The sequence below is a fragment of the Plantactinospora sp. DSM 117369 genome (assembly GCF_053764795.1).
On sequence record NZ_CM132446.1, the window covers coordinates 5,263,076 to 5,378,418 of the forward strand.

Annotated in this window: 83 protein-coding genes and 1 pseudogene (2 of these 84 running past the window's edge); 33 read left to right on the plus strand and 51 right to left on the minus strand. The window is 72.6% G+C overall.

The window, feature by feature from the left end; all coding sequences use genetic code 11:
• Positions 1-355: the 3' portion of an SDR family NAD(P)-dependent oxidoreductase gene (locus ACSMXO_RS22965; protein ID WP_455413700.1), read on the plus strand. The gene continues 407 nt to the left of window position 1, outside the view; only the last 355 of its 762 coding nucleotides appear in the window; the start codon falls outside the window, past its left edge; its stop codon occupies positions 353-355.
• A 37-nt stretch (positions 356-392) separates the two neighbouring features.
• On the opposite strand, the gene hpnH is transcribed toward ACSMXO_RS22965, so the two are convergent.
• Positions 393-1,397 (minus strand): adenosyl-hopene transferase HpnH, encoded by a 1,005-nt coding sequence (gene hpnH / locus ACSMXO_RS22970; RefSeq protein ID WP_346262276.1) that lies wholly within the window; start codon positions 1,395-1,397, stop codon positions 393-395.
• 235 nt (positions 1,398-1,632) lie between these two features.
• Here hpnH and ACSMXO_RS22975 point away from each other — a divergent pair, with 235 nt between their 5' ends.
• A complete protein-coding gene (locus ACSMXO_RS22975) occupies positions 1,633-2,841 on the plus strand; it encodes an RNA-guided endonuclease InsQ/TnpB family protein (RefSeq protein WP_455413701.1) in 1,209 nt (402 codons plus the stop codon).
• Positions 2,842-2,855: 14 nt separating this feature from the next.
• Here ACSMXO_RS22975 and ispH read toward each other — a convergent pair whose 3' ends face one another.
• The 9 genes and pseudogenes from ispH to ACSMXO_RS23020 all read right to left on the minus strand — a co-directional run bounded on the left by ispH (position 2,856) and on the right by ACSMXO_RS23020 (position 13,454).
• The gene (ispH, locus tag ACSMXO_RS22980) at positions 2,856-3,812 is read right to left on the minus strand and encodes a 4-hydroxy-3-methylbut-2-enyl diphosphate reductase (RefSeq protein ID WP_455419293.1); all 957 of its coding nucleotides are present in this window, start codon (positions 3,810-3,812) and stop codon (positions 2,856-2,858) included.
• A gap of 93 nt (positions 3,813-3,905) precedes the next feature.
• Positions 3,906-4,337: pseudogene (locus tag ACSMXO_RS22985) on the minus strand (phosphorylase family protein); the annotation flags it as partial.
• A 29-nt stretch (positions 4,338-4,366) separates the two neighbouring features.
• Complete coding sequence (gene shc, locus ACSMXO_RS22990) at positions 4,367-6,364, minus strand: squalene--hopene cyclase (RefSeq protein WP_455413702.1); 1,998 nt, start codon at positions 6,362-6,364, stop codon at positions 4,367-4,369.
• The gene (locus ACSMXO_RS22995) at positions 6,364-7,395 is read right to left on the minus strand and encodes a polyprenyl synthetase family protein (RefSeq protein ID WP_346256569.1); all 1,032 of its coding nucleotides are present in this window, start codon (positions 7,393-7,395) and stop codon (positions 6,364-6,366) included. Before ACSMXO_RS22995 ends, shc begins: the two co-directional genes overlap by 1 nt.
• Positions 7,396-7,545: 150 nt before the next feature.
• Positions 7,546-8,973, minus strand: a complete 1,428-nt coding sequence (gene hpnE, locus ACSMXO_RS23000; RefSeq protein ID WP_455413703.1) for a hydroxysqualene dehydroxylase HpnE — start codon at positions 8,971-8,973, stop codon at positions 7,546-7,548.
• A complete protein-coding gene (gene hpnD, locus ACSMXO_RS23005) occupies positions 8,970-9,848 on the minus strand; it encodes a presqualene diphosphate synthase HpnD (RefSeq protein WP_455413704.1) in 879 nt (292 codons plus the stop codon). Before hpnD ends, hpnE begins: the two co-directional genes overlap by 4 nt.
• Positions 9,845-10,774, minus strand: a complete 930-nt coding sequence (gene hpnC / locus ACSMXO_RS23010; protein ID WP_455413705.1) for a squalene synthase HpnC — start codon at positions 10,772-10,774, stop codon at positions 9,845-9,847. Before hpnC ends, hpnD begins: the two co-directional genes overlap by 4 nt.
• A 229-nt stretch (positions 10,775-11,003) precedes the next feature.
• Complete coding sequence (locus tag ACSMXO_RS23015) at positions 11,004-11,846, minus strand: DMT family transporter (protein ID WP_455413706.1); 843 nt, start codon at positions 11,844-11,846, stop codon at positions 11,004-11,006.
• Between the two features lie 102 nt (positions 11,847-11,948).
• Positions 11,949-13,454, minus strand: coding sequence for a glycosyltransferase (locus ACSMXO_RS23020; RefSeq protein ID WP_455413707.1), 1,506 nt, complete (start codon positions 13,452-13,454; stop codon positions 11,949-11,951).
• Positions 13,455-13,612: 158 nt separating this feature from the next.
• On the opposite strand from ACSMXO_RS23020, the gene ACSMXO_RS23025 reads away from it, so the two are divergent.
• Positions 13,613-14,911: a glycosyltransferase gene (locus ACSMXO_RS23025; protein WP_455413708.1), complete on the plus strand. Its 1,299-nt coding sequence runs from the start codon at positions 13,613-13,615 to the stop codon at positions 14,909-14,911.
• 66 nt (positions 14,912-14,977) lie between these two features.
• Here ACSMXO_RS23025 and ACSMXO_RS23030 read toward each other — a convergent pair whose 3' ends face one another.
• The 6 genes from ACSMXO_RS23030 to ACSMXO_RS23055 are packed head-to-tail and all read right to left on the minus strand — an operon-like array spanning position 14,978 to position 21,948.
• Positions 14,978-16,294, minus strand: coding sequence for an ABC transporter substrate-binding protein (locus ACSMXO_RS23030; RefSeq protein ID WP_346256562.1), 1,317 nt, complete (start codon positions 16,292-16,294; stop codon positions 14,978-14,980).
• 21 nt (positions 16,295-16,315) lie between these two features.
• Entirely contained in the window at positions 16,316-17,443 is a 1,128-nt protein-coding gene (locus tag ACSMXO_RS23035; protein ID WP_455413709.1) for a branched-chain amino acid ABC transporter permease, read from the minus strand.
• The gene (locus ACSMXO_RS23040) at positions 17,440-18,330 is read right to left on the minus strand and encodes a branched-chain amino acid ABC transporter permease (RefSeq protein WP_455413710.1); all 891 of its coding nucleotides are present in this window, start codon (positions 18,328-18,330) and stop codon (positions 17,440-17,442) included. The genes ACSMXO_RS23035 and ACSMXO_RS23040 overlap by 4 nt, the downstream gene beginning before the upstream one ends.
• Positions 18,327-20,282 carry an AMP-dependent synthetase/ligase gene (locus ACSMXO_RS23045; protein ID WP_455413711.1) on the minus strand — a complete coding sequence of 652 codons (1,956 nt, stop codon included), beginning with the start codon at positions 20,280-20,282 and terminating at the stop codon, positions 18,327-18,329. The genes ACSMXO_RS23040 and ACSMXO_RS23045 overlap by 4 nt, the downstream gene beginning before the upstream one ends.
• Positions 20,279-21,160, minus strand: coding sequence for an ABC transporter ATP-binding protein (locus tag ACSMXO_RS23050; protein WP_346256558.1), 882 nt, complete (start codon positions 21,158-21,160; stop codon positions 20,279-20,281). Before ACSMXO_RS23050 ends, ACSMXO_RS23045 begins: the two co-directional genes overlap by 4 nt.
• Complete coding sequence (locus tag ACSMXO_RS23055; RefSeq protein WP_455413712.1) at positions 21,157-21,948, minus strand: ABC transporter ATP-binding protein; 792 nt, start codon at positions 21,946-21,948, stop codon at positions 21,157-21,159. The genes ACSMXO_RS23050 and ACSMXO_RS23055 overlap by 4 nt, the downstream gene beginning before the upstream one ends.
• Before the next feature lie 563 nt (positions 21,949-22,511).
• On the opposite strand from ACSMXO_RS23055, the gene ACSMXO_RS23060 reads away from it, so the two are divergent.
• From ACSMXO_RS23060 to ACSMXO_RS23075, 4 genes are all read left to right on the plus strand, one after another.
• Positions 22,512-22,691 carry a hypothetical protein gene (locus ACSMXO_RS23060; protein ID WP_455413713.1) on the plus strand — a complete coding sequence of 60 codons (180 nt, stop codon included), beginning with the start codon at positions 22,512-22,514 and terminating at the stop codon, positions 22,689-22,691.
• Between the two features lie 278 nt (positions 22,692-22,969).
• Positions 22,970-24,163: a histidine kinase gene (locus ACSMXO_RS23065; RefSeq protein ID WP_455413714.1), complete on the plus strand. Its 1,194-nt coding sequence runs from the start codon at positions 22,970-22,972 to the stop codon at positions 24,161-24,163.
• Positions 24,160-24,822: a response regulator transcription factor gene (locus tag ACSMXO_RS23070; protein ID WP_346256551.1), complete on the plus strand. Its 663-nt coding sequence runs from the start codon at positions 24,160-24,162 to the stop codon at positions 24,820-24,822. The genes ACSMXO_RS23065 and ACSMXO_RS23070 overlap by 4 nt, the downstream gene beginning before the upstream one ends.
• Positions 24,823-24,958: 136 nt before the next feature.
• Complete coding sequence (locus ACSMXO_RS23075; protein WP_455413715.1) at positions 24,959-27,112, plus strand: MMPL family transporter; 2,154 nt, start codon at positions 24,959-24,961, stop codon at positions 27,110-27,112.
• Between the two features lie 27 nt (positions 27,113-27,139).
• Here ACSMXO_RS23075 and ACSMXO_RS23080 read toward each other — a convergent pair whose 3' ends face one another.
• From ACSMXO_RS23080 to ACSMXO_RS23100, 5 genes are all read right to left on the minus strand, one after another.
• Complete coding sequence (locus tag ACSMXO_RS23080; protein ID WP_455413716.1) at positions 27,140-27,706, minus strand: CHRD domain-containing protein; 567 nt, start codon at positions 27,704-27,706, stop codon at positions 27,140-27,142.
• A gap of 120 nt (positions 27,707-27,826) precedes the next feature.
• Positions 27,827-29,230, minus strand: coding sequence for a Si-specific NAD(P)(+) transhydrogenase (sthA, locus tag ACSMXO_RS23085; protein WP_455413717.1), 1,404 nt, complete (start codon positions 29,228-29,230; stop codon positions 27,827-27,829).
• 72 nt (positions 29,231-29,302) lie between these two features.
• The gene (locus ACSMXO_RS23090) at positions 29,303-30,157 is read right to left on the minus strand and encodes a phosphotransferase (RefSeq protein ID WP_455413718.1); all 855 of its coding nucleotides are present in this window, start codon (positions 30,155-30,157) and stop codon (positions 29,303-29,305) included.
• Between the two features lie 18 nt (positions 30,158-30,175).
• On the minus strand, positions 30,176-30,679 hold the full coding sequence (locus ACSMXO_RS23095; protein WP_455413719.1) for a metallophosphoesterase family protein: 504 nt from the start codon (positions 30,677-30,679) through the stop codon (positions 30,176-30,178).
• A gap of 648 nt (positions 30,680-31,327) precedes the next feature.
• Positions 31,328-31,771, minus strand: a complete 444-nt coding sequence (locus tag ACSMXO_RS23100) for an Hsp20/alpha crystallin family protein (RefSeq protein ID WP_346256545.1) — start codon at positions 31,769-31,771, stop codon at positions 31,328-31,330.
• Between the two features lie 128 nt (positions 31,772-31,899).
• Here ACSMXO_RS23100 and ACSMXO_RS23105 point away from each other — a divergent pair, with 128 nt between their 5' ends.
• The 4 genes from ACSMXO_RS23105 to ACSMXO_RS23120 all read left to right on the plus strand — a co-directional run bounded on the left by ACSMXO_RS23105 (position 31,900) and on the right by ACSMXO_RS23120 (position 35,814).
• On the plus strand, positions 31,900-32,637 hold the full coding sequence (locus ACSMXO_RS23105) for a hypothetical protein (RefSeq protein WP_455413720.1): 738 nt from the start codon (positions 31,900-31,902) through the stop codon (positions 32,635-32,637).
• A 305-nt stretch (positions 32,638-32,942) separates the two neighbouring features.
• Complete coding sequence (locus ACSMXO_RS23110; RefSeq protein ID WP_455413721.1) at positions 32,943-34,061, plus strand: lytic polysaccharide monooxygenase auxiliary activity family 9 protein; 1,119 nt, start codon at positions 32,943-32,945, stop codon at positions 34,059-34,061.
• Between the two features lie 186 nt (positions 34,062-34,247).
• A complete protein-coding gene (locus tag ACSMXO_RS23115; RefSeq protein WP_455413722.1) occupies positions 34,248-35,381 on the plus strand; it encodes a hypothetical protein in 1,134 nt (377 codons plus the stop codon).
• 16 nt (positions 35,382-35,397) lie between these two features.
• Complete coding sequence (locus tag ACSMXO_RS23120; protein WP_455413723.1) at positions 35,398-35,814, plus strand: hypothetical protein; 417 nt, start codon at positions 35,398-35,400, stop codon at positions 35,812-35,814.
• A gap of 33 nt (positions 35,815-35,847) precedes the next feature.
• Here ACSMXO_RS23120 and ACSMXO_RS23125 read toward each other — a convergent pair whose 3' ends face one another.
• The 4 genes from ACSMXO_RS23125 to ACSMXO_RS23140 all read right to left on the minus strand — a co-directional run bounded on the left by ACSMXO_RS23125 (position 35,848) and on the right by ACSMXO_RS23140 (position 41,089).
• Positions 35,848-36,774 carry a hypothetical protein gene (locus ACSMXO_RS23125; protein WP_455413724.1) on the minus strand — a complete coding sequence of 309 codons (927 nt, stop codon included), beginning with the start codon at positions 36,772-36,774 and terminating at the stop codon, positions 35,848-35,850.
• 102 nt (positions 36,775-36,876) lie between these two features.
• Positions 36,877-37,779, minus strand: a complete 903-nt coding sequence (locus ACSMXO_RS23130) for a DUF2726 domain-containing protein (RefSeq protein WP_346256539.1) — start codon at positions 37,777-37,779, stop codon at positions 36,877-36,879.
• 780 nt (positions 37,780-38,559) lie between these two features.
• Complete coding sequence (locus ACSMXO_RS23135) at positions 38,560-39,693, minus strand: NAD(P)/FAD-dependent oxidoreductase (protein WP_455413725.1); 1,134 nt, start codon at positions 39,691-39,693, stop codon at positions 38,560-38,562.
• 199 nt (positions 39,694-39,892) lie between these two features.
• On the minus strand, positions 39,893-41,089 hold the full coding sequence (locus tag ACSMXO_RS23140; protein ID WP_455413726.1) for a monooxygenase: 1,197 nt from the start codon (positions 41,087-41,089) through the stop codon (positions 39,893-39,895).
• Positions 41,090-41,281: 192 nt separating this feature from the next.
• On the opposite strand from ACSMXO_RS23140, the gene ACSMXO_RS23145 reads away from it, so the two are divergent.
• A complete protein-coding gene (locus tag ACSMXO_RS23145) occupies positions 41,282-42,163 on the plus strand; it encodes a YcnI family copper-binding membrane protein (RefSeq protein WP_455413727.1) in 882 nt (293 codons plus the stop codon).
• A 48-nt stretch (positions 42,164-42,211) separates the two neighbouring features.
• On the opposite strand, the gene ACSMXO_RS23150 is transcribed toward ACSMXO_RS23145, so the two are convergent.
• Positions 42,212-42,721: a hypothetical protein gene (locus tag ACSMXO_RS23150; RefSeq protein WP_455413728.1), complete on the minus strand. Its 510-nt coding sequence runs from the start codon at positions 42,719-42,721 to the stop codon at positions 42,212-42,214.
• 279 nt (positions 42,722-43,000) lie between these two features.
• On the opposite strand from ACSMXO_RS23150, the gene ACSMXO_RS23155 reads away from it, so the two are divergent.
• Positions 43,001-44,578 (plus strand): restriction endonuclease, encoded by a 1,578-nt coding sequence (locus ACSMXO_RS23155; protein ID WP_455413729.1) that lies wholly within the window; start codon positions 43,001-43,003, stop codon positions 44,576-44,578.
• A gap of 48 nt (positions 44,579-44,626) precedes the next feature.
• Here ACSMXO_RS23155 and ACSMXO_RS23160 read toward each other — a convergent pair whose 3' ends face one another.
• The 8 genes from ACSMXO_RS23160 to ACSMXO_RS23195 all read right to left on the minus strand — a co-directional run bounded on the left by ACSMXO_RS23160 (position 44,627) and on the right by ACSMXO_RS23195 (position 56,060).
• Positions 44,627-45,040 carry a winged helix-turn-helix transcriptional regulator gene (locus ACSMXO_RS23160; protein WP_346256532.1) on the minus strand — a complete coding sequence of 138 codons (414 nt, stop codon included), beginning with the start codon at positions 45,038-45,040 and terminating at the stop codon, positions 44,627-44,629.
• Between the two features lie 140 nt (positions 45,041-45,180).
• The gene (locus tag ACSMXO_RS23165; RefSeq protein WP_455413730.1) at positions 45,181-45,339 is read right to left on the minus strand and encodes a hypothetical protein; all 159 of its coding nucleotides are present in this window, start codon (positions 45,337-45,339) and stop codon (positions 45,181-45,183) included.
• 42 nt (positions 45,340-45,381) lie between these two features.
• A complete protein-coding gene (locus ACSMXO_RS23170) occupies positions 45,382-45,549 on the minus strand; it encodes a hypothetical protein (RefSeq protein ID WP_455413731.1) in 168 nt (55 codons plus the stop codon).
• A 125-nt stretch (positions 45,550-45,674) separates the two neighbouring features.
• A complete protein-coding gene (locus ACSMXO_RS23175; RefSeq protein WP_455413732.1) occupies positions 45,675-48,998 on the minus strand; it encodes a discoidin domain-containing protein in 3,324 nt (1,107 codons plus the stop codon).
• 56 nt (positions 48,999-49,054) lie between these two features.
• On the minus strand, positions 49,055-50,605 hold the full coding sequence (locus tag ACSMXO_RS23180; protein ID WP_455413733.1) for a ricin-type beta-trefoil lectin domain protein: 1,551 nt from the start codon (positions 50,603-50,605) through the stop codon (positions 49,055-49,057).
• Positions 50,606-50,703: 98 nt separating this feature from the next.
• On the minus strand, positions 50,704-52,155 hold the full coding sequence (locus tag ACSMXO_RS23185; RefSeq protein ID WP_346256528.1) for a glycoside hydrolase family 43 protein: 1,452 nt from the start codon (positions 52,153-52,155) through the stop codon (positions 50,704-50,706).
• 53 nt (positions 52,156-52,208) lie between these two features.
• Positions 52,209-54,689, minus strand: coding sequence for a beta-L-arabinofuranosidase domain-containing protein (locus tag ACSMXO_RS23190; RefSeq protein WP_455413734.1), 2,481 nt, complete (start codon positions 54,687-54,689; stop codon positions 52,209-52,211).
• 78 nt (positions 54,690-54,767) lie between these two features.
• A complete protein-coding gene (locus ACSMXO_RS23195) occupies positions 54,768-56,060 on the minus strand; it encodes a cellulose-binding protein (protein WP_346256526.1) in 1,293 nt (430 codons plus the stop codon).
• A 353-nt stretch (positions 56,061-56,413) separates the two neighbouring features.
• On the opposite strand from ACSMXO_RS23195, the gene ACSMXO_RS23200 reads away from it, so the two are divergent.
• Entirely contained in the window at positions 56,414-57,538 is a 1,125-nt protein-coding gene (locus tag ACSMXO_RS23200; protein WP_455413735.1) for an acetate/propionate family kinase, read from the plus strand.
• Positions 57,539-58,023: 485 nt separating this feature from the next.
• Here the strand turns inward: ACSMXO_RS23200 and ACSMXO_RS23205 are convergent, their stop codons facing one another.
• Complete coding sequence (locus ACSMXO_RS23205; RefSeq protein ID WP_203856468.1) at positions 58,024-58,191, minus strand: hypothetical protein; 168 nt, start codon at positions 58,189-58,191, stop codon at positions 58,024-58,026.
• A gap of 302 nt (positions 58,192-58,493) precedes the next feature.
• Between ACSMXO_RS23205 and ACSMXO_RS23210 the strand changes: the two genes are divergently transcribed.
• Entirely contained in the window at positions 58,494-59,669 is a 1,176-nt protein-coding gene (locus ACSMXO_RS23210) for a low temperature requirement protein A (protein WP_346256524.1), read from the plus strand.
• Positions 59,670-60,028: 359 nt separating this feature from the next.
• Entirely contained in the window at positions 60,029-61,408 is a 1,380-nt protein-coding gene (locus tag ACSMXO_RS23215; protein WP_455413736.1) for an endo-1,4-beta-xylanase, read from the plus strand.
• 81 nt (positions 61,409-61,489) lie between these two features.
• Here ACSMXO_RS23215 and ACSMXO_RS23220 read toward each other — a convergent pair whose 3' ends face one another.
• Complete coding sequence (locus tag ACSMXO_RS23220) at positions 61,490-62,083, minus strand: nucleotidyltransferase domain-containing protein (RefSeq protein WP_455413737.1); 594 nt, start codon at positions 62,081-62,083, stop codon at positions 61,490-61,492.
• A gap of 127 nt (positions 62,084-62,210) precedes the next feature.
• Positions 62,211-63,254, minus strand: a complete 1,044-nt coding sequence (locus tag ACSMXO_RS23225; protein WP_346256521.1) for a LacI family DNA-binding transcriptional regulator — start codon at positions 63,252-63,254, stop codon at positions 62,211-62,213.
• A gap of 362 nt (positions 63,255-63,616) precedes the next feature.
• Here ACSMXO_RS23225 and ACSMXO_RS23230 point away from each other — a divergent pair, with 362 nt between their 5' ends.
• From ACSMXO_RS23230 to arfA, 10 genes are all read left to right on the plus strand, one after another.
• Complete coding sequence (locus ACSMXO_RS23230) at positions 63,617-64,600, plus strand: LLM class flavin-dependent oxidoreductase (RefSeq protein WP_346256520.1); 984 nt, start codon at positions 63,617-63,619, stop codon at positions 64,598-64,600.
• A 95-nt stretch (positions 64,601-64,695) separates the two neighbouring features.
• Positions 64,696-65,043 carry a hypothetical protein gene (locus tag ACSMXO_RS23235; protein ID WP_455413738.1) on the plus strand — a complete coding sequence of 116 codons (348 nt, stop codon included), beginning with the start codon at positions 64,696-64,698 and terminating at the stop codon, positions 65,041-65,043.
• A 267-nt stretch (positions 65,044-65,310) separates the two neighbouring features.
• Positions 65,311-66,750 carry a M28 family peptidase gene (locus tag ACSMXO_RS23240; protein ID WP_455413739.1) on the plus strand — a complete coding sequence of 480 codons (1,440 nt, stop codon included), beginning with the start codon at positions 65,311-65,313 and terminating at the stop codon, positions 66,748-66,750.
• Between the two features lie 140 nt (positions 66,751-66,890).
• The gene (locus ACSMXO_RS23245) at positions 66,891-67,835 is read left to right on the plus strand and encodes a hypothetical protein (RefSeq protein ID WP_455413740.1); all 945 of its coding nucleotides are present in this window, start codon (positions 66,891-66,893) and stop codon (positions 67,833-67,835) included.
• A 209-nt stretch (positions 67,836-68,044) separates the two neighbouring features.
• Positions 68,045-69,739, plus strand: coding sequence for an ABC transporter ATP-binding protein (locus tag ACSMXO_RS23250; RefSeq protein WP_346256516.1), 1,695 nt, complete (start codon positions 68,045-68,047; stop codon positions 69,737-69,739).
• 88 nt (positions 69,740-69,827) lie between these two features.
• Entirely contained in the window at positions 69,828-71,669 is a 1,842-nt protein-coding gene (locus tag ACSMXO_RS23255; protein WP_455413741.1) for an ABC transporter ATP-binding protein, read from the plus strand.
• Positions 71,670-71,998: 329 nt separating this feature from the next.
• A complete protein-coding gene (locus ACSMXO_RS23260; protein ID WP_455413742.1) occupies positions 71,999-73,357 on the plus strand; it encodes an extracellular solute-binding protein in 1,359 nt (452 codons plus the stop codon).
• A gap of 22 nt (positions 73,358-73,379) precedes the next feature.
• Positions 73,380-74,324: a carbohydrate ABC transporter permease gene (locus ACSMXO_RS23265; protein ID WP_455413743.1), complete on the plus strand. Its 945-nt coding sequence runs from the start codon at positions 73,380-73,382 to the stop codon at positions 74,322-74,324.
• Between the two features lie 2 nt (positions 74,325-74,326).
• Positions 74,327-75,226, plus strand: a complete 900-nt coding sequence (locus tag ACSMXO_RS23270) for a carbohydrate ABC transporter permease (RefSeq protein WP_455413744.1) — start codon at positions 74,327-74,329, stop codon at positions 75,224-75,226.
• Positions 75,227-75,259: 33 nt separating this feature from the next.
• Positions 75,260-76,768 (plus strand): arabinosylfuranosidase ArfA, encoded by a 1,509-nt coding sequence (gene arfA / locus ACSMXO_RS23275; RefSeq protein WP_455413745.1) that lies wholly within the window; start codon positions 75,260-75,262, stop codon positions 76,766-76,768.
• A 119-nt stretch (positions 76,769-76,887) separates the two neighbouring features.
• Here the strand turns inward: arfA and ACSMXO_RS23280 are convergent, their stop codons facing one another.
• The 6 genes from ACSMXO_RS23280 to ACSMXO_RS23305 form a co-directional block, all read right to left on the minus strand.
• Positions 76,888-77,376 carry a hypothetical protein gene (locus tag ACSMXO_RS23280; RefSeq protein WP_455413746.1) on the minus strand — a complete coding sequence of 163 codons (489 nt, stop codon included), beginning with the start codon at positions 77,374-77,376 and terminating at the stop codon, positions 76,888-76,890.
• Positions 77,377-77,521: 145 nt separating this feature from the next.
• On the minus strand, positions 77,522-77,692 hold the full coding sequence (locus ACSMXO_RS23285; RefSeq protein WP_455413747.1) for a DUF397 domain-containing protein: 171 nt from the start codon (positions 77,690-77,692) through the stop codon (positions 77,522-77,524).
• Between the two features lie 10 nt (positions 77,693-77,702).
• The gene (locus ACSMXO_RS23290; protein WP_455413748.1) at positions 77,703-78,575 is read right to left on the minus strand and encodes a helix-turn-helix domain-containing protein; all 873 of its coding nucleotides are present in this window, start codon (positions 78,573-78,575) and stop codon (positions 77,703-77,705) included.
• 214 nt (positions 78,576-78,789) lie between these two features.
• Positions 78,790-79,032 carry an MbtH family protein gene (locus ACSMXO_RS23295; RefSeq protein ID WP_455413749.1) on the minus strand — a complete coding sequence of 81 codons (243 nt, stop codon included), beginning with the start codon at positions 79,030-79,032 and terminating at the stop codon, positions 78,790-78,792.
• On the minus strand, positions 79,029-96,494 hold the full coding sequence (locus ACSMXO_RS23300) for an amino acid adenylation domain-containing protein (protein WP_455413750.1): 17,466 nt from the start codon (positions 96,492-96,494) through the stop codon (positions 79,029-79,031). The genes ACSMXO_RS23295 and ACSMXO_RS23300 overlap by 4 nt, the downstream gene beginning before the upstream one ends.
• Before the next feature lie 70 nt (positions 96,495-96,564).
• Positions 96,565-97,587: an iron-siderophore ABC transporter substrate-binding protein gene (locus ACSMXO_RS23305; RefSeq protein ID WP_455413751.1), complete on the minus strand. Its 1,023-nt coding sequence runs from the start codon at positions 97,585-97,587 to the stop codon at positions 96,565-96,567.
• A gap of 326 nt (positions 97,588-97,913) precedes the next feature.
• On the opposite strand from ACSMXO_RS23305, the gene ACSMXO_RS23310 reads away from it, so the two are divergent.
• Genes ACSMXO_RS23310 through ACSMXO_RS23320 form a run of 3 tightly spaced genes read left to right on the plus strand, consistent with a single transcriptional unit; the run spans position 97,914 to position 100,938 of the window.
• The gene (locus tag ACSMXO_RS23310; RefSeq protein ID WP_455413752.1) at positions 97,914-98,984 is read left to right on the plus strand and encodes a FecCD family ABC transporter permease; all 1,071 of its coding nucleotides are present in this window, start codon (positions 97,914-97,916) and stop codon (positions 98,982-98,984) included.
• 5 nt (positions 98,985-98,989) lie between these two features.
• Positions 98,990-100,054 carry a FecCD family ABC transporter permease gene (locus ACSMXO_RS23315; protein WP_346256496.1) on the plus strand — a complete coding sequence of 355 codons (1,065 nt, stop codon included), beginning with the start codon at positions 98,990-98,992 and terminating at the stop codon, positions 100,052-100,054.
• A gap of 2 nt (positions 100,055-100,056) precedes the next feature.
• Positions 100,057-100,938 carry an ABC transporter ATP-binding protein gene (locus ACSMXO_RS23320; protein ID WP_346256495.1) on the plus strand — a complete coding sequence of 294 codons (882 nt, stop codon included), beginning with the start codon at positions 100,057-100,059 and terminating at the stop codon, positions 100,936-100,938.
• A 147-nt stretch (positions 100,939-101,085) separates the two neighbouring features.
• On the opposite strand, the gene ACSMXO_RS23325 is transcribed toward ACSMXO_RS23320, so the two are convergent.
• A complete protein-coding gene (locus ACSMXO_RS23325) occupies positions 101,086-101,397 on the minus strand; it encodes a hypothetical protein (protein ID WP_455413753.1) in 312 nt (103 codons plus the stop codon).
• 112 nt (positions 101,398-101,509) lie between these two features.
• Here ACSMXO_RS23325 and ACSMXO_RS23330 point away from each other — a divergent pair, with 112 nt between their 5' ends.
• A complete protein-coding gene (locus ACSMXO_RS23330; protein ID WP_455413754.1) occupies positions 101,510-104,518 on the plus strand; it encodes a glycoside hydrolase family 3 C-terminal domain-containing protein in 3,009 nt (1,002 codons plus the stop codon).
• Between the two features lie 59 nt (positions 104,519-104,577).
• On the opposite strand, the gene ACSMXO_RS23335 is transcribed toward ACSMXO_RS23330, so the two are convergent.
• The 4 genes from ACSMXO_RS23335 to ACSMXO_RS23350 are packed head-to-tail and all read right to left on the minus strand — an operon-like array spanning position 104,578 to position 109,874.
• A complete protein-coding gene (locus tag ACSMXO_RS23335; RefSeq protein ID WP_455413755.1) occupies positions 104,578-106,746 on the minus strand; it encodes a hypothetical protein in 2,169 nt (722 codons plus the stop codon).
• Positions 106,743-108,035: an ABC transporter substrate-binding protein gene (locus tag ACSMXO_RS23340; RefSeq protein WP_455413756.1), complete on the minus strand. Its 1,293-nt coding sequence runs from the start codon at positions 108,033-108,035 to the stop codon at positions 106,743-106,745. Before ACSMXO_RS23340 ends, ACSMXO_RS23335 begins: the two co-directional genes overlap by 4 nt.
• 50 nt (positions 108,036-108,085) lie before the next feature.
• Positions 108,086-108,967, minus strand: a complete 882-nt coding sequence (locus ACSMXO_RS23345; protein ID WP_455413757.1) for a carbohydrate ABC transporter permease — start codon at positions 108,965-108,967, stop codon at positions 108,086-108,088.
• Positions 108,960-109,874 (minus strand): carbohydrate ABC transporter permease, encoded by a 915-nt coding sequence (locus ACSMXO_RS23350; RefSeq protein WP_346256489.1) that lies wholly within the window; start codon positions 109,872-109,874, stop codon positions 108,960-108,962. The genes ACSMXO_RS23345 and ACSMXO_RS23350 overlap by 8 nt, the downstream gene beginning before the upstream one ends.
• Before the next feature lie 336 nt (positions 109,875-110,210).
• On the opposite strand from ACSMXO_RS23350, the gene ACSMXO_RS23355 reads away from it, so the two are divergent.
• Complete coding sequence (locus tag ACSMXO_RS23355) at positions 110,211-111,305, plus strand: LacI family DNA-binding transcriptional regulator (protein ID WP_455413758.1); 1,095 nt, start codon at positions 110,211-110,213, stop codon at positions 111,303-111,305.
• Positions 111,306-111,317: 12 nt separating this feature from the next.
• Positions 111,318-112,712: a glycoside hydrolase family 5 protein gene (locus tag ACSMXO_RS23360; protein ID WP_455413759.1), complete on the plus strand. Its 1,395-nt coding sequence runs from the start codon at positions 111,318-111,320 to the stop codon at positions 112,710-112,712.
• A gap of 298 nt (positions 112,713-113,010) precedes the next feature.
• On the opposite strand, the gene ACSMXO_RS23365 is transcribed toward ACSMXO_RS23360, so the two are convergent.
• Both ACSMXO_RS23365 and ACSMXO_RS23370 read right to left on the minus strand, forming a co-directional pair.
• Complete coding sequence (locus ACSMXO_RS23365) at positions 113,011-113,730, minus strand: restriction endonuclease (protein ID WP_455413760.1); 720 nt, start codon at positions 113,728-113,730, stop codon at positions 113,011-113,013.
• 49 nt (positions 113,731-113,779) lie between these two features.
• The gene (locus ACSMXO_RS23370) at positions 113,780-114,109 is read right to left on the minus strand and encodes a DivIVA domain-containing protein (RefSeq protein WP_346256485.1); all 330 of its coding nucleotides are present in this window, start codon (positions 114,107-114,109) and stop codon (positions 113,780-113,782) included.
• 193 nt (positions 114,110-114,302) lie between these two features.
• Between ACSMXO_RS23370 and ACSMXO_RS23375 the strand changes: the two genes are divergently transcribed.
• The gene (locus ACSMXO_RS23375) at positions 114,303-114,722 is read left to right on the plus strand and encodes a CU044_2847 family protein (RefSeq protein ID WP_455413761.1); all 420 of its coding nucleotides are present in this window, start codon (positions 114,303-114,305) and stop codon (positions 114,720-114,722) included.
• Between the two features lie 16 nt (positions 114,723-114,738).
• Here ACSMXO_RS23375 and ACSMXO_RS23380 read toward each other — a convergent pair whose 3' ends face one another.
• Positions 114,739-115,343 carry the 3' portion of a CPBP family intramembrane glutamic endopeptidase gene (locus tag ACSMXO_RS23380; protein WP_455413762.1) on the minus strand. The gene runs 79 nt beyond the window's last position, so the window shows 605 of its 684 coding nt (coding positions 80-684); its start codon lies beyond the right edge, outside the window; the stop codon is at positions 114,739-114,741.

Here is a 115,343-nt window from a genome sequence, read left to right on the forward strand (position 1 = left end):
CGTCGGCTCCATCGCCGGCCGGCTCGGGGTACGCGAGGAGGCGGTCTACGCGGGCACCAAGGCCGGGCTGAGCGTCTTCGCCGACAGCCTGCGCAAGGAGACGACCGGTCGGGGCATCGTGGTCACCGAACTCGTCCCCGCCGTGGTGGACACCCCGTTCTTCGCCCGCCGGGGCCGGCCGTACCCGCGCCGCCGTCCCCGGCCGGTGCCGGCGGAGCGGGCCGCCGACGCCCTGCTCACCGGGATGCTCGCCGGCCGGCACGAGGTGTGCCTGCCGCGCTGGATGGTGCTGCCGATCGCGGTCCGGGCCACCCTGCCGGCCACCTACCGCCGGCTCGCCGACCGGTTCGGCTGACCGCCCCGGCCCACACCCACGGCCCGGCCCCACCGCCTCAGTTGGCGCGGATCGCCCGGATCGACTGGCGCAGCGAGGACATGGTGGCGAGCACCGCCGTCGGCTCGTACCCGCAGTGCGCCATGCAGTTGGCGCAGCGGCTGTCCCGCCCCCGGCCGTACGCCGACCAGTCGGTGGTCTCGATCAACTCCTGGTACGTCTGCGCGTAGCCGTCACCGAGCAGATAGCAGGGGCGCTGCCAGCCGAAGAGCGAGTACGACGGGATGGCCCAGGCGGTGCAGGAGAAGTCGACCTTGCCTTCCAGGAAGTCCAGGAAGAGCGGCGAGTGGTTCAGCCGCCACTTCTTCCGGCGCCCCTCGCCGAACGCCTTCTTGAACATCGCCCGGGTCTCCGCGACGCCGAGGAAGTGCTCCTGGTCCGGCGCCTTGTCGTAGGCGTACGCCGGGGAGAGCATCATCTGGTCGACGCCCAGGTCGTCGTTGAGGTAGTCGAGCACCTCGATCACGGTCTGCGGGGTGTCGGTGGAGAAGAACGTCGTGTTGCTGGTGACCCGGAAGCCGCGCCGCTTCGCCTCCTTCACCGCCTCGACCGCCTCGTCGAAGACGCCCTCCTTGCAGACCGAGGCGTCGTGCCGCTCCCGCAACCCGTCGATGTGCACGGCGAACGAGAAGTAGCGGGACGGGGTGAACTTGTCCAGCTTCTTGCGCAGCAGCGCCGCGTTGGTGCAGAGGAAGACGTACTTGCGGCGCTTGACGAGCTCGTTGACCAACCGGTCGATCTCCGGGTGCATCAGCGGCTCGCCGCCGGCGATGGAGACCATCGGCGCCCCGCACTCCTCCATCGCGGCGAGTGCCTGCTCCACCGGCATCCGGCGCTTCAGCACGTCCGCCGGATGCTGGATCTTGCCGCAGCCGGCGCAGGCGAGGTTGCAGGCGAAGAGCGGCTCCAACTCGACAAGCAGCGGGAAGTGCGTCCTCCGGCGCAGCTTCTGCTCCATCAGATAGCGGCCGACTCGCAGGCTCTGGCGCAGTGGCATGCCCATGGTCACCACCCCGTTCCGGTCGGCCGGTCGATCGGCGCGCGGCGGTACCGCGCGGCGCTTCGCGAACTGGTCCCCGTCATCGGATTCCTTCCGTGGATACTCCGGCTTTCAGGCCGGAGAGGAAACGGAACTCCTGCGGTGCAGGGCAGGGATAGCCGATCCGCCGCCAGGGCGGATAGGCGTCCACCCGCGCGTCACCGCAGGGCTTACCAGTTGGGGCGCTAGCGTGTGAGGCGTGTCCAGGGCGGTAAAGCGGGCGTTCAAGTACCGCTTCTACCCCACCGAGGCGCAGGCCATGGAGCTGTCGCGCACGTTCGGATGCGTCCGGAAGGTCTACAACCTGGCCCTGCAGGCTCGCACCGAGGCGTGGGCCCTGCGGCGGGAACGGATCACCTACAACGCGACCAGCGCGATGCTCACGGCGTGGAAGAAGACCGAGGAACTGGCGTTCCTCAACGAGGTGTCGTCGGTGCCATTGCAGCAGGCCCTTCGGCATCTGCAAGGCGCGTTCGTCAACTTCTTCGCCAAGCACGCCCGGTACCCGAGCTTCAAGTCCAAAAAGAAGTCGCGCAAGTCGGCGGAGTACACCAGCAGCGCGTTCCGCTACCGTAACGGCCAGCTGAGACTGGCGAAGATGGCCGAGCCGTTGGACATCGTGTGGTCGCGGCTGTTGCCCGAGGGTGCGTCGCCGTCCACGGTGACGGTGTCGCAGGACGCGGCGGGACGCTGGTTCGTGTCCCTGCTCTGTGACGATGTGATCGCATCGGCCCCGGCCGCCAACACGGCCGTCGGCGTGGATGCCGGACTCGACAGCCTGCTCACGTTGAGTACCGGTGAGAAGGTCACCAACCCGCGTCACGAACGCAGGGACCGGTCCGCCCTGGCCCGCGCCCAGCGCCAACTCGCCCGCAAGGAGAAGGGGTCGGTGAATCGGGCCAAGGCCCGGTTGAAGGTGGCCCGGATTTATGCTCGGATCACCGACCGGCGTCGGGACCACCTGCACAAACTGACCACTCGACTCGTTCGTGAGAACCAAACGATCGTGATCGAGGACCTGACCGTGCGTAACATGGTCAAAAACCGCCCTCTGGCCCGCGCCATCAGCGACGCCGGCTGGCGGCAGTTCCGCACCATGCTCGAATACAAAGCCGACTGGTACGGCCGGGACCTGGTCGTTGTCGACCGTTGGTTCCCGTCGTCCAAGCTCTGCTCGACGTGTGGTGTTCTCGCTGAGCGGATGCTGCTGGACGTGCGGACGTGGACCTGCCGATGTGGCACTATCCACGACCGTGACGTCAACGCGGCCCGCAACATTCTGGCGGAGGGGCTCTCCGTTACGGCCTGTGGAGCCGGTGTAAGACCTCAACGGGCGGACGCCCGGACGAGGCAGCCGGTGTCGAAGCAGGAAAACCCAAGGGCGACCAAGGGAATCCCCGCCCTTTAGGACGGTGGAGGATGTCAAGGTGTTCGGATCTCCTTGGGAAGGGTGAAATGCACGTCCTCGGTACGGGTGGTGTGCTCCCGTACCGCGCCGGCACCGAGCCCGGCCAGTGCCGCCACGGTCTGGTCGACCAGCCAGGGCGGCGCCGACGCACCGGCGGTCACGCCGACCGTCCGTACCCCGGCGAGCCAGCGCAGGTCGACCTGGTCGACGTCGTCGATCAGGTACGCCGGGGTGCCCCCGCGCTCGGTCACCTCGACCAGGCGCCGGGAGTTCGAGGAATTGGCCGAGCCGAGCACCAGTACCACGTCGGCGACGGCGGCCACCTCGCGCAGCGCCGCCTGCCGGTTCGTGGTGGCGTAGCAGATGTCGTCGGAGGCCGGGCCGGTCAGCGCGGGGAACCGCCGCCGGAGTACGTCGAGGACCCCGGCCACCTCGTCCACGGCCAGGGTGGTCTGCACCAGGTACGACACCCGGTCCGGGTCGGCGACCTCGATCCGTTCCGCGTCGCCGACCGACTCCACCAGCGCGATCCGGCCGGGCGCCTCGCCGAGGGTGCCCTCGGTCTCCTCGTGCCCGGCGTGCCCGATCAGCAGCACCGTGTTGCCCCGCCCGACGAACCGGCGGGCCTCGCTGTGCACCTTGGTCACCAGTGGGCAGGTCGCGTCGATCACCGGCAGCCCCCGTTCGGCGGCGGTCTGCCGGACGGCCGGCGCCACGCCGTGCGCGGAGAAGACCGTGGTCGCGCCGTCCGGGATCTCGGTCAGCTCGTCGACGAAGACCGCGCCCCGGCGTTGCAGGTCGGCGATGACGTGCAGGTTGTGCACGATCTGCTTGCGGACGTAGACCGGCGGGCCGTGCCGGTCCAGCGCCTGCTCCACCACGCTGATCGCCCGTTCCACCCCGGCACAGAACGACCGGGGCGCGGCCAGCACCACCTGCCGGGCCGTGGTCGCCGCCGCCCACTCCGACAGGGCCGGGCCGAGCTGCGGCAGCACCCGCAGCGCCGCGAGCACCCGGCCGAGCGTCGCCGGCCGGTACAGCGGATGTGGTGGCACGTCGGCGACCACCCGGACGCAGGCGATCGGGCGGCCGGCGGCGCCGGCCAGCAGCGCCGCCGACTCGGTGTCCACGGCGATCGCGCCGGTGCCGGCGAGCCGGGTCCGGTCGGCGCCGTCAACGATCCGCCGGCTGGTCACCACCGGTCCGAGGTGGACGGTCAGGCCGCGCCGGCGCAGCGCCGCCGCGATCATCGCGGCGGCCGGGCAGGGTACCGGGGCGCCGCCGACGACGCCGGCCCGGCGTACCTCGGTGGCCACCACCACGTCCCCGGTGCGCAGCGTCGGCACCAAGCCGCCGGCGATCCCGGCCACCGCCAACGCGGCGGCGTCGCGGTAGCCGGCGGCGACCCGGGTGGCCCGGGCCGGTCCCCGACCGGTACGCCGCAGCGGTGCGCCCGGCGGCAGGCCGCGCCGCAGCGCGAGGGCCTCCGCCCGCATCGGTGCGAACAGCACCCAGTTCCCGTTGTTCAACTGGGCTCTCCCGGATCGGTGCGCAGCCGCGCGAAGTCGTCCGGGTCGCGCAGCAACCGGCCGAGGGCGCTGACCGGGAACACCAGCCGGTACAGGTGGTAGTTGATGTAGAAGTCCCCGGGAAAGCCGGTGCCGGTGAACTGCGGCTCGTCCCAGCCGCCGTCCGGCCGCTGGGTACGCACCAGCCAGTCCACCCCGCGCCGGATCGACGCCGAGTCGTCGGAGCGGGCGGCGTGCAGGGCCAGCAGCGCCCATGCGGTCTGGGAGGCGGTGGAGTCGCCCTGCCCGCGCCAGGCCGGATCGCGGTACGAGCGCATGTCCTCGCCCCAGCCGCCGTCGGCGTTCTGCCGCCGGTGCAGCCAGCAGACCGCCCGGGTGATGGCCGGATCGTCCCGGCGTACCCCGGCGGCAATCAGGGCCGGCACCACCGCCCCGGTCCCGTAGACGTGGTTGGCACCCCACCGGCCGAACCAGGATCCGTCCGCCTCCTGCTGGCGCAGCAGCCAGGACACGCCCCGGCGGACCGGGATCGAGCCGGCCAGCCCCTCCGCGCAGAGCGCCTCCACCACGTGCGCGGTGACGTCCGCGCTCGGCGGGTCGATCACCTCACCGAAATCGCAGAACGGCAGGTCACGGGCGATCACTCGGGTGTTGTCCGCATCGAACGCGGCCCAGCCGCCGTCGGCGGACTGCATTCCGCACAGCCACCGGACCCCACGCTCCATCGCCGGCCGCAGCTCCCGAGGCGGACCGGTATGCCGCAGCGCGAGCAGCACCTCGGCGGTGTCGTCGGTGTCCGGATAGCCGTCGTTGTCGAACTCGAACGCCCAGCCGCCGGGGGCGACCCGGGGGCGGCGTACCGACCAGTCGCCGGGGACCCGGATCTCCTCGGCCAGCAGCCAGTCGGCGGCGGTGGTCAGCGCCGGATGGTCGGCCGGCACCCCGGCGTCGGCGAGCGCGACCATCGCCAGCGCGGTGTCCCAGACCGGGGACTGGCACGCCTCCAGCCGGCGTACCGGGCCGTCCGGGGTCTCCTCCCGGACGGTAAACCGCTCCAGCCCGGCCAGCCCGCTGCGCAGCACCGGATGGGAGAGCGGGTAGCCGAGCAGGTGCAGCGCGATCAGCGAGTAGACCCACGGTGGCTGGATGCCGCCCCACGAGCCGTCGGCCTCCTGCCGGGCGACGATCCACTCCGCCGCCCGGCGCAGCGCGTTGCGGCGTACCGGGCCGACCGGGTGGCGCTCGTAGCCGCGCAGCGCCGCATCGAGCCGGCGCATCCAGCGACCCTTGCCCCCCGGCGCCGCCGACTCCGCCGGCAGACCGGTACGCAGCTCGCCGAGCGAGAACCCGAGCGGGCGTACCGGGCGCAGCGAGCGGACGATCGACAGCGGCACGATGGTCTGCCGGGCCCAGCAGGCGAAGTCGTAGACGTTGAGCGGAAACCACGACGGCAGCAGCACCACCTCGGGCGGGATCGCCGGCAGCCGGTGCCACGGCCACTCGCCGAACAGCGCCAGCCAGAGCCGGGTGAAGACCCGGCTGCGCTCGATGCCACCGCGCGCGAGGACGAACTCCCTCGCCCGGCACATGTGCTCCGCCTCCGGCGGGTCGCCGGCCAGCCGCAGCGCCGCGTACGCCTCGATGGTGGTGGAGAGGTCGCCCGGCCCGCCGTGGAAGGTCGCCCAGGCGCCGTCCGCGCCCTGCTTCGACCGGATCCACCGGGCCGTCGGCGCGGTCTCCACCTCGGTACGGATGCCCAGGAACTCCCGCAGCAGCAGGTCCTCGGCCTCCATCGTCACGTTGGTCTCCAGCTCGCCCTGCCACCAGCCGCCCGGCTGCTGCCGGGACAGCAGCAGATCCCGGGCCCGGTCCAGGGCCGCCTCGGCGCTGTGCCGCGACCCGTCGCCGCCGGTCTCGGCGGTGCCCCGTCCCTCGGTGAGCGTGGGCCCGACCCCGGTCGGGCTGCCGTCGCTGGTGGAGAGCGTCGAGCCCATCAGTGGTCCCGTCCCGTCATGAAGTGCGCGATCGCCACCAGGTCGGCGTGCACGCCGGAGCGTTCCGCGGCCGAGCCGGGCTCGCCCAACTGGTCCAGCTCGGCCAGCGCCTCGGTGAGCAGCCGGTCGGCCTGCTTCTCGGTCCAGTCCCGGGCGCCGGTCTCCTCGATCAGGGCGGCGGCCAGACCCAGGTCCGGGTCGGAGAGGTCGCCCGGCCGGGCGTACAGCTCGGCGAGTTGGTCGCCGGCCGGACCGCCCGAGGTGAGGGCCCGGACCACCGGGACCGACTTCTTCCGGGCCCGCAGGTCCGACAGCACCGGCTTACCGGTGACCGCCGGTTCGCCCCAGATGCCGAGCAGGTCGTCCACGAGTTGGAAGGCCAGGCCGAGGCGTTCCCCGTACCGGGACAGGCCGTCCACCAGCGCCGGCGGGGCGCCGCAGAGCACCGCGCCGAGCGTCGCGGAGCAGGAGAGCAGCGCCGCCGTCTTGTCCCGGGCCATCGCGAGGCACTCCTCGAGGGTGACGTCGGCCCGGGACTCGAACGCCACGTCCGCCGCCTGCCCGGCGATCAGCCGGCGGATCGCCGTGTGCATGGTGGCCAGTCCCGCGCGTACGTCCAGGGCGGAGTCGTCCGCCAGCACCTCGTCGGCGAGGCCGAGCAGGGCGTCCCCGGCCAGGATCGCCGGCCCGACACCGAACGCCGCCCAGGCCGTCGGCCGGTGCCGCCGCTCCAGGTCACCATCGATGACGTCGTCGTGCAGCAGCGAGAAGTTGTGCACCAGCTCCACCGCGACCGCCGCCGGCAGGCCCCGGCGTACCGGCTGGCCGGCAGCCTGGGCCGAGAGCAGCGCCAGGGCCGGGCGCAGCCCCTTGCCGCCCCGGCCGGCGGGCTCGCCGGAGGTGTCCCAGTAGCCGAGCTGGTAGCCGGCGACCAGCCGGGTGCGCTCGTCGATCCGTTCCAGCGTCGCCCGGATCTCGGGCTGGACGAGTTCGTCCACCTGGGCGAGGACGCTGGGCAGCATCACGGTCATGTCGTCTCCTCGCTGCGCTCGTCGTCGCCATGACCTCGACAACCGAGCTGCCTGATGCCCGAGCTCCGCTCGGTCATACCGTCTCCTCGCTACGCCCGTCATCGCCATGACCTCGACAACCGAGCCTCTGGATGACCTCGCCGCGCCCGGTCATACCGTCTCCTCGCTACGCCCGTCATCGCCATGACCTCGACAACCGAGCCTCTCGATGACCTCGCCGCGCCCGGTCATGCCGGCGCCTGGCGTCTCGGTCGGTGTCGACCCGAGGTGGGCGAGGACCACGTCGGCGGCGCGGTGGCCGCTGCGTACCGCGCCCTCCATCGTGTCCGGCCACCCGGTGTCGGTCCAGGCGCCGGCCAGGGCCAGCCCGGGCGCCCGGGTCTGGGCCGGTGGCCGGGCGCTGCGGGAACCCGGCTCCTGCCGGAACGTCGCCCGGGGTTCCCGGGTCACGAACGCGTCCCGGACCCGGGCCTGCCGGGCCGCCGGGAAGAGTTCCGCGAGCGCATTCAGATAGGTCCGGACCAGCTCGCTCGCCCGGACGGTCAGCACCTGCTCGGCGGCGGAGATGGAGACCACCAGATACTGGCCGGACCCACCGGGCGGGGTCCGGTCGAAGACCCACTGCACCGGGGTGTCCAGCCCGGCGGCGAACTCCAGGTCGGTGACCCGCTGCTGGTAGTGCACGTGCACGTTGACGATGGGCGCGGCACCCAGTCGGGCCCAGCGCGCCCGGTCCGGAGCGGCCTCGTCCGGCACCAGCCGGGCGGCCTGCGGATGCGGCACCGCCAACACCACCGCGTCGGCGGTCAGCTCGATGCCGTCGCCGGAGACCTGGAACCGCCCCTGGTCGGTACGGATCCGCTGGACCCGTACGCCGGTGCGGACCGTCGCGCCGCGCTGCCGGAGCAGTGCGGTGGCCGGGCCGCCGTGCAGCTCGGACAGTGGCGCGGTCGGCCGGCCGATGTCGGCGGCGTCGGCCCGGTCGAGCAGCCCGGTCCGGAAGACCCGGGCGGCCAGCGCCAGCGAGGCCCGGTCCGGCGGGGCGTTCAGGGCCGCGGTGCAGATCAGCTCCCAGAGCCGGGCCACGGTCGGCGCATCCTGCCCGTGCGCGGCCAACCAGGCGCCGAAGCTGACCCGGTCGGCGGCCGGGTCGTCCGGCTCGACCCGGCGCAGCGCGGCTGCGGCCCGGACCGCCGCCAGCCGCTGCCCGACCCGCAGCGGGCGGTAGCCGAGTAGGGCCGGCAGCAGGTGGGCCGGGGCCGGCAGCCGGCGGTTGCTGGCCAGTACGTGCGGCCGCCCGCCGACCCGCAGGATCGGCACCGCGAACCCGTCCTGCACGGCGGCCCGGTCGGCGCTGCCGAGCCGGACGAGCAGGTCACGGTACTGCTGGTAGCAGCGGAGGAAGACGTGTTGTCCGGTGTCCACGGTCAGTTCGCCGCGCCGGAACGAGTAGGTCGCGCCGCCGAGCGCGGGACGGGCCTCCACCAGGGTCACCCGGTGCCCGGCGTCGAGCAGCCGCACCGCCGAGGCGATGCCGGCCAGTCCACCGCCCACCACGCAGACTCCTCCGTCGGTCACGGTGCGCTCCGGGTCATCGCCCGCGCCGCGACGTACGCCTTCTCCCAGCCGGGCAGCGAGACCCGCTGCCGGGTCACCGCCAACGGGTCGGCGACCATCCGGGCCAGCAGCCGGTGGTAGATCCCGGCCATCGCCGCCACGCAGGCGGCACTGCGCCGGTCCAGCAGCGGCAGCAGCCGCAGCCCGGTCTGGTAATAGCGCTCGGCCCGGTGCGCCTGCCAGCGGAGCAGTGCGGCGAGCCGCTCCGGCGGGTCGGTCAACGCGCCGTCCGGGCCGAGTTCCAGGGTGCAGCCGAACCGCTCCAGGTCGCGGCGGGGCAGGTAGACCCGGCCGGCGGCCCGGTCCTCCACGATGTCCCGGAGGATGTTGGTCAGTTGCAGCGCGATGCCCAGGGTGTCGGCGAGTTCGGCGGCGGCCGCCCGGTCCGCCGAGGGCCGGAGGGCGAAGACACCGAGCGAGAGCCGGCCGATCGACCCGGCGACGCAGCGGCAGTAGCCGACCAGTTCCTCGAACGTGGAGTAGCGGGCGCCCCGGACGTCCGCCACGCAGCCGTCGATGAGTTCGTCGAAGGCGGCCACCGGAATCGGCAGCCGGGCCGCGGCGTCGGCCAGGGCGATCAGTACCGGGTCCCCGCCGGCCTCCGGCAGCCGGTGCAGCGCCGCCCGGACCTGGTCGAGCCGGGCCAGCTTGGTGGCGGCGGGCAGGTCGCCGTCGCCGATGTCGTCGATGCGCCGGGCGACGGCGTACACGGCGCAGAGCGCGGCGCGCCGGTCGGGGCGGAGCAGCCGGATCCCGTACGAGAAGTTGCGCGCCTGGCTGCGGGTCACCCGGGCGCACTCGCGGTAGGCGCGCTCCAGCCCGGCGTCGGCGGTCATCCGCGCACCCCGCTCGGGCGCAGGGCGGCCCGAGGCGGCCAGTACGACCTGATCCAGGCGGCGGCGATCCGGGCCCGGGACGCTTTGGGCGGCCCGGGCAGCGGGTCGTGGTCGGCCCGGGCCAGGGCGGCGAGCGCGGCCCGCCCACCGGCGACGTACCCGCCGACGGCCAGCCGGGCCCAGCCGTGCAGATCGCCGACGAGCGGCGCACCGGCGTCGAGTAGGTCGGCAGCGCGCTGCGCCTGGCGCCGGACGACGCTACGGAGCCGGTCGCCGGCCCGGGGCGCGTCGAGGTCCTCCTCGGACACCCCGGCCGCGGCCAACTCCTCGGTCGGCAGGTAGATCCGGCCCCGGCGCCGGTCCTCGGCGACGTCCTGGAGGTGCTCGACCACCTGCAACGCGGTGCAGATCCGGTCGGAGAGCCGGATCCGGGTCGGCGAGGCGGCGTCGAAGACGTGCAGCACCAGCTCGCCGACCGGGTCGGCGGAGAGGTGGCAGTAGTCGACCAGGGCGCCGAAGGTCGGGTAGCGGCTCACCACCTGGTCGCGCCGGTTCGCCTCGATCAACCGGAGCAGCGGGTCGACCGGCAGCCGGCAGTCGACCACGGTGGGCGCCAGCCGGACCAGTACCGGGTGCCGGGGCAGGCGGCCGTGGTAGAGGGCGCGTACCTCGCGGTCGAACCGGTCCAGCCTGGCGAGCCGGGTGGCCGGCGTCTCGTCCCGGCCTGCCTCGTCCGGCTCGTCGCCGAGGTCGTCGACGTAGCGGGCGTACCAGTAGAGGGCGAGCAGGTGCCGGCGGATCCGTGCCGGCAGGACGCGCAGCGCGACCGGGAAGTTCTCCCCGGCCAGTACGGTGTCCGGCTGCCGGCGCCCACCCGGCCGATCCGCGGACGGATGATCGGGAGCGTCGTCGGTCAGATGAAGCACGCTGCCGCCTCTCGCGAGGTCCAGCCGGCTCAGCGGGGCCGCGCCAGACCGCCGCGCCGGATTGGTCGTAACCCACCACTCGCGCTAAGTAATCTTCACCGAGAGTACCCAAATTCCCACGCTCGGCGGTGCGGCCTGGCGAATTCCTCTCGGCGTGTTCGCCCGCCCGCCGCGGCGTACCCCCAGCCGGGCGGGTCGGCTGGTGGATCGACGGTCGCGGGTCGGCGTGTCAGCTTGACTGGGTACGCCGGGCCAGCCAGATGCCGATGCTCATCGCCCCGACCGCGACCAGGCCGAAGAAGAGCCGGGGCCCCTCCAGCGACAGTTTCTCCTCGAAGGCGAAGACCCCGATCAGCACGCTGGTGAAGGGGTCGAGCAGGGCGATCGCGGTCAGCGGGGCGGCGATCGGGCCGCCCTGGAAGGCGTTCTGGTTCAGCGTCAGCGCGGTACCGCCGACCAGGATGAGGACGTAGAGGTGCCAGTCCGTGAGGACCTCGCCCGGATGGTCCGGCAGCTTCTCGATCACGCTCTTCACCAGGGCGGCGGCCATCGCGTACAGCAGTCCGGTGGCGATGCCCAGCATCAGGCCCCGGGTCGCGTCCTGGGTCCGCCAGGCCACCAGCAGACAGATGGTGACCAGCGCGCCGATCGCGGCACCCACTCCGATCCAGGCCCACGCCTTCGGCTCCTCCACCCCACCGCGCGGGTTCGCGGCGAGCAGGAACCCGGTCAGCCCGATCACCCCGATCACCACCACCAGCATGTCCCGGCGGTGCGGCCGGCGCCGCTCGAGGGCCGCCTCCAGCGGAATCGCCATGAAGAGCCCGCTGACCAGCAGCGGTTCGACCAGGGCGAGCGCGCCGAAGCGCAGCGCCAGCGCCTGTAGGAAGGTGCCGAGGGCGTCCGGCAGCCAGCCGAGCAGCCACAACCGCCGGTGCAGCAGCCGGAACAGCAGCCGCGGATCGATGGTCCGGGTCGGCCGTTCCCGTTTGGCGGCGCGCTGCTCCAGTACCGAGCTCACCGCGAAGCAGGCGGCCGAGGCGAGTCCGAGCAGGATGGCGATGCCGTTCACGGGGTCGCACCTCCGGATCGGGCCGACCGGACCGCCCCGGCACCGGACCGGCCGGCCGGCGCCCCCGGGACAGGCCGGGCCGCACGGTCTGTGGCCCCCACCTCAGCCTTGCCGGTCCGGGTGCCCACCGTCGGTCCGGGGCTGGTCCACGCCGATCCGCAATCTCGCCACGCCGGCCCGCAGCCCCACCCAGCGGGTCAGCGTCCGGCGGGACGGCACCGCAGCCACGCCGGCCGGGACCTCGGCCGGCAGCTCCGGGTCGGCCGGCGTCACACCGTCAACCAGGGCCGGGGCGTCGTCAACCAGGGCGGGGGCGTCGAGCGGCGCCGCACCGTCCAGCAACCTGGGAGCGCCGACCGGCTGGTCGACCAGCGACGGCGCGGTGCCCGGGCCGGCGGCGTCGAACGGGGACACCACCTCCCGTCCGGGCCCCTCCGTCGGTCCGGCCATGGCACCGCCCCGGGCGACGTCGGCGACCACCGTCGCGGGATCGGTCTCGAAGAGGGCCAGCCCGGCGGCCCGCTGCCGCTCGCCGGCCGCACCGTCGGAGAGCCGGACCAGGGTGGGGCCCAGGTCGGCGGCGCGGCGTACCCAGGTCGCCACCCCGGCCCGGGCCATGGTGGCCGCGTTCGCCCGGCCGTGCCCGGGGATCGGCCGGTAGGTCGCGACCGGCAGGCCGCAGGCCATCGCCTCCAGCGCGGTGAGACCGCCGGCGTTCTCGACCAGGACGTCGGCGGCGCGCAGCAACTCCGGCATGTCGTCGACCCAGCCGAAGACATATCCGGTGCGGCGCCGCTCCAGCCGGCGGAACAGCGCCTCGTTGCGGCCGCAGACCACCACCGGGACCGCCGCCCCGGTACGCGCGATCTCGGCCGCCGTCCGGGCCACCGCGCCGACCCCCCAGGAGCCGGCGACCAGCAGCGCCAGCCGGGCGTCGGCGGGCAGGCCGAGGCGCTCGCGGGCGCGGCGCTTCTCCGCCGCCGACCCCGGGCGGAAGCCGGCCGAGACCAGCCGGCCGGCCACCCGGACCTCGCCGGCGCCGAGCGCCCGGGCCTCGGCCCGGGTGGTGCGGTGCGCGGCGCAGTGCACGTCGATGCCGGGCGACACCCAGATCGGGTTCACCGCGAAGTCGGTCAGATAGGTGATCACCGGTACGGCGAGCCGCCCCTCCCGGCGCAGCGGCCCGACGATCTGGCTGACCACCGGGTACGTCGACACCACCGCCCGGGTGTCCGGAGGCAGCATCCGGAGCACCCGTGGCCACACCGGTCGGAGCAGTGCCCGGGTGATCGGCGCGGCCCGGCTGAAATTGCCGCCGATCGCGAAGAGCAGCCCGTAGATCCACGGCAGCCGGCTCAGCATTCCGTGGTAGGTGCCGCGAAGCAGCCGGCCCAGTCCCCACGGGAAGATGTCGGCCAGGTCCACGCAGTCCGCCAGCAGGCCGCGTTCGCGCAGCCGGCTGGCCAGTTCGCGGCTCGCGCCGTCGTGCCCGGCGCCCGCGCTGGCGTAGATGATCATTACGCGGGGACGCCGCTCACCGATGCCGCCGGCAAGCGGCTCGGACGCCTCCTTGCGGTTCGTCTCGTACCGCCCGGATCTGAACGTCATCCGGCCATCTACCCGCAGGAGGTGCGAAGAATCCTCGGAAGGCCACACCGGCTTCCGCAGGGCAGCAGCGGGCCCCTTTCCGGCGGCGCTTCTCCGCGAAGGCCCCGACCCGGATGCCAGACGGACGTACACTCCAGATACCCCGCGACAGCCGGCCCATGCGCGAGAACGCGCCGCTGGCCGGAGCCCCGGCCCACCGGGAGGTCGCCATGCGGGTGCTGATCGTCACCGCCGGCTCCCTCGGCGATGTCGCGCCATACACCGGCCTCGGTGCCCGGTTACGGGCCGCCGGCCACCGGGTGGCGGTCGCCGCCCCGGCCCCGTACGCCGACCTGGTCACCGGGGCCGGCCTCGACTTCCGGCCGATCGCCGGCGACCTCTCCGCGATCCGGGCCGCCACCGCTGGCGAACACCGGTCCTGGACCGTGCCGGGCGCCCCCGGGCTGGTCGACTTCGTCCGGCTCGGCGGCCGGTTCGTCGGCGACCTCGGCACCGGCATCGCGAGCGCGGCCGGGGCGGACACCGACGTACTGCTGCTGTCCAGCACGACCGCGCCGCTGGGCTACTCGGTGGCGCAGTACCACGGCATCCCGAGCCTCGGCGTCTTCCTCCAGCCGACCGCTCCCACCAGCGCGTTTCCGCCGATCGTGCTGGGCCTGCGGTCCCTGGGCGGCTGGGGCAACCGGCTCGCCGGCCGGCTCGGCCGGCGACTCGCCCACCGGGTGTACGCCGACGCCTCCCGCCGGCTGCGCGCGCATCTCGGCCTGCCACCGGTCGGACTCGCCCGGCTGGAGCACCACGCCGCCGCAGACGGCTGGGCGGTGCTGCACGGGTTCAGCCCGGCCGTGCTGCCCCGGCCACCGGACTGGCCGGCCGGGCTGGACGTGGTCGGCTACTGGTGGCCGCTGGCCCACCCCGGCTGGTGCCCACCGGCCGAACTGGTCGACTTCCTCGCCGCCGGCCCGCCCCCGGTCTACGTCGGCTTCGGCAGTCTGGCCGACAGCCGGGACGGACTGCACGCCCTGGTCGCCGGTGCGCTGCGCCGGGCCGGGGTACGCGGCGTTCTCCAGGGGCTGGGCGGCGCCGCGCCGGGACCCGACGGGGACCTGCTCGCCGTCGGGGACGTACCGCACGAGTGGCTCTTTCCCCGGATGGCCGCGCTGGTCCACCACGCCGGTTCCGGTACCACCGGTGCCGGACTCCGCGCCGGGGTGCCGGCGGTGCCGGTACCGATCCTCGCCGACCAGCCGTTCTGGGCCGCCCGGCTGGCCGCCCTCGGGGTCGGCCCGGCGGTGCTGCCGTACGGCCGGCTCGACGAGACCGGACTGGCCGCCGCGATCCGGGCGGCGGTGACCGAGCCGGGGCTGCGGCGCCGGGCCCGGGCCCTCGGCGACCGGCTGGCGGCCGAGGACGGTGCCGGCGCGGTGGTGGCCGCGGTCGACCGGCTGGCCCGTTGACCGGTCGACCGCGGCCCGCTCAACCCCGACCCACCCGGATCCCCCGGGTGGCCGGTCCCGCGCTGGTCAGAGCTTCTCGTAGCAGGGCCGGTCCAGGGTGTACGCCTGCGCGGTCGGGCCCGCGGTCAGCGGCCGGACCTGCGTCACCCCGGTCGGGGCGGCCCGGTCCGGCCGGTACACCGCGGAGACCCGGACCGCCCCGTCGTTCGGCCCGGCGGCGTAGTTGCCGGCGCCGGCCGGCAACATGCCCTCGTAGTCGACCGAGGTCAGCGACTTGACCGCGGCCAGCAGCCCGGCCCGGGTCAGGTCGCCGTCGGCCACCGCCTTGGTCAGCGCGGCCTTCATCGGATACGACCACACCCAGCCGGCGGTGTACCCGTCGTTCGGGGTGACCTGGCCCAGCGCCTGGCGCAGCGCCTGGTGCCCCGGAGTGTCGGTGCCCCACGCGTCCCACGGCGCGGTCTGCTCGTACCGGGCCAGCAGGGCGGGGGCGGCGGCACTCTGCAACAGCGCCGGATTCCAGGTCGGGCTGGTACCGATGAACCGGCCGGTGAAGCCCCGGGCCGCCGCCTGGCCCACGATCGCCGCCGCGTCGGCCGGTCCCATGGTCAGGATCACCAGGTCGGGCCGGCCGGAGAGGATCGCCTGGATCGCGCCGGCCTGCTTGTCCGCGCCGGAGTCGGTCTTCACTGCGGTGAAGCCCAGCCCGAGGCTCTGCGCGGCGAGCTTGGCGCCGGCCGCCGCGTCGTCGCCGTAGTCCCCGGCCAGGTGTACGGCCAGCACCGACTTCACCCCGTGCGCCTCGCGGGCGTAGTCGAGCGCGTTCATCGACTCCAGGCAGTAGTTGGCGCCGGACTCGACGATCACGTCCTCGAAGGCGTACGCCGAGGTCCAGGCGGCCGGCGCCGCGACCACGCTGCTGGCCAACATGTCGGCCAGGATGGCGGCGGTGGTCGGCGAGCCGAGGGTCTGGGCCAGGGCCAGCACGTTCGGCTTCATCTCCTGGTACACCTGGTTGTGCGTCTGTGGGTTGTATTTGTTGTCCCGGATCCAGCGGGTCACGTCGACCTCGTAGTCGCCGATCCCGCCGGCGGTGTTGACCCGCTTCCAGAACGCCTTCTGCGCGTCGGTGATCGGCACCGCCAGCGCCCGGAACGGCCCTTCGGTCAGGTCGGAGATGATGCCGAGATAGATGCAGCCCTTGTTCCGGTCCACCGCCTCCGGACACGGCTCGGCGGTGACCCCGACGTCGGTCTTCACCCCGGACGCGTCGGTCTCGGTGTCCCCGCCGCGACATGCGGCGAGTGCGGTGCAGAGCAGCAGGGCGACGGTCGCGGCGGCGACGCGGCGCGGTGCGGAACCGGACGGTCTGTTCCTTCCCATATGGCTACCTCACAGGTCGGCTCAGTAGGAGAACGGCCAGGTTTTCCAGTAGTTGCGGACCCGTACCCAGATCCCGAACAGGCCCCGGGGCTCGAAGATGAGGAAGACGACGAGAAGTACGCCGTAGAGGATCGTCTCCACCTGGAAGACGTTCGGCACCTCGTTCGGCTGGGCGCTGAGGAACGGCACCCACGCCTGCAGTTCCCGGGTGAACCGGGGCAGCAGGGTGATGAAGAACGCTCCGGCGATCGCGCCGGAGATGGTGCCCGCACCGCCGATCAGCACCATCGCGATGTACTGCACCGACAGCAGCAGGCTGAACGAGCCCGGGTCGAAGAACCCGGTGATGGTGTAGAGCAGTGCCCCCGCGCAGCCGGCGTACGCCGACGAGACGGCGAAGGCGATCGTCTTGTACCGGGCCAGGTTCACCCCGATCACCCCGGCCGCGATGTCCCGGTCCCGGATCGCGGTGAACGCCCGCCCCACCTTCGAGCGGGCCAGGTTGGCGGCGGCCAGCGCGAAGCCGAGCAGGAGCAGCAGCATCAGCCAGTAGAGCTTCTGGTCCCGGGTGCCGAGCGGGCCGGTGGCGGCGATCGGCTGCCCGAAGAACTCCAGGGTGGCCGCCGGCCGGCCGACCCCGGCACCGCCGGTCAGCGCCGACCACTCGCTGAAGACGTGCTGCCCGATGAAGACCAGGCCGAGGGTGACGATCGCCAGATAGAGCCCGCGCAGCCGGGTGGCCAGCGGGGCGACGACCACTCCGGCCAGCCCGGCGGCCAGGCCGGCGGCGGGCAGCCAGACCGCGATGTTGGTGATCCCGAACCCGATCACCCGGCCGTCCGGGTCGCCGCTGATCGCCGCCGCCGTGTAGGCGCCGACCGCGAGGAAGAACGCATGCCCCAGCGAGACCTGGCCGGCGTACCCGGTGACCAGGCCCAGCCCGATCGCCCCGATCGCCGCGACGCAGCAGACGGCGAGCAGTTGCAGTACCTCGTCGGTGAGCAGGAACGGACACGCGAGGGCGACGGCCAGCAACCCGGCCACCGCCGCCCGTTTCGCGCCCGTGTCGAACAGGGCCAGTTCGCTGGCGTACGAGGTGGAAAGTTCCGGCCGCCCGCGCAGCCGGGTACGCCGTCCCAGGATCGTCATACCCGCTCGACCTCCCGGGTGCCGAAGAGCCCGTACGGGCGGACCAGCAGGACCAGCAGCATCAGCACGTACGGGCTGATCACCGAGACGTTGCCGCCGAGCCAGGGCGCGTGCTGCTGGTAGGTGGCGGTGAGTTCCTGGATCGTCCCCACGGCCAACCCGCCGACCACCGCGCCGGGCAGCGAGTCGAGTCCACCGAGGATGATCACCGGCAGGGCGGTCAGCGCGATCAGCCAGAGCGCCGCGTCGACGCTGGCCCCGGCGGCGGCGAAGGTGCCGGCTACCGCCGCCAGCCCACCGGCCAGCCCCCAGGAGAGGGCGAAGACCGTACCCACCGAGACGCCCTGGGCCAGCGCCGCCTCCTGGTCGTACGCGGCGGCCCGCATCGCCAGCCCCATCCGGGTGTAGCGGAAGAAGGCGAAGAGCGCGACGATCAGCACCGTGGTGGCGAGCAGCGCGGCGAGGTGCCGCTGTTGCAGGTCGATCCCGGTGCCGGGAACCGCCACCGTACGCAGCCCCCACGGGTCGCCGACGTGCCGGACGTCCAGCCCGATGAACCCGTTGACCACCACCCGGACGGCGACGTCCACCCCGAGGGTGATGATGGCGACCACGAACGCCGGCCGGCCGACCATCGGGCGCACCGCCACCCGTTCCACCCCGAGCGCCAGCCCGGCGGTAAATACGGCGGCGACCGGTACCGCCACCCAGAAGCCGATCGGTCCGGCCAGGTAGGTGACCAGCACCGCGCCGGCCAGCATGAAGGCGGGCTGGGCGAAGCTGATCACCCGGGTCGCCTTGTAGATGATGACGAAGCCGAGGGCCAGCAGGGCGTAGACGCTGCCGGTGCCCAGGCCGCGCAGCAGGCTCTCGGCCAGCTCGGTCATCCCGCCTCCCCCGGCCCGGTCGTCGCCGGCCTGCCCGCGTACAGCTCGTCGATCACATCCGCGAAGCGTTCGGCGACGGCGGCCCGGCGTACCTTCTGGGTTGCGGTCAGCTCGCCGTCGTCGTGGTCGAGTTCCTTGGGCAGCAGCGCGAACCGCCGGACCTGCTCGACCGGCGCCCGCCCGGCGTTCACGGCGGCGACCAGCCCCTCGACCAGGGCCCGGACCTCGGGTTTGCCGGCCAGGTCCCGATAGGTGGTGTACGCCAGCCCCCGGCGCTGCGCCCACTCGCCCACGGTCTCCAGCTCGATCCCGATCAGCGCGGTCAGGTACGGCCGGCGGTCGCCGACCAGGATCGCTTCCTTGACGTACGGCGACGCCTTCAGCGCGTTCTCGATCTCGGAGGGGCCGACGTTCTTGCCACCCGCCGTGATCATGATGTCCTTGGCCCGGTCGGTGATCCGGAGGTGGGTGCCGTCGACCCACTCGCCGACGTCGCCGGTGCGCAGCCAGCCGTCGGCGTCCAGCACCGCCGCCGTCGCCGCCGGATCCCGGAAGTAGCCGGCGAAGACACCCCCGTGCCGGGTCAGGATCTCCCCGGTCTCCTCGTCGACTCGCACCTCCACGCCGGGGTGCGGCTCGCCGACCGTGCCGAGCCGGACCCGGCCCGGCCGGTTGCCGGTGGCCACCGCGGTGTTCTCGGTCATCCCGTACACCTCGTGCATCCGGATGCCGATGCCCATGAAGAACCGCAGCACGTCCGGGGCGATCGGGGCGGCACCGGAGGCGGCGTACCGGACCCGGCGCATCCCGATCCGCACCCGCAGCGCCCGGTAGCAGAACAGCCAGCCGATCCCGTACGCCAGCCGGGTGCCGGCGGTGTGCCGGCCACCGGTCCGGACCAGCGTGCCGGCGATCCGGTCGGCGACCCCGAGCCAGAGCCGGGCGTTCCACCGCTTCACCGGCGAGGCGTTGGCCAGCCGGATGGTCACTCCGGCGAGGATCTTCTCCCAGATCCGGGGCACTCCGAACAGGATGGTCGGCTGGACCTCCCGCAGGTTCGCCTGAACGGTGTCGATCGACTCGGCGAACGCCACCTGCACCCCGGCACCGGCGTTGAACCAGGTGGTGAAGATCCGCTCCGCGACGTGGCAGAGCGGCAGGTACGACAGCAGCAGGTCGTGCGGCCCCGGCGGCGGGTCGGTGAAGCCGCCACCGTCGACCAGTACCCGGATCGCGAAGTCCACGTTGGCGACGGTCAGCATCGCGCCCTTGGCCGGGCCGGTGGTGCCGGAGGTGTAGATCAGGGTGGCCACGTCCTCGGCGGTCGCCGCCGCCATTCGGGCGGCGACCGCCCCGGGCTCGGCGGCCCGGTGCTCGGCGCCGATCGCCAGCAGCTCGTCCCAGCCGAGCAGCGCGGGATGCTGGTAACGGTGCCGGATGCCGCGCGGTTCGAGATAGACGATCCGCTCCAGGCCCGGGCAGGCGTCGATCACCGCCAGCGCCTTGTCGACCTGCTCCTGGTCCTCGGCGATCAGCACCCGGGCGCCGGAGTGGGACAGCAGGTAGCCGACCTCCGGCGGCGGATTGGTCGGATAGAGCCCGACCGTCATCGCCCGCAGCGCCACGGTCGCCACGTCGGTGAAGAGCCACTCCCGACGGTTCTCCGCGTGGATTGCCACCCGGTCGCCGGGCTGCACGCCGAGCGCCAGCAGCCCGTGCGCCACGGTCTGCACCGTGTCCCAGTAGCCGGCCCAGGTCACCTCCTGCCAGATGCCCCGGTCCTTCTCCCGCATCGCCACCGTGTCCGGGGTGGCGAGGGCGCGGTCGCGCACCCGTACCGCGATGGTGGTGGCCGGGACGGCGCCGGCCAGTGGGTCGGCGGTGCCGGCAGTGGTGGTCGCGGTCACCGCGATGTCGGCCGGCACGGTGTCGTCGGCGAGGGGTTCGGTCATGGCCGCTCCTCCCGTCGCGGATCGTCGCCGCTCTGCCCGGGGTCGCGCCGGCCGTCGGCGGTGCCGGACGCGCTGCCGCCGAGGTAGGCCCGCACGACGTCCGGGTGGTGCGGGATCTCCGCTGGGCTGCCGGTCGCGACGACCTGGCCGAAGTCGACCACCAGCACCCGGTCGGCCAGGTCCATCACCAGACCCATGTCGTGTTCGACCAGTACGATCGGGATGTCCAGCTCGTCGCGGATATCGAGGACGAACCGCGCCATGTCCTCGGTCTCCTCCAGGTTCATCCCGGCGACCGGCTCGTCCAGCAGCAGCAGTTTCGGCTCCATCGCCAGGGCCCGGCCCAGCTCGACCCGCTTCTGCACCCCGTACGGCAGCAGCCCGACCGGCATCCGCCGCCACCGTTCCAGTTCGAGGAAGTCCACGATCTCCTCGACCGCGGCCCGGTTGGCGATCTCGGCCCGCCGGGCCCGGCCCAGCCAGCCGATCGCGGCGAGCGGTCCGTAGCCGATGTGGTGATGCCGGCCGAGCAGCAGGTTGTCCAGCACGGTGAGGTTGCCGAAGAGTTCGACGTTCTGGAAGGTCCGGGCCATGCCCAGCGCCGCGATGGTGTGCGGCCGGCGGCCGACCAGGTCCACGCCGTCGAAGACGACCCGACCGGTCTGTGGCCGGTAGACCCCGGAGAGGACGTTGAAGATGGAGGTTTTGCCCGAGCCGTTCGGCCCGATGATGGCGAAGAGTTCGTGCCGGCCGACCGTGAAGGTCACCCCGTCGATGGCCCGTACCCCCGCGAAGTGCAGCCGGACGTCCTCGAACCGCAGGATCGGGTCGCCCCCGCCCCGCCCCGCCGCGCGCTCGGCCGCCGCCACGGCGGTCACGACAACCACCGCTTGCGCCGCCGGTAGTGCTTGACCTCCCGGAACGACCGCCGGCCGGCACCGGCCGCAGCACCGAGACCGAGATAGAACTCCCGGATGTCGTCGTCGGCGAGCAACTGTTCGGCCGGCTTGTCCAGCACCACCTGGCCGGTCTCCAGAACGTAGCCGTGGGTGGCCAGCGAGAGCGCCATGGTGGCGTTCTGCTCGACCAGCAGGACCCCGGCACCGGTCGAGTTGATCGCCACGATCAGCTCCCGGACCTGGTCGACCAGCCGGGGGGCGAGTCCGAGGCTGGGTTCGTCGAGCAGCAGGTAGCGCGGCTGCGCCATCAGCGCCCGGCCCATCGCGAGCATCTGCTGCTCGCCGCCGGAGAGATATCCGGCGGTGTCCCGGCGGCGCCGGGCCAGCACCGGGAAGAGTCCGAAGACGTGCTCCAGCCGGGCCGGGATCCGCCGGTGCGCCGTGTGGCCACCGAGCCGCAGGTTCTCCTCCACGGTCAGCTCGGCGAAGATCCGGCGTCCCTCCATCACCTGGCAGACGCCCCGGCGGACCACGGCGGCCGGGCGGAGCCGGTGGATCGGTTCCCCGTCGAGCGTGACCGTGCCCTTGGTGACCGCGCCGTCGTGTACGTCGAGCAGGCCGCTGATCGCCCGCAGCAGGGTGGTCTTGCCGGCGCCGTTCGCGCCGAGCAGCGCGACGATCCCGCCGGGCGGTACCGCGAGGCTCACCCCGCGCAGCACCAGCATCACGTCGTCGTAGACGACCTCCAGATTGCGCACCTGCAGCATCCGGGAACCCCCGGTTCTCTGTTGTGGCGCGGCTCACAAAGTTACCGGACATTAACCACAGCGCAACGTTCCGTCAAGAGCATCAGTGCGCCGAGCGCTGTATTCCACCGGATCGGTGGAGGCGAGGCGTACCCCGGCCGACATCCCTTGTGGACTCACCGGCCGGTCGTCGCCCGCACCTGCTACCGCTCTCGGTCGACGGGCTCGTGGTCGTGGCTCCCGGTCCTTTCGAGCTGGCGACCTCCTGACGTCGGGTCGGGTGCGAGCTGGTGTGGGGGTGGGGGTATCTGCCGGAGGCGCTGTCGAGCTGCCCCGCTTGTGCGCCCACTGTCCCGGGCTGTCCGAGCCCCGACCCCCGCCGGCCAGTCGACCGAACCGCATCCCCACGCGCCGTCTCGACAACCCGGCTCTCCGTGCCCCGTCTGTGCACCCAGCTCGACAGCCTGCGCACCGACTACTCCCCGGTCGGCCGCCGGGTCGCCCATCCTGACCGGCCGGGCCGTCCGCCGAGCGGTGCCGGCGCCACGCGACACCGCCTGGAACGGTGATCCGGGTGACGGCGGGTGTACCGTCCGAAGTGGCGGTTCGGGGTTACGGCCCGGACCGCCACCACCCCAGCCGTAACCTGGGAGCACACCATGCCGCACCCGCCGATCGTCGACCCACGATTTCCGGCACGCCTGCGCGAGCTACGAACCGCCCGCGGCCTGTCGCTGCGGGACCTGGCCCGTCGCACCTACTAGGCAAGAGCCAGCTGCACGACCTTGAGACGTCGAGGAGCCGCCAACCGTCGAAGCCGCCAGGCGCCTGGATCACCGGAATGGACTGACGAGAGGAGACCCGGGATGGTGGTGCATCGAGTTCAGGCGGCCGGCGCCAAGCGGAGAGCGTGCGACGAGGTGGTGGCGACGCTGTCGCCGACGGAGGGAACGACAACGGATCGGGGCGTACCGCGGCGGCGGTAGCGGCCGTACGCCGGGCGGTTGATGCCGGCGGCCCCGGTGCTGGCTACGGTTCGGAGGTGGACCGGGAGCAGCGGTGGTGGGGGCTGACCGCACCGGCCTGGGCCGTGGACACCGGGCTGGTGCTCGGGGTGGGCATTTTGCAGGTCTACACGTCGTGGGCGGCGGCCCGGAACCAGCCCGCCGCGCGCCCGCTCGACGTGTGGGCGTACCTGATCCTGGCCGGTACCGCGCTGGCGCTGGCCGTGCGGCGGCGGCACCCGGACTGGACCCTCGCGGTCACCGTCGCGGGCAGCGTCGGATACTTCGCCCTCCAGTATCCGTACGCGCTGTCCCCGCTTGCCGCGTTGATCGCGGTCCACCTGGTGATCGGGCGGGGCCGGCGCGCCACGGGCTGGGCGGGCGCCGGCTTCCTCGTCGTGGTGCCGGTCGGCGCGGCCCTGCTGCTGGCCCGGAATCCGGACGACGTGGTGGCGTCCCTGATGTGGTCGCTTGTCGTCGTGGTCATCGGTCAACTGGCCGAGGTGTCCTGGGTCCGGCGCGAGTACGTCCGGGAGGTGGAACGGCGGCTGGCCGCGGCCGAGCACGGTCGGGAGGAGGAGGCGTTGCGCCGGGCGCACGAGGAACGGCTCCGGATCGCCCGGGAACTGCACGACGTCACCTCGCACACCATCTCGGTGATCACCCTCCAGGCGGCCGCCGCCACCGAGGCGGTCGACCGGGCCGACGGCCGGGAACAGGTCAGGACGGCGCTCGGGGCGATCCGGACGGCCAGCCGGCAGGCGATGGCCGAGATGAAGGCGGCGCTGGGCGTACTGCGACCGGACCGGGGCGCCGGGCTGCGGCGGCCGATGCCCGGCGTCGCCCAACTGCGGGACCTCGCCGGCACGCTCGACGGCACCGGGGTACGCGTCGAGTTCGTCGAGACCGGCCTCCCCCGGCCGCTGCCGCCGGCCCTCGACCTGACGGTGTACCGGGTGGTGCAGGAGGCGCTGACCAACGTGCTGCGGCATGCCCGAGCGCGCCGGGCGGTGGTGACTCTGCGGTTCGAGACCGGCGGGGTGGTGGTGCAGGTGGACGACGACGGCGGGGGTGCCGATCCGGCCGGGTGTGCGGAGCCGGCCGGGCACGGGCTGGCCGGGATGGCCGAACGGGTGGCGGCGGTCGGCGGTCGGCTCCGGGTCGGCCCCGGCCCCGCGCACGGGTTCCAGGTCGTCGCCTGGCTGCCGCTCGACGCGGAGCCGGTGGCATGATCCGCGTCCTGCTCGCCGACGACCAGCCGCTGGCCCGGGCCGGGGTCCGGGCCCTGCTGGAGAACGCCGCCGACATCGCGGTGGTCGGTGAGGCGGCCACCGGTGTCGTCGCGGTCCGGCTGGCCCGGGAGGTCCGGCCGGACGTCGTGCTGATGGACATCCGGATGCCGGAGCTGGACGGGCTCGCCGCGACCCGCCGGATCGTCGCGGACGACCGGCTTTCCGGGGTACGGGTGATCGTGCTGACCACCTTCGACCTCGACGAGTACGTCTACGCGGCGCTTCGCGCCGGCGCCAGCGGTTTCCTCGGCAAGGACGCCGAGCCGGACGAGTTGCGGCACGCCGTCCGGGTGGTGGCCCGGGGCGACGCGCTGCTGGCCCCGGGGATCACCCGCCGGCTGATCGCCGAGTTCGCCGCCCGGCCGGACGGGCAGCCCTGCGCCGCCCGGCTGGACGGGTTGACCGACCGGGAGCGTGAGGTGCTCGGCCAGGTCGCCGAGGGGCTCGGCAACGCCGAGATCGCGGAACGGCTGCGGATGAGCCCGGCCACGGTGAAGACGCACGTCAACCGGATCATGGCCAAGCTCTCGGTGCACGACCGGGCACAGCTCGTGGTGATCGGCTACGAGACCGGGCTGGTCCGCCCCGGCTGGCTCTGACCGGCCGACGCCCCCGGCCGGTCACCGCTACGCCTACGGCGGTAGCCGAACGTCCGCCCCGGTTGGATGACCGCCCGCGGTCGGGCTACCTAGCGTCGGGACCGCCATTCCGACCGGTACGACCGAGGAGCACCCCATGTTCGGACTCGCCCCGACAGCCCGCGCCTGCGTACGGCACCGTTGGCTGGTGCTGCTGGGCTGGGCGGTACTCACCGCCGCCCTGCTCGGACTGGCCGGCGCACTGCCCAGTACGGCGAGGGTGGACTTCCGGATGCCCGGGTCGGAGAGCCAGCGAGCCGCCGACCTGCTGGCCGAGGCCGGGTTCGGTGATCTCGGCGCGCCGGACGGCACCCTCGTGGTCGCCGCCCCGGCCGGCGTACGCGACCCGGCCGTCCGGGCCGCGCTTGACGGGCTGTTGCACCGGCTCGACGAGGTACCCGGGGTCTCGGTCGGCAGCCCGTACCAGCCGCCGGGCGGGCAGGTCTCGGCCGACGGGCGGATCGGCACCGCCGAGATCGGTCTCGGTCCCGGGGCGAGTGCGCCGGAGCAGGCCGAACGCGCCGCCCAGGTCAGCGCGATCCGGGACGCCTTCGACGCGCCCGGTATCACCGTGGAGCTTGCCGGGGACGCCTTCGCGGAGACGTCGGCGGGCGGCCTCGCCGAGGGCGTCGGGCTGCTGGCGGCGGCGGTGATCCTGCTGGTGGCATTCGGCTCGCTGATCGCGGCCGGGCTGCCGCTGCTGGTCGCGGTGGTCGGGGTCGGCTGCGGCAGCGCCCTGCTGGTGCTGCTCCGGCACGTCGTCACGATGCCCGACTTCGCGATCTACCTGACCGTCATGATCGGGCTAGGCGTCGGCATCGACTACGCGCTGCTGGTGGTGACCCGCTACCGGAGCGCGCTCGCCCGGGGAGTCGACGTACCGGAGGCCGTGGTGGAGGCGATGGAGACCGCCGGCCGCTCGGTACTCTTCGCCGGAACGACCGTAATCATCGCGGTCTCCGGAATGCTCTTCCTCGGTCCGGAACTCGGCGGCGGGCTGGCGCTGGCCGCCGGCTGCGGCGTGCTGCTGGTGATGCTGGCCGCCCTCACCCTGCTGCCCGCGCTGCTCGGCCTGGTCGGCCGCCGGATCGACCGGTTCGGCCTGCCGCACCGCCGGTCGACCGGCCACCCGACCGTCGAACCGCACCCGGGTGTGGCCGCCGTACGCTCGGCACCGGCGTACCGGTGGAGCCGGGTCGTGCAGCGACGGCCGTGGCTGCTCACCTCGGTCGCGCTCGGCCTGCTGGTGCTGCTCACCCTGCCGGCGCTGGAGCTGCGGCTCGGTTGGTCGGACGCGAGCGACCGGCCGACCAGCGACACCACTCGCCGGGCATACGACCTGGTCACCGCCGGCTTCGGACCGGGCGCGAACGGTCCGCTGCTGCTGGTGGCCGCCGACCCGGCCGGCGGCGCCGACCCGGCCAAGGCGGCCGATACGACCGGACTGCGGGGCGCCGCCAGGGCGGTGGCCGACACACCCGGGGTCGTCGCGATCTCCGAGGTGGTCCCGCTGGGCGGCGGGATCAGCGTGGCGGTGGTGACGCCGCGCACGGGTCCGCAGGCGGCGGAGACCGGTCAGCTGGTGCACCGGCTCCGCGACGAGGTGCTGCCGCCGTTCGCCGAGCCCGGATTCCCGATCCTGGTCAGCGGCGCCAACGCGGCCGGGATCGACTTCGCCGAGCTGAGCGTCCGGCGGCTGCCGTGGCTGGCCGGTGCGGTCCTCGTCGCCTCGTTCCTGCTGCTCACCGTCGTGTTCCGCAGCCTGCTGGTACCGCTCAAGGCGGTGCTGGTGAACCTGCTCTCGGTCGGCGCGGCGTACGGGGTGATCGTGGCGATCTTCCAGTGGGGCTGGTTGGCCGGGCCGCTCGGTACCGGGGACGGTGGCCCGGTCGACGCCTGGGTGCCGACGATGCTCTTCGTGGTGGTCTTCGGGCTCTCCATGGACTACGAGGTGTTCCTGCTCTCCCGGATTCGGGAGGAGTACCTGCGCACCCGGGACAACGCCGGCTCGGTCGCCGACGGGCTCGCCGCGACGGCCCGGGTGATCACCGCAGCCGCCGCGATCATGGTCTGCGTCTTCGTCGCGTTCGCCGCCTTCGACGACCGGTCGCTGAAGATGATGGGGATCGGGCTGGCCACCGCGGTACTGGTCGACGCCACGATCGTCCGGCTGGTACTGGTGCCAGCGGCCATGCAGCTCCTCGGCGACCGGAACTGGTGGCTGCCGGGCCGGCGCACGCCTCGTGCCTGACGAGGTGCCGTGGGCCCGTCCCGCCGGTCAGTGCCGGTGACGGCCGAGCTGGGCCCGGATCTCGCCGCCGGGATAGAGCGAGCTGTGCACGTTCACGTACGCGGCACCGGCTCGGACCGCCGCGACCAGCTCGTCGAACTGTCCCGCCGCGATCCCCTGGGCGGTCGGGCCAATCACGTCGACCGGTCGGATCGTCCCGGTGACCGTGGCCGGTGCGGTCGGACAGGACTGGGTGCCCGCCGGTCCGTTGCCGAGGTTGGTGCAGAGGAAGACGCTGATCCCGCCGCTCTGGGCCCGGCCGCCGACGTGGATGTGCGCCTGGGTGACGTTCCCCTCCAACGCCTCGTAGCTGAGCCGGTAGGTCAGCTCCTGCTCCTGTTCGTCGATGGCGAGGCTGAACCCGCCGTTGCCGCTGGTAGAGATCGCCAACGGGTCCTCCTGGTAGCCGGTCAGCCGTTCCCGTACGACGCCCCAGCGCTCCCGGTCGTCGTCGTTGCGGTCGGCGTTCCCGTACGCGATCCGGACCGTTCCCGCCCCGGCGGCCAGGAGGGCGACCACGGAGGCCACCGCGCCATACCATCGTCGGATCATCATCGTCGCGCCTCCCCGGTCCGCTCCGGCCAATGCCCGTCACCCGGTTCAACCGGGTGGACACCAGCCGGGACACGACGCTCAGGTGACGGATCGTGGACAGAGAGTAATTGCCGACGGCGGTCAGTCCCGCAGCCGGGCGAGGTGCCGCATCTTGTTCATCGCGTCCAACGCGGCGACCTTGTACGCCTCGGCCAGCGTCGGATAGTTGAAGACCGCGTCGACCAGATAGTCGACGGTGCCCTGGCAGCCCATCACGGCCTGTCCGATGTGCACGAGTTCGGTGGCCCCGGTGCCGAAGATGTGCACCCCGAGCAGGTGACCGGTGTCCGGGGCGACCAGCAGCTTCAGCATCCCGTACGAGTCGCCGCTGATCGCGCCCCGGGCCAGCTCCCGGTAGCGGGAGATGCCGACCTCGAACGGCACCTTGTCCCGGGTGAGTTCGTCCTCGGTCCGGCCGATGAAGCTGATCTCCGGGATCGTGTAGATGCCGATCGGCTGCACCTCCGACAGTGCCCGGACCGGTTCGCCGCAGGCGTGGTGCGCCGCCAGCCGGCCCTGCTCCATCGAGGTGGAGGCGAGGGCGGGAAAGCCGATCACGTCACCGACCGCGTAGATGTGCGGCACCGTCGTCCGGAACTCCGCGTCGACCTCGATCCGACCCCGCGCGTCGGCGGCCAGTCCGGCGTTCTCCAGGTCGAGTTCGCTGCCCAACCCCTGCCGGCCGGCGGAGTACATCACGGTGTCGGCGGCGATCCGCTTGCCGCTCTCCAGCACCGCGATGGCACCCCGGGCATGCCGCTCCACCGCCGCCACCGCCTCGCTGAACCGGAACGTCACCGCCAGGTCCCGGAGGTGGTACTTCAGCGCCTCCACGATCTCCAGGTCGCAGAACTCCAGCATCCGGTCCCGCCGCTCGACCACGGTGACCTTGGAGCCGAGCGCGGCGAACATCGAGGCGTACTCGATGCCGATCACCCCGGCACCGACCACGACCATCGAGTTCGGCACCTGTTCCAGGTTGATGATGCCGTCCGAGTCGATGATCGTACGCTCATCGAAGTCCACACTGGCCGGTCGCGCCGGCCGGGTACCCACGGCAAGGATGATCTTCTCGGCGGTCACCTTCGACTCGCGCCCGACCGGGTCGGTCACGGTCACCGTGTGCGGGTCGGCGAACCGGGCGGTGCCGGTGATCAGCCGTACCCGGTTGCGCGCCAACTGGCTGCGCACCACGTCGACCTCCCGGCCGATGACGTGCTGGGTCCGCGCCGTCAGGTCGGCGACGGTGATGTCGTCCTTGAGCCGGTAGCTCTGGCCGTACACCTCCCGCTGACTCAGCCCGGTCAGATAGAGCACCGCCTCGCGCAGCGTCTTCGATGGGACCGTGCCGGTGTTGATGCACACCCCGCCGACCATGTGCTGCCGCTCCACCACCGCCACCCGGTTGCCGAGCTTGGCCGCCGCGATCGCGGCCTTCTGACCGCCCGGCCCCGAACCCACCACGAGCACGTCGAAGTCATGCACCCCTACAGTCTGGCAGGCGGATGATCGGAACGCGCCGGGCCGATCGGCCGGTTACCCGGCGCGGTGACCGGTTCACCGCCAGTCGTCCATCAACCGGCGCAGGTTCTGCCGCCACGCCTGCGCGAAACCGGGTTCGCCGCGCCCGTGTGCCCAGACCACGATGAAGACCGCGGTCAGCGCCCCGCAGGCGTGCAACACCGCCCGGTCGGCATCGTCGAGGGTACGCCCGTAGCCGGCCAGGAACGCGTCGGCGAGGTCCGGCCGGTCCCGCCAGGGGCCGAAGTAGAGCCGGTTCAGGTCGTTGACCCAGACCTCCGGCCCGGCCCACTCGAAGTCGATGACGTGCACCCGCCCCTCGGCGCGCTGCCGGTCGGCGCCGGCGACCAGCCAGTTGCGCGGGCTGTAGTCGAGATGGCACGGCACCCGGGCCGGTGCCGCAACGCCGGAGAGGTTGCGCAGCTCGGCCCGGACAAAGTCGAGCTCCCGGGCTTCGAGCAGCCGGCTCGCCCGGACCGAGAGCCGGTCCAGTTCGTCGAGCTTCTCGGCGACCAGGTCGGTCCAGGGCGGCAGCGTCTCGGTGCCGTGCAACCGGCGCAGCAGTACCCCCGCCTCGCGCTGCACCTCCGGATCCGTCGCGTACGACAGGCCGGCCTCGCCCGGCACCGCCGACAGCACCAGCGCGAGCCGCTCGTCGTCGTACGCCCGCAGCCTCGGTGCCCGCCCGCCGAGCCCGGGCACCCAGCGCCGGTACGCCGCCAACTCCCGCCGGTAGCGCTCCGGGTCGCCGTGCCCCTTCACGAACCAGACGGCCCCGTCGCCGTCCCGCACCTCCAGCACGCCCGCGACACCGTGCCCCCAGGACCGGTCCGCGACCACCTGCCCCGAGCCGAGCACCTGCCGCGCGTACCCGGCCAGCTCGGCACGCATGGTCGGCTCCTCTCCGGGTCAGGTCCGGCGCGGCAGGCGGTGCAGTACGACGCCGTCGAGCCGGCCGTCCGAGATCTCGGCGGTCAGATAGGTGGCGTACGGCTGACGGCGCCGGTCGGTCGGCGAGCCGGGGTTGAGCAGCCGCAGCCCGCCCGGCGCCTCGCTGTCCCAGGGGATGTGGGAGTGGCCGAAGACCAGCAGGTCGCAGCCGTCGAACCGGCCGGCGCAGCGGCGCTCCCGCCCAGCGGCCGGGCCGGTCTCGTGCACCACCGCGACCCGCAGGCCGGCCAACTCGACGCGGGCGACCTCCGGCAGCCGGGCCCGCAGTTCCGGGCCGTCGTTGTTGCCGTACACCCCGACCAGTCGGGCGGCGCGGGACTCCAACGTGTCGAGCAGCGGCTCGTGCACCCAGTCCCCGGCGTGGATGACCACGTCCGCCTCGTCGACCGCCGCCCACAACTGCGGCGGCAGGTCCCGGGCGCGCTTGGGCACGTGGGTGTCCGCCATCAGCACCAGGCGCACGGCTCCACCCTATCCGGCGGTCGCGTGCGGGCGGGGAAGAAGCGCGGCGGCCCGGCCCACGCGAGGTGGGCCGGGCCGATGGTTGTCGGGTGCCGGCGCGGCCGTCACGCCTACGCGCCTGGCGCGGTGTCTGGGACATCGCCGCGCCACCGGAGCTGCCGTCCGCCGGGACCCGCGGGAGAGGAAATCGACGAGAGATGCGGCCGGGTCATCACCTGCCTCTGCGTGCTGGTCGGCCCGTACGGTTGCCCGGAGGACCGCGTTGCCGACGCCATCGGTTTGCTGCGGGACCGGCCTCGACCGCGACGAACCGTACGCCGTCGGGCGGTCCGACGGGCCACAGTGGAGGGCGTGGCCCTGGTTGTGGTCGAGCCGGCGGAGGGGGTGTCGGCGGGTTCCAGCAAGCGTCGATGAGCGCCTCGAACTCTGCCCGCATCAGTTCGTCGTCCCGCTGAACCAGCTCGACGAATGCCTCGTGGACCGACCGGGGCGTCGAGACCTCGTGCCGTACGCCGCTGCGCATCTCCGTCACCCCCACCGCCGACGGCACCGGAAGCCGGCGAACCGCCGGACCGGTTCGGCTGTGCCTGTCAGGGCCTGATGACCTTCTGTGTGCCTGTCAGGGCCTGATGACCTTCTGTGTGCCTGTCAGGCGCTGATGACCTTCTGTCGTGATCCGCCGGAGGTGATCGCCACCCGGCGGGGCTTCGCCTGCTCCTTCACCGGGATCCGCACGGCCAGCACACCGTTCTCGTGGCTCGCCTCGATCCGGTCGGTGTCCAGACCGTCGCCCAGGAAGAGCTGCCGGGAGAAGACCCCGAGCGGACGCTCGGAGACCTGGACGCGGGCGCCTTCGCCGAGGCTCGGCGGCCGGCGCTCGGCGCGGACGGTCAGCAGGTTGCGCTCGACGTTGATCTCGATCGCGTCCGGGGCGACCCCGGGTAGGTCGAACGCGACGACGAACTCGTCGTCGTTGCGGTAGGAGTCCATCGGAATGGCCGTCGGCCGGGACCAGGTGCCCGAACTCAGTGTGCCGAGGGCCTGCTGCGCGAACCGGTCGAGCTCGCGGAAGGTGTCGGTGCGCATCAACATCAGATCCACCTCCTCGTGCTGGCAACAGTGTTGTCAATGCGCGACACATCCGTTGTAGCATGTCATCGAAACGATGACAAGAAGATTCGTCATCTAACCGATGACGGGATGCCGAGAACGGAAGACGGATGGACCAGCAGGGGCAGGCCGACCCAGGGCGGCCGACCGGGGCCAGCGCGGCGGTGACACCGACCGGCGCGGCGTTCGACCGCGTGCAGGCGGTCACCACCCAGGTCGGCGACCCCGCCGCCCCCTTCCCCAGGCGGGGTGCCGACCGGCCACCAGCTCCAGCCGCGAACACGGCGGCAGACGGCGCCGAGGTAACGGTCGACCAGGTGCTCACGGCTCTCGTGCTGCTCCGGCACCTGCGTGCGGAACTCGAGTCCTGGGAGCCGCGGCTCATCGCCGCCGCACGCCAACGCGGGGCGAGTTGGGCGGAGCTGGCGCCGGCGCTCGGGGTGGCGAGCCGGCAGGCTGCCGAGCGCCGCTACCTGCGACTGCGTCCGGCCGAGGACGACGCGGCGCCGCAGACCCGGGACGACCGGGTACGCGCCGAGCGGGACCGCCGGGCCGGCGACCGCGCGGCGGCCCGCTGGGCCCGGGACAACGGTGCCGACCTGCGCCAGCTCGCCGGGCAGATCACCGCACTGACCGATCTCGGTTCGGCGGCCCGCCCCAGCCTGGACCGGCTGCACGACGCCCTCGGCGGCACCGACCCGAACGCGCTGGTCCGGCCGCTCTCCGACGCGCAGCGACACCTCCGGGCCGACCATCCGGGCCTCGCGGCCCAGGTCGACGCGATCAACGAACACCTCGACGAGGTACGCCAGCGCACCGCGCAGCGACGCGGCCAGCCCCGCACCTGAGCACGGGCGGGATGACGGGTCAGGAGGCCAGCCCGGCCACCGCCAGCTATCGGTGTGTTCCCCCTCCTCTACCTCGATCTCCCCCGCCAGCCCCTTGACGTGGTAGACGTACTCGTCGGTGTCGAGGAAATAGGCGCTGCCGGTCTCGACACCCCTCTTTTGTTGGCATCCCAAACTATTGACAAGCACCATTCGGCGATGTGAATCTCTGTGCAGGGACACCGCCGCCGGAGCCGGGTGGTTGGTGCGGGAGCGCCGGGCAGCCTCCCGCGTACTCGCTCGTGCAACCGACGTCTGGGGATCCCATGTCTTCACTCGCCCAACCTGTGAATCCGGCCCGGCGCCGCGCCCCGATGGTCCTGCGGATCCTCGCTCTCGCGGCGACCACGGTCGTCCTCCTCGCCACCGCCCTCGCCGTCTCGCGGGACACCGCGAACGCGCACGGCTCGACGATCAACCCGGCCTCGCGCAACTACGGCTGCTGGAAGCGCTGGGGCAACGACTTCCAGAACCCGGCGATGGCCACCCAGGACCCGATGTGCTGGCAAGCCTGGCAGGCCGACCCGAACGCCATGTGGAACTGGAACGGCCTCTACCGGGAGGGCGTGAACGGCAACCACCAGGCCGCCGTGCCCAGCGGCCAACTCTGCAGTGCCGGCGAGACCGGCGGCGTCCGGTACGCCGCGCTGGACAACCCGGGCAACTGGCAGGCGGCCAACGTGGGCACCAACTTCAACGTCACCGTCCACGACCAGGCGCTGCACGGGGCGGACTACTTCCTGATCTACGTCACCCGGCAGGGGTTCAACCCGCTCACCCAGCGGTTGGGCTGGAACAACCTCGAACTGGTCCGGGAAACCGGCCGGTACGCGCCGGGCGAGGGCACCCGGGAGACCGGCGACCCGGTGCTGAACGGCGTCTCCATCACGATCCCGGTCAGCGCGCCGGGACGGTCCGGCCGGCACATCGTCTACGTGATCTGGAAGGCCAGCCACGCCGACCAGAACTACTACTGGTGCAGCGACGTCAACTTCGGCGGCAGCGGCAACCCCCAGCCGACCGCCACCCCGACGCCGACCCGCACCACCCCGCCGCCGACGAGTACCCCGCCGGCCGGCGGCTCGGGTGGCTGCTCGGCGGCGTACACCGTCACCGGCACCTGGTCGGGTGGCTTCCAGGCGGACGTACGGGTCACCGCCGGCAGCGCCGCCATCAGCGGCTGGACGGTGACCTGGACGTTCGCCAACGGGCAACAGGTCGACAACTCCTGGGGCGCGACGATCACCACCAGCGGATCCAGCGTCACCGCCCGGAACACCGGCTACAACGGCAGTCTCGCCGCCGGGGCCAGCACCACCTTCGGGTTCCTCGGGTCGCAGACCGGCAGCAACGCCGTACCGACCCTGAGCTGCGCCGCCGCCTGACCCCCTCCGGCAGCGGCCAGACATCGGGCCGGGTCCGTATCGGCGCGGACCCGGCCCGATCCGTCCGGTGGAACCGGCGGCCATCATCGCCCCTGGCGCGGTCGTGTTTGTCGACTGAAAGCGCGGTGAACGGAGCCCCACCTACAGTGCGGCGCGTACGTCGACTCTTCTGCACTGGAGTGTGTGGTGGCGCTATATGTCGATCCGGCCGGACTGCACGAACTGGAGAAGGCTACCGGCCGGCACGTCGAGGATGCCCAGCTCGCCCGGGGGTACTTCGAGAAGCACGGCGACATGGTCTGGGGCGGGCAGGGCATCATCAACGCGTTCAACAACACCCACGAGAAGATCAACGGTGACGTCCGCGCCTTCCTCGGCAGGTTGGGCAACGAGACGCTGCCGGGCTTCTCGGCCGGCGTCGCCGCCGCCCGGCGGTACTACGCCAACAGCGACCAGGCGGCCGCGGACCGGATGGACGGCACCATGCCGGCCGTCGACCCCGGTCCGGCACGGCGTGCCGTGGACCCGATCCCGACCGGCTCGACCGCGACCAGGGTACGGGAGAGCTTCGCCGACGTGACCGAACCGTTCGTGCACCTCACCGAGCCGCCGGACTTCAACCAGCGGATGGCGTTCGAACCGAAGTGGCACGACATGGCGTCGCCGGCCGGGATGATCCGGAACGCCTACTGGGCGGTGACCTGGGCGGCCTGGCAGATCGGTCTCTCCGACCGCGCCTACGACCTGTACGAAGGCGTCCTCAAGCCGGTCTGCGGTGACTGGGCCGGCATGGCGAAGGTCGGCTACGCCCTCGAACGGACCGCCCACTGCCTGCTGGACCTGTCGTCGAACCTCACCTGGGCGGGGCAGTGCACGCCGAACGCGTGGAGCGGCAACGCCGCCGACGCGGCGGTCACCACCATGTACACCATCAACAAGGCGCTGAAGGACGCACACCTGGCGATGCTCCAGATGGGCAAGGAGTATTCGAGCGCGGCCGAGGGAGCGTTCGACTTCAGCGACACCATCGGCAGCCTGATCTCCGAGGCGGCGGACGCCGCGATAACCGGCGCGATGGCGGCCGGCCTGGCCACCGGCTCCGCGTCCACCGGCGTCGGCGCTCCGGTGGCGGTGATCCTCGGCATCTGGTTCGCCAGCGAGGTGCACACGGTGGTACGCGCCTGCCGGGAGATCATCCAGATCGTCGGCAAGCTCGACGCGCTCACCTCCAGCCTCAAGTCCTCCGGTGACCAGTTCGGCCGCCTCGACGGCAACTTCCCGCTGCCCACGCTGCCGGCCGTGCCGGCGCTGCCGGCCTGACCCGCACAGGAGTGCCATGACGCAGGAGCGGAACCCCTCGACCACCCTCGACCAACTCCTGGACGCGGCTGCCAGGACGTCCTACGGCGAGTTGCTGCACGACGAGCAGCGACGCCGGCACGAGCTGTTCAGGATGATGGCCGACAGCCGGGACCCGATGCTGCGTGAGATGGGCGAGCAGCTCCGGGACGGGCTGGCCCGCCCCCGGGACCTGCTGTCGGTCCCCGGCTACGCGGAGGCGCTGCGCAACGGGTGCCAGCGGCTCGGCGAGAACGGCCCCGACCTGGACGAGGTCGTCGCGGAGATCGATGAGATCGGCCGCCGCGAGCAGGAGGAGGAGCGGGAGCGGGCCCGCCGGGACGACGGTCCCGAGCGGACCGAGCCGTACCGGCCGGGTCCGGCGGAGCCGCGGCCCGGACCGGACCGATGGTGACCGCCTGGTCCGTCAGCCCTGCGTGCCGCCGGCTCAGGGGGTTGCCGCCGGACAGGTGCTGCCGGCGTAACGGAAGAGGGAGTCGGTGACGTCGTTCCGGATCGACCGGCGCCGGGTCAGCGAGTACGTGCTGACCACCGGTTCCGCGGCCAGCGGGTCCGGTCGGACCGGGCAGGCATCGAGGCGTTCGAGCAGCCACACCCGTTCGCCGCTCGGGCCGGTGCCGGTACCGAACGACAGGGTCAGCGCCGTGGTGCCGACGTACCGGGGCGGTGGGGCCGACTCGAGGGTGGGCTGGGTCAGGCAGGCCGGTGTCGTGTCGACCACCCGGGCCGTGACGACGACGTGCCCGTCCGGCTCCTCGGTCGTCCGTACCGACCGGGGTTGCGGGGCGACCTCGATCCGCTGCCAGTCGTCCCAGAAGTTCCCGGTCGGGCGGGGCGCCGCCGGCGGCGGAGTGCCGGTCGGCAGGAGCACCTCGCACCGCCGGGCGTTGCGGTGCAGTTCGTTGAGGGCGGCGCTGTAGGCGCCGTCACGGTGCAGCGCGTGGAGGTACGGCGTGACGTCACTCGGGATCCGCGCGTCCAGCAACGTGAAGAGCCGGTCCAGATAGGCGTCCAGGAGTTCCGGTCCCGGCTCGACCTCGTCCGCCGGTATCGACAGCAGGTGACGCAGGCCCGTCGGACAGGTGCTGGCGAGCGACGGGGTGTGCATGACGAGCGCGGCGGCCCGGACGGGGTCGTTGCAGACCTCGGCGAACATGGCCCGGTCCCGCGCCTCCTGCTCGGCGTCCAACGACTCGGCCCGGTGGTCGATGTACGCGGTGGCGACCGAGGCGAGCGCGATGAACGCGGCGCCGAGCGCGGCGGCGACCGATCGGGTACGACGTCCACCGCCGCCGCGCCCCGGTTCCGGCTCCGCCGGCTCGGTGGGTTGGTCGGCGCCTGTCCGCTCCGCCACGACCGCCCCCTCTCTTGATCGTCCCGACTCCACGGTAGTCAATCGCGGCAAGATCCCCGTCGACCGGCGCACCCGCTGTCGGAACAGGGTGGGATTGGACGCCTAGTCGAACGAGACGTGCTCGAAGGCGTACGGGTTGAGCAGTTCCTCCCGGCGCCGGCGCAACCCGTCGAGTTCGCCGGCCAGCCGCTCCCGGCCGGTCAACGGCAACTCGACGGTCTCGCGCAACCGGAGCCGCTCCCCCACCGCCATCGTGGCCAGGTCCTCGGCGAGCCGGCCCGGCTCGATGCCGCAGGAGAAGCGGTACTGCCGGATCCGGACCCGTTCGAAGAGGTACGCCCCGGGCCGCACCTGGAGCCAGGCCCAGCCCTCGGCCGGGCCGTCCTTCCAGTCCAGGTGCAGGCTGCGCAGGATCGGGTCGACCAGTTCCCGGTTGACGTACGCGTCCACCGCGGCCGCCCGGGCGACCGCCCCGAGATCGTTGACGTGCCCGCTGTTGCCGTCCGGCAGCCGACCGACGATGTCGCGGTAGCTACCCGGGGCGTCCGGGGCCAGTTCGGCGTACTCGGCCGGGTCGCCGGTCGCCGACAGGAAGGCGCGGGCGTCGATGACGTACTCGACGATCCGCCGGCCGTGCGTGGCCGGCTGCAACGTCGCCGACTCGATCCGGAGCAGTTCCAGGCCGACCGCGTCGCAGACGGCGTGCTTCATCCGGTCGTCCCGCTGCGTCTGCGCGGTCTGCACGCTGGTGTCGACCAGCTCGACCGCGAACGGCGCCGCCTGGCCGCCCGGGTCGGAGACCACGAAGTCGAAGCGGCCCCGGCTGGCCGCGTTCCACTGGTTCCCGGTGATCCCCTCGGGACGGCGCGGCACGAGCTGGCCGAGCCGCTGGTCGGGCCGGGCGATCCGACCGGCCCGCTCGATGATCCCGCCGGACGCCCCCGGCCCGGCCGGAAGCCGGGTGGATCGTGCCGACGGGCGTCCGCCGCCACCGGTCGCTGCCATCTGTTCCTTGGTCCGTAACATCCGCTCGCCGCCTCCGACACCGCCCGTCCGGCGGCAGATCCCCACCATGCTAGGAAGTCGCCGCCGGCCCCGCGTCGCCGGTCCGGGTCACCCGGGCCGACGAAGGTGGCGTCCGGAAATGCGGGCGCGGCGGACCGGACGGGTCGGCAGAATGGATCAGCGTGCCACCCCCACGGAGCAGTTGCTCCGCGAACTGGATCCGTTGCCGTACCCGTAACGTCCCGGTACCCCCGGATCAGCCGGCCAGCCCGAACCGCTCTGTGTGCACCTGGCGCTGCGGCACGCGCAGTTGCCGGAGGCTGCGCAGCACGGCGGCGGTCATTCCGGCCGGGCCGCAGACGAAGACGTCGCGCTCGTGGATGTCGGGTACCAGCTCTCGCAGGTGGTCCGGCCCGAAGATCGGGCCAGACGTTCGACCCCGGGTACGGGGACAGCACCAACAGCGTGTTCACCACGGCCACGTTGGCGGCGACGACGAACCACAGTGTGAGGCGGCCGACCATCCCGGGGCGTACCCGGGGAATGGCGATGTGCTGGACGGCGGGGGTGGTGGTCACTCGGGCGATCCCTCCTCCGGGTAAACCGGTACCCGACGGACCGGGGACGGTTCGCCGGACCCGGCGGTGGCACCGTACGCGACGGCGTACAACCGCCGACACGGATCCGGTGGCCCGGGAGACTGGGACTGTCGGAAAGACGACGACGTGGAGAACGCGGACCGCGTCTGGTCTGTCCGGCCGAGCTGGCTGGCCGGTGCCGCTACGGGTGGTCGAACGCCGGGTCCGCGAGCCGTGGTTCCAGATCGGGAAACGAGCCGTCGCCGAACAGGATGCGCGCTGCCAGGACGCGACCGGGACGGCGGCGTAGCACGGCGACCGCCGCCTCTGCGGCTGCGGGGTACCGGATGCCGGCGAACGCGCGGCGGAGCAACAGCCGGCCGCGGAACCGGGTCCGCAGCGCGTTCCCGTCGTAGCGACGCAGGGTACGCGGATCGCCGGTACGCAGATATCCGGCGGCGACCGCCGCGGCCAGTTCGGACATGCGTAGGCAGGGGTCCAGCCCGCCGGCGGTCAGCGGCGATACCGCACCCGCCGCATCTCCGACGAGCAGCCCGGCGGGACATGCCAACCGCCGTAGCACACCGCCGACCGGGATCGGACCACCTCGACGCTCGACCGGACCGGTCGGCGCGGTGCGGCCGGGAGCCTCCGCGGCGAAGGTGTTCAGCAGGTGGCGGATGCCGGTACGCATCGCGGCCGGATATCCCGCGACGCCGACGTGGGCATGCCGGCCGTCGTCGATGACCCAGCCCAGGTACCCGGGGGCGACTCGGGGGTCCAGCACGCAGTGGAACGCCGGGGTGGCGTTTCCCGGCGCGATCGGGTGGACGATCTCGGCGCCGACGATAAAGCGTCGGTTGACGTCGAGGCCGAGATCACGGGCCACCCGGGAGCGGGCGCCGTCCGCGCCGACGATGAACCGGGTCCGCACCGGGTCTGCGCCCGCGAACCGTACGAGTCCCATCGAGGCGTCGACATACCGCACGCCGAGCAGGACCCGCACCCCGGCCGACGCCGCCACACGGTCTGCGTGCTCATACACGGCCGCCATGTCCGCCACCCGGTATTCGTCCCGGTCACTGGTGAGCCGGATCGGTGCGCGCCGCGACGGCGGATACAACAGCACATCCCGGATGCCGGGCCCGAGTAGATGATCCGGCAGATCGAAGTCGTCGAGGGTACGACGCACGAAGATCCCTGTCGTCCGGATGCCCGTCGAAAGCGACCGGCGGCGGTCGACCACCATCACGTCCAGTCCCCGTTGCGCGAGCAGCCGGGCTGTGTGCAGACCGGCCAGGCCCGCACCCACGACCAGTACATCCACTGTCTGCACACCCTGCGACGATAGGGGCGCTACCCGGCCGGTACGGCGGTGTGCACACAATCTGCCCGGCATCTCCACACCGTCGTCACACTCCCTCTGCCGAAGGAGTGCCGTCGCTGCCGCGCCGGCGCCTTCCTAGGTTTCCCAGCGCTCCGCCCGTGGTTCGGGGAGGGCGCCGCGGCCGCCGTGCGGCGGGATCCGGGATGTGTCAGGCGGGCCGGGACAGGATGACGATGCCGAGGCACATCTCGTCGCTGGTGCCCTCGCCCCAGACGACGTACCGGGGCGGCTGGTTGCGCAGTTGGGGCAGGCGCTGCCGCAGCGTCACGTCGTGGGTGCAGGTGACCCGGTAGACGTCGCCGGGCTTGACCGCGACGGGTTGCGGCAGCGGGCGGTTGGCCTGCTCGTCGAAGTTGTACGTCGGAATGTCGAGCAGGGTCCGCGCCTTCGGGGTACCGGGGTTGAGCTCGACCTTGATCGCGCTGCCCAGCAGGTGCATGTGACCGGCGACCGCCTGCACCACGCCGGCCTGCCTGACCTGGTGGTCGCAGCGCTGCGTGTTGCCGGCGGCCGGGGCACGCCCCTGGTTGCAGTGCTGGTTGAGTTGTTCCACCTGCCCACCGGCCTCGGCGCCGAACCGGTGCCGCACGTCCCGTACCGCGGCGTCGCGCTGGCAGAGTTCGCCACGCTCGTCGGGTGCGCAGGGCAGCTCGACCGGGGCCGGCAGCAGCTCCGTGGAGAGCGGGTTCACCTCTTCGGAGCCGTCGACGAGGCGCAGCCGGATGCCGGACCGGTCGGTGTCGTTGCCGCCGGCCCGGACGTCCATCAGGTTGTAGTGCACCTGCATCACGAGTTGGCTGCCGGGCGGCATCGGGTAGCCGAGGCCGGGTGCCAGCAGTGTCTCGTTCGCGCCCGGCGCCCAGTGCGCCACCCAGGCCGCGTCGCCGACCCCGGCGTTGCCGAAGCAGGTCCAGCCGTCACCGGGGGTCTCCGCGTCGAGCTTGCGGGCCGGCGCCACCTCCGCCGGATCGAGCCGGAAGAAGATGGCATGGTGCACCATGTCGCCGTTCTGCGGCAGGAACTGGCTGCCGGTCAGGAACGCGGGCTCGGTCAGGCCGGGGTCGACCAGGAAGCACCGGTATTCGTCGGTGCCGCCGTTCGGCGCCGACGGGCGGTACGGCTGCGCCATGTTCAGGTTGACGAACCGCTCGCCGGAACGCAGCGGTGCGGCCGGTGGAATATCCACTGTGCCGTGCGGTCCGCCGTGGCCGCTGGCGGAGGCGGTCGCCGCCGCCGGCTCCGAGCCGGCGTCCGGGTCGGCCCCGCAGGAGGTGGTGAGGAGGGTGGCGGCCAACGAGGCGGCCACGATGACGAGAGGGCGTACGCGTCGGTGCACGTTCTTCATAACGCCGGGCCTCCGCACAGGATCCGGGCTGATCCGCAACTATCAGATGAAAATCGGAACTTTCCGAGGATAACTCTTAAGCGGTCGCGAAGTCACCCCGAGTGGACGGCGTAACATACCGGCCCGTTGATTGAACCATTTTCGCTCGACAGCCGAACTACAGGAGTATCGGCCGGACGAAGGGACTTCGCTGTGCGTCACAGGGCAATGTGCTGGGTCGTCGCCCTGCTCACCGCCACGGTCGCGGGTACGACCCTCGGTGCCGGGGTCGCGGCCGCCGACGTGACCCTGACGCCGGGACAGGCCGTACAGGGTGCGGCGGCGAAGCTGACCTTCCGGGTCACCGAGGACCGGGCACCGGCGTACACCACCAAGATCGAGTTGTTGATGCCGGAGTCGGCTCCGGTCGCGGAGACGTACCCGATGTCGGACCCGCAGTGGGCGCCCCGGATGACGATGCGGAAGGTCGACCAGACGCTCGGCGGGATCCACCACGGACAGGTCACCGAGGTGGTCGCCAGCATCGTCTGGACCCGAGCCGGCGCTCCCGCGCCGGGGGCCGGCCCGGCCGAGCTGGTCGTCTCGCTCGGCCCGCTGCCGCAGACCGACCGGATGACGTTCCAGCTGGTGCAGACGTACTCGGACGGTCATGTCACGAACTGGAACCAGCCACCCTCGTCCGAGGTCCCGCAGCCGGAGTTCCCGGCGCCGGTGCTGACCCTGGCCCCGCCGGCCGCCGCGGCCGACCCGACCGCGGCGGCGCCCGGGGCAGCCGGGGCGGAGGCGCCGGAGAGCGGCGCCGCGGCCGATGACCCGGACCAGGGCTTCGGCTCGCTGACCACCGGCCTGGTCGCCGGGCTGGTCCTCGGACTGGCCGTCGCCGCCTGGCTGTATCTGCGCCGCCCCCGGTCCGGCGGCACCGACCGGGCCGAGGCGCCGCCCGCCGGGTCGGACGGCGACGCCTCCCCGGCGGAGCCGGCGTCCGGCAGTCCTGCCGACCCGGCGGCGGCCTCGGACGCACCGCCCGGCGAGCGGGCGGCGAGCGGTGGACGGGCCTGGCGGCTGCGCGAGTGAAACCCCCGACGAGCGTTCAGGTTGAACGGTGTTCAGGTTGAGAAGGGCTCAGTCGCCGCTGTCGCTCTCCTCGGTCTGCTCGTCGGGCTGCGCGGTCTCGCCGCGCCGGAGTACGGCTTCGGGGGCGCAGAGCACGGTCACCCGGTAGGAGACGCCGAGGTTGGAGAAGATCTGGCCGCGCAGGCCGAGGCAGAGCCCCACCCCGGGGAGCCCTTCGGGGTGCTCGAAGAACTCGACCACCGGCTCGGCGATTGCCCCCACCAGGCCCTGGGTCCGCAGCGCGGTGCTGGCCACCTGGAGCAGACCCGCGCCGACCTGCACCTCGACATCGTCGAGCCGGTCCACGTCGTACCAGTGGGTGTCGGGCAGGAAGAGCTGCGAGTCCACGCCCCGCTGCCGGTAGTCGGGCCCCAACTGGCCGCTCTCCGGATCCGGCCGGTCGCCGATCCAGGCCATCCCGGCATAGTCGCTGCGCAGCCGCCGCGCGTCGGTGGCGAACTCCGTCACGACGGTGTCGAGGCGCGGCTGGGCGACGAGGTGCACATCTGCGTCGGTCACCCGGGGCACCCTAGCACCGCCCGACCTGGCGGGTAGCCCGGCCACCCCTGCCGTCACCAGGGGCGTTTCCGACCCGGATCGGCGGTTCGCCCCGCACGCTACCCTGGGGTCCCCGCTGGACGCACCCGGCGCCCTAGGACCAAAATGTGCATCGAGCGATGGCGGTCGACGGCATGTCGGGAGAAGGGACGTCAGCTCGGGGGGACGGGACGCCACCGGTCACCGATGGTGAACGGTGCTGGAAGCTGATCGGGGACGTACATGGGCATCATGGGGCAGATGCAGCGGGCGCACGCACAGCAGGTGCACGCGCAGCAACGAGCGTCGACCACCCCGTACCAGCAGCACCAACAGATGCTCTGGGAGGCCGAGCGCGCCCGGCAGGCTGCCGAGCGGGCGGCGGAGGCGGACGAGCGGGAGCGCCGACGACTCTACGTGGAGGCCAGGACGGCCCGGGTCAAGGCCGCCAACGCCAACCTCCAGTCCCAGTTGGACGAGCTGGACACCCTGCTGCGGACCACCCTCGCCATCGACGACCACATCGACCTCGAACGGCTGAAGAAGCAGGCCAGCTATCCGGAATTCACGCCGGGCGAGCTGGGCATGCCGCTGCGGGCGCCGGACTGGCGACGTTTCGCGCCGCCCGAGCCGAACGCGCTCGGCAAGATGTTCGGCGGCGAGGCCCGCTACCAGCAGTTGCTGACCGAGGCGGAGCAGGCGTTCGAGAAGGCCAAGGCCAAGCACGCGGCGGGCGAGGCGGCCCGGCAGCAGCGGCTCGCCCAGGCCCGGCGCAAGTACGACAAGCACTGCCAGCAGCTCGACGCCCAGGTCGCCAGCCACAACGCCGAGATCGACAAGTTCGGTGCCGCGCTGGCCGCCGCCGAGCCGAACGCAGTGGTGAAGTACTTCGGGCTGGTGCTCGGCAACTCGGTCTATCCGGAGGACTTCCCGCAGCGCTACCGGCTCGCCTACGTCCCGGACTCCCGGCTGATCGTGGTGGAATACCTGCTGCCGACCGTCGCGGTGGTGCCGAGGGTCCGGGAATACCGGTACGTCAAGGCCGGCGACGAGGTGCAGACGGTGGCCCGCTCGGCGGACGAGATCCGGCAGCGGTACGCCGACGTGATCACCCAGGTGGCGCTGCGTACCGTGCACGAGCTCTTCGAGGCCGACCGTACCGGACTGGTCGAGACGATCGTCTTCAACGGCATCGTCGAGACCACCCACCCCGGCACGGGGCAGGCGGTCCGGCCCTGCCTGGTGACCCTGCGGACCAGCCGGGACGCCTTCACCGCCATCAACCTGGCCAAGGTCGATCCGGCGGCCTGCCTGCGGCACCTGCGGGCCACCCTGTCGCCCCGGCCGGAGGATCTGGTCGAGGTACGCCCGGTGCTGGAGTTCGACGTGGTCGACAAGCGCTTCGTCGACGAGGTGGACGTACTGGCCGACCTGGACCATCGTGCCAACCTCCACAAGTTGAGCCGGACCGAGTTCGAGGACGTGATCCGGAGCCTCTTCGGCAAGCTCGGCCTGGAGATCCGGACGACCCGGACGGCGCCGGACGGCGGCCTCGACTGCGTGGCGTTCGACCCGCGCCCGATCTTCGGCGGCAAGGTGGTGATCCAGGCCCGCCGGGACCGCGGCACCATGGACGTGTCCGCGGTGCGGGACCTCTTCGGCACGGTGCTGGGCGAGGGGGCGACCAAGGGCATCCTGGTCACGACCAGCGGCTACGGCCCGGAATCGTTCGAGTTCGCCTCCGGCAAGCCGCTGGAACTGATCGACGGCTCCAACCTGCTGCACCTGCTGGCCGAGCACGCCGAGATTCGCGCCCGGATCGACCCGAACGAGCGCTGACCCGCCCGTCGGCCCCGGATCAGCAGCAGTAGGAGCGTCGGCCGGGAGTCAGTCCGTGCCGGCGTTGCGGCGGTCGTACGCCTCCCGGGCGGCGGCGATCGCCTGCCGGTGCCGTTCCGCCCAGCCGGTCAGCACGAGCAGGGAATCGTAGAGTTCCCGGGCCATCTCGGTGGCGACGTACTCGACCCGGGGCGGGACGGTGGGATAGGTGGTCCGGACCAGCAGTCCGTCACGTTCGAGGTTGCGCAGGGTGAGGGTGAGCATCCGCCGGCTGATCCCCTCGACCGAGCGTTCCAGCTCGGTGAAGCGGATCGGTCCCCGGCTCGCCTCGATGATGATGCCGATGCTCCACTTACCGCCCACCCGGTCCAGAACCTCGCGAACCGTGCAGGCCCGGGCGTGGTCGCCGGGACAGGTCGACCCGCCCCCGTCGACGGCCGGCTCCGCGTTCGGCTCGGTCATGGTGCGCCCTCCTTGGTCCGGCGGCAATGGTCACATGGGCCGGATCGGCCGACAATCCGCACCCCGGCTTACCCGCCCTGGTGCCGGCCGTGCGGGTCGGCGGCCGGCACCAGGGTCGGGGCGGTATCGGACTGCGGCGGTCAGCCGGTGATCGCCAGGTCGGCGTCGCTGAAGATCGGATGTGCCGGGTTGACGTCCGCCTCGCCGCCCCGGCCGTCGCAGCCGCGCTCCGGGGCGAACATCAGGTACGTGCCGGCGCCGCACGGCACCGACGGTTCCGCGTCCCCGCCGATCACCACGTTGCCGCTCAGGTTGGCCCCGGACCGGTCGATGACGTTCGCCTACTCGCGGGTGCGGCTCTGGGTCCACGGCACCTCGCCGTTCGCCCAGCGGGCCGGGATGTAGACGGTCTTGGCGGGAGCGACCGCCGGGGCGACGGCCGAGGCCGCGAGCGCCAGCGACGCCGCGCCGCCGACCGCGCCGCGCCGCCACCGTGTCGATGTGGTCATCGGAGTCTCCGCGGGAGGAATCGTCGGGACGGTGTGTGGCGGTGGTGTACTGCCCCGGGCCGTCCGGACGCCCTCGTGGGGTGTCCGGACGGCCCTGTGCGGGGTCGGTCCGGAGGCGGCCGGGCTCAGGGGCTGTACGCCTTCACCTCCAACAGCCCCACCGAGCCCTGGCCGCTGGTCAGCGCCACCCGCAACCGGGTGGTGCCGACATTGGGGAAGGTCACCCGGTTGTACTGGTTGACCGCGACCGGATAGCCGCTGGCTCCGGGCACGTCGGCGTACGCGCTGCCGGTCCAGTACTGGAGCTTCCAGGACGCCGGTACCCGCACCCCGCCGTTGTCGTCGAAGAAGTAGACCTCGGCGGCATTCAGGGTGCGGCTGGTCGGCCAGGTCAGTTCGGCCCACTGCGCACCGGTGTTCGGCCAGGTGCCCCAGCGCGGGTTGACGGTGTCGTTGGAACTCGGCGGGTCGATCCCGTCGTTGATCGCCGCCACCGACTCCCAGCCCGAGGTGTACGACGCGGACGCGGACGCCGCCCCCGCCACGTTGGCCCCCGGCTCGGGCTCCGGATCAGGATCAGGATCCGGGTTGGTGCCGCCCCGGTTGTAGACCTTGATCTCGGTCAGCCCCGTCTTGGCCGAGCCGGAGGCGTGGGTGAACTGCACCCGCAACCGCTGGGTGCTGACGGCGGTGAAGTTGACCCGGTTGTAGTTGGACTGCGGGGTACCCGGGGTCTTGGCCTGGGCCGCCGCGTTCACCCAGGCGCTGCCGTTCCAGTACTGCACGTTGTACGAGGCCGGTGGCCGGTACCGGTTCGTCGCCCGGTCGTTGCGGAACCAGAGCCGTACCTCGTCGACCGCCCGGGCCTGGCCGAAGTTCAGCTCGTACGAGTCGGTGGCGTTCGGCGTCCCGTAGCTACCCCAGATCGGTTCGTTGATCGGGAAGCCGTCGATCGCCGCCCCGGTGGAGGTGCCGGAGGCGGTGTACGACGCCGTCGCCGTCGAACCCTGGGCCAGGTTCGGCGTGGTGGAGGTGAGGTCGGCGCCGGCCTTGGCGAAGATGTCCACCATCCGGGCGCTGTTCTGCACCACCTGCTGCGGCAGTTGCAGCCCGGACACGGCGGTGCTGAAGCTGGTCGTCCCGCCGGCCGGCAGGGTGACCGCGCCGGTCGCCGGGTTGTAGAGCACCCGGGTCAGCCGGTCCACCGTGAACGCCCGGGTGCCGTTGAGATAGACCGAGTAGCCCTGCGGCACCCCGGAATACCGGGTGACGCCGTCGGCCGGGTCGTCCCAGACCACGCTGAGGTCCATGTTGCGGTACCGCAGGTTGTTCACGGCGAAGTGCGACCAGTTGATGTTGATCGGGGACAGCTCGACGGTGTTGTCGGAACGCGGCCGCAGCCCGGCGACGTCCTCGACCACCGTCCAGTTGCTGCTGCCCAGGATGTTGTGGTGGATCCAGGACCGGTAGGCGATGGTCCGGGACGAGGGGTTCCAGTCCGCCCAGAACTCGTTGGCGTCCGGCCACTGGGTGTTGCCGCCGATGTACTGCGCCCAGGCGTTCCAGTAGAGGAGCTGCTTGTAGTTCTCCGCGGTCATCCACTGGTTGGGGTAGTTGCGCAGCACCGAGGAGTAGAGCCGGAACTGCACGGTCGAGTTGATGGTGGAGAAGTTGTTGCTGCCCGGCTGGCCGGCGGCGGCCGCCGCCGCCTTGTCGCGCTGGTTGGCGGTGAAGAACGGGAAGATCGGGTACTCCGCCGGGTCGTCGTAGAGGCGCAGCGCCTGCCGGTACTGGTCGGTGTTCGGCATCAGCCCGACCGAGTACGGGTAGTAGTTGTTGATCTCCTTCCACGGCACGTGCGTGTTGGTGGAGACGTGCTTGTGCTCCAGCAGTTGCCGGGACGGGTTCCACAGCACGTTGACGATGCCGTTGCGGATCCGGTCGGCGATCGTCTGCATCTCGTTCGCCTTGGCGGTGTTGCCCAGCAGCGTGTACGCCTGCACCGCCGCCATCGCGTTGCTCCAGACGTACGCCCCCTCGGCCCGGTCCAGGTTGCCGGCCCGCCAGTGGAACGACACCGCGTCGGCGTCGTTGCCGGTCATCGCGCCCCAGTCGTACTCGATCACGCCGTTGTTGTTGGTGTCGTAGCTGGCGAGCTGCCCCTTGACGTCCTGTTCGGCGTAGCGGGCCAGGTTCGCCACGATCGCCGGCTGGCCGCCGTGGATCTGGTAGCTGCGCCAGGCCGCCTCCGAGACGTACTGGGTGTAGGAGTTCGACCAGTTCTCCGGGTCGCCGGGGTTGTCGGAGAACCGGCCGTTGCGGGAGACCTGCCCGACCGACGTCCACGGCCCGTACGAGTAGATCGGGTTGCGCAGGTACTTCAGGTCGTCGATGTGCATCGGCTGGGTCAGCACGATCGCGTTGTTGTAGCCGAGCGCTCCCTCCACCGAGGTGGGGAACTGGAAGTCCTGGCCGGGGATGTCCACGTCGAGGTAGTTGAAGCGCATCAGCCACCAGCGGTAGTAGATGTTCTTCTTGATCGCCGCGTCCGGCACGTCGATGTACGGGATGTTCTCCGCCCACCACCGGTTGTACGCCCGCACGTGCGTGGCGAACGCCGTCGCCGGGGTGTAGCCCCGGTAGGCGTTGTACTCGGTCAGCGACTCCGGTATCTCGTTCGCCACCAACCCGAGCTGCACCTTCGTGCTGACCGACTGCCCGGCGGCAAGCGTCACCGACCGGTTCAGCCCGCCCGAGCTGACCGTGAACCCGTCCCCGGAGAGCCGGGGATAGAGCGTGGTCAGGTTGTTCTTCACCGCCCGGGTGCCGGTCAGCTCGCTGCCGCTGCCCGAGGTGGCGTACGGCGAGGTGGCCCGCAGTTGCAGGGTCACCGAGCCGGAGCCGTTGTTCACCACGTTCAGGTTGGTCACCGCGACGTTCTGCTGGGTGATGAACTTCGACACCTCGACCCGGACCGAGCCGCTGGTGTAGACGCCCCGCCAGTGGCTCGGTGACTGCCACCGGCTGGAGACCTGCTCGGTGAAGGTGCCCGGGGTGACCGCGACGGTGTACGCGGCCTGGCTGCTGATGTTGTCCCAGTACGCGGCGTTGCCGCCGAAGCCGATCACCGACGGGTTGTGGGTGTACATGAACATGCCCCGACCCCGGGTCATCAGCCAGGTGCCGGCCGGGTCGTTGCCGGGCCGGGCCAGCAGCCGGTCCAGCCAGAAGTCGGTACCGCCGCTCTCGGCGTCGTAGATCGCCTGCATGGTGTTGCCGGTGCTGTAGCCGACCGGCGGGGCCGGGACGGCCGGCCCGGAGAACGTGGGATAGCCGATGGTCTGCGCGGCCGTGGCCGCCGTCTGGGGTACGACGAGGGCGCCGGCGGCCAGCACGACCGCGAGTACGGCCGCCCGTGAGCTCCGCTTCAGGCCCGTGGCGAACCGCATCGGGGCACCTCCAGGGGGTCGACGGTGGGGAACGGGACCGCTACGACGGACCAGGCTCATCCCCGCCTCCACTGCTGGGCGGGCTGTCCGGTGCAGTCGGCGAGGACGAGGGTCATGCCGCCGGGCTGGGGCGTGGTGGCGAGGCAGCGGCCGCCGGACACTCCGGCCACCGAGCCGTCGGGCCGCAGGCTCCACCGCTGGCCCGCGCCGCCGTCGCAGCCGGAGAGCAGCACGGCGGTCCCCACCGCGGTGCCCGGACCCGATGCGTCGAGGCACCTGCCGCGCACCCGCAGGGTCTCCCCCACCTGCCGCACCGACTGGTCCGCACCGCCGGCACAGGTCCCGAGGACGGGTTGGACGGCGCCGTCGGGTACGTCGAGGCAGCCCCCCGAGGCGCCGTTGACCATCCGGAACGTCGTCGGCGCGGGAGCCGGGGCCGCGGTGTTGCGGATCAGGAACAGGTTGTCGGCGACGTTGTAGTAGGTGGCCAGGTAGCTGCCGGCGGCCGGGGCGGTGTGGTAGTAGTCGTCGTGGTTGCAGTCCAGCCGCTGGTCGTGCGCCCGGTCGGTGCACCTGGTCTGGATCACCGTGCTGGCGTTGTCCTTGTAGCACATGACGTCCCACTCATCGACGCAGTGCGCGTAGCCGGAGGCGTTCGGGGCGTTGTTGTTGACCGCGCCGAGGGTGTGCCCGAGTTCGTGCGCCGCGACCCCGGCGTTCCAGCACCCGCTGTCCGCGCGGGCGTACTCCGGGCCGGAGTTGGAGCGGTTCTGGTCGGTCTTGCGGGTGTCGCCGGCGAAGCCACCGATGCCGCAGTAGACCCGGGCGTCCACGAACTGGAGGTACTTGCGGTCGGTACGGGTGTAACCGGCCGCCCGCACCGCGTTCAGTAGCGGTGCCCAGTCGTTGGCGTTCAGCGCCGCGTCGGGGATCTGCACGTCCCGGACGACCGGACGGCAGGCGCCGTTCACCGTCTCGGTGACGTACCGGACCCGCCGCGACCCGCCGGTCTCCCGGGCGCTCTCGTAGAAGATCGCGTCGACGCTCTCGGCCAGGGTGCGGAAGGTCTCCAGGTACTGGGCGTACCGATTCACGCTGCCGTGCACGTAGAGCACCTCGACCCGCCGGCCGGAGACGCCGTCACCCTCGCAGACCGGCAGCGCCCGGGGGGCGAGTCGGGCCGCACGCGGCGAGATCGGCTGGATCTCCCGGCTCACCGACAGGCCGGCGGGCGGGCTGTCCGGGCCGTGCGTGCACATTGTCGGGACGACCCCGGCCACCTGGTAGGCGCCGACGCAGGGGCCGGTCTGGGCGGCGACGAGCCCGCCGTACACCAGACCCCGGGCCAGATCGTCGGCCGGGACTCCGGAGAGCGGACGCGCGGCGGGACCGACCGGTCCGTGCCCGTGCGCGGCGGTGCCGGGCGGATGGTGGTGGTCGGCGGTGCCGGGCGGGTGCTGGTGGTCGGCGGGCGGCGGGCCGGCCGCCGGAGCGGACCGGGGGTCGGCGCCGGCCGGGCCGACCAGGGCGAACAGGACGAGGAGCAGGCCGGAGGCGCCGGCCAGCAGCCGGCTCCGGCCACGGGGGTGATGGGCGGGGAATGCCATGAGGACTTCCTCCTCGGCGAGGTGGACGGCCGCCGTTGGCGGCGGGACGGGGGTCCGGGGCCCGGCCGGACGGGGGTAACCGGCCGGGCCCCGCACGGCTACGGCTGGTAGGCGAGCCACTCCAGCAGGCCGGTGGAGAAGCCGGACCGCGACGTGATGTTCAGCCGCAGCCGGGTGGTGCTGACGGAGTTGAAGGTGGTGACGTTGTAGGCGTTGCCGGCCACCCCGCAGCTCGACTGGCCCGGTACGTTCGCGTACGCGCTGCCGGTCCAGTACTGCACCTGGCAGGAGGCGGGCAGGTCGATGCCCTGGTCGTCGTCGAACCAGTAGGTGGCGATCCGGTTCACGGTGCGGGCCGACGGCCAGGTGTACTCGACCCACTGGGTGCCCTGCTCGGGCCAGTTGCCGTACGCCAGGTTGCTCTTGTCGGCCGAGTTGGCCGGTACGCCGCCGTTGTTCAGCGCCGCCAGGCTCTCCCAGGACGAGACGTACGAGGTGGTGGCGGTCGCCGAGGTGGCCAGGTTGGTGCCGGCCGGCGGGCCGCCCGGACCGGGGCCGGGACCAGGACCGGGGCCGGTGCTGGTCTGCACCACCCGCTGCATGGTGCCGTCGGCGTTGAAGTAGAGCCGGTCGACCGCGACCGAGCGGCGGAAGTTACCGCCACCGGGGGCGTTGGCGGTGTGGTAGACCATGTACCAGTTGCCGTTGAACTCCACCACCCCGGCGTGGTTGGTGGTCGAGGAGACCTGGCCGAGCACGATGCCCCGGTGCGTCCACGGCCCCATCGGGTTGGTGGCGGTGGCGTACCGCTGGCAGGCGTAGCTGGACGAGGTGACGCAGCCGTTCGTGTCGTTGGCGGCGTACATCATGTAGTAGAGGCCGTTGCGCTTGAACATCCACGGGGCCTCCCAGAAGTTGGTCAGTCCCTGCGGGGTGACCACCGGCCCATCCAGTTCGATCATGTTCGACTTCAGCCGGGCCGCCCGGGCGCCCCAGTAGCCGCCCCAGTAGATGTACGCCTGCCCGTCGTCGTCGACGAAGACGGTCGGGTCGATGTTCAGCCCGGAGGAGTTCGGGGTGCTGTCGCTGATCAGCGGTCCGCCCTTGGCGTCGGTGAACGGGCCGAGCGGGCTGTCCGCGACCGCGACCCCGATGTCCATCCAGCCGGCGCCCCGGCCGTTGACCGAGGTGTACCAGTAGTACTTGCCGTTGCGCGGCTCGACCTCGCTGGCCCAGGCGTCCGCACCGGCCCATCCGAAGGTGGCGATCGAGGCCCGGGCGCCGTGGTGGGTCCAGGTGTTGGCGTCGGTCGAGGAGAGGACGTGCCACTCCCGCATCCGGAAGTTGTTGTCCCCGACCGGCGCCTCGTCCCGGCCGGCGTAGATGTACATGGTGTTGCCGACCACCAGTGGCGCCGGGTCGGCGGTGTAGATGCTGGTGATGATCGGGTTCGCCGCCGAGGCGGGACCGGCCGGTATCGCCAGCCCGACCCCGGCCAGCAGTCCGGCGACCCCGCCGGCCGCGACCCGGAACCATCGTCTGCTGCGCACTGTCTGTTCTCCTGTTCGCTGTGGGGGTGGTGGTCAGGCGGAACGAAGTGGCATCACAGGCCGGTCGAGTTCAGCTCGGCGATCTCGGCCGCACTCAGCGCCCGGGCGTAGACCCGGAAGCCGTCCACGGCCCCGGTCAGGTAGGGGTCGCCGGAGTACTGCGACCGGCCGAGCCAGTTGTTGGTGGTCGAGCCGAGCGCGGCGGGGCGGGTGGTCAGGGCGGTGTTCCGGGCCACCTCGACGCCGTTGACGTAGAGCACCCCGGTGTTGCCGGTCTGGGTGACCGCGACGTGCGTCCAGGTGTTGACCGGCAGCGCGGCCGGCCCGTTGATCTGCTGTTCCGCTCCGGCGCCCCCGCTGGTGATGGCGAACCGGACGGTGCCGGCACCGCTCTGCGGGGTGAGGAAGAGGTACGCCCCGGTCCCGGTGCCGAAGTCGAAGACCCGGGCCCAGGCCGCGGCGGCGGTCCGGCGTACCCAGGTCGCCACGGTGAACGCGGTGGCTCCGGCGAGCAGCCCGGCCGGCAGCGCGACGTGCGCGCTCGTACCGTTCAGGGTGACCGCGTTGCCGGTCCGCCCGGTGGTCCAGCCGGCGCCACCGGTCAGGGTGCCGGTCTTGCCGTTGCCGGTGGCGTCGGCCGCAGAGGTGCCGGCGGTCTCGTCGAACCGGTAGTGCGCGACGAACGGTGCCGGCGGGGCGCCGGTCACCGTCCAGTAGACCGTGTAGCGCTGGCCGTGCATCTTGTAGAACGGCAACAGCGTGACCGTGCCGGTGCTGGCGGTCGCGGTGTACTGCAGCGGGGTCGAGGTCGGCGTGATGGTGGCCGGGTTCAGCGTCGGCAGCGCGGAGAGGTTGGTGTTGCCGTACGCGCCGGCGAGCACGATCGGTCCGTGCTTGACCGCCTGCACCGTGGAGTTGTCCGGGGTGGACTCCCGGGTCAGCGCCATCGGCAGGCTGATCTCGACCACGTCACCGGAGGACCAGGTCCGGTTGATCCGGGCGAAGCTGCCGGCGGTGACCCCGGACTGCACCGCGCCGTTGAGTCGTACCTCGGCGCCGGTGGCCCAGCCGGGGATCCGGATCCGCAGGTCGATCGCGCCGGAGCCGGTGACGGTGAGCCGGCTCGTCGACGACTCCGGGAAGGTGGTGTCCTGCTGCACCGTGATCCCCCGGCCCGGCCAGACCAGCCGGGACGCGGCGAAGAGGTTGACGTAGAGGATCTCGCCGTTGTGGAAGTAGATGCTGTCGGCGAGCTTGGTGTGTGTCTCCATCCCGGTGCCGTGGCAGCAGGTGAAGTTGCTGTAGTCGTTGCTGTACGTCTTGATCCCGCCGGCCCGCAGCGGCACGTAGTAGCAGTGGAAGCCGTGCGAGGAGCCGGGGTTCTGCGCGCCGATCAGGTGGTTCCAGAGCGCCTTCTCGTAGTAGTCGAGGTAGTCCAGCCGGCTCGGGTTGGTGAAGAAGAGCTGCCGGGTCAGCTTCAACATGTTGTACGTGTTGCAGCACTCGCAGGTGCTGTCGGACAGCTCGCTGGCGATCCGGTTCGGCGCCTTGAAGTACTCCCCGTTGGAGTTGCCGCCGATCACGTAACTGTGCCGGCCGACCACGATGTCCCAGAAGTTGACTGCGATGTCGCGGTACCGGGTGGTGCCGGTGGCGTGGTATTCGCGGATCGCCCCGAGGATCTTCGGGATCTGGGTGTTGGCGTGGTAATTGTTCAGCGCGTCGGTGTTCGCGGCCAGCGGGTCGAAGATCTCCGCGTGGTCGAAGTAGCGGGCCGTGGTCAGGTGGTCCGGGTTCTCGGTGAGCTGGTAGAGGTTGGTCAGCACCTCGTTCATCCCGCCGAACTCGGTGTCCAGCATGTTCTGCCGCTGGGTCTGGGTCAGCCGGTCGTTGCGGAACTTGACCCAGGCCGCCATCCGGGTGAGTACGTCGAGCGCCTGGGCGTTGCCGGCCAGCAGGTGCATATCGAGCAGCCCGGCCATGATCTTGTGCAGCGTGTAGTACGGCGCCCAGACCTGCTGCCGGGCCTCCACCCGGTCGATGAAGCTCTCCGGGTACGCCGACAGGTATCCGGTGTTGTAGCCGGCGGTGGTGGCCCGGTTCTGGCAGATCGCGAGCTGGGCCACCAGGTAGTCGCCCTTGGTCTTGAAGGCCGCCTGTCCGGTGTTCGCGTACGCCTGGGCCAGTGCGGTCAGCACGTGCCCGGTGGAGTGACCGCGCAGTTCGGTGCTGGGCGACTCCCAGCCGCCGCAGGCGGTCGCCGAGGAGGAGAGCCCGTAGTTGAGCCGGAACGTGTGCAGCAGCCGGTCCGGGTCGAGGAAGTTCAGGTACGCCTGGGTTCGGCCGGCGTTCGCCTGGAACGGGCCGGCCAGCAGGGTGACGGCGGAGAGCGGGAAGGCGTACGCGGAGACGCCGATGTCGGTCCGGGCGGCGGCGGCCGGTGCGGCCGGCAGGGTGCCGGCGACCGCGGTGCCGACCGCGACGGCGGCCCCGGTCTGCAACAGGGACCGACGGGACAGGGTGGGTTTGGGCATGGTTGGTCACCTCCGGGGGCGGGGGGTCGCCCGGCCGGACCGGCCGGGCGACCCCGGATGGGGGTTCGAGCGACCAGATCAGTAGCCGTAGCGGTTCTTCAGGTGCCGCCACCAGTCCCGGAGCATCCAGCGGTCGAACTCGGTGATCGAGCTCGCGCTGCCGGCCTTCATGATGAAGCAGCACTGACCGGTGGGGGTCCAGTCGTAGAAGTCGTCCAACCCGTAGGTATGGCCGATCTCGTGCAGCAGGATCGTCATGTTCTCGGTGTTCAGGTTGTTCATGTAGTACTCGCGGCCCATCCGCTGGCCCCAGTCGCCACCGGCACCACCGCCGAAGCCGTCGGTGAGCCAGAGCGAGTGGTCGTAGTGCCGGGCCGCGCCGCCGGGACAGTTCGGGTACTGGCCGTTCTGGTTGAAGAACCGGCCGCACGGTGCCGCGCACTGCGGGGCGTTCTCCCGGATGTCGTTCACGTAGATGTCGACCGAGGTGTCCGACCACTGGAGCTGTGACCGGTCACGGACCGCCCAGCCGACCACCCGGACCGGGACGTCGGTGTACGGGAACGCGTTGTGCCCGACCATCACGTCCATCCACTTCTTGTACTGCCGGGCCAGGGTGGCGTGGATCTGGTCGCGCTGGGCTGCGGTGACGGTGGCCGAGGAGTCCCAGCGGACGCAGTAGTTGATGTAGCCCCGGTTGGCGAAGAGCTGGTCCCAGCCGTAGTTGCGGAAGCCGTACAGGTTGCCGTTGTTGTAGGTCTGCTCCTGGTGCCGCCAGACCTCGTCCAGCGGGGTGACCAGGTTGGACGGCGGGTTCCAGCCGGACGACGGCGGCGGGGTGGTCGGGCCGGTGCCGGGCGGCTGGGCGTGCGCCTTGACCTCCAGCAGGCCGACCGAGCCGGCGCCGCTGGCCATCAGCACCCGCAACTGGGTGGTGCTGACCGCGTTGAAGGTGACCAGGTTGTAGCGGTTGGCCGCGATCGGGTAGCCGCTGGCTCCGGCGACGTCGACGTAGCCGCTGCCGTTCCAGCTCTGCACCCGCCAGGAGGCCGGCAGGCGTACTCCGCCGTTGTCGTCGAAGAAGTAGACCTCGGCGGCCCGGATGGTCTGCGGCTGGGGCCAGGTGAGCAGCACCCACTGCTCGCCCGTGTTCGGCCAGGTGCCCCACCGCGGGTTCTGGGTGTCGTTCGAGGTCGTCGGGTCGATGCCGTCGCGGATCGCCTCGACGCTCTCCCAGGGTGAGGTGTAGGACGCGCTCGCGGTCGCGGTCCAGGCCAGGTTGTCCCCGGGCGCGGCCTTGGCCACTCCCATCCCGGTGAACACCAGGCCCAGCGCCAGCAACGGCGCGAGGGCCGGCCACCATCGCCTCATCGGACTCCTCCTTCGCTCACGTGATTAATTGATGATGATCAATTTCTCGGCGCCGGGTCCGCCGGGGGGTCGGCGGGGTGGTGGGGGTTTCGGCGTTCAGCACACGATGGCGTACGAAAAGGTTTTCGGCAAGATGTTGCGCATATTACGAGGACGTAACAGCACAGCGGAAGCATCGGGGCGAACAGCAGTTGATCTTTTGAGATGTTCCGAAAAGGTTCTCGAAATGCTTTCGGAAAGGCCGTACCGCCAGGTTGCCGGGCGTGGACCGCGGCGGGCTGGGTAACGCGATTGCCAGCGGCGACGGGACGGGTGATCGCCAGCGGCGACGGGACGGGGCGGAGGAGGCACCGATGCCGACCGGGACGAGCGGGCCGCCACCCGGCCCGCCGGTCGTACTGACCGTCAACGCGGGCTCGGCCAGTCTCCGGCTCGACTACGTCCGGGCCGGCGAGGTCACCGACGGCCTGGCCCGGACCGAGCCGCCCGGGTCGGCCGAGGCGGACCGGGCGGTACGCGACTTCCTCGCCGGCCACGACCTGCCCGACGCGGTCGGTCACCGGCTGGTGCACGGCGGCGACCTGGTCCGCACCCCGACCCGGGTGGACGACGCCCTCCGGTCCGGACTCGACCGGCTGGGCACGCTGGCCCCGCTGCACCTGCCACCCGCGCTGCGCCTGCTGGACCGGATCCGGGAGCAGTTGCCCGACGTGCCGCAGGTGCTCTGCCCGGACACCGCCTTCCACGCCCACCTGCCGGCGGCCGCCGCCACCTACCCGCTGCCCGCGCAGTGGCGCCGGCGGTGGGGCCTGCGCCGGTACGGCTTCCACGGCCTGTCGTACGCCTACGCCCTGCGCCGCACCGCCGAACTGCTCGGCCGGCCGGCCGACGGCCTCCAGCTCCTGCTGGCCCACCTCGGCGGCGGCGCCTCGGTCTGCGCGGTCCGGGACGGCCGCAGCGTCGACACCTCGATGGGTTTCACCCCGCTGGACGGCATCCCGATGTCGAAACGCTCCGGTGCGGTCGACCCGGGCATGCTGCTCTGGCTGCTCGACGACGACCGGCTCAGCCTGGCCGAGCTGTCCGAGGGGCTCAACTCACGGTCCGGGCTGCTCGGCCTCTCCGGCGGACGCTCCTCCGACACCCGTGACCTGGTCGCCGCCGCCGGAGACGACCCGGTCGCGGCGCTCGCGCTGGAGGTCTACGCCCACCGGGTACGCCGGGAACTGGCCGCCGCCGCCACCAGCCTGGACCGGCTGGACGCGCTGGTCTTCACCGGCGAGATCGGCTGGGACCAACCCGAGGTACGGCACGACGTCTGCGCCGGGCTCGGCCTGCTCGGCGTCACGCCGCCGCCGGGCGGCAACCGGGAGACCGACACGATCGTCTCGGCCCCCGACGCCCGGGTCCCGGTGCTGGTCGTCGAACCCCGGGAGGACCTCCAGGTCGCCGCCGAGACCCTCGCGGCACTGCGCTGAACCTCTTCAGCCGGTCCCGGTACCGTCGCGCCGGGGAAGGTTGGTCCCCCGCCGAACAGTCGGTTGGTCGATGGTCACGCCCGTTCTCCCGGCTCGGATCTGGGGTGCCTTGAGGGTAACCGGACGGCAACCGTTCCCGGCGACACGCCTGGGCGGGCGGAGGCGCGGTTCACCCGACCTGCCGGACCGGGCGGAGCGCGGTAGGGGACCCGGCGCGGGGCGCGGACAGCCCGGCCGCCGTGCTCGGCTCCGCCACGGGAAGTCCTCCAGGGTCCGCTTGCTGCCGCCCGCGCCGATGCCTCGGGGGCATCGGCATACGCCGGAGGACGTAACTTAAGTCAAACTGATGTACTTATCATCCTCCGGCGCACGACGGGCGACGCACGACGGGCGACGCACGACGGGCGACGCACGACGGGCGACGCACGACGGGCGGCACAGGACGGGCTGGTCAGGACGGGCTGCCAGGCCATACGACGGGCCGGTCAGGCCATCAGTCGGGTCAGGAAGTCACCGATCCCCTGGGCGATGGCCATCAGCACCGCCCCGATCGTCTCGACCAGGTCGGCGGCACCGTCCGGCCGGAACGCGACGAAGAAAATCAGGAAACCCACGAATAGCCAGGTGAGAACCTTCTTGGCAAGTACGGGCATGTCTCCTCCGCTGGGGCATCCCCCCGTCTCGTACGACCTCGGAAAGTCTCGGTGTCACGAGCTGGCGCACTCCGGCGATCGAGTGCTTCGCATCCCCGTCCGGACCGGCCCGCAAACGACCCCGCCGGTCCGACCCGGTGCCGCCGGTCGGCTCGACCTGAGCCCGCGCCACCCATCCCGATCACGCCGCTCGCCGGATACCGCAGTATTGCAGCAGGAAGGCGGATAAGATGCGGATTATCCCTCATTATCCGCTTGATGCCCTCTAACGATCGGCCGGAGGATCCCCGGGTGGAGGCAGGTTGACCAGCCCTGGCGGCCGACCGGACGTCCTGCGCGGGCCGGAGGACGCCCGGGTCACCACCATCGAGCTCTTCTTCGACGTGGTCTACGTGCTGGCCGTGACCCAGCTAACCGAGTTGCTGCTGCACCGGTTGCACCCGGCCGGCGTCGCCGGTGCCGCGGTGCTGCTGCTCGCCGTCTGGTGGGCCTGGGTGGACACCGCCTGGATCACCAACTGGTTCGACCCGGACCAGCCCAGGGTACGGGTGCTGCTGATCGGGCTGATGGGGATCAGTCTGGTGATGTCCTCGGCGCTGCCCGAGGCGTACGGGGACCGGGGGCTCTGGTTCGCCGTGGCGTACGTGGCGCTGTCGGTGGGTCGTTCGCTCTTCGTCGCCTCGGCCCTGGCCCGCCGCTCCCACCTGCACCGCAACTTCCAGCGCCTACTGGTCTGGCGGACGGTCTCCGCGCCGCTCTGGCTGGCCGGTGGGTTCGCCTCCGGCCCGCTCCGGCTCGGCCTCTGGGTGGCGGCTGTGGCCATCGACAGCGCCGCGGCGGTCTGCGGCTTCTACGTGCCGGGATGGGGCCCGTCGAGGCCGGCGGAGTGGTCGATCAACGGGGCACACCTGGCCGAGCGGGCCCGACTCTTCGTGATCATCGCGCTCGGCGAGTCCATCCTGGTCACCGGCACCGTCTTCGGTGCCCTGCCACATGACTGGGCCACCCTCGCCGCACTGGCCAGCGCCTTCCTCGGCAGCGTGGCACTGTGGTGGATCTACTTCGACCACAGCGCCGAGGCGGCCCGGCAGGCAATCGTCGAGGCCGAGGAGCCAGGTCGGCTCGGCCGGTCGGGATACACCTATCTGCACATCCCGATGGTGGCCGGCGTCATCGTCACCGCGGTCGGGGACGACCTCGCGCTGCACCACCCGACCGGGGAGAGCGACCCGGCGGTGATCGGCAGCATATTTGGTGGACCGGCGCTCTTCCTGGCCGGATTCCTGCTGTTCAAGAGTGCGGTCCTCGGCGTACGCTCCCGGACCCATCTCACCGCCGTGACCGTGCTGGTCGCGCTCGGCCCGCTCGGGCTGGTGCTGAACCCACTGGCACTCTCCGCCCTGTCGACGGTGGTGGTGGCGACGGCCGCGGCCCGCAGCACACTGCTCGTGACCCGTACCGCGAGGCACCCCGGTTGAGCCACTCCCCCACGCCAGCCGACGAGCAGCTCCGCAACTTTTCGGGGCTCCACACGTCGCACTGACCTGCGGTCATCTCCACCTGCCGTTGTCCACAACGTGGATCTTCGGCAAATTGGCTGGTCAGCATCAGACTCCTGTCGACAGCAGGGCGACGACGGCACATCGGAAGTGTTCCGGAAACTGTTGACCCCCGGGATCGCCGATGCCACACTATGCATCCATTAGGGTCGATTGACACCACACCGTCCACCAGGGATCGAAAGCGGCGGATCAGGTGCCCTCGACCCTCCCGCACCGTGACGCCCGGACGGCCCACCACCATGCGCCCGTCCGGCCATCCGCCAGAAGGGGCAGAGATGATCAGGAGTTCCACCGACGGCGCCCGCGGCCCGAGACCGCGCTACCGGACCCGACTCGCGCTCGTCATCGGCGCGGTGGGCATGCTCGCCACCGCCGGTGCCATCGCGCTGCCCAACACCGCCAGTGCCGCGAGCACGCTGGGTGCCTCCGCCGCCGAGCGGGGCGGCCGCTACTTCGGCACTGCCGTGGCGGCGAACAAGCTCAGCGACAGCGCGTACACGACCATCCTGAACCGCGAGTTCAACCAGGTCACGCCCGAGAACGAAATGAAGATCGACGCGACCGAGCCGCAGCAGGGCCAGTTCTCGTACGGCAACGCGGACCGGATCGTGCAGCACGCCCGCAGCCGGGGCATGCAGGTACGCGGCCACACCCTGGCCTGGCACCAGCAGCAGCCCGGCTGGATGCAAAACATGTCCGGCAGCGCACTGCGGCAGGCGATGCTCAACCACGTCACCCAGGTCGCCACCCACTTCCGGGGCCAGGTCACCTGGTGGGACGTGGTGAACGAGGCGTACGCGGACGGCAGCAGCGGCGCCCGCCGCGACTCCAACCTCCAGCGCACCGGCAACGACTGGATCGAGGCCGCGTTCCGCGCCGCGGACGCCGCCGACCCGAACGCGCAGCTCTGCTACAACGACTACAACATCGACAACTGGAACGACGCCAAGACCCAGGCCGTCTACCGGATGGTCCAGGACTTCAAGTCCCGCGGTGTACCGATCGACTGCGTCGGCCTCCAGTCACACTTCACCGGCGGCTCCAACTACCCGAGCAACTACCGCACCACGCTGTCCAGCTTCGCCGCCCTCGGCGTCGACGTGCACATCACCGAGCTGGACATCCGCAACGCGCCGGCCGACGCGTACCGCAACGTGACCAACGACTGCCTCGCGGTGGCCCGCTGCAAGGGCATCACGGTGTGGGGCATCCGCGACTCGGACTCGTGGCGGTCCGGCGAGAGCCCGCTGCTGTTCAACGGCAGCGGCCAGAAGAAGCCGGCGTACGACGCCGTGCTCGCCGCGCTGAACAACGGCAACCCCGGCGGCAACCCGACGACGCCGCCCGGCGGCACCCCGACCACCCCGCCCCCGGGCAGCGGCGGCTGCACCACGACGACGACGGCCGGAACGGTCTGGGGCGACCGGTACAACACATCGGTGACGGTCAACGGCGCCAGCAGTTGGACCGTGGTGGTGGCCGTCACCGCACCGCAGTCGATCAGCACCACCTGGAGCGGCAGCGCCAGCCTGAGCAGTAACAACACCGTGCTGACGATGCGCTCCAACGGCAGCGGCAACACGTTCGGCTTCACCACGATGATGAACGGCAACTCCGGCGCCCGACCGCAGATCAGATCCTGCACCGCCGGGTAACCGACCGTCCCCGCCGGCCGTACGCCCACCGTACGGCCGGCGGCATCGGTCCATACCGGGTCGCCGGGCGGGGCCGGCCGGTCAGCCGGTCAGCCGCGCCCGCCACGGGTGGGTCGGGTGCACCAGGGCCAGCGCGTCGTCGAGCCAGCGTCGTGCCGGGTCGTCCAGCAGCGGCAGGGCGGTGGCGAAGTCCGCCTCGTCCTTCGCCCGGACGGCCTTCGCCTTGAACAGCAACACCACCTCCGGCACCAGGTACGGAACCCCGTCCGGGTCGTAGCGGACGATGTCGGCGTACGGGCGGCGGATCCGGTCGTCGCGCCGGCAGATCCAGACGTCCCCATCGTGCGGCTCCCGGAACACGTCCAACCGCCACCGTCCGGTGGCCCGCTCGTACGCCCAGGTCTGGTGGCTGGTCCGCATCGACTCCGGAGTCACCGGCAACAGCCGGCCGTCGTGCGGTACGGCGAAGCCACAGTCGCCGAAGCGCTGCCGTACCTCGGCGAACCGGTCCGCCGGTACCGCTATCTCCAGGTCGTCGTGCGGCCGGGAGGGTACGCCCCGGCACAGGTCGATCGCCCAGCCGGCCGCCACGTACCAGGGCAGGTCGAGGCCGGCCAGCCGGTCGGCGACCACCGACGGCGGCCAGGGGTCCCAGGCATCGAGCTCCGGTGTCACCAGTCGACGGTAACCAACCCGGTCCGGTGCCCGGCTCCGCCCCGGGCGCTGGGCCGACTCGGCGGAGGGTGTCGGGCGCATCCTGTCGGCGAGGCTCGGGTGGGCGTCCCGCAGCGGGCGCCCCGGGTCAGGCCGACTGCCGGCGGACCAGGTGGGTGTCCAGGAAGATGGCCGGCGAGGGGATCTCCTCACCTCGGATCTGCGCGACCAGCAGCCGGGCCATCTCCGTGCCCATCGTGATCACCGGTTGGTGCACCGAGGTCAGCGGCGGGTTGGCGTGCAGCGCCAGCGACGAGTCCTCGTAGCCGACCACCGCCACGTCCGCCGGGATGCGCCGGCCGGCCTCGTGCAGCGCATGCATGGCCCCCAACGCCATCAGGTCCGAGGCGGCGAAGACCCCGTCCAGGTCGCCGCGCCGGTCCAGCAGCCGGCGCATCGCCTCAAGGCCGCTGTTGGCGCTGAAGTCGCCGTACTCGATCAGGTCCTCGGAGACCGGTCGACCGTGTGCGGCGAGCGCCTCCCGGTAGCCGGTCAGCCGGGTCACCCCGGCGCCCATGTCCTGCGGCCCGGCGACCGTGGCGACCGCCCGCCGGCCGATCCCGATGAGGTACTCGACCGCCTGCCGGGCGCCGCCCGCGTTGTCCACGTCCACGAAGTACGCCGGTTGCGCGTCGGGGCCGAGCATCCGGGCTGGCCGTCCACCGAGGACGGTCGGCAGCCCGCGCTCCATCAGCAGGCCGGGCAGGGGATCCGCGTCGTGCAGCGAGATCAGCATCACTCCGTCGACGTGCTGGTCGGTGAGCTGGTGCTCCATCTTCTCCCGCCCGCCGGGCGACTGGATCCAGGAGAGCCAGAGTTGCAGCGGGGTGTCGGCCAGGCCGGCGCTGACCCCTCGGGCGATGCCGGCGAAGAACGGCTCGCCGAACGCCCGCTCGCCGGACTCGGAGATGACCAGCGCGACCGAGTCGGTCCGCTGGGTGACCAGGGCCCGGGCGGCACGGTTCGGCACGTACCCGAGTTCCCGGACCGCCGCCCACACCGCGGCCCGGACCGTCGGGCTGACCTGGGAGGAGTTGTTGACCACCCGCGAGGCGGTGCCGCGTCCGACGCCCGCTCGGGCCGCGACCTCGCTCAGCGTGGGCCTTCCGGGGTCGCGGCGCTGGGATCTCATGATCTGCTCCCGGGACTTGCGTTGATCAATGGTGGCTCCAGGGTAGGCGGCTGCCGAACGACCCCGTGCCCGGCCGGTGCACCGTGCCGACGCGCCGCTCACCGAGGTTGTTACATCGATGATGATATGGTTACCGCCCGGCTTTCGGCCCCGGCCATCCGGTCGGTCCCACCACCGGTTCGACGATCGGCGGGCAGGGCCGGCCGTCGCCGCTCCGGCCTCGACGGGCGCCCCGGTCCGACGCCGCCCGACCCGTCGGATCCCGCCCGTTGCGTCGGACTCGTCAGATCCGGCACCTTCGGACTGATCGGGTCCGGCACCGTCCGACCGCCGGACGGCACCACGGAGACCTAAGGAGCCCGGTGACCCGGTTCGGTTGGTTCCTCGGTCACGAGGAGTGGCAGCCCGAGCAACTGGTGGCCCAGGCCCGCCGGGCCGAGCAGGCCGGTTTTGACGCGGTACTCGTCTCCGACCACCTGCAACCCTGGGTGGACGACGCCGGCTCGGCCGGCCACGGCTGGGCCACGCTGGGCGCGATCGCCACGGCGACCCGGAGCGCCACGCTGGTCTCCGCGGTGGCCTGCCCGCTGTTCCGCCAGCACCCGGTGCTGGTCGCGCAGGCGGCCGGCACGCTCGACCGGCTCTCCGGCGGTCGGTTCCACCTCGGGGTCGGCACCGGGGAAGGCATCAACGAGGCACCGCTGGGCCGGTTTCCGCCGTACCCGGAGCGGCTGGCCCGGATGACCGAGGCGCTCGGGCTGCTCCGGCCGCTGCTGGCCGGCGAGACCGTCCAGCAGCCGGACGGGGCGTACTATCCGGTCTCGTCGATCCGGCTGCACAGTCCACCACTGACCGGCGTGCCGGTGCACCTGGCGGCGGCCGGTCCCCGCTCGGCGGCCACCGCCGGCCGGCTCGCCGACGGGGTGATCAGCTCGGTCAAGGATCCCGAACGGACCGGCCGGGAGGTGGTGGACGTGGCTCGGGCGGCCGCTGCGGCGGCCGGGCGTACGCCACCGCGGGTGGTGCTGAGCAGCTTCGTCGTGCTCGCCGACAGCGACGACGACGCGATCCGCGCGCTGCGGCCCTGGCGCGGGCTGCGTACGCCGGGCCGGCTGGTGGCGTCGAGTCCGACCCGGCTGCGCCAGCGGGCCGACCGGCTCGGCCGGGATGCGATCCTCGCCCGGTATCGGCGGGTCGGCGAGCCCCGGCACCTCCTCGGCTTCTGCGAACGGCTGCTCGACCGGCTCCGCCCGGACGTCCTGGCCCTCCAGGTGGCCGCGACGGACGGCGTCGCCGCGCTCGAACGCTTCGCCGGACTGGTCGACCGGCTGCGCCAGCGGGGTTGACCTGCGGATCGGCGCTGCCGGAACACCATGGACGATGGCCCGTGTCGCCCCCTCCCGGGCACCTGATTAGAACACATGTACGATAGAATATCGAGGTGTACGACAGCCGAGACCAGGCCGGCGGCCACGCCCGCCTCGCCGCCCACCAGCCCACCGACCGCCGACTCGTCCTCGCCCGGGTGCACCGGATCGCCACGGACTACGCCGGTGGCTATCGCGAGGGTCTGACCCGGGCCACCGCCCTTGCCGAGCTCGCCGATCTCGCCGCCGACCCCGACCTGCTCGCCCAGGCCGCCGCCATGCACGCCGTCGCCGACAACTGGTATGCGATCAACGCCGTCGACCTGCTGCTCGAGGCCGGCGCCCCGACGGAGCTAGTCGACTCCCATCTGGACGGTGCCGTCTCCCCCGACCCGGAGAGGGACGGGATCGACTGGCTGTGACGGGGAGGGGATCGACCGACGATGACAGGGACGGCATCGACCGACAGTGACGGGGAGGGCGGCGGTGGGCCGGCGGGCGGCGCCGGCCCACCGCCGCCGAGAGCCCGCAGCCGGTAAATCGATCTTGAATTCGGTCACCGGCCGGGGCTACATTCACTGCACCGTAACCCCGAATTCCTGCACCGTGACCACGTTCTTTCGACGGTGACCACCCCGCGGTCCGCGCCGGTGATGTCGGCCGGACCGGCGCAACCAGGAGGGACCACATTGGAGAGTCGCCCCGACTTCCCCACTGCCGACACCAAGGGCCCCGAGAAGTCCGCGGTGAGCCGACGCCGGGCGATCGCGCTCGGCCTGGGCGGTGCGGCCGCCCTCGCCACCGCCGGCCCCGCCTGGGCGGTGACCGACCAGCGGCCCGGTGCCGTCCGTCCGCCGAGCCTCGGTGCGCACGACCGGCTGGTCGCGGGCCGGGTCTCCGCCCGGCGGGCGCTGCACCACCTGCGGCATCTCTCCGAGAAGATCGGCCCGCGCATCGGCGGCACCTCCTCGGAGCGGGCGGCCGCGAAATACCTCGCCGACGAACTCGACGACCTCGGCTACCGGACGACCCTTCAGCCGTTCACCGTCGCCGACAAGTTCCTCGGCCAGCTCAGCTCCCGTCCCGGCCTGCCCGACGACCTGAACTGGCAGGTCGGTGCGTCGCCACACGCCGCCCTCGACACCAGGGTCACCGGCCGGGTGGTGGACGTCGGCGCCGGAGCACCGGAGGACTACCCGGCGGACGTCGCCGGCAAGGTCGTACTCGTCGACTACGTCGCGGCGCAGCGCGAGACGCTGGTCGCCACCGCCGTGGCCAAGCAGGTGGCGGCGGTGGTCTTCCTGCCGGCCGACCTGGTGGCGCCGCGCCGGGCACAAGCCTTCGCCCCCACCCTGCCCGGCTCGGCCACCTCCCCGGTGCCGATCCCGGTCGTCGGCGTCGCCCAGGCGCAGAAGCACCGGGTGCGGGAGCGGCTCGCCGCCCGCCCGCTGACCCTGACCGTCACCACCTCGGCGCACCGGGGCCTCACCTCGCACAACGTACTGGCCGAGCGGGCACCACGGTGGGGCGGGCGGAACAGCCCGGTGGTCATGGTGAGCGCGCACTACGACACCGTGATCGGCGCACCGGGCGCCAACGACGACGGCTCGGGTACGGTGCTCTGCCTCGAACTGGCCCGGGTACTACGCAGCCTGCCGGTCGACGCGACGGTCCGATTCGGACTGTGGGGCTCGGAGGAGCAGGGGCTGATCGGCTCCCGCTACTACGTCGCTCAACTGCCGCAGGCCGAGCGGGACCGGATCGTCGCCGTCTACCAGAACGACATGGTGGCGACGAGCTGGGATCCGGCGACCCGCTACTGGCTGCTCTCCTTCACCGGGCTCGCGAACCGGGCCACCGACGAGGTGGCCGCCGCCGCGACCCGGCTCGGCTACCAGCCCCGGATCTCGCCGGTGACGCAGCGCGGTTCCAGCGACCACCAGTCGTTCCAGGAGGTCGGCATCGCCAGCGCCAACTTCTCCTGGCGGGGCGAGGAGTCTCCGGCGCTGCTGGAGCCGCCGTACCACAGCCCGGAGGACACCATCGAGAAGAACATCAGCCTGCCCCGGCTCCAGGTGTCGCTGGAGCTGATCGGCACCGCCGCCTACGCCACGGCCCGGCGCCCCTGACCGCGACGCCGGCCCGGGTGACGACCGGGCCGGCGTACCCGGCTGTCGGCCGCGCCGCACGGTCCAGCCATGCGATCCGCATGGTCGCATCGTGCGGCGCGCGCCTGCCGGTTGACCGGCGGCCCCGACAGCCTGGAGCCATGACATCGACGACACCGGACGCCACGGTCCGGAACACCGAATCCGCCGGTACCCCGCGCACCCTGCCCCCCGCCGCCGGGACGCCCCGGCGGCACGCCGCCCGGCACTTCCTCCGGCACTTCGCCGAGATGACGATCGCGATGGTCGTCGGGATGCTGCTGCTCGGCCCGGTGTGGGAGGTGCTGGCCACCACCCTCGGGGCCGCGACCGGGCTGGCCCTGCCCGAGGTGCTCGACCGCCCCGACGTGGGTGCGCTGGTGATGGCCGGCAACATGACGCTGGGCATGGCCGTCTGGATGCGCCACCGCGCACACCGGTGGGCACCGGTCGCCGAGATGGGCGCGGCGATGTACCTGCCGTTCCTGCTCTTCCTTCCGCCGTACTGGCTGGGGGCGGTGAGCGGGGAGTTCCTGATGACGGCCGGTCACGTGCTGATGCTGCCCGCCATGCTGCTCGCGATGTTCCGCCGGCTGGACGAGTACAGCGGTGGGCACCGGGGCGCTGCCCCGGCCGCCGCCCACGCCGCCGTCCCGGGCGGCGGTACGCCCCGGCGGGTGGTCGGGTTGCTGAAGCGTCGCTGGCCGACCTGGCTGGCCCTGATGGTCACCATCGACAACTGGACCGACCCGCTGGTGCTGGACGCCTGGGTGATGCTGATCCTCCCGGTCGGCTACCTGGTGATCGGCACCGTACGCCGGCAGTTCGGCGACCGGCGGATCCTCGCGGTGCAACTCGGCGGGCTGGCCGGCTACCTGCTCCTGGTGGGTGCCGCGCTGGTGGTGCCGGACGACCTGGGCCGCTATCTGGTCGGCTTCGGCTGGCTCGCCCACTCGGTCTGGGACTACGCCCATCACCGGGCCAACCGGGTGGTCCCGCGCGGCTTCTCCGAATGGTGCGCCGTCGTCGATGCGGTGATCGGGATTACGATCCTCTTCCTGGCGTAGCGGTCATCCGCCCGTGCGTGGCGGAGCGGGCCGTCCCGGGGACGCGCTCATCGCGGGGTCGGTCGTCCCGGGGACGGCACATCGCGCGGCGGGGCGTCGCGGAGAGGGCACCAGCAACGGGCCGGCACGGCGAACCTGCCGGGGGTCGCGGCCCGGCGATGGTTTAGGTTAGCCTAACCTTCAACTCGTCAAGCGGAGGAGTTCCGAGCGTGCGGACCGGCAGTCCCACCGCACGTACCGTGCTGACCGGCGCCATTACCGGCCAGCTCCGGCACGTGCTGGCCAGCGCGGGACTCAGCGCGAGTCACCAGGCCGGCGAGGCACTGGTACCGGTGCTGATCGGAGTGGTCATCGACCGGGCCGTCGGCCGGGGCGGGGTCGTGGACCTGATCGGCTGGATCGGCGTACTGGCCGTGGTGTTCGCGGTGCTGTCGACGAGCTTCCGGTTCAGCGCCCGTACCGGCGAACGCGCGGTCGAGCAGGCCGCGCACCAGCTCCGGATCTCGCTCACCCGGCGGATCCTGGATCACCGGGGCGGGGCGGAGACCGGTCGGCTGCCCGGTGCGCTGGTCGCCACCGCCACCGGGGACGCCGATCGGGTCGGCGCGGTGAACCGGGCGTTCGCCACCGCGATCGGGGCGTCCACCGGCCTGCTGGTCGGCGGTGTCGCCCTGCTGGTGGTCTCGGTCCCGCTCGGCCTGCTGGTGCTGGTCGGCGCACCACTGCTGCTCTGGCTGGCCCACCGGCTCGGCCGCCCGCTGGAGCGGCGCAGCCACGCCGAGCAGGAGCGGGCGGCGTACGCCTCCGGGGTGGCCGCCGACCTGGTCGCCGGACTGCGCGTACTCAAGGGTCTCGGCGCGGCGCCGGCCGCGGCCCAGCGCTACCGGCGGACCAGCCGGGAGTCGCTGGCCGCCACGGTCCGGGCGGCCCAGGCCCAGGGCTGGTACGACGGCACCCTGCTCATCATCACCGGACTCTTCGTCGCCGCCGTCGGCCTGCTCGGCGGCCGGCTGGCGGCGCAGGGCGACCTCACCGTCGGGCAACTCGTCGCGGCGGTCGGCCTGGCGCTCTTCCTGCTCGGACCGCTCTCCATCTTCGGCTGGGTGAACGCCGAGTTCGCCCAGGGCCGCGCCTCCGCCGACCGGATCGCCTCGGTACTCGGCGCGCCTCCGGCGACGCCCTCCGGAAGCGGCTCCCCCGGTACTCCGGTACTCGGCCGGCTGGACCTGCGGGACGTCCGGCACGGCACGCTGCGCGGCGTCAGCCTGCACGCCGCCGCCGGCGAACTGGTCGGCATCGTGGCGACCGACCCGGCCGTCGCCGACGACCTGCTGCGCTGCCTCGGTCGCGACGTCGACCCGGACGGCGGCACCGTCGAACTCGACGGCGTCGGGCTGCACACCCTGGACCCCGAGCGGCTGCGGGCCACCGTCCTGGTCGCACCGCACGACGCCGACCTGTTCGAGGGCACCCTGCGGGACAACGTGAGCGCACCGGCGACCAGCGAGGCCGACGTACGCCGTGCGCTGGCCGCCGCCGACGTGGACGAGGTGGCCCGCACCCTGCCGCAGGGGATCGAGACGCTGCTCACCGAACGCGGCCGGTCGCTCTCCGGCGGGCAGCGCCAGCGGGTGGCCCTGGCCCGGGCGCTGGCCGCCGAGCCGCCGGTACTGGTCCTGCACGATCCGACCACCGCGGTCGACGCGGCCACCGAGGCCCGAATCGCGGCCGGGCTCCGGGAACTCCGGCAGGGCCGGACCACCCTGCTGGTGACCACCAGCCCGGCGCTGCTCGCGGTCACCGACCGGGTGGTGCTGCTCGACGACGGTGTCGTGCGGGCCGAGGGCAGTCATCCAGACCTGATCCGGCGGGACGCCAGCTATCAGTCGTCGGTGCTGCGGTGAACGCCGGCCGAGGCGCCCGGGACGCTTTCCCGGGCGTCGATGCTGAGGTGAACGCCGGCCGAGGAACCAGGACGGGAGGAGTGCCCCGATGAGCGAGCCCGCCGGAGCCGACCAGCCGGCCCGTGAGCTGCTGCCGACCGCGACCGGGCGGCAGGTCCGGGACACGCTGGCCGAGTTGCTGCGGTCGCGCCGGTTCCTGGCCGTCCGCGCCCTCGGCCTGCTCGTCGGCTCCACCGCGGTCGGGCTGCTCACCGCCCCGCTGCTCGGGCACATCGTGGACCTGGTCGTCGACGGACGGCCACCGGGTGCGATCACCGCCCCGACGGTGCTGCTCGGGCTGGTCGCGGTCGTCCAGGGGATCTCGCTGGCGCTGGGGCTGTCCCAGGTCGCCCGGCTGGGCGAGGGCATGCTCGCGGACCTGCGGGAACGGTTCATCGACCGGGTACTGGACCTGCCGCTGGAGCAGGTCGAGCGGGCCGGGTCCGGCGACCTGACCGCGCGGGTCACCGGGGACGTGACGGTGATCGCCGAGGCGGTGCGGATGGCGCTGCCGCAGCTCGCCCGCTCCGGCCTGACCATCGGCCTGACACTGGTCGGGCTCGCCGTACTCGACTGGCGGTTCCTGCTCGCCGCGCTGCTCGCGGTGCCGATCCAACTGCACACCGCCCGGTGGTACGCCCGCCGGGCCCAGCCGCTCTACGCCAGCCAGCGGGTGGCGCACGGCGCCCAGCAGCAGCAACTGCTCGACACCGTCGGCGGTGCCCGGACCGTCCGCGCGTTCCGGCTCACCGAACCGCACCTGCACCGGGTGTCCGGTAGTTCCGCCGCGGCCGTCGAGCTGACGCTGCGCGGAATCCGGCTGATGACCCGGTTCTTCGGCCGGCTCAACCTCGCCGAGTTCGTCGGGTTGACCGCCGTACTGGTGACCGGCTTCCTGCTGGTGCGCGCGGACGCGGTCACGGTCGGTACGGCATCCGCCGCCGCCCTCTACTTCCACAACCTCTTCGGCCCGCTCAACGCCGCGCTGAGCCTGGTCGACGACGCGCAGTCGGCCAGCGCCAGCCTGGTCCGGCTGGTCGGCGTCACCCGGCTGCCGGCGCACCGGCGGCCGGACCACCGGCCCGTGCCGGTGGACGGCGGCGTCGAGGCGAAGGAACTGCGGCACGCGTACGTGCCGGGGCACGACGTGCTGCACGACGTCACGTTCAGCGTGGCGCCGAACGAGCGGGTCGCCCTGGTCGGGGCGAGCGGCGCGGGTAAGACCACCCTGGCCAAGCTGATCGCCGGGATCCACCGGCCCAGCGGCGGCAGCATCCGGCTCGGCGGCGTACCGATCGAGGACCTCGGCGCCGCCGTGGCCGGCCGAACCGTGGCCCTGGTCAGCCAGGAGGTGCACGTCTTCGCCGGACCGCTCGCCGAGGACCTGCGGCTGGCCGGGCCGGACGCCACCGACGACGAACTGCTCGCCGCGCTGGACCGGGTCGGTGCGCTGGGCTGGGTACGCGCGCTGCCGGACGGACTGGCCACGGTGGTCGGCGACGGCGGGCACCGGCTGACGGCGGCACAGGCCCAGCAGTTGGCCCTGGCCCGGCTGGTACTGACGGCGCCGCCGGTAGCGATCCTGGACGAGGCGACCGCCGAGGCCGGCAGTGCCGGCGCCCGGCAGTTGGAGACGGCGGCGGCGCGGGCGCTGGACGGGCGTACCGGACTGGTGGTGGCGCACCGGCTGACCCAGGCGGCCGCCGCGGACCGGGTCATCCTGCTGGACGCCGGCCGGGTGGCGGAGACCGGCACGCACGACGAACTCGTCGCCGCCGGCGGCCGGTACGCGGCGCTCTGGGCGGCCTGGGCCGGCACCCGGGACACGCCTGCGCAGGACCCGGCGCCGGGGCAGCTGCGGCCGGAGCCGACGACCGGCACCGAGCGCTGAGGCCCTGGCCCCCGAGCACCCAGCACCGAGCACCGAGCCCCGAGCACCGAGCCCCGTTGAAACGATAAGAATCCGGTCGGAGCTGCCCGCTCGGTCCTGGGCTGTCGCGCGGCCGACCGCGTCCCGAACCCCCACGCCGCATTCTGGGTAAACGGTGGCTACCGATTGACGACCTTCCCTCAAGCGGCAACAATCTGGACCAGTGTGATCGCTCACATCGGACTGCTCCGGTAGCGACCATCGGGGCAGTACCGCGTCGCCCCGCCGCCGGAGCCCCCGGGATTGGTGCCTGAAACGGTTCATCGACTACTCCGGTCAGGAGGGGAACCATGCACGGTCCGCCACCCGCCCCCCGGCCTCCCGGGCCCGCACTGAGCCGCCGCGGCGTACTGCTCGGCGCGCTCGCCGGTGCCGGCGCCGCGACCCTCACCGGCTGCGCCACCCCGGTCGGCGCCGGACTGCTGAAGACGGAGGCGGCGCCGGGCGCCGTCGAGTACTGGAACCTCTTCGGTGGCGGGGACGGCGTCCGGATGCAGCAGATCCAGGACTCCTTCCGCCGGGCGAACCCCGACACCCCGCTCAAGGCCATCACGCTGGCCTGGGGCGACCCGTACTACACCAAGCTCTCCCTGGCCAGCGTCGGCGAGGAACCGCCGGACGTGGCGATCTCGCACCTCACCCGGATGAAGACCCTGGTCGACGCGGGACTGCTCCAGGAACTGCGCCCCGAGGACCTGGCCCGGCACGGCATGGCCGCGGAGAACTTCAACCAGCGGGCCTGGCAGGCCGGGCTGGTCGACGGCCGGGCGTACGCGATCCCGCTGGACACCCACCCGTTCGTCCTCTTCTACAACACCGACATCTGCCAGCAGGCCGGACTGCTCGACTCCGCCGGTCAGCTCAAGCCGATCGTCGGTGAGGCGGCGTTCGTCGACGCGCTCACCCGGGTCAAGCAGGTGACCGGGCAGTACGGCGCCACGCACGGCATCAACTCCGACCCGGCCTCGCCGTGGCGGTTCTTCCAGACCCTCTACTCCCAGCTCGAAGGCGAGATCCTGGCCGACAACGGCACCCGGGTGGTGCTGGACGACGCCAAGGCCGCCCGGGTGCTCGACTACCTGCGCGCCCTCACCGTCGAGCAGGGGTTGATCCCGAGCGGCGCCGACTACCCGGGCGCGATCGCGATGTTCGCCACCGGGCAGGCCGGGTTCCACCTGAACGGCGAATGGGAGATCAGCACCTTCCAGACCGCCAAGATGCCGTTCGGGATGACGCTGGTGCCCAACATCTTCGGCGGGCCGCACGCCGTGCAGGCCGACTCGCACACCCTCGTCCTGCCGGTCCGCCCCGACCTGGACCAGGCCCGGCTGGACCGGGCCCTGCACTTCGTGCGGTTCGTTCTCGACCAGAGCCTCACCTGGGCGGAGGGCGGGCACGTCCCGACCTGGCTGCCGTTCGCCGAGAGCGAGGCGTACCGCCGGCTCAGTCCACAGTCGAGCTACGCCGCCGCGGCGGACACCGCCGTCTACGACCCGCCCGGCTGGTACTCCGGCTCCGGCTCGAACTTCGAGAACGTGATCGGCTCGGCAGTCGGCGGGGTGGAGGGCGGGCAGCTCACCTCCCAGGCCGCGATCGCGCAGATCCGGTCGCAGCTCTCCATCCTCGCCCAGACCCCGTCGCCGGTGTGACCTGACCTTGCGGAGGTTTGCCGTGGCCACCACCACACACTCCCCGGGCCGGACCGGTACCGGATCCGCCTCATCGCCGCCCGCCGCCGAGCGGCGGCCCCGCAACGGCCGGCCCGCGCTGCTCCTCCTGGCTCCGTTCCTCGCGTTCTACCTGCTCTTCATCATCGGACCCGCGCTGTACGGGCTGGTGATGAGCTTCTTCCACACCAGCCTGGTCCGGCCCGGGCTCGGCGAGTTCGCCGGGCTGGACAACTACGCCGAGGCGCTGGGCAGTTCCGACTTCTGGTGGGCGCTCTGGCACACCGTCTGGTTCACCATCCTGACCACCCCGCCGCTGGTGGTGCTGGCGCTGGTCTTCGCGCTGCTGGCCGAGCGCGCCCGCCGGGGGCGCTGGTTCTTCCGGCTGGCCTTCTTCTTGCCGTACGTGCTGCCCTCCGCCGTGGTGGCGCTGATCTGGCTGTGGATCTACACGCCGGAACTCGGCCTGCTCAGCCGGACCGTCGACGCGATCGGGCTCACCGCGCCGAACTGGCTCGGCGACCCGGACTGGGCGATGGTCTCGCTGGCGATCACCACCGTCTGGTGGACGCTCGGTTTCAACTTCGTGCTCTACCTCGCCGGCCTCCAGGACGTCCCCCGGGACCTCTACGAGGCGTCCGCGATCGACGGCGCCGGGCCGTGGCAGCAGATCCGCCGGATCACCCTGCCGCTGCTGGGCCGCACCACCACGCTGGTGGTGGTGCTCCAGGTGATCGCCTCGCTGAAGGTCTTCGACCAGATGTACCTGATGACCAGCGGCGGCCCGAACTTCAGCACCCGCTCGGCGCTCCAGTACGTCTACGAGGTCGGCTTCACCGACTACCGCACCGGCTACGCCGCCGCCGCGTCCACGCTGTTCTTCCTGCTGGTGCTGGCGGTCTCCACGGTCTGGCTAGTCATGACCCGCCGCCAGGAATCGGAGGTGTGAGGATGGCACTGCTCGAATCGACCCGCGACACCGACCGGGACCGCCGTACCGAGGCCGGTGGCGCGGCGCTGGCGAACTCGGTGGACCGGCGGCTGCGCCTGTTCAACCGCTGCTGCATCGGGGTCCTGGTCGCGTTCGCGCTGCTCTGGCTGGTGCCGCTGGCCTGGGCGCTGGACACCTCGTTGAAGCCGAACGCGGAGACCACCGACCCGACCTGGCTGATCGAGAACCCGACGCTGCTCGCCTACCGCACCGTGCTGACGGAGAGCGACATCCTCAACTGGTACCTCTCCAGCTTCGTCACCTCGACCCTCTGCGCGGCCGGTACGGTGCTCACCGCCAGCATGGCCGCGTACGCGCTGTCCCGGCTGCGGTTCCGGTACCGCCGGCTGGTCTACTGGTTCGTGCTCTGCGGCCTCATGATCCCCAACCAGGTGCTGGTCGTGCCGCAGTTCCGGGAACTCGGCAGCGTGCACCTGCTGAACAGTTGGTGGGCGGTGTTCCTGCCGCAGGTCCCCACCGCCATCGCGGTCTTCATCTTCAAGCAGTTCTTCGACGGGATCCCCCGGGACCTTGACGAGGCCGCCCGGATGGACGGCGCCGGCTTCTTCCGGACGTACCGTCGGGTCGTCATGCCGCTGTCCCGGCCCGCGGTCTCCGCCGTGACGATCTTCACCTTCGTCTGGAGCTGGAACAACCTGCTCTGGCCGCTGCTCGCCGTCACCGACCCGGAGCTGATGACCATCCCGGTCGGCCTCGCCGCCATCCAGGGCACCTACGGCATCCGCTACGCCGACACCATGGCGTCGGCGGTCCTCGGCGCGCTGCCGCTGGTCCTGGTCTTCCTGCTCTTCCAGCGCCGGATCGTCGAGGGCATCGCCGGCACCGGGCTGAAAGGCTGACCACCGCACCGAAGATCGACCGTTGGAGGTTTTGTGCACCAGGCCGCGTTGACCATCGATCCCGCGTTCCGGATCGCCGAGGTCGACCCGAGGATCTACGGCTCGTTCGTGGAGCACCTCGGGCGCTGCGTCTACACCGGGATCTACGAGCCGGGACATCCGACCGCCGACGAACACGGGTTCCGCCGGGACGTGGCGGAGCTGGTCCGGGCGCTCGGCGTACCCGTGCTGCGCTACCCGGGCGGCAACTTCGTCTCGGGCTACAACTGGGAGGACGGCATCGGCCCGCGCGAGTCCCGGCCCCGCCGGCTCGACCTGGCCTGGCGTTCCATCGAGACCAACGAGGTCGGCGTCGACGAGTTCGTCGGCTGGACCCGCCGGGTCGGCAGCGAGCCGATGATGGCGGTCAACCTCGGTACCCGGGGCGTGGACGCCGCCCGGAGCCTGCTGGAGTACACCAACCACCCGTCCGGGACGTACTGGTCCGACCTGCGGCGGCAGCACGGCAGCGCCGACCCGTACGACATCAAGCTGTGGTGCCTCGGCAACGAGATGGACGGCCCCTGGCAGACCGGGTTCACGACGGCTCGGGAGTACGGGCGACTGGCGGCGCAGACCGCGCAGGCGATGCGCCGGGTCGACCCCTCCATCGAACTCGTCGCCTGCGGCAGTTCCGGCAGCGGAATGCCGACCTTCGGCAGCTGGGAGGCGACCGTACTGGAGGAGACCTACGACCTGGTCGACTACGTCTCGGTGCACAGCTACTACCAGGAGCACGACGGCGACCGGGACAGCTTCCTGGCCAGCGCGGTCGACCTGGACCGGTTCATGGAGGCGGTGGTGGCCACCTGCGACCACGTCCGGGCGGTCGGCAAGCACCGGAAGCGGATCAACCTCTCGGTCGACGAGTGGAACGTCTGGTACCAGAGCCGGTTCGTCGGTGAGGAGAAGCTCGACTGGGCGGAGGCGCCCCGGCTGATCGAGGACACCTATTCGGTGGTCGACGCGGTGGTCGTCGGCGACCTGCTGATCTCACTGCTCCGGCACGCCGACCGGGTCAAGATCGCCTGTCTGGCGCAGCTCGTCAACGTCATCGCGCCGATCCGCAGCGAGCCGGGCGGGCCGGTGTGGGTGCAGCCGACGTACCACCCGTTCGCGCTGACCTCCCGGCACGGTCGCGGCACCGTGCTGCGGGTCGAGCCGACCGGGCCGTCGCACGACACCGCCCGGCACGGCGAGGTGCCGACGGTCACCGCCACCGCCGTCCGGGACGACGAGTCCGGCGCGGTCACCCTCTTCGCGGTCAACCGCGACCAGCGCGAACCGCTCGCCCTCGACGTCGACCTGCGGGCCTGTTCCGGTCTCGTCGCCGGGGAGCATGTCGTGCTGGCCGACGCGGACCCGGAGGCGACGAACAGCGCGGCGGCGCCCGAGCGGGTGACCCCGAGCCGGCTCGGCGACCTCAAGGTCGAGGACGGGCGGGTCGGCGCTGTCCTGCCGCCGCTGTCCTGGAACATGATCCGGCTGACCCCAGCCGGCTGAACCCGTGGCGTCGGCGGTCCGGCCCCGGAGCGCCGACGCCACACACTGCCTGCAAGCCGATCGTTCGGCAGGGGTCGGTAAAGGCGCCGCACGGGCTGTGGGAACGTGTCTTTGGTCTGTCAAGGGCCTTGGTAAGGCAGGGATGTGGTGCTGGCTTGGTTGAGGAATTGTTCGACAGCGCGGGGGGTGCGGAGGACGCGCAACTCAGCCCGGTTGGCATTGCTCCTGATCTCGTTCATGACCAGGGGCAGGCTGCGGCGCCGGTAGGCGAAGAGCCAGCGCCAGAAGGCCAGGTTCTCGCGGGAGCGCCGCGCCGCGCGCCAAGCGCAGCGCCAGAGTGGAAAGTCCAGCACTATCACGGTATCGGCGGCCCGTAGCCGTACGTCAAGAACGTCGTACGGACCCAGGTCGCCGTCGATGACCCACTGCTCAGGCTCGGTTAGCTGTCGTTGGATCTGCGCCCATCGGTCCTTTGGGGTTGGGGTGAGGTCGGGCGCCCAGAAGTGTTCATCCAGCTCGATGACTGGCAAGGTCAGGGCGGCGCCCAGACGAGCCGCGAAGGTGGATTTGCCCGCGCCACCACGGCCGAGAACGACGATCTTCTTCATGCTGCTCGGGTCCTTGACTCGGCGGTTGGTGCCCCATCCTGCGCACGTTCGCCGAGCACGGCATGGAAGATGTCGACGCGGCGCCCCAACGGCCGGCCCACCATCATGAAGGCGGCTTGCCAAGCTGTTCCGGTGGCGTCGCCGGTCAGCGAATGTGCCGGACGAACGTCCGCCACGCCGCCGGGGTGAACGCCAGCACCGGGCCGGTGATGTCCTTGCTGTCACGGACTTCGGTGGTGTGGCCGGTGTATCGAGCTTCCACACATGCGCCGTTGCCGCCGCTGCGGGTGCTCTTACGCCACTCGCCAGTCAGCATGGCGCCTCCCTCAGGTCTGGTGCTCGGTGTCACGAATCTTCTTGATCATGGCAGCCGAGGCGGTTGCCGACAACGCTGCTGCCCGAAGGCTGGCGAAGACGTCCGCGCACCGCCGAACGTCCTCGCCCTCAGCGTAGAGGTCGCCGGTCAAGCCTTCGATGTAGACCACCCCGGGACCCTCGCTGAAGGTGAGGATGTGGAAGCTCGACAACATCGACGCGTACGCGCCCTCACGGAACGGGATCACCTGGAGCGTGACATTCCACAGCTTCGCAGCGTCGAGCATAGCCGTGAGCTGGGCACGCATGACCTCGGCTCCGCCGATCTGACGGTGCAGTACTGCTTCGTCGATCACGGCGACCAGGCGGAGGGTGCCGTCCGTGATGAGCTTCTGTCGCTGGGCTCGTGCTGCTACTCGTTCTTCCACGCCGGCCGGTGTGGGCCGGGACGCGTCCTCGGTGATGATGGCGCGGGCGTACTCCTCGGTCTGAAGCAAGCCCGGCACGACCAGCGTCTCGAAGTTGTGGATCTCGTCTGCGGCTGACTCCAGCCCGATGTACTGCCGGTACGACGGTGGAAGGTCGCCGTACTTGGCCCACCAGCCACGTTGCTTGCCCGACCGGGCCATCGTCAGCAACGTCTCACGCAGCTCGGGATCGCTCACGCCGTACCGATCGAGCAAGGCATTCAGCGCTGGTCCCTTGATCCCGACTCGGCCTTGCTCGATCCGGCGCATCGTGCTCGCCGAGACCTCGATGATGTCGGCCGCCTGCTCGGCAGTCACGCCGGCTTCCTCACGGATCCGCTTGATCTGCGCCAGCGTGCAGTTCAGGGGCGAGCGGAAGCTGATGCTACGGGTGGTGGCCGTGGACTCCCGACCCACCTACTACGGGTTCGCCTGGATCGCCGGCTACGTGGTCGACCAGAAAGGTGTCGCTACCGACAAGCGAGAGATCTACGTTCAGGTGGCCGGGCTGGTCCTGCTACGACCTGCCGCACGACGTGCCCTGTCCCGCCCCCTACCTCCGACCCCCGGTGCATGATCGGCCGGGGGTCGGAGGTACGCCTCGAAACCGAGCCGCCGGGACGCCTGCTGGTCAGCGAACCGGTTCGGCGGTGGCGCCGGCCATCCGCTCCCGCAGGCTGCGGGGACGCAGGTCGGTCCAGTTCTCCTCCACGTACGCCAGGCAGGCGTCCCGGGACTGCGGACCGTCCGCGCCGAACGCCACCGCCCAGCCGGCCGGTACGTCCACGAAGGACGGCCAGAGCGAGTGCTGCCCCTCGTCGTTGACGAGCACGAGGTACTGCCCGTCCGGGTCCTCGAACGGATTGGTGGTCATGCGTCGGTCCTTTCCGGGTGGTCGGCGGAAGCGCCGTCCGACTGGGTGGGCAGGGGTGGCGCCTGGCCGGCGGTGTCGGGCGCAAGCGCCGAGAGCCGCAGACCCGGCCGGGCGAGCGCCGAGGCGAGCAGCCCGAGCAGCTCGTCGGTGAGCCGGCGCGCGGTCGGCGGGTCGAACAGCTCGACCGCGTACTCTAGTTCGCCGTGCACCGGGCCGTCGCCGACCGGCTCGTAGAAGCTGACCGTCAGCTCCGTCCGGGTCGTCCCGGTCGGCACCGGCACGAACCGCAGCGCCGCCGCGCCGTCCGGGCCGTCCAGCCCGGCCTCCTCGTGGTGCACCAGCATCACCGGCGGTAGCGTCGCGCCGGCCGGCAGGAGGCGGCGTACCGCGTCGAACGGGACGTCCTGGCGGTCGAAGGCGCTCAGATCCGCCTCCCGGATCCGGCCGAGCAGCTCGGTGAAGGTGGGGTCGCCACCGGTGTCGGTGCGCAGCACCAGCGGGTTGACGAAGCAGCCGACCAGGTCGGCGAGAGCCGCCTCGGTCCGGCCGGCCACCAGGGTGCCGATCGGGACGTCCGGGCCGGCGCCGATCCGGTGCAGCAGCGCCGCGAGGGCGGCCTGGAACACCATGAACATGCTGGTCCCGGTCTGCCGGGCCAGCTCGTCGACGGCCCGGTGCGACGCCGGGTCCAGCACGAACTCGACCCGGCCACCGCGCCCGGACAGCGCCGCCGGTCGCGGCCGGTCGGTCGGCAGGGCCAGCCGATCGGGTACGCCGGACAGCGCCTCCCGCCACCAGGTGAGCTGCCGCGTGTGCCGGCTGCCGGGGTCGGCCGGATCACCGAGCAGGGTACGAGCCCAGCGGGCATAGTCCGGATAACCGACCGGCAGCGGCGACCACTCCGGTACCCGCCCGGCGACCCGGGCCGCGTACGCGGTGCCGAGATCCCGGGCCAGTGGCACTACCGACCACTCGTCCACGCCGAGGTAGTGCATGGTCAGCAGCAGTACCCGAGCACCGCCCGGCCCGGTCAGCAGCCGGGCCCGCAGCGGCGGCTCCCGGGTCGGGTCCACGCCAGCCTCGACCAGCTCGGTGATCCGCTCGTCCAGCGGCACCCCGCTCTCCGGCAGCACCTCCAGCAGTGCCCGGTCCCCCACCGGCACCGGTACGGGCTCGCCGGCCGCATCGGCCGCCAGCGCGGTACGCAGCGGCTCGTGCCGCTCCACCAGGTCGGCCAGCGCCGCCGCCAGCACCGGCACGTCCAGCGTCGGCGCCCCGCCCGGCCCGTCACCGGGTCCGCCGCCGGTCCCGTCATCCAGCCCGGTCCCGTCGCCCGGTCCACCGTCCGGGGCGACGCCCGGTCCGCCCGCGCGGACCACCAGGGCGAGGTCCCAACCGGTCCGGCCGGACGGGTTCCGCTCGGCCGTGGCACGGTGCAGGTCCCACCAGATCTGTTGCACCGGAGCCGCGACCGGCTCGGCGGCGTCCTGTGCCGGGCGCAGTGCCGGACGCCCCGCCACCGCCCCGGCGAGCCGGTCCGCCAGCCCGGCCACCGTCGGCGCCTCGAAGATGTCCCGCACCGCCAGGTCGACGCCGAGCGCCGCCCGGATCCGGCCGAGCAGTCGCATCGCCGCCATCGAATGCCCGCCGAGGGCGAAGAAGTTGTCCGAGATCCCCACCTTCGGCAGCCGGAGCACCTCCGCGACCAGTCCGGCGAGGGCCTGCTGTGCCGGGGTGACCGGTGCCTCGTCGCCGGTCAGCGCCGCCCAGTCCGGCACCGGCAGGGCACGCCGGTCCAGTTTGCCGTTGGCGGTCAGCGGCAGCGGTCCGTCGAGTACCAGCACGGCGGACGGGACCATGTAGTCGGGGAGCAGGTCGGCCGCGTGCGCGCGTACCTCGGCGGGGTCCAGCGGTCCGCCGGCCGGTACGACGTACCCGGCCAGTCGGGTCAGGTCGGCGTTACGGTGCACCACCACCGCCGCCTGGCGTACCCCCGGGTGCCGGGCCAGCACCGCCTCGACCTCGCCCAGCTCGATCCGGAAGCCCCTGATCTTCACCTGGTCGTCGACCCGGCCGAGGAAGTCCAGGATGCCGTCGGCCCGCCACCGCGCCCGGTCACCGGTCCGGTACATCCGGGCGCCGGCCGGGCCGTACGGGTCGGCGACGAAGCGCTCGGCGGTCAGCCCGGGACGGCCGAGATAGCCCCGGGCCAGACCGCGCCCGCCGACGTACAGTTCGCCGGCCACCCCGGGCGGTACCGGGCGGAGCCGCTCGTCCAGCACGTACGCCCGGGTGTTCGGGTCGGGCAGTCCGATCGGCACCGCGCCCGACCAGTCCGGTTCGGCCCGCCAGAGCGTGGAGTTCACCGTCGCCTCGGTCAGCCCGTACGCGGCGAACAGCCGCAGCCGCCGTGCCCACCGGCCGATCAGGTCCGGCGGCACCGTCTCGGTACCGACCAGCACCACCAGCCCGGCCGGCAGTTGGCAGTCCGGCGGCAACGCCGACACCAGGGACGGCGGCAGGATGGCATGGCTGACCCGTTCCCGCTCCAGCAGGTCCACCAGGGGCCGGCCGGGCGCGCGGGCCTCGTCCGGGGCGATCACCAGCCGGCCACCGGCACACAGCGCCATGGCCAGCTCGAAGACGAAGACGTCGAAGCCGGTCGAGGCGAACTGGAGTACCCGGGAGGAGCCGTCCACTCCCATCCGGTCGGCGGCGGTCGCGACCAGGCTGCCGATCCCCTCGTGCGGCACCACCACGCCCTTGGGCCGACCGGTGCTGCCCGAGGTGTAGATGACGTACGCCGCGTGGTCCAGCCCGGCCGGGACCGCCGGCCCGGTCCCGGCCGGGTCGGCCGGCGTCGCCGGCACCGGCTCCGGGTGGACCGGCGCGACGAGCAGCCGGTCCACTCCGGGCAGCTCCGGCAGCCGCTCGGCGGCCTCCGGTGTCGTCACCACGGTCCGGGCGCCGGAGTCCTCGACCATGTACACCAGCCGGTCGGCCGGATGGCCGAGGTCCAGCGGCAGGAACGCGGCACCGAGCCGCAGCGCCCCGAGTACCACCGCCACGGTCTCCAGCGAGCGGGGCACCGCCACCCCGACCACCGTCTCCGGGCCGACGCCGTACCCGGCGAGCAGCCGCGCCATCCGGGCCGCCTCGGCGTCCAGTTGGGCGTACGACACCGTCCGCTCCCGGTCGACCACGGCGACCGCCTCCGGGGTCTGTGCCACCCGCCGGGCGAACATGGCCGGCAGGGTCTCCTCCGGCACCGTCCGGCCGGTGGCGTTGAACTCGCGCAGCACCCGGTCCCGCTCGTCGCCGACGAAGACGTCGATCCGGCCCAGCGGCGTCGCGGGGTCGGCGACGACCGCCCGGGCCAGCCGGAGCAGCCGCTCGCCGAGCAGCGCGACGGTCTCCCGGTCGAACAGGTCGGTCCGGTACGTCAGCAGGCAGCTCAACGCGTCGTCGCCGCTTCCGCCCGACTGGTCCACGGATCCGTCGCCCGCCGGCTGCTCGACGGACTCGGCGAAGTCGAAGACCAGGTCGAACTTTGCGGTCGGGGTGTCGACCGGCTCGTCGGCGACGGTCAGCCCGGCAAGGCCGCTCCACGCGGCGGTCCGGTTGCGGTGCACCACCATCACCTGGAAGAGCGGGTTCCGGGAGACCGAACGGGCCGGGTTGAGCGCCTCGACCACGGCCTCGAACGGCACCTCCTGGGCGGAGAAGGCGGCCAGGTCGGTCTGGCGGATCCGGGACAGCAGCTCGGTGAAGGTCGGGTCGCCGGACAGGTCGGTCCGGAGTACCAGGGTGTTGACGAAGAACCCGACCAGGTCGTCGAGGGCCGCGTCACCCCGCCCCGCGATCGGCGCGCCGAGCGGGATGTCGGTGCCGGCGCCGAGCCGGTGCAGCAGGGCTGCGACCAGCGCGTGCGCCACCATGAACAGGCTGGTACCGGTCCGGGAGGCGAGCCGGCGCAGCCCCGCGCCGACCTCGGCGGGCAGCACCACGGAAAGTTCCGCCCCGGCCGGGTCCGGCCGGCCCGAGCGGGCCCGGTCGGTGGGCAGCACCAGTTCCTCCGGCGCCCCGCTCAACGTGGTACGCCAGTAGTCGAGCTGCCGGGCGGCCAGGCTGGCCGGATCCGCCGGGTCGCCGAGCAGCCGGCGCTGCCACAGGGTGTAGTCGGCGTACTGGACCGGCAGCGGTGCCCAGTCCGGCGCCCGTCCCGCCCGACGGGCCGCGTACGCCGTGCCGAGGTCGCGCAGGAACGGCCGGTCCGACCACTCGTCGGTGGCGACGTGGTGCAGCACCAGCACCAGCACGTGCTCCTCGGTGCCCTCCGGTGCCGGGTCGACCGCGACGAGAGTGGCCCGCAGCGGCAGTTCGGTGGTCAGGTCGAACGGGCGGCGCACCGCGTCCCGGACGATCCCGGCGACCTCGTCCGGAGCGGCGGCGACGCTCTCCAGCACCGGCCGGGCGTCGGCCGCCGGCAGCACCCGCTGGTACGGCCGACCGTCCCGCTCGCCGAACAGGGTCCGCAGCGTCTCGTGCCGGCCGGCCAGGTCGGCCAGCGCGGTACCCAGCGCCACCACGTCCAGCCGCCCGCGCAGCCGTACCGCGATCGGGAAGTGGTACGCCGCCGTCTCCGGCGTGAGCTGTTGGATCATCCAGAGCCGCTGCTGCGCGAAGGAGAGCGGCAGAACGGCGGGGCGCTCGGCCCGGACCAGTGCGATCGGGGCAGCGCCGTCACCGGCCGCGCCCTCCGGCCCGGTGGCCCCGATCCGGGCAGCCAGCTCGGCGACGGTCGGCGCCTCGAACAGGTCGCGGATCGCCAGCTCGGCGCCGAGCACCACCCGGGCCCGGCTGACCAGCCGGATCGCCAGCAGGGAGTGGCCGCCGAGGTCGAAGAAGTTGTCCTCGACGCCGATCTCCGGCACGCCGAGCAGCTCGGCGAAGAGGGCACAGAGCGCCTCCTCGGCAGCCGTGGCCGGCGGGCGGGAGGCCGTACCGGCCCGGACCGTCGGGGCCGGCAGCGCCGCCACGTCGAGCTTGCCGTTCACGGTCAGCGGCAGCCGGTCCAGCGGCACCAGCGCGGCCGGCACCATGTAGTCCGGCAGCCGCCGCTTCAGGTCCGCCCGGAGGGCGGCCAGCACGGCGTCGTCGTCCGGCTCCGTCCACTGCGCGGCGCGGACGAGATAGCCGGCCAGCCGGCGTACCGCCGGGTCCGTGGTGGTGTCGACGACCACGGCGGCGTGCGCCACCAGCGGATGTTCGGCCAGCGCGCTCTCGACCTCGCCCAGCTCGATCCGGTACCCCCGGATCTTCACCTGGTCGTCGGTGCGACCGAGGAAGTCCAGGTTCCCGTCCGGCCGGCGCCGGACCAGGTCACCGGTGCGGTACATCCGCTCCCCGGGCGCACCGTACGGGTCGGCGACGAAGCGCTCGGCGGTCAGCCCGAGCCGCCGGTGGTAGCCCCGGGCCAGCCCGATCCCGCCGATGTACAGCTCACCGGGGGCGCCGGGTGGGACGAGCCGCAGGTACGCGTCGAGCACGTAGGCCCGGGTGTTCCAGATCGCCCGGCCGACGGTCGGGGTGGCGCTGTCTCCGGTGCCGCCACCGAGGGTGTTGATGGTGTACTCGGTCGGCCCGTACAGGTTGTAGCCGGCCGTACCCTCGGTGTCCCGCAGCCGGTTCCAGACCGCCTCGGAGACCGCCTCGCCGCCGAGCAGCACCAGCACCGGCCGGTGCCGACCGCTCCCGACCTCGGTCGGCTCGGACCGGTCGAGCAGGCCCTCCTCGATCAGGTGGTGCGCGTAGCTCGGGGTGACGTTGACGACGTCGATCCGGTGCCGGTCACAGTAGGCGACCAGCGCCTGGGCGTCCCGGCGCAACTCCTCGTCGCAGACGTGCACCTCGTGCCCCTCGACCAGCCAGAGCAGTTCCTCCCAGGACATGTCGAAGGCGAACGAGACGGTGTGCGCGATCCGCAGCCGCCGGCCGCCGGCCGCCGCCACGGTCGGGTCGAAGATCGCCTCCCGGTGGTTGAGCTGCATGTTCGTCAACCCCCGGTACGGCGTCACCACCCCCTTCGGCCGCCCGGTGGAGCCGGAGGTGTAGATCAGGTACGCCGGGTGCTCCAGCCGGTGCGGATCGGTCCGGGCGAACCCGGCCGGCAGTTCGGCGTCGGTGAGCGCCGCACCGGAGAGCCCGGCCAGCTCGGCCAGTACCGCCGGATCGTCGAGCGGCACGGTCGGGGTGTCGGTCGCGGGCAGCCCCGCCCGGACCGGAGTCACCGTCAGCAGGCACATCGGGGCGGTGTCGGCGAGGACGAAGGCCAGCCGTTCGGCCGGATGATCCAGCTCCAGCGGCAGGTACGCGGCTCCGGTGCGCAGCACCGCGAAGAGCGCGACCACCATCTCGATCGACCGGGGCAGCGCCAACGCGACCGCCTGCTCGGGTCCGGCGCCCCGGGCGACCAGCAGCCGGGCCAGCCGATTGATCCGGGCGTCGAACTCGGCGTACGTCAGGGTGCGGCCGGCAAAGACCAGTGCGACCTCGTCCGGGGTCCGGGCGGCCTGCTCGGCGAGCAGGTCGGCGACGGATTCGGTGCCGATCGGGTGCCGGGTGGCGGTCCACTCGGCGGCCAGCTCGGCCCGTTCCGCCCCGGTGAGCAGGTCGAGCCGGCCGACCGGGATCTCCGGCTCGGCGACCAGCCGGGCGAGCAGCGCGACGAACCGGTCCAGCAGGGTCCGGGCCACCTGACCGGGTACGACGTCCGGGCGGTGGTCCAGGGCGACCCGGAGCCGCTGTGCCGGGGTGACCACCAGGGTCAGCGGATAGTGGGTAGCGTCCACCCCGTCCAGGGCGGCGATCCCGTGCCGGTCCCGCAGCCGGGCCGACTCCCCCTCGTCGACGAAGTTCTGCAACACGTAGAGGGTGTCGAAGAGCCGGGCGTGCCCGCTGGCCCGCTGCACCGCGCCGAGCCCGAGGTGGTCGTGCGGCATCAGTTCGATCCGCTGCTCGCCCAGCCGGCGCAGCAGGCCGAGCACCGGTTCGCCGGGCCCGGCGGTGACGCGTACCGGCACGGTGTTGAGGAAGAGCCCGATGATGTTCTCCACATCCGGCACGTCCGCGTGCCGGCCGGCGACGGTCATCCCGAAGACCACGTCGGTGCGACCGAGGTGACCGCCGAGGACCAGCCCCCAGGCCGCGGTGAGCACGGTGTTGAGGGTCAGCCCGTGCCGGCGGGCCAGCCCGCGCAGCCGGTCGCCCAGCGCGGCCGGCAGTTCGGCCCGGACCCGGTGCGGGACGACCGGTGCCAGGCTCGCCTCCGGGGCGACCAGGGTCGGCTCGGCGAGGCCCGCGAGGGTGTCCCGCCAGGCCCGACCGGCCAGCTCGGTGTCCTGGGTGGCCAGCCATTCCAGGTGATCCCGATAGGAGCCGGCCGGCGGCAGGTCCCGGTCGTCGCCGTCCCGCTCGTAGAGCGTGAAGAGCTGCTCGACGAAGAGTTCCTCGGACCAGCCGTCCCAGAGCACCAGGTGGTGGCTGACGACCAGCCGGTCCCGGTCGTCGCCGAGCCGGAGCAGCAGCAGCCGGCACAGCGGCGGCCGGGTCAGGTCGAACCGGGTACGCCGGTCCTCGGCCATCAGCTCGGCCATCCGGGCCCGCTGGGCCTCCGGGTCGAGGCCGGTCAGGTCCACCTCGGTCACCGGCAGCTCGGGGGCCACCCCGACGAACTGCACCGGTTGGGGCAGCCCCTCGCTGGCGAACCCGGCCCGCATGCTGGGGTTGCGGGCCAGCAGGGCAGCTCCGGCCCGGCGCAGCCGGTCCAGGTCCAGCCGGTACCCGAGGTCGAAGGCGTCCTGCGCGGTGTAAACGTCCAGCGCCGAGGTGTCGTAGCTGGCGTGGAAGTACAGCCCCTCCTGCAACGGCGAGAGCGGCCAGATCTCCGCCACGGGTACCGGGCTGATCCGCTCGATCCGGTCGATGTCGTCCCGGCTCAGCGACAGCCCGGCCGCGATCGCCGGAGTGGGCCGGGCCTCGGCACCGTCCGGATCAGCGGTGCCCGCCGGCTGGATGGCCGCGGTGCTGAGCTGGCGTAGCGCGTCGAGCCACTCGGCGGCCAACCCGGTCACGTCCGGCTCGTCGAGCACGCCGTCCGGCCACGTCCAGGTCGCGGTCAGCACCGGCCCGGCCGGGGTCTCGGTGGCGACCGCGTCGACCTGGACCAGGTGGGTCAGGCCCAGCCCGCCGTTGACGGTGGTGATCGCGTCGGACTCGGCCGCTGGCGTCCAGTCCAGCTCGGTGCCGCCGGGGAACCGGCCGTAGTAGTGGAACAGCACCTGGGCCGAGGAGAGTCCGGCCAGGATCGGCGCCGCCTGTGCGTTCAGGTGCCGCAGCAGCCCGTAGCCGAGGCCGCCGTCCGGAACCGCCCGGATCCGCTCGCCGACCGTACCGAGCAGTTCGATCGGGTCGGTGCCGGCCGGCAGGCGTACCGGCTGGACGCTGGTGAACCAGCCAACCGTGCGGGAGAGGTCGAGATCGGGTTCGACCTCCTCCCGGCCGTGCCGTTCAAGGTCGACCAGCAGATCGGCGCCGCCGTCGTGGCCGTGCCGGTGCTGCCACCGGGTCACCGCGAGCCGGAGCGCCGCGAGCAGTACCCCGGTGACCTCGGCACCGACCGCCGCCGGTACGGCGGTGAGCAGCGGCAGCGTCTCGGCCGGGTCGAGGCGTACCACGTGCTGGCGGGCCGGTCCCGCCACCGGCCGGGTCTGCGCGGGCAGCAGCTCCGCTCCCGGGGCGAGCGTCTCCACCCAGTGCGCCAGTTCCGCCAGCCGCTCAGGGCGGTGCGCGTGCTCGCCGAGCACCCGGGCGTACCGCCGCAGCGAGGTGCCGACCGGGGCGAGAATCGGGGGCTGCCCGACCCGTACCGAGGCCCAGGCAGCGGCCAGGTCCGCCAGGAGGATCCGCCAGGAGACGCCGTCGACCACCAGGTGGTGGGCGGCGAGCAGCAGCCGGCCGGGCCGGTCGCCGGAGTCGAACCAGACCGCCTGGAGCATGCGCCCCTCGTCCGGATCCAGCCGGTCGGTGGCGGCGGCGGACTCGGCGGTCAGCACGTCGCGCAGCCCGGCGTCGTCGAGCCCGGTCACGTCGACCCGGCGTACCAGGTCGGCCGCCGGTACGGTGCCGGCCGGGGTCGTCTGGAGCGACCAGAGCACGGAGGCGATCCGGCGCAGCCGGAGCCGCAGGCCGGCGTGCCGGTCCAGCACCGCCTGGAGGACGGCGACCAGCGACCCGAGGTCCAGTTCGGCCGGTACCACCAGCAGGGTGCTCAGGGTGAACCGGTCGATCGGCAGTCCGGTCTCCCGGAGCCAGTGCACGATCGGCAGCAGCGACACCTCACCCAGCTCGTCCGGATCCGCGCCCGCTACCCCGTCGGCGCGGCCTCCGACCGGGCTCGCGGTGCTGGCCGACGGAGAACCGGCCGCCGGTGCGGCGGTGGTCGAGGCGGCTGCCGTCGAGGCGGCGCCGGCCGCGATCGGCGGGTCGCTCGGGGACAGGGCGGCGTCGCCGCCGCCGGCCCGGGCCAGCGCTCGTGGGGTCCGGTGCCGGAAGACGTCGCGCGGGGCGAGCGCCAGTCCGTGCCGGCGGGCCCGGCTGGAGACCGCGATGGAGAGGATGCTGTCGCCGCCCAGGGCGAAGAAGTCCGCGTCGGCACCGACCTCGGGCAGCCCGAGGACCTCGGCGAAGACCTCCCGGAGCAGCCGCTCGGCCGAGCCGCCACCGGAGTGCACCGGGGTGTCCACATCGGACGGGGTCGCCGGGGTGGACGTGCCGGCCGGTGCGGACGGGCCGTGCGGACCGGTGTCCCGGCCGGCCGATTCCGCTCCGGCGGTCGGCTCGGTCCCGACACCCGACCTCGCTCCCGCGCCCGGCTCGGCTCCGGCGGCCGGTTCCGCCACGGCGGGCGTCGTGCCGGTGCCCGGTGGGGCGGGCAGGGCGGCCCGGTCGAGTTTGCCGCTGGCGGTCAGGGGCAGCGCGTCGAGCACCACGAACCGGCCCGGCACCATCGACTCGGGCAGCCGGGCCCGGGCCGCCGCGCGGACCGCCTCGACATCGAGCCGGAGCCCCGCCACCGGCACCAGGTAGCCGACCAGGCCGGTCCGGCCCCGGCCGTCGACCCGAGCGGCGGCGACCGCCTGGGCCACACCCGGCCCGGTCCGGAGCACCGCCTCCACCTCGCCGAGGTCGATCCGGTGCCCCCGGATCTTGACCTGGTCGTCGCCGCGGCCGACGTATTCGAGTACGCCGTCAGTACGCCACCGCACCAGGTCACCGGTGCGGTACATGCGCTGCCCCGCCGGCCCGTACGGGTCGGCGACGAAACGCTGCGCGGTCAGCCCGAACCGGGCGTGGTAGCCGTACCCGAGCTGGGTTCCGGCGACGTACAGCTCACCGGGTACGCCGGGCGGGACCGGGCGGAGGCAGTCGTCCAGCACGTACAGCCGGGTGTTGGCCACCGGGCGGCCGATCGGCACGCTGCGTTCCGCGCCGCCGTCGTTCGCCCACCAGGTGACCTGCACCGCCGTCTCGGTCGGCCCGTAGAAGTTGTCCAGCGCCGTGCCGGTCTGCGCGTGCCAGCGCCGGGCCAGCTCCGGCGAGAGTGCCTCGCCGCCGCAGGAGACCCAGCGCAGGCTGGCCGCCCAGCCGGGATCGGCGGTCAGCTCGTCGGCGAGCAGGAACGCCTCGACCAGCGACGGTACGAAGGTGACCGCGGTGACCCGGTGCCGGCGGACCAGCCCGGCGAGTCGGCTCGGGTCACCGGCCTCGTCCTCGCCGGGCAGCACCACGGCGGCACCGGCCGACAGCGGCCAGAAGATCTCCCAGACCGAGGTGTCGAAGCTGGCCGGGGCGAGTTGCAGCATCCGGTCGTCGGCGCCGAGCCCGAACCGCCGCTGCGACCAGGCGAGCTGGCTGACGATCGCCCGGTGGCCGACGAGTACCCCCTTGGGACGGCCCGTCGACCCCGAGGTGTAGATCAGGTACGCCGGTGAGTCCGGGTCGCCGGCCGGGGTTCCGGTGCCCTCGCCAGCCGCGCCCGCCAGTTCCTCCGGTTCGGCTGTCGCCGAGACCAGCAGGTGCGCCACGCCGGCCGGCCGGGGCAGCCGGGCCAGCACGTCCACGGTGGATACGACAGCGCGGGCGCCGGAGTCGGCGAGCACGACGGAGAGCCGTTCCCGGGGATGCGTGACGTCCAGCGGCAGGTATGCGGCACCCGCCTTCAGGACGCCGAGCAGCGCCACCACCAGTTCGGCCGACCGGGGCACCGCCACCGCGACGACGTCACCCGGCCGGACCCCACGGGCGGCCAGCCGCCGGGCCAGCCCGGCGGCCCGGCGGTCCAGCTCGGCGTACCCGAGCTGCCGCTCGCCGTCGATCAGCGCGACCGCGTCCGGCGTCCGGGCCGCCTGCGCGGCGACCAGGCCGGGCAGGGTCTCCGGCGGCACCGGGGCGACCGGGCCGGTGAACCGGGCCAGTACGCTGCCGCGCTCGGCCGCCGGCAGCAGGTCGATCCGCCCGACCGGCCGGTCCGGCTCGGCGACGAAGGCGCCGAGCACCTCGGCCAGGCCGCTACGGAGCTGGCGTACGGTCGCGGCGTCGATCCGGTCCGGGTCGTACTCCACGGTGAGGTCCAGCGACTCGCCGGCGGGCGACACCAGCAGGGTGACCGGATAGTGGGTCGCCTCCCGGAACTCGACCCCGGCCAGGGCGAGACCGCCGGCCGGCCCGGCCGGGATCGGGTCGACGGGGTAGTTCTCCAGCACCACCAGGCTGTCGAACAGCTCGCCGACACCGGCCAACCGCTGGATCGCCGGCAGCCCGAGGTGCTGCGCGTCGAGGAGTTCGGCCTGCTCCCGCTGGAGCCGGCCGGCCAGCTCGACCAGCGGTTCGGCCGGAGTCCAGCGCAGCCGGACCGGCAGGGTGTTGATGAACAGCCCGACCATCGCCTCGACACCGTCCAGTTCGGCCGGCCGGCCGGAGACCGTACTGCCGAAGACGACGTCACGCCGGCCGAGGCGCCGGCCCAGCACCACCGCCCAGGCAGCGTGCAGCACGCTGCCCACGGTCAGCCCGGCCGCCCGGACCCGTCCGGCCAGTCCGGCGGCCACCTCGGCCGGCAGCACCACCCGGGCCCGCTCGGCGTGGAACATCCCGTCGAAGCCCTCCTCGGCCTCGGCGGCGAGCCGGGTCGGACCGTCGAGTCCGGCCAGCGCGGCCCGCCAGGCGTCGCCGGCCGCCGCCCGGTCCCGGCCGGCCAGCCACTCCAGGTACCGCCGGTACGGGGTGACCGGCGGCAACCGGTCCGGCTCGCCGTCCGGGGCGTACCGGGCGAGCAGGTCCCGCAGGGTCACCCCGGCCGACCAGCCGTCGGTGACGATGTGGTGGTGGGTGAGCAGCAGGCTGTGTCGCTGTTCCGCCCACCGGACCAGTACGCAGCGCAGCAGCGGCGGCCGGGTCAGGTCGAACGGGGCTGCCCGTTCCGCCTCGGCCAGCGCCTCGAACTCGGCCGCCCGCTCCGGTTCGGGGTACCCGGTCAGGTCGACCTCGCGCCACGGCAGCGCGATCCCGTCCGCGACGAGCTGCACCGGCCGCCAATCGGCGAGCTGCGGGAACGCGGCTCGCAGCGGGGCGTGCCGGTCGAGCACGTCCTGCCCGGCCCGGCGCAGCGCGGCGGCGTCCAGCGGCCCGCGCAGCTCGATCACCTGCTGCACCCGGTACGGGTCCCGGTCGGCTCCGGCGGCGACCGCGTGGAAGTAGAACCCCTCCTGCAACGGGGTCAGCGGCAGCACGTCGGCGACCGCCGGTACGGTGCCGGCCAGCGCGTCCACGTCCTCCTGGCGCAGCGGCAGCAGCGGGAAGTCGGACGGGCTCGGCCCGCCGGCCCCCGGCCGGGCGGCGTGCCGGACCAGCGCGTCCAGCGCGGCGAACCAGCCCTGCGCCAACTCCGCCACGTCCGCCTCGCCGAGCAGCGTCGCCGGCCAGGCCCAGGTCACGCCGAGCCCGGGCCCGTCCGGCCGGTCCTCGGTGAACGCGTTCACCTCCAGCGTGTACGGCGCCACCGGCATGCCGGCGTCGAAGCCACCGGCGAGCAGGCCGAGCCCGGGCAGCGCGGTCCAGCAGCCGTCGGCGGACGACTCCACCCCGAACCGGCCGAGGTAGTTGAAGCTGATCTGCGGCTGCGGCAGCCCGGCCAGTACGGCGGCGGTCTCCGGGTTGAGGTGCCGGAGCAGCCCGTACCCGAGCCCGTGGTCGGGGATGGCCCGCAGCCCTTCCTTGATCCGCTTCAGCGCCCGGCCGGCGTCCTCGCCGCCGGCCAGCGCCTCGTCGAGGTCGATCGGTCCGGGGTCGAGCCGGACCGGGAAGATGCTGGTGAACCAGCCGAGGGTGCGGGACAGGTCGACGCCGTCGGCGAGCTGCTCCTCCCGGCCGTGCCCCTCCAGCGCCACCAGCGCCGGTCCGGGCACGCCGGTCCCCCGGCGCCGGCGCCAGTCGGCGAGGGCCAGCGCGAGCGCGGTGAGCAGCACGTCGTTGACCCCGGCGGAGAACGCCGCCGGGATGCTGGTGAGCAGCGGTGCGGTCTGCTCCGCCGGCAGCCGCAGGGTGAGCCGGCGGACGGTGTCGAGGTCGCCGACCGGGTCCAGCGGGCGGTCCGCCAGCGCCGGGTCGTCGCCGCGCAGCAGCTCCGTCCAGAGTGGCAGCTCGGCGGTCCGTTCCGCCGACTCGGCGTCGGCGTGCGCCAGCTCGGCCCAGCGGCGCAGCGGGGTGCCGACCGGCTCCAGCCGGGGCGGCCGTCCGGCCAGCACGTCGGTCCAGGCGGCGGCCAGGTCGGGCAGCAGGATCCGCCAGGAGACCCCGTCCACCACCGCGTGGTGCACCACCACGACCAGCCGGCCGGCCCGGTCCGGGCCGGCGTCCAGCCAGACCGCCTGGAGCATCACACCGGCCTCCGGGGCCAGCCGGGCGCCCGCGGAGTCGGCGGCACGGACGATCCGGTCCCGCAGCGCCTCGTCGGTCAGCCCGGCGACGTCGACCCGGTACAGCCGGTCTGCCGCCGGCACCGTGCCGGGCGCCGGCACCACCAGCCGGCCCGGCTGTCCCGGGGTGGCCCGGACCAGCCGGGACCGGAGTACGTCGTGCCGGTCCAGCGCCGCCTGGAGCGCGGCGGCCAGCCGCTCGACGGTCGCCTCGGCCGGTACCCGAACCGCCAGCCACTGCGCGAACGCGTCGATCGGCCCGCCGCACTCGTCCAGCCAGCGCATGATCGGAGTGAGCGGGAACTCGCCGACTCCGGCCAGGGGATCGTCGGAGACAGCCCGCGACAGCGACTCGGCCACCGGCGCCAGCTCGGCGACGGTACGGCGCTGGAAGACCTGGCGCGGCGTGACCACCAACCCGGCCTGCCGGGCCCGGATCACCAGCTGGATCGAGACGATGCTGTCCCCGCCGAGGGCGAAGAAGTCGTCCTCCACGCCGACCTCGGGCAGCCCCAGCACCTCGGCGTAGAGGGCGCAGAGCACCTCCTCGCGGGCGTCCCGAGGCCGGGCTCCGGTGCTGCGCGCCGCGAAGTCCGGCGCCGGCAGGGCGGCCCGGTCCAGCTTGCCGCTGGGCAGCACCGGCAACCTGTGCAGCGGTACGAAGGCGGCCGGCACCATGTGGTCGGGCAGCCAGCTCCGGGCGTACCCGCGCAGCTCGGCCAGGAGCGCGGTGACGTCCCGGAACGGCGCGGGCCGGTTGGCGTACCGGTGCGGCGGGGCCGGCTCCAGCAGGGCGGGCCGGTACGCCGGTTCGGCGGGTACCGCGTCCGGGCGGGAGAAGAGCAGGTCGAGGCGGCCGTCGCCGGCGGTACCGGACCAGGTGACCTCGACCCGGTAGCCGTGCCGTTCGGCCAGCTCGTACACCGCCTCGGGATCGACGGCCGGGCCGGTGTCGCCGGTCGGGCCGGTGTCGCCGGAGAGGTCCCGGTAGGCGGCCAGGTCGGCGGCCAGCCGGGCGTTCGGCACCCCGGTCACCCGCAGTACGGCCGGCCGCGCCGAGTCGAGCCGGTCGGCCAGCCCGGCGAGCCCGGCCGGCTCGGTGGCCCAGGAGAGCTCGATCGTCTCGTCTGAAGTGGACGGAGTGGGGCTGGTGGCGGTGCGCAGCACCACGTCGTACCGGTAGCGGGTGAGTTCGTTGTGCGCGTGGCCGCGCTTGACCCAGAGGTCGACCGCGGTGATCGCCGGCACCTCCCGGGTCAGTGCCGGGAAGAGGTCGGGGTCGAGCAGCAGTTCGCCTTCCCAGCGCAGGCCCTGCTCGACGGCGGCCAGCGCGGCCTGCCGGCCGTCGGGGTCCGGCCGGCGGCGGCCCGCCTCGATCGCCCCGCGCAGCGTGCGGTGCAGCCGCAGGTTGCGCACGTCGCCGACGAAGACCGTGCCGCCCGGTGCCAGCAGGCCGATCGCCCGGCGCAGCACGTCGGCCAGGTAGTCGACGCTCGGGAAGTACTGGACCACGGAGTTCAGCACGACGGTGTCGAAGTAGCCGGCCGGCAGCCCTTCGGTGACGTCGGCCGGCTGGGCCCGCAGCTCGACCCGGTCGGCCAGCGCCGGGACCGCCGCCACCTGGTCGCGCAGCGCCTCGATCGCCGCCGGGGAGAGATCGGTACCCCAGTACGACTCGACCTCCGACGCCACCTTGGCCAGCAGCAGGCCGCTGCCGACGCCGATCTCCAGCACCCGGCGCGGGCGCAGCGCGAGAATCCGTTCCACCGTCCGGTCCCGCCACTGGCGCATCTCGGTCAGCGGGATCGGTAGCCCGTCGTAGCTGCTGTTCCAACCGGTGAAGTTCTCCCCGAACCGCTCGGTGCGCCCGGCGGTGTAGAGCAGTTCGTGCAGCCGCTGCCAGTCGCCCACCCGGGCCGACTCGACCTCGGCGTCCCGATCCGCCGGCCGGTCCAGCGCCGGTACGACGTACGCGGCGAGTCGCTGCTGACCGTCGCGACCCGGCCGGGCCAGTACGGCGACCTGGCCGACCGCCGGATGCTGGGCCAGGACCGACTCGATCTCGCCCGGCTCGATCCGGTACCCCCGGATCTTCACCTGGTCGTCGGCACGGCCGAGGAACTCCAGCCGCCCGTCCGGCAGCCAGCGCACCAGGTCCCCGGTGCGGTAGAGCCGCCCGCCGGCCGGCCCGTACGGGTCGGCGACGAACCGCTGCGCGGTCAGCCCCGGCTGGCCGAGATAGCCCCGGGCCAGCCCGGTGCCGCCGAGGTACAGCTCGCCGGTGGCGCCGACCGGCACCGGCTGGAGGGCGGCGTCCAGCACGTAGCACCGGGTGCCGGGGTCGGGGCGGCCGATCGGCACCACGCCACCGGGCGGGGTCTGCGGGTCGCACTCCCCCAGCGTCGAGTTGACCGTCGCCTCGGTCGGCCCGTACGCGTTGAACATCGGCCGGCCCTGGGCCCACCGGGCGACCAGTTCCGGGGAGACCCGCTCGGTACCGGCCAGCAGGGTCGCCCCGGCCGGCAGGGTCAACTCCCGGGGCATCGCGGCGAGCAGGGCCGGCGGCAGGATCATGAAGGTCACGCCGTGCCGGTGGGCGTACTCGGTCAGCGCCGGGCCGGGCACCCGGCGCTCGGCCGGCACCACCACCAACCGGCCGCCGGAGAGCAGCCCGAGGCAGAGGTCCCAGAACGCCACGTCGAAGCTGGGCGAGGCGAACTGGAGTACCCGGCTGTGCGGCCCGACGCCGAGCCGGGCGCGCTGGGTGGCGACCAGTTTGGCCACCCCGGCGTGCGAGACGACGACCCCCTTGGGCCGGCCGGTCGACCCCGAGGTGTAGATGACGTAGGCGGCGTTCTCCGGGGAGAGCGACGGCACGCCTCCCGGGGCCGGCTCGACCTGATCGGTGTCGGTCAGCTCGTCGAGCAGCAGCCTCGGCAGGCCCGGGGTCTCCGGCAGCTCGCCGGCCAGCGCGGCGGTGCTGACCAGGCAGACCGGCCGCGCGTCGGCCAGCATGAAGCCGATCCGCTCGGCCGGATAGTCCTGGTCCACCGGCAGGTACGCGCCGCCGGCCTTGAGCACCGCCACCTCGGCCACGATCATGTCCACCGAGCGGGGCAGGCAGAGCGCGACCACCCGTTCCGGCCCGACCCCCCGGGCGCGCAGCGCGTACGCCAGCCGGTCCGCCCGGGCGTCCAGTTCCGCGTACGTCAGCTCGACGTCCTCGCAGACCACCGCGACCGCGCCGGGCGCCCGGCGTACCTGCTCGGCGAAGAGTTCCGGCCAGGTCGCCGGGGGTGCCGGCCGGACCGTCTCGTTCCACTCGACCAGGATCCGGTGCCGCTCCACCGTCGTCGGCCCGCCCTGGGTCGTCGGCCCGCCCTCTGTCGTCGGCCCGGCCTCGGCGCGGTTCAGGTCACTTGTGGGCACGACGAAGTACCGCCTCTCGCGAGCGGGTGGGAACGGTCCGATGTGGGGGGTGCCGGGGATCGGCCGGCGGTCAGCCGTCGCCGAGCAGCGGCAGGATCTGGTCCAGCGCGTACGGGACGCTGAGCACGGTGCTGAACGAGAGCGCACCGCCGAGCGGCGGGTTCTCGTACGGCAGGAAGACCGCCCGGTTCTGCTTCGCCACGTCCAGGGTGGCGTAGACCTTGTCCGCCTTCACCCGCGGCTCGGCGCTGGCGTCCGAGGTGAGGAAGAGCAGCTTGTCCACGTCGACCAGGTCGAGCCGCTCGGAGCCGATCTCGGCGGCGTACTCCTTGCCGGCCGCCTGCACGATGCTGTCCGGCACGGTGAAGCCGAGTTGGGTCATGAAGACCACCTTCGGGTCGCTCGGCGCGAATACCGCGTACTTGCCGGCCTCGTACGGGTCGACCACCGCGACGGTCTTGCCGGCGAAGCCGGGGTGTTCCTGCCGGGCCTTGGCGAACCGGGCGTCCACGTCGGCGATCAGCTTGTCGGCCTGCTCCGGCTTGCCGAGCGCGCGGCCGGCCTGCCGGGTCATCTCCTGCCACGGCGCGGCGTAGTCGGCGAAGCCCTTCGGCTGCGCCACGGTCGGGGCGAGCTGGGAGAGCTTCTGGTACTGCTCCTGGGTCATCCCGGAGTAGAGCCCGATGATCAGATCCGGACGCAGCGCGGCGATCTTTTCGAGGTTGTAGTCGTCCCGCTCACCGACGATCTCCGGCGGGGTGCTGCCCCACAACGGCTGCGCCCACGGCCACTTGCCGTACGGCCGCTCCAGGAACCAGTCGATCGCACCGACCGGCACGACGCCGAGGGCGAGCACCGGGTCCTGGTCGCTGAGCCCGAGCGTGACCACCCGGGTGGGCGCCTTGGTGATCTCGGTGCTGCCGTACTTGTGCTCGACCGTCACCGGGAAGGTGCCGCCGGCGCTCGCCGAGGGCGCCGGGTCGGCGCCGTCGTCGCCACCGCCGCAGCCGGCCAGGCCGAGTACGAGGGCGGCCAGCACCGCCGCGAGTCGGACGGGCCTGGGACGCATCGCGCGGGCAGGTGTCGTGGACATCGGCTCCTCTTCGGTCTCTCGGGTTCCCCCGCCGGTCTGGCGGTCGGGCGGACATCCGTCTCGGCGGGCCCGGCACGGGCGCCGGTTCGGCGTGCGGTCGCGGGACATCCGGCGACGGTGCCTGGACGTCGGGCACGGCACCGGCGTCCGGTTCCGATGACCGTGATAGTAAGGTAATCCTTACCTAACCTCAACAGCTTCGACGGAACGGGCCTCCCCAACCATCGGAGCCGTGAACTAAGGTATACCTACCCTAAGAAGCGAAAGCCCTGCACATTGCCGGCGGACGAGACCCGAGTCGCCGGCGGACGAGACCCGAGGACCGCGTGACGACCGACCAGGCACCACCGGTGAGCCGACCCGCGCCCGTCCGGGCAACGGGTCACCGATCCAGGCGTCCGGTCGGGCTCTTCCTGGTCGCCACGACCGTCCTGATCGTCCTGTCCCTGCTCTCCGTCGCGGTGGGCAGCCGGCAGATCCCGCTGGACCAGGTGGTGCAGACCCTCCTCGACCGGGCCGGGGCGCGCGGCGCCGACCCGCAGATCGAGGCGATCGTCTGGGGCGTACGCCTGCCGCGCACCGTGCTCGGCCTGCTGGTCGGGATGGCACTGGGCCTCTCCGGCGCCCTGATGCAGGGGCTGACCCGCAACCCGCTCGCCGATCCCGGCCTGCTCGGCGTCAGCGCCGGTGCCGCGCTCGGCATCGTCGTCGCGATCGCCTGGTTCGGCATCGCCACCCTCTACGGCTACATCTGGTTCGCCTTCGCCGGTGCCCTGCTGGCCAGCGTGGTGGTCTACCTGCTCGGCGGGCTCGGCCGGGGCGGCTCCACCCCGGTCAAGGTGGCGCTGGCCGGCATCGCGATCACCTTCCTGCTCAACTCGGTGACCAGCGCGGTCGTGCTGCGCGACCCGGAGGCGCTCAACCGCTACCGGTTCTGGGCGGCCGGCTCGCTCTCCGGGCCGGACTTCGGCACCATCGGCCAACTGCTGCCGTTCCTGGCCGCCGGCACCGTACTCGCGCTGGCCGCCGCCCCGGCACTGAACAGCCTCGCCCTCGGCGACGACGTCGCGGCCGCGCTGGGCCGCCGGGTCGGACTGGTACGCCTGCAGGGCACCCTGGCGGTGACCCTGCTCGCCGGGGCCGCGGTCGCGGTCGCCGGGTCGATCGTCTTCGTCGGTCTGGTGGTGCCGCACGTCGCCCGGCTGATCACCGGCCCGAACCATCGCTGGCTGCTGCCGTTCACCATGGTGCTCGCACCGAGCCTGCTGCTGCTGGCCGACATCGTCGGTCGGGTCGTCGCCCGGCCCAGCGAGGTCGGCGTCGGCATCATCGCCGCGTTCATCGGCGGCCCGTTCTTCATCATGCTGGTCCGGCGCCGCCGGCTCGCGGAGCTCTGATCGGCGTGACCCTCCTCGACCTGCGCCGCACCGGCGGGCGTACCGCGTTCCGGCTCGGCCGGCCACCGGTCTCCGGCGTACTCCGGGCACGGCTGCTGATCTGCTGCCTCGGGCTCCTCGCACTGGCGTTCGTGGTCTTCTGCGTCGGCATCGCCACCGGCGACTACCCGGTCAGCCCGTTGCGGGTGGTGCCCGCGCTGTGGGGTTCCGGCGATCCGGGCCAGGTCTTCATCGTGCGGGAGCTGCGGCTGCCCCGGGCGCTGACCGCCGTACTCGCCGGCGCCGCGTTCGCCGTCTCCGGGGCGATCTTCCAGACCATCACCCGTAACCCGCTGGCCAGTCCCGACATGATCGGGATCAACGCCGGTGCCACCACCGCCGTGGTGGCCGCCATCGTGCTCGGCGGCGCCGGGCTAAGCCTGCCGGCGCTGGGCCTGGCCGGCGGGCTGGTCACCGCCGCGCTGATCTACCTGCTGGCCTGGCGGCGTGGCGCCACCGGCTACCGGATCGTGCTGGTCGGCATCGCCGTCTCCTGGATGTGCGCCAGCGCCACCGACTACCTGCTGACCCGGGCCCAACTCGCCGAGGCACAGGCGGCGCTCGGCTGGCTGGTCGGCAACCTCAGCGGTCGCGGCTGGGAGACCGTGGGTCCGCTCTCCGTGGCGGTGCTGGTGCTGCTGCCCGCCGGGATGCTGCTCGGGCGATGGACCCGGACCCTGCACCTCGGCGACGAGGTGGCCCGGGGGCTGGGCACGCCCGTGCAACTGGCCCGGCTCTGCCTGGTGGTCGTCGGCGTCGCGATGGTCGCGTTCGCCACCGCCGCCACCGGGCCGGTGCTGTTCGTGGCACTGGCCGCACCTCAGATCGCCCAGCGGCTGGTGGGGCTCTCCGCGCCGCCACTGCTGGCGTCCGCGCTGACCGGGGCGTTGATGGTCTCGGCCAGCGACCTGGTGGCCCGCTGGATCATCCCGGACGTCGACCTGCCGGTCGGCGTGGTCACCGGGGCGCTCGGCGCGGCGTTCCTGCTCTGGCTGCTCGTCCGGGCCAACCGCGCCGGTTCTGGAGGCTGACGATGACCGTGGACCTGACCATCACCGACGCCGCGCTCGATGCCCCGCCGCCGAGCGCGGCCGGGCACCCCGAGCTGCGGGCCGAACGGCTGCGCCTGGCGTACGGCGAGCGGGTGGTCGTCGACGACCTCGACCTGGTGATACCGGCGGGCCGGATCAGTGTGATCGTCGGCGCCAACGCCTGCGGCAAGTCCACCCTGCTCCGGGCGCTGGCCCGGCTGCTCAACCCGGCGGCCGGCAGCGTCCAGCTCGACGGCCGGGCGATCCACTCCCTGCCCACCCGGCAGGTGGCCCGGCAGGTGGGGATCCTGCCGCAGGCACCGGTCGCGCCGGACGGCCTGACCGTGCTCGACCTGGTCGGCCGGGGCCGCTCGCCGCACCAGACCTGGTGGCGGCAGTGGTCGCCGGAGGACGAGCGGGCGGTGACCGAGGCGCTCGCCGCGACCGGGGTCACCGAGCTGGCCGACCGGCCGGTGGACGAACTCTCCGGCGGGCAGCGGCAACGGGCCTGGATCGCCATGGCGGTGGCCCAGCAGACCCCGGTGCTGCTGCTGGACGAGCCGACCACCTTCCTGGACCTGTCGCACCAGATCGACGTACTCGACCTGGTGGTGGACCTGAACCGGCGGGACGGCCGGACCGTGGTGATGGTGCTGCACGACCTCAACCAGGCGTGCCGGTACGCCGACCACGTGATCGCGATGAAGGGTGGCCGGATCGTCGCGCAGGGTGAACCGTCGAGTGTGGTCACCGCCGAACTGGTCGACGAGGTATTCGACGTGCGGTGCGAGGTGAGCGTCGACCCGCTGACCGGCACACCGCTGGTGATCCCGACCAGCCGGCACCACCCCCGGCCGCTGATGCCGGTGGCCGCCGGCGCCTGACCGGTCCTGGCTCGACCGTCCACGAGGCTCCGGCGACCACCGCCCGCGTCAGCGGCGACGGTTCAGCGAGCCCTTCCACCTCCCTTGCCTTGGGCCGCAAGGTCGGACGCGGTGCGGGGGCGCCGCGCGGCTCAGGTGGAAAAGGGGTCAGTCGCTGGCGCAGGTCGTCGTCGCGAGGTACGGCCCGGTGCTGCTGCCGGGGTAGTACGGCGTGAGCGTGGTCGCCGGTTGGGTCCCCGCCGGGCAGGTCTCGGAGAGCACCCAGCGCGGGGTGAACGGGTCCGGCACGCACTGGTAGACCCGCTGGTCGTGGTCGACCGGGTAGCGGCCGTACAGGCTGAGACCGTCGGCGCTGCACGGCCGGGCCTGTGCGGCCTGCGCCGGTACGGCGGTGACTCCGACCGCCGCGCCGGCCCCGACGACCGCGAGTACCGCGATCCGGGTGGCGAACTTCTTCATCGGTTCCTCCCCTTCCCCAGTCCCATCGATGATGAGATCGTTGGGATATTAAACAAAGTCGTCCCGGACGAGCACAATGGACGGGGAAGGCATGGGACGAGACGGGAAAGGCATGGGACGCGGCACCGGCGGGCGTCGGCTCGTCCGCAGCGGCGCGGCGGCACTGCTGGCGGTGCTGCTCAGCATGGTGGTCACGGCCGGGACCGGCACCGCGGACCCGGCCGGCCGGTTTCCCTTCCAGGACCCTCGGCTGCCCGACGGGCAACGGATCGACGACCTTCTCGGCCGGCTGACCCTGGACGAGAAGCTCGCCCTGCTGCACCAGTCGCAACCGGCCATCCCCCGGCTGGGCGTCGGCTATTTCAAGACCGGCACCGAGGCCCTGCACGGGGTGGCCTGGTCCAACGACGTCGACAACGGCTGGAACGTGGTGACCGCCACCGAGGCCACGGTCTTCCCGCAGGCGCTCGGCCTGGCCAGCACCTGGGATCCGGACCTGGTCCGGCGGATCGGCTCGGCCGTCGGCGACGAGGTACGCGGCCACCACGCCGCCGACCCGGACGTCTGGGGCCTCCAGGTCTGGGCCCCGGTGGTGAACCTGCTGCGGGACCCCCGGTGGGGCAAGAACGAGGAGGGCTACTCCGAGGACCCGCTGCTGACCGGCGCGATCGCCACCGCGTACGGACGGGGTCTGAGCGGGGACGATCCCGAGCGGCTCAAGACCGCGCCGGTGCTGAAGCACTACGCGGCGTACAACCGGGAGACGGACCGGAGCCTGACGTCGGCCAACCTGCGACCACGGCTGCGGCACGAATACGAGGACCCGGCCTTCCGTCCGGCGATCGCGGCCGACGCCGCCACCGGGGTGATGGCCGGCTACAACCTGGTCAACGGCCGACCGAGCCACGTCAACCCGGACTTCGCCGAGGTGATCCGGTCGTGGACCGACCGCGACCTCTACCACGTCAGCGACGCCTGGGCCCCGCACGCGCTGACCCAGCTCCAGGGCTACTACGCCGACGAGACCGAGGCGTACGCGGCAATGCTCAAGGCCGGGCTGGACAGCTTCACCGTCGACGACGGCCAGCCCGGGCCGATGGTGGCGACCCTGCGCGCCGCGCTCGACCGAGGGCTGCTCACCGTCGCCGACGTGGACGCCTCGGTGCGGCGGATGCTGTCGATCCGGCTCCGGCTCGGGCACTTCGACCCGGACGGCGGCCCGTACGCGCACATCGGCCCGGAGGTGATCGGCAGCCCCGCGCACCGGCGCCTGAACCGGGAGGCGGCGGAGCGGGCCATGGTGCTGCTGCGCAACTCGGCCGGCACCCTGCCGGTGGACCCGACCCGGGTCCGGAACGTCGCCGTGATCGGCCCGCTGCACGACGCACTGCACGGCGACTGGTACGGCGGCGCCCTGCCGTACCGGGTGACACCGCTGGCCGGGATCCGGGAGCGGCTCGGCGACCGGGTGGTGGTCACCGGCGTCGAGGCGCTCGACCGGGTGGCCCTGCGCGACCTGGCGACCGGGCGGTATTTGACCGCCACCGGCACCGCCCCCGGGCAGAACGTCGTCGCGGCGGCCGGTCCGCCTGCAACGACCGCACAGTGGGACCAGAACGACTGGGCGGGCGACGTCAGCACGCTGCGCAACGCCGGCAACGGGCGCTACCTGGCCGGCAACTGGGGGCCGTACCACACCGCCGAGACGGAGATCGGCGGATGGTTCGTACCGCAGCAGTTCGCGCTGGAACGGGAGCCGGACGGGACGTACCTGATCCGGTACGCGGGCTACGAGACCAACGAGAGCTGGTGGCCGTACCCCGGTCGGTATCTGACGGTGTCCCCGGACGGCGCGGTCGGCACCGGCGACCGCGCGGCCGCCGCCCGGTTCGCCCGGGAGGTGGTGGAAAGCGGCGCCGCCACCGCCGCCGCGGCGGCCGCCCGGGCCGACGCGGTGGTGGTCGTGGTCGGCAGCCATCCGCTGGTCTACGGGCGGGAGAACGCCGACCGGCGCAGCCTGGCCCTCGGTGCCAGCCAGTCCGCGCTGGTCGAGGCGGTCACCGCGGCCAACCCGGGCACCGCGGTGGTGCTGGAGACCAGCTATCCGGTGACCCTGGCGGCCGAGCCGGCGACGCTGCTCTGGACCACCCACGCCGGGCCGGAGACCGGCCGGGCACTGGCGGGCACGCTCTTCGGCGACCGCAACCCGGGCGGGCGGCTCAGCCAGACCTGGCCGCGCGCCGACGCCGACCTCCCGCCGGACCTGCGCGACTACGACATCATCCGGTCCGGGCAGACCTACCTCTACCACCGGGGCGAGCCGCTCTTCCCGTTCGGGCACGGCCTGTCCTACACCCGCTTCCGGTATGCGAACCTGCGGGTGAGCGCGCCGTCGGCCGGGCCGGACGACTCGGTGACGGTGACGGTCGAGGTGACCAACACCGGCCGGCGGACCGGTGACGAGGTGGTGCAGCTCTACACCCGGCAACGCACATCCCGGGACCGGATGCCGCTGCGGCAGCTCCGCGCCTTCGGGCGGGTGACGCTGGCCCCCGGCCAGACCCGGCGGGTGACGTTCGCCGTCCGGGCGACCGAACTGGGACACTGGGACGTGACCCGGGACCGCTGGGTGGTCGAGTCCGCCGAGCACGACCTGCTGGTCGGCGCCTCCGCCACCGACGTCCGGCAGCGCGGCACGCTGCGGGTGCGCGGCGAGACGATTCCGCCCCGAGACCTGTCCCGGCCGACCCGGGCGGAGAACTTCGACGACTACGCCGGAATCCTGCTGGTGGACGAGACGAAGGTACGCGGCACCGCCGTCGAGGGTGCCGGCTCCGGCGGCTGGATCGCGTTCACCGGTACGGCCCTCGACGCCCGCTCGCGCACCCTCACCGTCCGGGCCGCAAGGTCCGCGCCGGGCGACGGGACCATCGAGGTACGCCTCGACTCCCCGACCGGTCCGCTGCTGGGCCGAGCCACCGTGCCCAACACCGGCGACCGGTACGCGTACACCACCGTGCAGGCGGCGCTGGCCGGCACGGCCGGGGTTCGGGACGTGTACCTGCGGCTCGGCGCCGGCCTGCGGGTGAGTGAGTTCACCATCGGGCCGGGCGCCGGCTGAGCCGGTCAGGGCGTCCAGCGAGGTCACCATCGGGCCGGCCGCCGGCTGAGGCTGGTCGGTCAGGGCATCGGGTGCAGCCCCTCGTGCCGGACCGTCCAGCTTCCGTCGTCGGGAAAGCCGGGGGTCGGCCGGCCGGCGTCCGCGTCCGAGCCCCGGGCCATCAGCGCGACGGCGGCCAGCAGTCCACCGTTGCCGGGCAGATAGACCGGCAGCGCGGCGGTCTGCCGGTTGTGCCCGTTGGGCAGGTAGCCGTTCTTCGGTTCGGGTCGCAGCAGCGCGTCGACGGCGGTGTGCGGCTCGCCCAGCCGGGTCGCGGTCATCGCGATGGCCGGATAGTCCCAGCCCCAGGTCGACGGCCAGTCCCAGTCGGCCAGTACCCCGTGCAGGGTGGCCCGCATGACCTCCGGGTCGACCAGCTCGGTGGGTGGCACGAGGCCGAGCGCGTACAGCATCGACGGGTGGTCGTCCCGCACCGTGTACGGCGGCACGTCGACGGCGGCGTAGACCCCGTCCCGGACGTGCGGCCGGACCAGGTTGGCGGCGACCTTCTCCCAGGACGGCTCCGGCGGCAGGCCGAGCAGTACCCGCCAGGACTGCGCGATCCGCAGCCCCCAGCACCAGTACGCCAGCTCGAAGGTGGGGTTGGTGAGGGTCTCCCGGATCTCGGCGTACGACTCCTGGGCCGGGACCAGCGGCGGGCCGAGCTGGTAGCCGCGCTCGCCCCGGACCGGGTGGTCGGCCATGAAGGCCGCCGTGTCGAGGACGACGTCGGCGTACCGGCGCAACGCGGCCTCCGGGTCGGTGCTGGTACGCCGGACCAGCTCGGCGAGGAAGATCGGGTGCGGCTGCTGCCAGAGCAGGAACGGCCCGATCGGGCTGGGACTCTCCCGGCCGTCCGGGCCGACCTGCTTGGGCCAGCGGGCACCGGCACAGCCCTGCCGGCGGGCGGTCTCCCGGGCCCGGGGCAGGATGCCGGCGTACCAGCCGAGGCTGCGTTCCAGCAGGCCGGGACGGCCCCAGAGCGGGAAGTGCGCCCCGTGCCACCAGTGCATCTCCAGGTGGAACCGGCCGCGCCAGGAGTTCACCATCAGGCCGGTCTCCTGCGGGGGCAGCGTGCCGGCGCAGTGCACCGCGGTCAGGTACTGGGAGAGCACCACCCGCCGTTCCAGCTCGCCCGCCCGTTCGTCCCGGCTGTCGGCCAGTTCGACCGCGCCACCGCCGCGCCAGAACTCCGGCCAGTGCCGGGCGGACGCGGCCGCCACCTCGGAAAACGACGGCAGCGCGGTGCCGGCGACCGAACCGACGCCGGGCGCGAACGCGACGACCAGCTCGACGGCGGCCAGCCCGGTGCTGACCAGGAACTCGTGCCGGCCGACGTGCAGGATCCGGGCGCCGTCCGGCAGCGCGATCCCGACCGAGTACGCGGTGTCGTCGAGGAGCCGGCGCAGCACCGCCCCGTCCGGGGTCGGGCGCAGCGTCGAGGAGTGCGCCTGCGGGCGGGACCAGTCGGCGGCGTTGCTCCACTCCGGTGAGCCGTACGGGAAGGCGATCCGCACCGCGAGGCCCTCGGCGAGCAGCGCCGAGCAGACGCGTACGGCGAGGACGTCGCGGTCCGGATGGCAGACCGTGTGCACCTGGACCGGGCTGCCGGCCAGGTGGAACCGGCTGGAGATGGTGCCGGTCCACAGGTCGAGCCGCTGGTGCGGGTCGGTCAGCTCGGCCGGCTCGGCCGCCCGGGTACTGATCCCGGAGCCGGCGGAGCGGGCCGTCCAGACCAGCCCGATCCGGCCCAGGTCGAGCCGGTGCGGATTGCCGCGCAGCCAGGACTCGGCCGGCGACTCCGGGTTCTCGGCGGTGCCGGAGAGCGTGCCGCGCATGTCGACGTACTCGACCGGGCCGCGCGGCGTCGGATAGGCCCGGCAGGTCTCCGCCAGGTCGTACGCCCGCCCGGCCGGCACGCTGTGCCAGCCCCACTGTGCCTGGGTGCCGAGCAGCGTACCGGGCGTGCCGGTGCCGCCGGGGTTGTGCACCGGGTAGTGCTCCGGAAAGGTCTGCAACCCGGTGACGTCGACGGTGTAGCAGAACTCCCCGTTGCCGACCGAGAGCGGGGACTCCGGCAGGATGCCGGTCAGCTCGACCGCGTGCCGGTCGACGAGGGCCCGGCGGTCGATCCGGCGCGCGCCCCGCTCCGCCAGCCGGCCGTCGTCCCCGTTCCGGTCCGGGGTCACTTGCCGATCGCCGCCTCCACCTGCTTGACGAACTCCTCCGCCGCGTCGGCCGGGGACTTCCGGTCGAAGAGCACCTCGGCGTTGAGCCGTTGCAGGATGAGCCGGGTGTCGGTGGAGCCGGTCGGCCCGATCACCAGCGGCGGACCCACCTGCGGGGTGACCCGCTCGATGAACTTCGCCTGGGCGGACTGGTCCGGGTTGAGCGCCGGCACCACCGCCGCGAGCACCTCGGAGTTGGCCGGGATGCCCCGGTCGGTCAGGATGATCTTTCCGGCCTCCGGGCTGTTGACCAGGAAGTCGACGAACTTCGCCGCCTCCTTCGGGTGTTCGGTACGGGCGTTGATGGTGTAGATCTGCGAGGCCTGCAACCACATCCCCGGCTTCTGGGCGCCCTCCCCCGGTGCCCGCAGCAACTCCAGCGGCTGTCCGGACGCCTTGCGCAGCGAGCCGAGCTGGTTGCTCCAGTCGAACTGCATCCCGGCCAGCCCTCGACCCATCAGCGTCTGCTCCGGGGCCGGCTGGCCCTCCAGCTCGGTGGTGACCGAGGCCGGCGGGGTGGCGCCGGAGTCGCGCAGCCCGACGGTCATCGTCCACCACTCGGTGATGGTGTCCCGGCTGATCGCGACCTTGCCGTCCGGGGTGTACAGCCCCTCGCCGCGCTGCCGGGAGTAGAGGTCGAACATGTCGGCGCTGCTCGGGTCGGCCGCCCCGTAGGTGCCCTTCGGCGACTTCGCCGAGATCTCCCGGGCGATCCGGGCGAAGTCCTCCCAGGTCCACGTGCTGTCGTCCGGCAGCGGTACGCCGGCCTTGGCGAAGACGGCCGGGTTGACCACCAGCGCGAAGGTGTTGACCCCGGTCGGCACGCCGTACTGCTTCTCCTCGAAGCGCCCGTTGCCGAGCGCGGCGGCGTCGATCTTGTCGGTCTTCAGCTCGTTCTGCACCCGGGCCAGGTCGAGCAGCGCGCCCCGGTCGCCGTACTCCCGGGGGTAGGCGCCGCCCAGCGTGATGACGTCCGGCGCATCGCCCGCCGCGACCTCGGTGGCGAGCTTGTCGAAGTACGCGTTGAAGTCGGACGACGAGCCCGTGACCTTGATGTCCGGGTTCTGCGCCTGGAAGGCGTCGATCACCTTCTGGGTGGCCTGCGCCCGGTCGTTGTTCCCCCACCAGGAGAACCGCAACTCCACGGGCCCGCCGTCGCCCCCGGAGTCGCCACAGGCGGCGACCGAGAGCAGCAGGGTGGCGGAGACTGCGACGGTGCCCAGGCGGGTCCGGACGGATGTGGCTCTCATCGGAACTCCTTCGCTGACGGTGGGTGTGCGAAGCGGTGGGTTGGAACGGTTCACTTGAGGCCGGTCGTAGCCAGCCCCTGCGTCAGATAACGCTGGCCGGCGAGGAAAAAACCGAAGATCGGCGCCAGTCCGACGATGGACATGGCAAAGAGCTGGCCCCAGGCGGTCTCGCCCTGACCGTCCATGAAGGACCGGAGCGCGACCGGGACGGTGTAGAGGTCGGGGTTGGTCAGGAAGATGAGTTGGCTGAAGAAGTCGTTCCAGGTCCAGATGAAGGTGAACAGCGCCGAGGTGGCCAGCGCCGGTACGGAGAGCGGCATGATGATCCGCCAGTAGATCCGCACGTGCCCGCAACCGTCCATCCGGGCCGCCTCGTCCAGCTCCCTGGGTAGGGAGCGGATGAACTGCACCATCAGGAAGATGAAGAAGGCGTCCGTGGCGAGGAACTTCGGCACGATCAGCGGCAGGCTGGTGTTGATCCAGTCGAGCTGCGAGAAGAGGACGTACTGCGGCACGATCAGCACGTGGATCGGCAGCATCATCGTGGCGAGCATCGCGGCGAAGAGGACCCGCCGGCCCCGGAACTCCAGCCGGGCGAACGCGTACGCCGCGAGCGAGCAGGAGAGCAGGTTGCCGACGATCGAGGCGATCGCGATCACCGCCGAGTTCCACAGGTAGTGCTGGAACGGGTGCTCCAGCGCCGTCCAGCCGTCGGTGTAGTTGCCGAGGTCGAACTCGCGGGGCCAGATCGACGGGTCCCGGAAGATGAGCTCGGTCGGCTTCACCGAACTGGAGACCATCCAGAGCAGCGGATAGATCATCACCACGCCGAAGACGATCAGCAGGGCGTGTTTGGAGATCCGCCGCGCGGGCGGGTCGGCGCGGGCCGCCGGCCGCACGCTGGCCCCGGCGGTGGTGGTCAGGTCAGTCACCGTAGAACACCCATCGCTTGGCGAAGAGGAAGTTGACGCCGGTCAGCACGGCGATGATGACCAGCAGCGTCCAGGCCAGCGCGGACGCGTAGCCCATCTCGAACGAGCCGAAGCCGCGCTCGTAGAGGTAGAGCGTGTAGAGCAGGGTGGAGTCGGCCGGGCCGCCGCTGCCGCCGCTGACCACGAACGCCTGGGTGAAGCTCTGGAAGGCGCCGATCATCTGGAGGATCAGGTTGAAGAAAATGATCGGGGTGAGCAGCGGGATGGTGATCCGGAAGAACTGCGAGACCGCGCCGGCGCCGTCGACCGAGGCCGCCTCGTAGTACATGCTCGGGATCTGGCGGAGCCCGGCCAGGAAGATCACCATCGGCGCGCCGAACGTCCAGGCGTTCAGCACGACCAGGGTGCCGAGCGCGTAGTCCGGATGGGACACCCAGCTCACACCCTCGACACCAACCTTGGCGAGCAACTGGTTGATCAGCCCCTCGCTGCCGAAGATCTGCCGCCAGAGGATCGCGATGGAGACGCTTCCGGCCAACAGCGACGGCAGGTAGTAGACCGAACGGTAGATGGGCAGCCCGCGTACGCCCCGGTTGAGCAGCATGGCCAGGCCGAGGGCCAGGGCAAGCTGCAACGGTACGGAGACGAAGACGTACTGGAAGGTGACCAGCAGCGACTTGTGCAGCCGGGAATCCTCCAGCATCCGCCGGTAGTTCTCCATCCCCAGCCACTCCGGCGGACTGAGCAGGGTGTAGTCGGTGAAGGAGAGATAGAGCGAGGCCAGGATCGGCCCGATGGTGAACACGACCATCCCGACGATCCACGGCGTCAGGAAGCCGTACGCCACCCGGGTCTCCCGGCGGCGCGACCCGGACCGTGCGGTAGGTCTGCCCGTGCGATCGCTCATCAGAGCACCCTTCGGGGAGATGTGTCGCGAGTGGAGCCGCGGCGCGTGCCTGTCACGCCCCGTCATGCCCGCCTTGCCCGCAGGGCCCGCATCCGGGCTGAGTAACCAGTTTCTAACAAAGCCAACATCAACTGTCAACGCATCGAACATCAGCTGACCAGCCGTGCGAACGACCTGACACAACTCCCGCTCGGATCGGAGAAACCGGTTGCTTCCAAGATCGGGTAGCCGGTATCTTCGGTCCCCACGAGGTGGTCACGAGGGCATCGACGACAGCCCGCCGCGCGGCGTCCTTACCGGACGGTCGGCACGGCGGCCACCCTTGGGAGATTCGAGATGAGCCTGACCGGAGACCGCCGCACCGGGCAGTCGGCCGACCAACCGACCGGCGGATCGCGACCGGGGCGCCGCAGATCCGCCCGGTCGGACCGCCCCTCGGCCACGATCGGCCGGGTCGCCGAGGCCGCCGGAGTCTCCCGGGCGACCGTCTCCCGGGTGATGAACGGCAGCCCGACCGTGGCGGCCGACCTCGCCGCCCGGGTCCGCGCCGCCGCCGAGGCGCTGAACTACGAGCCCAGCCTGGTCGCCCGCAGCCTGGCGCTGGGGCGTACCAGCACGGTGTCGCTGATCGTGCCGGACCTGTCCAACCCGATGTTCCAGGACGTACTGCGCGGGCTCAGCCACGCCGCCGCCACCCGGGGTCACCGGCTGCTGGTCGCCGAGTCCAACGAGAACGTCGCCGAGGAGGCGATCCTGGCGGTGGAGGCGCGGCGCCGCTCCGACGGGCTGGTGCTGGCCTCGCCCCGGGTACCGGAGGCCGAGCTGCGGGCCCTCAGCGACCGGCTCGCCCCGCTCGTCCTGGTCAACCGGGACCTGCCGGGCAGCAACGTGCCGTCGCTCTCGGTCGACTACGCGGCGGGGATCGCCGCGATCGTGGCCCACCTGCGGTCCCTCGGCCACCGCCGGATCGTCTACCTGGCCGGCCCGGCCGCCAGCACCTCCAACCGGGAACGGCAGGCCGCACTCCGGGCCACCTGCGCCGCCGAACCGGTCTGCGCGCTCACCGAACTGCCCTGCGGCGCCACCTTCGACGACGGGCACGCGGCGGCCCGGGCCGTGCTGCGCAGCGGCGCGACCGCCGTGGTCGCGTTCAACGACATGGTGGCGTTCGGCGCGCTCAGCGGCCTGCACGAGCTGGGCATCGGGGTGCCGAGGGACCTCTCGGTGACCGGCTTCGACGACATCCCGTTCGCCCGCTACACCACCCCGCCGCTGACCACCGCCTCGATCCCCCGCAACGAACTCGGCCGGCAGGCCTGGGACCGGCTCTGGGCGCTGCTGGGCGGCGGGCCGGCCGGGCACGACGTGCACTTCCAACCCCGACTGCTGGTCCGGGACAGCACCGGACCGGTACCGGCCGGACGCGCGTAGGCGGTGGGAACGGTGACCGAACCGGGCTGGATCAGGGTCGACGGCGACCGGCTGGCCGACGCGACCGGGCGGACCGTCCGGCTCACCGGGGTCGGCCTCGGCGGCTGGCTCAACATGGAGAACTTCATCACCGGCTATCCCGGCACCGAGTCGCAGCAGCGCAAGGCCCTGCGCCGCGCCCTCGGCCCGGAGGGTTACCAGCGGTACTTCGACCGGTTCCTGACCGACTTCTTCGCCGCCGAGGACGCCGGTTATCTGGCCTCGCTCGGCCTCAACTCGGTACGCGTACCGTTCAGCTACCGCCACTTCGAGGACGACGACCAGCCGTTCCTGCTCAAGCCGGACGGATTCGGATGGCTGGACCGGATCGTCGGGCTCTGCGCGGACGCCGGCCTGCACGTCATCCTCGACCTGCACGCCGTGCCCGGCTACCAGAACCAGAACTGGCACAGCGACAACCCGACGCACTGGGCACACTTCTGGACCCACCGGCACTTCCAGGACCGGGTGGTGCACCTGTGGCAGGCGATCGCCGACCGCTACCGGGACAATCCCGTGGTCGCCGGATACAACCCGGTCAACGAGCCGGCCGACGCCTCAGGTGAGGTGATCGGGCCCTTCTACGACCGGCTGGTCCGGGCCCTCCGCGAGGTCGACGACCGGCACGTACTCTTCCTGGACGGCAACCGCTACTCCACCGACTTCTCGGCCTTCACCGACCCGTACCCGAACACGGTCTACACGGCGCACGACTACGCGCTGCCCGGGCTCGCCGCCGGCAGTGAATATCCCGGCACCACCCGGGGCGAGTACTTCGACCGGGCGGCCGTGCAGCGCACCTTCCTGCGCCGCACCGAGTTCATGCGCCGCACCGGGACACCGATCTGGATCGGCGAGTTCGGCCCGGTCTACACCGGTGAACCGGAACGCGACGCCTCCCGGCTGCGGCTGCTCACCGACCAGCTCGAGATCTACGCCGAACACGGCGCGAGTTGGGCGCTCTGGACGTACAAGGACATCGGGTTGCAGGGCCTGGTGTACGCGGCCGAGCAGAGCCCCTACCGGCAGCGGATCGCACCCGTGGCGGCGAAGAAGGCCCGGCTCGGCTCCGACTCGTGGGGCGGAGTCGACCGGGAGATCCGGCACATCCTCGACCCGATCGAGGAACTCTTCGAGCGGGAGTTTCCGGACTTCGACCCGTACCCGTGGGGGCGCCGGGCCTGGATCAACCTGCTGGTCCGGAACATCCTGCTCGCCGAGCCGCTGGTCGGCGAGTTCGGCCGCTGCTTCGAGGGAGTCGACCCGGACGAGGCCGAACGGCTGGCCGCCTCGTTCGCCTTCGACGCCTGCGTACGCCGGGAGCCGCTGGCCGAGGTGCTGCGTACCCACCTGGCCCGGCCGGCCTGACGGTCAGGTCGTGACGACCAGCTTGCCGGTGTTGTGCCGGCGGACGAAGTCGACGCACGCCCGGACACCCTCGTCGAGGGTGTAGCGGCGGCCGATCGTCGCCGTAGCTCGCCCCGGACCGCCAGTTCGCCGACCTCGCGCATTCCGCCGAAGGTGCCCTCCATGTCGAGCACGAAGTGCAGGGCGACGTCGTCGCGCCCGAGCCACTCCTGCCGGGGCACCAGGTAGGTGATCGTGAGGAGGCGTCCACCGGACCGGACGGCGCCGGCGACTCCGCCAGAGCCAGCGGATCAAGCGATCACTGCGCCAGCGAGGCGGGTGGCAGGCCGGTGTACGCCCACTCCCCCAGCGCCGACCGGTCCACCAGCCCGATCCCCAGCTCGCGGGCCAGCCGCAGCCCGTCGCCGGCGGCGAAGAACCCGTTGGTGACGATCACGCAGATCTCGCCCCGGTGGATGCTCCGGCAGGTGCCGGCGAAGCGCTGGATCGCCGCGCTGCCGACCCGGTTCGTCGGGCTGTGCCGCTTGCACTGCACGACCACCCGCCGGCCGTCCGGGGCGATGGCGGTAATGTCCGCACCCCGGTCGGCCGCACCGCCGCAGACCGTCACCCGGGCGAAGCCCGAGCGGCTCATCAGGGCCGCCACCCACCGTTCGAACTCCGCGCCGGTCATCGTGTCGGTCGCCTCGACGCGCCGGGCGCGTACGGCCGCCTCGGTCTCCTCGCGCAGTCGCGCCCGGACCAGCAGGGTCAGCACTCCGGCACCGGCCGCGACCAGGCCCACCGCGATGACGACCGCCCAGACCGGGTGCCGCTGCACGAAGTCGACGACCAGCCAGGCCAGCACCAGCGTGCCGAGCACCCCGGCGAGCCACCAGCCCGACCGGTCCGGCGCCGACCTGCCGCCCCGACGTCGCCGAGAGTACGAGCGGCGGGGGCGCGAGCGCCGCGTACGGGAGCGGTAGTGTCCCCTGACCCGGGTGCCGTCCCGGCGGGTGTACGAGTGCACTCGCGGCATCAGATCTCCTGGCGACGGCTGGACGACCGCCGACACACCACTGGCCGGGTCAACTTCGGAACATCGGATCGCCGAACGGCGATCTCGGGCCGCCACCCGCGACAGCAGCCTCGATCCGGGTGAGCCGGGCCCTGATCTCTTCGAGTTGGGCGAGGATCGCGACCTGCGGCTCGACGCCCACGCCGGCCGGGGCCGCGGCCGGCGCGACGGCGGATGTCGATTGCCCACGCAGGGCCGTCAACTCCTCCGTCAGTGCGGAAATGGTGCTCTCGACCTGGTCGAGGAACTCGTCGACGTCCTGCTCGTCGTATCCGCGTCGACCGAACGCCGGCTTCCGGAAGGCGACGCTGCGTATGTCCGACGGAGTGAGGTGGGGCATCGACCGGCCTCCCGCTGGCGAACTGGACCACTGCTGAACTGGACCGTTCCGAACTGGACCTCCGAGGGTATCGACGTCGGACAAGGCGGCCAGGTCGGCGGCGCCCGCTCAACGGCTTCCCCGACGGTCCGAGATGGTGGTGATGCGCCACTAGACTGGGCCGGCCGCAGTTCGTCGACCGGTGAGGAGGGCAATGACCTACTACGTGGAGATTCCGGTCGACGACGACAGCACGGTGCTGGTCGAGGTGACCCACCAGGTCACCGGAGTCGCTCCGGCCGGTCGTCCCCGCGAGGTGGTCGCCCGGCTGTCGGAGACGTTCGGCGAGGCGTTCGACCGGTTCCACCGGCTCGCCCAGAGCGCGGCCGCACGGGCCCGCGACGCTGGCGGAGCCGACCGGGTGGCGATCGAATTCGGTCTCAAGGTCGCCGCGAAGGGTGGTTTCGTGGTGGCCGAGACCACCGGCGAGGCACACATGAAGGTCACCTTCGAGTGGAACCGCCGCGCCGAACCGACTCCCGCCGAAGCGGATCCCCAGCAGGGCGGCACCAAGGAACGGGCAACGGAACCGGACCACGCGTCGGATCCGGATTCATCGACCACCGCCGGCTGACCGGCGCGGCCGGCGACTACGTCGCCCCGTGATAGAAGAAGTCACCCAGCCCGACCGTGAAGACCAGCAGCCCGTACAGGACGTGTTCGACCGAGGCGACCAGCAGCGAGCCGGTGCGCTGGTAACGACGGGCGAAGAGCCAGCCGCCGGCCAGGGTGAGCAGCACCGACAGGACGTTGCCGAAGATCAGGTGAACGAACCCGAACGCCACGGCACTGGCCGCCACCAGCCAGCGCCCGGAGCCGAAGACCGGGGCGTACCGGTGCATCAGGAATGCCCGGAAGATCAGCTCCTGCGGATAGACGGAGAAGAGCGGGTAGAAGAGCACGATCGCGCCCCAGAGCAGCGGCGACTGCCGGGGCAACTCGAAGAGTCGTTCCGGGGCGAGCACGGTCAGTGCCGCGACCGCCAGTACGGCGGCGACCGTCCAGAGCCGGAGCATCGGGATCCACTCGGCACGCAGCGCGGCCCGGCCCCACCAACTCCGCCGGTCGAAGTCCGGGCGTCGCCACAGATAGCCGGCGGCGAGCCCGGCCAGCAGCAACAACGGCGGGATCGGGCTGCCCGGGGTCCCGGCCAGCACATAGCCGAGCACCGCGCCGAAGAAGAGCAGCGCGTACT

What these genes read in the sequence shown, in the direction of transcription:
- hpnH (WP_346262276.1), bottom strand. Translation starts at nt 1,397, where the DNA reads ATGGGCATGCCACTGCGCCAGAGCCTGCGAGTCGGCCGCTATCTGATG.
- shc (WP_455413702.1), bottom strand. Translation starts at nt 6,364, where the DNA reads ATGGGCTCGACGCTCTCCACCAGCGACGGCAGCCCGACCGGGGTCGGG.
- ACSMXO_RS22995 (WP_346256569.1), bottom strand. Translation starts at nt 7,395, where the DNA reads ATGACCGTGATGCTGCCCAGCGTCCTCGCCCAGGTGGACGAACTCGTC.
- hpnD (WP_455413704.1), bottom strand. Translation starts at nt 9,848, where the DNA reads ATGACCGCCGACGCCGGGCTGGAGCGCGCCTACCGCGAGTGCGCCCGG.
- ACSMXO_RS23020 (WP_455413707.1), bottom strand. Translation starts at nt 13,454, where the DNA reads ATGACGTTCAGATCCGGGCGGTACGAGACGAACCGCAAGGAGGCGTCC.
- ACSMXO_RS23025 (WP_455413708.1), top strand. Translation starts at nt 13,613, where the DNA reads ATGCGCGAGAACGCGCCGCTGGCCGGAGCCCCGGCCCACCGGGAGGTC.
- ACSMXO_RS23030 (WP_346256562.1), bottom strand. Translation starts at nt 16,294, where the DNA reads ATGGGAAGGAACAGACCGTCCGGTTCCGCACCGCGCCGCGTCGCCGCC.
- ACSMXO_RS23035 (WP_455413709.1), bottom strand. Translation starts at nt 17,443, where the DNA reads ATGACGATCCTGGGACGGCGTACCCGGCTGCGCGGGCGGCCGGAACTT.
- ACSMXO_RS23040 (WP_455413710.1), bottom strand. Translation starts at nt 18,330, where the DNA reads ATGACCGAGCTGGCCGAGAGCCTGCTGCGCGGCCTGGGCACCGGCAGC.
- ACSMXO_RS23045 (WP_455413711.1), bottom strand. Translation starts at nt 20,282, where the DNA reads ATGACCGAACCCCTCGCCGACGACACCGTGCCGGCCGACATCGCGGTG.
- ACSMXO_RS23055 (WP_455413712.1), bottom strand. Translation starts at nt 21,948, where the DNA reads ATGCTGCAGGTGCGCAATCTGGAGGTCGTCTACGACGACGTGATGCTG.
- ACSMXO_RS23070 (WP_346256551.1), top strand. Translation starts at nt 24,160, where the DNA reads ATGATCCGCGTCCTGCTCGCCGACGACCAGCCGCTGGCCCGGGCCGGG.
- ACSMXO_RS23075 (WP_455413715.1), top strand. Translation starts at nt 24,959, where the DNA reads ATGTTCGGACTCGCCCCGACAGCCCGCGCCTGCGTACGGCACCGTTGG.
- ACSMXO_RS23080 (WP_455413716.1), bottom strand. Translation starts at nt 27,706, where the DNA reads ATGATGATCCGACGATGGTATGGCGCGGTGGCCTCCGTGGTCGCCCTC.
- ACSMXO_RS23090 (WP_455413718.1), bottom strand. Translation starts at nt 30,157, where the DNA reads ATGCGTGCCGAGCTGGCCGGGTACGCGCGGCAGGTGCTCGGCTCGGGG.
- ACSMXO_RS23100 (WP_346256545.1), bottom strand. Translation starts at nt 31,771, where the DNA reads ATGTTGATGCGCACCGACACCTTCCGCGAGCTCGACCGGTTCGCGCAG.
- ACSMXO_RS23105 (WP_455413720.1), top strand. Translation starts at nt 31,900, where the DNA reads ATGGACCAGCAGGGGCAGGCCGACCCAGGGCGGCCGACCGGGGCCAGC.
- ACSMXO_RS23110 (WP_455413721.1), top strand. Translation starts at nt 32,943, where the DNA reads ATGTCTTCACTCGCCCAACCTGTGAATCCGGCCCGGCGCCGCGCCCCG.
- ACSMXO_RS23120 (WP_455413723.1), top strand. Translation starts at nt 35,398, where the DNA reads ATGACGCAGGAGCGGAACCCCTCGACCACCCTCGACCAACTCCTGGAC.
- ACSMXO_RS23130 (WP_346256539.1), bottom strand. Translation starts at nt 37,779, where the DNA reads ATGGCAGCGACCGGTGGCGGCGGACGCCCGTCGGCACGATCCACCCGG.
- ACSMXO_RS23140 (WP_455413726.1), bottom strand. Translation starts at nt 41,089, where the DNA reads ATGAAGAACGTGCACCGACGCGTACGCCCTCTCGTCATCGTGGCCGCC.
- ACSMXO_RS23155 (WP_455413729.1), top strand. Translation starts at nt 43,001, where the DNA reads ATGCAGCGGGCGCACGCACAGCAGGTGCACGCGCAGCAACGAGCGTCG.
- ACSMXO_RS23160 (WP_346256532.1), bottom strand. Translation starts at nt 45,040, where the DNA reads ATGACCGAGCCGAACGCGGAGCCGGCCGTCGACGGGGGCGGGTCGACC.
- ACSMXO_RS23170 (WP_455413731.1), bottom strand. Translation starts at nt 45,549, where the DNA reads ATGACCACATCGACACGGTGGCGGCGCGGCGCGGTCGGCGGCGCGGCG.
- ACSMXO_RS23175 (WP_455413732.1), bottom strand. Translation starts at nt 48,998, where the DNA reads ATGCGGTTCGCCACGGGCCTGAAGCGGAGCTCACGGGCGGCCGTACTC.
- ACSMXO_RS23180 (WP_455413733.1), bottom strand. Translation starts at nt 50,605, where the DNA reads ATGGCATTCCCCGCCCATCACCCCCGTGGCCGGAGCCGGCTGCTGGCC.
- ACSMXO_RS23190 (WP_455413734.1), bottom strand. Translation starts at nt 54,689, where the DNA reads ATGCCCAAACCCACCCTGTCCCGTCGGTCCCTGTTGCAGACCGGGGCC.
- ACSMXO_RS23195 (WP_346256526.1), bottom strand. Translation starts at nt 56,060, where the DNA reads ATGAGGCGATGGTGGCCGGCCCTCGCGCCGTTGCTGGCGCTGGGCCTG.
- ACSMXO_RS23200 (WP_455413735.1), top strand. Translation starts at nt 56,414, where the DNA reads ATGCCGACCGGGACGAGCGGGCCGCCACCCGGCCCGCCGGTCGTACTG.
- ACSMXO_RS23205 (WP_203856468.1), bottom strand. Translation starts at nt 58,191, where the DNA reads ATGCCCGTACTTGCCAAGAAGGTTCTCACCTGGCTATTCGTGGGTTTC.
- ACSMXO_RS23215 (WP_455413736.1), top strand. Translation starts at nt 60,029, where the DNA reads ATGATCAGGAGTTCCACCGACGGCGCCCGCGGCCCGAGACCGCGCTAC.
- ACSMXO_RS23225 (WP_346256521.1), bottom strand. Translation starts at nt 63,254, where the DNA reads ATGAGATCCCAGCGCCGCGACCCCGGAAGGCCCACGCTGAGCGAGGTC.
- ACSMXO_RS23245 (WP_455413740.1), top strand. Translation starts at nt 66,891, where the DNA reads ATGACATCGACGACACCGGACGCCACGGTCCGGAACACCGAATCCGCC.
- ACSMXO_RS23255 (WP_455413741.1), top strand. Translation starts at nt 69,828, where the DNA reads ATGAGCGAGCCCGCCGGAGCCGACCAGCCGGCCCGTGAGCTGCTGCCG.
- ACSMXO_RS23260 (WP_455413742.1), top strand. Translation starts at nt 71,999, where the DNA reads ATGCACGGTCCGCCACCCGCCCCCCGGCCTCCCGGGCCCGCACTGAGC.
- ACSMXO_RS23270 (WP_455413744.1), top strand. Translation starts at nt 74,327, where the DNA reads ATGGCACTGCTCGAATCGACCCGCGACACCGACCGGGACCGCCGTACC.
- ACSMXO_RS23280 (WP_455413746.1), bottom strand. Translation starts at nt 77,376, where the DNA reads ATGAAGAAGATCGTCGTTCTCGGCCGTGGTGGCGCGGGCAAATCCACC.
- ACSMXO_RS23285 (WP_455413747.1), bottom strand. Translation starts at nt 77,692, where the DNA reads ATGCTGACTGGCGAGTGGCGTAAGAGCACCCGCAGCGGCGGCAACGGC.
- ACSMXO_RS23295 (WP_455413749.1), bottom strand. Translation starts at nt 79,032, where the DNA reads ATGACCACCAATCCGTTCGAGGACCCGGACGGGCAGTACCTCGTGCTC.
- ACSMXO_RS23305 (WP_455413751.1), bottom strand. Translation starts at nt 97,587, where the DNA reads ATGTCCACGACACCTGCCCGCGCGATGCGTCCCAGGCCCGTCCGACTC.
- ACSMXO_RS23320 (WP_346256495.1), top strand. Translation starts at nt 100,057, where the DNA reads ATGACCGTGGACCTGACCATCACCGACGCCGCGCTCGATGCCCCGCCG.
- ACSMXO_RS23325 (WP_455413753.1), bottom strand. Translation starts at nt 101,397, where the DNA reads ATGAAGAAGTTCGCCACCCGGATCGCGGTACTCGCGGTCGTCGGGGCC.
- ACSMXO_RS23330 (WP_455413754.1), top strand. Translation starts at nt 101,510, where the DNA reads ATGGGACGCGGCACCGGCGGGCGTCGGCTCGTCCGCAGCGGCGCGGCG.
- ACSMXO_RS23340 (WP_455413756.1), bottom strand. Translation starts at nt 108,035, where the DNA reads ATGAGAGCCACATCCGTCCGGACCCGCCTGGGCACCGTCGCAGTCTCC.
- ACSMXO_RS23350 (WP_346256489.1), bottom strand. Translation starts at nt 109,874, where the DNA reads ATGAGCGATCGCACGGGCAGACCTACCGCACGGTCCGGGTCGCGCCGC.
- ACSMXO_RS23355 (WP_455413758.1), top strand. Translation starts at nt 110,211, where the DNA reads ATGAGCCTGACCGGAGACCGCCGCACCGGGCAGTCGGCCGACCAACCG.
- ACSMXO_RS23365 (WP_455413760.1), bottom strand. Translation starts at nt 113,730, where the DNA reads ATGCCGCGAGTGCACTCGTACACCCGCCGGGACGGCACCCGGGTCAGG.
- ACSMXO_RS23370 (WP_346256485.1), bottom strand. Translation starts at nt 114,109, where the DNA reads ATGCCCCACCTCACTCCGTCGGACATACGCAGCGTCGCCTTCCGGAAG.
- ACSMXO_RS23375 (WP_455413761.1), top strand. Translation starts at nt 114,303, where the DNA reads ATGACCTACTACGTGGAGATTCCGGTCGACGACGACAGCACGGTGCTG.